Origin of the sequence: Rothia mucilaginosa ATCC 25296 (assembly GCF_000175615.1) — a bacterium.
Classification (GTDB): Bacteria; Actinomycetota; Actinomycetes; order Actinomycetales; family Micrococcaceae; genus Rothia; species Rothia mucilaginosa.
The window spans coordinates 1-115,343 of sequence record NZ_ACVO01000024.1 but is presented as its reverse complement, the minus strand read 5'-3'; the positions used below and the strand labels follow the sequence as shown (position 1 = coordinate 115,343).

General features: G+C 60.5%; 80 protein-coding genes and 1 tRNA gene (1 of these 81 running past the window's edge). 53 read left to right on the top strand and 28 right to left on the bottom strand.

The genetic code is table 11. The annotated features are described in order from the left end of the window. Both ROTMU0001_RS08205 and ROTMU0001_RS08200 read right to left on the bottom strand, forming a co-directional pair. Nucleotides 1–399, bottom strand: partial view of a PaaI family thioesterase gene (locus tag ROTMU0001_RS08205; protein WP_005509158.1) — the 5' portion only. 108 nt of this gene lie to the left of the window's left edge; only the first 399 of its 507 coding nucleotides appear in the window; the start codon lies at nt 397–399; its stop codon lies off the left edge, out of view. A 133-nt stretch (nt 400–532) separates the two neighbouring features. Further along, a complete protein-coding gene (locus ROTMU0001_RS08200; RefSeq protein ID WP_005509157.1) occupies nt 533–1,810 on the bottom strand; it encodes a dicarboxylate/amino acid:cation symporter in 1,278 nt (425 codons plus the stop codon). Between the two features lie 441 nt (nt 1,811–2,251). Between ROTMU0001_RS08200 and polA the strand changes: the two genes are divergently transcribed. After that, nucleotides 2,252–5,263, top strand: coding sequence for a DNA polymerase I (gene polA, locus ROTMU0001_RS08195; protein WP_005509156.1), 3,012 nt, complete (start codon nt 2,252–2,254; stop codon nt 5,261–5,263). Between the two features lie 718 nt (nt 5,264–5,981). Beyond that, complete coding sequence (rpsA, locus tag ROTMU0001_RS08190; RefSeq protein WP_005509155.1) at nt 5,982–7,436, top strand: 30S ribosomal protein S1; 1,455 nt, start codon at nt 5,982–5,984, stop codon at nt 7,434–7,436. A gap of 243 nt (nt 7,437–7,679) precedes the next feature. Here the strand turns inward: rpsA and coaE are convergent, their stop codons facing one another. After that, complete coding sequence (gene coaE, locus ROTMU0001_RS08185; protein WP_005509154.1) at nt 7,680–8,315, bottom strand: dephospho-CoA kinase; 636 nt, start codon at nt 8,313–8,315, stop codon at nt 7,680–7,682. Nucleotides 8,316–8,373: 58 nt separating this feature from the next. Here coaE and ROTMU0001_RS08180 point away from each other — a divergent pair, with 58 nt between their 5' ends. The 4 genes from ROTMU0001_RS08180 to ROTMU0001_RS08165 all read left to right on the top strand — a co-directional run bounded on the left by ROTMU0001_RS08180 (nt 8,374) and on the right by ROTMU0001_RS08165 (nt 14,194). Next, entirely contained in the window at nt 8,374–9,060 is a 687-nt protein-coding gene (locus tag ROTMU0001_RS08180) for an IMPACT family protein (protein WP_005509153.1), read from the top strand. A 540-nt stretch (nt 9,061–9,600) separates the two neighbouring features. Further along, on the top strand, nt 9,601–10,929 hold the full coding sequence (locus ROTMU0001_RS08175; RefSeq protein WP_005509152.1) for a hypothetical protein: 1,329 nt from the start codon (nt 9,601–9,603) through the stop codon (nt 10,927–10,929). Nucleotides 10,930–11,080: 151 nt separating this feature from the next. Beyond that, entirely contained in the window at nt 11,081–13,249 is a 2,169-nt protein-coding gene (gene uvrB, locus ROTMU0001_RS08170; protein ID WP_005509151.1) for an excinuclease ABC subunit UvrB, read from the top strand. A gap of 165 nt (nt 13,250–13,414) precedes the next feature. Beyond that, complete coding sequence (locus ROTMU0001_RS08165; protein WP_245534301.1) at nt 13,415–14,194, top strand: ornithinee aminotransferase; 780 nt, start codon at nt 13,415–13,417, stop codon at nt 14,192–14,194. Nucleotides 14,195–14,273: 79 nt separating this feature from the next. Here ROTMU0001_RS08165 and ROTMU0001_RS08160 read toward each other — a convergent pair whose 3' ends face one another. Beyond that, nucleotides 14,274–14,735 carry a winged helix-turn-helix transcriptional regulator gene (locus ROTMU0001_RS08160; protein ID WP_080548187.1) on the bottom strand — a complete coding sequence of 154 codons (462 nt, stop codon included), beginning with the start codon at nt 14,733–14,735 and terminating at the stop codon, nt 14,274–14,276. Nucleotides 14,736–14,927: 192 nt separating this feature from the next. Here ROTMU0001_RS08160 and ROTMU0001_RS08155 point away from each other — a divergent pair, with 192 nt between their 5' ends. Together ROTMU0001_RS08155 and ROTMU0001_RS08150 are read left to right on the top strand one after the other, a co-directional pair. Beyond that, nucleotides 14,928–15,533: an NAD(P)-dependent oxidoreductase gene (locus ROTMU0001_RS08155; protein ID WP_005509148.1), complete on the top strand. Its 606-nt coding sequence runs from the start codon at nt 14,928–14,930 to the stop codon at nt 15,531–15,533. Nucleotides 15,534–15,840: 307 nt separating this feature from the next. Further along, nucleotides 15,841–17,046, top strand: coding sequence for a TerC family protein (locus tag ROTMU0001_RS08150; RefSeq protein ID WP_005509147.1), 1,206 nt, complete (start codon nt 15,841–15,843; stop codon nt 17,044–17,046). 111 nt (nt 17,047–17,157) lie between these two features. On the opposite strand, the gene ROTMU0001_RS08145 is transcribed toward ROTMU0001_RS08150, so the two are convergent. Further along, on the bottom strand, nt 17,158–18,609 hold the full coding sequence (locus ROTMU0001_RS08145) for an alpha/beta fold hydrolase (protein WP_044143860.1): 1,452 nt from the start codon (nt 18,607–18,609) through the stop codon (nt 17,158–17,160). Nucleotides 18,610–18,690: 81 nt separating this feature from the next. Further along, on the bottom strand, nt 18,691–21,291 hold the full coding sequence (locus ROTMU0001_RS08140; protein WP_005509145.1) for a DEAD/DEAH box helicase: 2,601 nt from the start codon (nt 21,289–21,291) through the stop codon (nt 18,691–18,693). 397 nt (nt 21,292–21,688) lie between these two features. Here ROTMU0001_RS08140 and ROTMU0001_RS08135 point away from each other — a divergent pair, with 397 nt between their 5' ends. From ROTMU0001_RS08135 to ROTMU0001_RS08125, 3 genes are all read left to right on the top strand, one after another. After that, complete coding sequence (locus tag ROTMU0001_RS08135; RefSeq protein ID WP_005509144.1) at nt 21,689–23,584, top strand: ABC transporter transmembrane domain-containing protein; 1,896 nt, start codon at nt 21,689–21,691, stop codon at nt 23,582–23,584. 1 nt (nt 23,585) lies between these two features. Then, a complete protein-coding gene (locus ROTMU0001_RS08130; RefSeq protein ID WP_005509143.1) occupies nt 23,586–25,334 on the top strand; it encodes an ABC transporter ATP-binding protein in 1,749 nt (582 codons plus the stop codon). Nucleotides 25,335–25,731: 397 nt separating this feature from the next. Continuing rightward, nucleotides 25,732–27,477, top strand: coding sequence for a bifunctional hydroxymethylpyrimidine kinase/phosphomethylpyrimidine kinase (locus tag ROTMU0001_RS08125; RefSeq protein WP_005509142.1), 1,746 nt, complete (start codon nt 25,732–25,734; stop codon nt 27,475–27,477). 432 nt (nt 27,478–27,909) lie between these two features. Here ROTMU0001_RS08125 and ROTMU0001_RS08120 read toward each other — a convergent pair whose 3' ends face one another. The 3 genes from ROTMU0001_RS08120 to ROTMU0001_RS08110 form a co-directional block, all read right to left on the bottom strand. Beyond that, on the bottom strand, nt 27,910–28,683 hold the full coding sequence (locus tag ROTMU0001_RS08120) for a slipin family protein (protein ID WP_005509141.1): 774 nt from the start codon (nt 28,681–28,683) through the stop codon (nt 27,910–27,912). A 288-nt stretch (nt 28,684–28,971) separates the two neighbouring features. Then, nucleotides 28,972–29,814 (bottom strand): transposase, encoded by an 843-nt coding sequence (locus tag ROTMU0001_RS08115; RefSeq protein ID WP_005509140.1) that lies wholly within the window; start codon nt 29,812–29,814, stop codon nt 28,972–28,974. 2 nt (nt 29,815–29,816) lie between these two features. Continuing rightward, nucleotides 29,817–32,234, bottom strand: a complete 2,418-nt coding sequence (locus tag ROTMU0001_RS08110) for a nitric-oxide reductase large subunit (RefSeq protein WP_005509139.1) — start codon at nt 32,232–32,234, stop codon at nt 29,817–29,819. Between the two features lie 593 nt (nt 32,235–32,827). Between ROTMU0001_RS08110 and ROTMU0001_RS08105 the strand changes: the two genes are divergently transcribed. The 7 genes from ROTMU0001_RS08105 to ROTMU0001_RS08075 all read left to right on the top strand — a co-directional run bounded on the left by ROTMU0001_RS08105 (nt 32,828) and on the right by ROTMU0001_RS08075 (nt 43,245). Continuing rightward, nucleotides 32,828–33,508 (top strand): lysophospholipid acyltransferase family protein, encoded by a 681-nt coding sequence (locus ROTMU0001_RS08105; protein ID WP_005509138.1) that lies wholly within the window; start codon nt 32,828–32,830, stop codon nt 33,506–33,508. Between the two features lie 177 nt (nt 33,509–33,685). Further along, a complete protein-coding gene (gene uvrC, locus ROTMU0001_RS08100) occupies nt 33,686–35,626 on the top strand; it encodes an excinuclease ABC subunit UvrC (RefSeq protein WP_005509137.1) in 1,941 nt (646 codons plus the stop codon). Nucleotides 35,627–35,778: 152 nt separating this feature from the next. Then, nucleotides 35,779–36,984 (top strand): methionine adenosyltransferase, encoded by a 1,206-nt coding sequence (metK, locus tag ROTMU0001_RS08095; protein WP_005506182.1) that lies wholly within the window; start codon nt 35,779–35,781, stop codon nt 36,982–36,984. 33 nt (nt 36,985–37,017) lie between these two features. After that, entirely contained in the window at nt 37,018–39,414 is a 2,397-nt protein-coding gene (locus ROTMU0001_RS08090; RefSeq protein WP_005509136.1) for a primosomal protein N' family DNA-binding protein, read from the top strand. Between the two features lie 110 nt (nt 39,415–39,524). Next, entirely contained in the window at nt 39,525–42,113 is a 2,589-nt protein-coding gene (locus ROTMU0001_RS08085; protein ID WP_005509135.1) for a hypothetical protein, read from the top strand. A 264-nt stretch (nt 42,114–42,377) separates the two neighbouring features. After that, complete coding sequence (locus tag ROTMU0001_RS08080) at nt 42,378–42,629, top strand: hypothetical protein (RefSeq protein WP_044143859.1); 252 nt, start codon at nt 42,378–42,380, stop codon at nt 42,627–42,629. A gap of 364 nt (nt 42,630–42,993) precedes the next feature. Further along, complete coding sequence (locus ROTMU0001_RS08075) at nt 42,994–43,245, top strand: hypothetical protein (RefSeq protein WP_005509134.1); 252 nt, start codon at nt 42,994–42,996, stop codon at nt 43,243–43,245. Nucleotides 43,246–43,475: 230 nt separating this feature from the next. Here ROTMU0001_RS08075 and ROTMU0001_RS08070 read toward each other — a convergent pair whose 3' ends face one another. Together ROTMU0001_RS08070 and ROTMU0001_RS08065 are read right to left on the bottom strand one after the other, a co-directional pair. Next, the gene (locus ROTMU0001_RS08070; RefSeq protein WP_005509133.1) at nt 43,476–44,603 is read right to left on the bottom strand and encodes a glycosyltransferase family 4 protein; all 1,128 of its coding nucleotides are present in this window, start codon (nt 44,601–44,603) and stop codon (nt 43,476–43,478) included. A gap of 9 nt (nt 44,604–44,612) precedes the next feature. Beyond that, a complete protein-coding gene (locus tag ROTMU0001_RS08065) occupies nt 44,613–45,653 on the bottom strand; it encodes an alpha/beta fold hydrolase (protein ID WP_005509132.1) in 1,041 nt (346 codons plus the stop codon). 229 nt (nt 45,654–45,882) lie between these two features. Between ROTMU0001_RS08065 and leuS the strand changes: the two genes are divergently transcribed. The 14 genes from leuS (at nt 45,883) to ROTMU0001_RS07995 (ending at nt 69,712) form a co-directional block, all read left to right on the top strand. Beyond that, nucleotides 45,883–48,384 (top strand): leucine--tRNA ligase, encoded by a 2,502-nt coding sequence (gene leuS / locus ROTMU0001_RS08060; protein ID WP_390897308.1) that lies wholly within the window; start codon nt 45,883–45,885, stop codon nt 48,382–48,384. Between the two features lie 195 nt (nt 48,385–48,579). Further along, nucleotides 48,580–49,638 (top strand): DegV family protein, encoded by a 1,059-nt coding sequence (locus ROTMU0001_RS08055; RefSeq protein ID WP_005509130.1) that lies wholly within the window; start codon nt 48,580–48,582, stop codon nt 49,636–49,638. Between the two features lie 609 nt (nt 49,639–50,247). Next, nucleotides 50,248–51,252: a type I glyceraldehyde-3-phosphate dehydrogenase gene (gene gap, locus ROTMU0001_RS08050; protein ID WP_005506148.1), complete on the top strand. Its 1,005-nt coding sequence runs from the start codon at nt 50,248–50,250 to the stop codon at nt 51,250–51,252. Between the two features lie 340 nt (nt 51,253–51,592). Continuing rightward, entirely contained in the window at nt 51,593–52,816 is a 1,224-nt protein-coding gene (locus ROTMU0001_RS08045) for a phosphoglycerate kinase (protein WP_005509129.1), read from the top strand. A 452-nt stretch (nt 52,817–53,268) separates the two neighbouring features. Next, the gene (locus ROTMU0001_RS08040; RefSeq protein WP_005509128.1) at nt 53,269–53,859 is read left to right on the top strand and encodes a DUF6318 family protein; all 591 of its coding nucleotides are present in this window, start codon (nt 53,269–53,271) and stop codon (nt 53,857–53,859) included. Nucleotides 53,860–53,938: 79 nt separating this feature from the next. Next, nucleotides 53,939–54,727: a DUF6318 family protein gene (locus ROTMU0001_RS08035; protein WP_245534300.1), complete on the top strand. Its 789-nt coding sequence runs from the start codon at nt 53,939–53,941 to the stop codon at nt 54,725–54,727. A gap of 259 nt (nt 54,728–54,986) precedes the next feature. Continuing rightward, nucleotides 54,987–55,763 carry a triose-phosphate isomerase gene (gene tpiA / locus ROTMU0001_RS08030; RefSeq protein ID WP_005509126.1) on the top strand — a complete coding sequence of 259 codons (777 nt, stop codon included), beginning with the start codon at nt 54,987–54,989 and terminating at the stop codon, nt 55,761–55,763. 196 nt (nt 55,764–55,959) lie between these two features. Then, entirely contained in the window at nt 55,960–56,424 is a 465-nt protein-coding gene (locus tag ROTMU0001_RS08025; protein ID WP_044143857.1) for a hypothetical protein, read from the top strand. Nucleotides 56,425–56,532: 108 nt separating this feature from the next. Then, nucleotides 56,533–56,790, top strand: a complete 258-nt coding sequence (gene secG, locus ROTMU0001_RS08020) for a preprotein translocase subunit SecG (RefSeq protein ID WP_005506130.1) — start codon at nt 56,533–56,535, stop codon at nt 56,788–56,790. A 187-nt stretch (nt 56,791–56,977) separates the two neighbouring features. After that, complete coding sequence (locus ROTMU0001_RS08015) at nt 56,978–58,387, top strand: SWIM zinc finger family protein (protein ID WP_005509125.1); 1,410 nt, start codon at nt 56,978–56,980, stop codon at nt 58,385–58,387. 139 nt (nt 58,388–58,526) lie between these two features. Further along, nucleotides 58,527–61,298 carry a DUF6493 family protein gene (locus tag ROTMU0001_RS08010; RefSeq protein WP_005509124.1) on the top strand — a complete coding sequence of 924 codons (2,772 nt, stop codon included), beginning with the start codon at nt 58,527–58,529 and terminating at the stop codon, nt 61,296–61,298. A gap of 78 nt (nt 61,299–61,376) precedes the next feature. Next, a complete protein-coding gene (locus ROTMU0001_RS08005; protein ID WP_005509123.1) occupies nt 61,377–64,292 on the top strand; it encodes a hypothetical protein in 2,916 nt (971 codons plus the stop codon). After that, on the top strand, nt 64,285–66,618 hold the full coding sequence (locus ROTMU0001_RS08000; protein ID WP_005509122.1) for a DUF7825 domain-containing protein: 2,334 nt from the start codon (nt 64,285–64,287) through the stop codon (nt 66,616–66,618). Before ROTMU0001_RS08005 ends, ROTMU0001_RS08000 begins: the two co-directional genes overlap by 8 nt. A gap of 466 nt (nt 66,619–67,084) precedes the next feature. Further along, nucleotides 67,085–69,712, top strand: coding sequence for a hypothetical protein (locus ROTMU0001_RS07995; RefSeq protein WP_005509121.1), 2,628 nt, complete (start codon nt 67,085–67,087; stop codon nt 69,710–69,712). A gap of 114 nt (nt 69,713–69,826) precedes the next feature. On the opposite strand, the gene ROTMU0001_RS07990 is transcribed toward ROTMU0001_RS07995, so the two are convergent. The 8 genes from ROTMU0001_RS07990 to ROTMU0001_RS07955 form a co-directional block, all read right to left on the bottom strand. Then, on the bottom strand, nt 69,827–70,174 hold the full coding sequence (locus ROTMU0001_RS07990) for a type II toxin-antitoxin system HicB family antitoxin (protein ID WP_005509120.1): 348 nt from the start codon (nt 70,172–70,174) through the stop codon (nt 69,827–69,829). Between the two features lie 118 nt (nt 70,175–70,292). Beyond that, nucleotides 70,293–71,387: a 6-phosphogluconolactonase gene (locus ROTMU0001_RS07985; RefSeq protein WP_005509119.1), complete on the bottom strand. Its 1,095-nt coding sequence runs from the start codon at nt 71,385–71,387 to the stop codon at nt 70,293–70,295. Continuing rightward, on the bottom strand, nt 71,380–72,366 hold the full coding sequence (locus tag ROTMU0001_RS07980) for a glucose-6-phosphate dehydrogenase assembly protein OpcA (RefSeq protein WP_005506118.1): 987 nt from the start codon (nt 72,364–72,366) through the stop codon (nt 71,380–71,382). Before ROTMU0001_RS07980 ends, ROTMU0001_RS07985 begins: the two co-directional genes overlap by 8 nt. Continuing rightward, nucleotides 72,363–73,910, bottom strand: a complete 1,548-nt coding sequence (zwf, locus tag ROTMU0001_RS07975; protein ID WP_005509118.1) for a glucose-6-phosphate dehydrogenase — start codon at nt 73,908–73,910, stop codon at nt 72,363–72,365. Before zwf ends, ROTMU0001_RS07980 begins: the two co-directional genes overlap by 4 nt. 405 nt (nt 73,911–74,315) lie before the next feature. Next, nucleotides 74,316–75,416 (bottom strand): transaldolase, encoded by a 1,101-nt coding sequence (tal, locus tag ROTMU0001_RS07970; protein ID WP_005509117.1) that lies wholly within the window; start codon nt 75,414–75,416, stop codon nt 74,316–74,318. 171 nt (nt 75,417–75,587) lie between these two features. Further along, entirely contained in the window at nt 75,588–77,690 is a 2,103-nt protein-coding gene (tkt, locus tag ROTMU0001_RS07965; protein ID WP_005509116.1) for a transketolase, read from the bottom strand. Between the two features lie 685 nt (nt 77,691–78,375). Then, entirely contained in the window at nt 78,376–79,341 is a 966-nt protein-coding gene (locus ROTMU0001_RS07960) for an ABC transporter permease (protein ID WP_044143840.1), read from the bottom strand. Continuing rightward, nucleotides 79,338–80,471, bottom strand: coding sequence for an ABC transporter ATP-binding protein (locus tag ROTMU0001_RS07955; protein ID WP_005509113.1), 1,134 nt, complete (start codon nt 80,469–80,471; stop codon nt 79,338–79,340). Before ROTMU0001_RS07955 ends, ROTMU0001_RS07960 begins: the two co-directional genes overlap by 4 nt. Before the next feature lie 176 nt (nt 80,472–80,647). On the opposite strand from ROTMU0001_RS07955, the gene ROTMU0001_RS07950 reads away from it, so the two are divergent. The 5 genes from ROTMU0001_RS07950 (at nt 80,648) to ROTMU0001_RS07930 (ending at nt 85,622) form a co-directional block, all read left to right on the top strand. Next, nucleotides 80,648–81,526 (top strand): helix-turn-helix transcriptional regulator, encoded by an 879-nt coding sequence (locus ROTMU0001_RS07950; RefSeq protein ID WP_005509112.1) that lies wholly within the window; start codon nt 80,648–80,650, stop codon nt 81,524–81,526. Between the two features lie 217 nt (nt 81,527–81,743). Beyond that, nucleotides 81,744–83,201 (top strand): Fe-S cluster assembly protein SufB, encoded by a 1,458-nt coding sequence (sufB, locus tag ROTMU0001_RS07945; protein ID WP_005509111.1) that lies wholly within the window; start codon nt 81,744–81,746, stop codon nt 83,199–83,201. Further along, nucleotides 83,201–84,475 (top strand): Fe-S cluster assembly protein SufD, encoded by a 1,275-nt coding sequence (sufD, locus tag ROTMU0001_RS07940; protein ID WP_005509110.1) that lies wholly within the window; start codon nt 83,201–83,203, stop codon nt 84,473–84,475. The genes sufB and sufD overlap by 1 nt, the downstream gene beginning before the upstream one ends. Nucleotides 84,476–84,494: 19 nt before the next feature. Continuing rightward, entirely contained in the window at nt 84,495–85,253 is a 759-nt protein-coding gene (gene sufC / locus ROTMU0001_RS07935) for a Fe-S cluster assembly ATPase SufC (RefSeq protein WP_005509109.1), read from the top strand. 39 nt (nt 85,254–85,292) lie between these two features. Then, a complete protein-coding gene (locus ROTMU0001_RS07930; RefSeq protein ID WP_005506103.1) occupies nt 85,293–85,622 on the top strand; it encodes a metal-sulfur cluster assembly factor in 330 nt (109 codons plus the stop codon). 214 nt (nt 85,623–85,836) lie between these two features. Here the strand turns inward: ROTMU0001_RS07930 and ROTMU0001_RS07925 are convergent, their stop codons facing one another. After that, on the bottom strand, nt 85,837–86,337 hold the full coding sequence (locus ROTMU0001_RS07925; protein ID WP_005509108.1) for an HD domain-containing protein: 501 nt from the start codon (nt 86,335–86,337) through the stop codon (nt 85,837–85,839). A 549-nt stretch (nt 86,338–86,886) separates the two neighbouring features. Between ROTMU0001_RS07925 and ROTMU0001_RS07920 the strand changes: the two genes are divergently transcribed. Further along, nucleotides 86,887–87,741: a DUF4253 domain-containing protein gene (locus tag ROTMU0001_RS07920; RefSeq protein WP_005509107.1), complete on the top strand. Its 855-nt coding sequence runs from the start codon at nt 86,887–86,889 to the stop codon at nt 87,739–87,741. Between the two features lie 79 nt (nt 87,742–87,820). On the opposite strand, the gene ROTMU0001_RS07915 is transcribed toward ROTMU0001_RS07920, so the two are convergent. Genes ROTMU0001_RS07915 through ROTMU0001_RS07905 form a run of 3 tightly spaced genes read right to left on the bottom strand, consistent with a single transcriptional unit; the run spans nt 87,821 to nt 90,058 of the window. Beyond that, nucleotides 87,821–88,495 carry an energy-coupling factor transporter transmembrane component T family protein gene (locus ROTMU0001_RS07915; protein ID WP_005509106.1) on the bottom strand — a complete coding sequence of 225 codons (675 nt, stop codon included), beginning with the start codon at nt 88,493–88,495 and terminating at the stop codon, nt 87,821–87,823. Next, nucleotides 88,485–89,393: an energy-coupling factor ABC transporter ATP-binding protein gene (locus ROTMU0001_RS07910; RefSeq protein WP_005509105.1), complete on the bottom strand. Its 909-nt coding sequence runs from the start codon at nt 89,391–89,393 to the stop codon at nt 88,485–88,487. Before ROTMU0001_RS07910 ends, ROTMU0001_RS07915 begins: the two co-directional genes overlap by 11 nt. Before the next feature lie 32 nt (nt 89,394–89,425). After that, on the bottom strand, nt 89,426–90,058 hold the full coding sequence (locus tag ROTMU0001_RS07905) for a biotin transporter BioY (protein WP_005509103.1): 633 nt from the start codon (nt 90,056–90,058) through the stop codon (nt 89,426–89,428). 293 nt (nt 90,059–90,351) lie between these two features. On the opposite strand from ROTMU0001_RS07905, the gene abc-f reads away from it, so the two are divergent. Further along, on the top strand, nt 90,352–91,950 hold the full coding sequence (abc-f, locus tag ROTMU0001_RS07900) for a ribosomal protection-like ABC-F family protein (RefSeq protein WP_005509102.1): 1,599 nt from the start codon (nt 90,352–90,354) through the stop codon (nt 91,948–91,950). 816 nt (nt 91,951–92,766) lie between these two features. Here abc-f and ROTMU0001_RS07895 read toward each other — a convergent pair. Both ROTMU0001_RS07895 and ROTMU0001_RS07890 read right to left on the bottom strand, forming a co-directional pair. Continuing rightward, on the bottom strand, nt 92,767–93,495 hold the full coding sequence (locus tag ROTMU0001_RS07895) for a metal-dependent hydrolase (protein WP_005509101.1): 729 nt from the start codon (nt 93,493–93,495) through the stop codon (nt 92,767–92,769). 172 nt (nt 93,496–93,667) lie between these two features. Further along, nucleotides 93,668–93,895 (bottom strand): hypothetical protein, encoded by a 228-nt coding sequence (locus ROTMU0001_RS07890; RefSeq protein WP_005509100.1) that lies wholly within the window; start codon nt 93,893–93,895, stop codon nt 93,668–93,670. Between the two features lie 286 nt (nt 93,896–94,181). Between ROTMU0001_RS07890 and ROTMU0001_RS07885 the strand changes: the two genes are divergently transcribed. From ROTMU0001_RS07885 to ROTMU0001_RS07860, 6 genes are all read left to right on the top strand, one after another. Then, on the top strand, nt 94,182–94,898 hold the full coding sequence (locus ROTMU0001_RS07885; RefSeq protein WP_005509097.1) for a beta-ketoacyl-ACP reductase: 717 nt from the start codon (nt 94,182–94,184) through the stop codon (nt 94,896–94,898). Between the two features lie 73 nt (nt 94,899–94,971). Next, entirely contained in the window at nt 94,972–95,715 is a 744-nt protein-coding gene (locus ROTMU0001_RS07880; RefSeq protein ID WP_005506073.1) for an SDR family oxidoreductase, read from the top strand. Between the two features lie 244 nt (nt 95,716–95,959). Continuing rightward, on the top strand, nt 95,960–96,748 hold the full coding sequence (locus tag ROTMU0001_RS07875) for an ABC transporter ATP-binding protein (protein ID WP_005509096.1): 789 nt from the start codon (nt 95,960–95,962) through the stop codon (nt 96,746–96,748). Beyond that, complete coding sequence (locus tag ROTMU0001_RS07870) at nt 96,745–97,623, top strand: TrmH family RNA methyltransferase (protein WP_005509095.1); 879 nt, start codon at nt 96,745–96,747, stop codon at nt 97,621–97,623. The genes ROTMU0001_RS07875 and ROTMU0001_RS07870 overlap by 4 nt, the downstream gene beginning before the upstream one ends. Nucleotides 97,624–97,874: 251 nt before the next feature. Continuing rightward, nucleotides 97,875–98,129 (top strand): type B 50S ribosomal protein L31, encoded by a 255-nt coding sequence (locus ROTMU0001_RS07865; RefSeq protein WP_005506069.1) that lies wholly within the window; start codon nt 97,875–97,877, stop codon nt 98,127–98,129. A gap of 326 nt (nt 98,130–98,455) precedes the next feature. Continuing rightward, complete coding sequence (locus ROTMU0001_RS07860) at nt 98,456–99,628, top strand: LCP family protein (RefSeq protein ID WP_005509094.1); 1,173 nt, start codon at nt 98,456–98,458, stop codon at nt 99,626–99,628. Between the two features lie 200 nt (nt 99,629–99,828). Here ROTMU0001_RS07860 and ROTMU0001_RS07855 read toward each other — a convergent pair whose 3' ends face one another. Beyond that, nucleotides 99,829–101,085 carry an HIRAN domain-containing protein gene (locus tag ROTMU0001_RS07855; protein ID WP_005509093.1) on the bottom strand — a complete coding sequence of 419 codons (1,257 nt, stop codon included), beginning with the start codon at nt 101,083–101,085 and terminating at the stop codon, nt 99,829–99,831. 388 nt (nt 101,086–101,473) lie between these two features. Next, nucleotides 101,474–104,146, bottom strand: coding sequence for an aminopeptidase N (pepN, locus tag ROTMU0001_RS07850; protein WP_005509092.1), 2,673 nt, complete (start codon nt 104,144–104,146; stop codon nt 101,474–101,476). Nucleotides 104,147–104,365: 219 nt separating this feature from the next. On the opposite strand from pepN, the gene ROTMU0001_RS07845 reads away from it, so the two are divergent. Further along, nucleotides 104,366–104,451, top strand: a tRNA-Leu gene (locus ROTMU0001_RS07845). Nucleotides 104,452–104,636: 185 nt separating this feature from the next. Here ROTMU0001_RS07845 and ROTMU0001_RS07840 read toward each other — a convergent pair. Beyond that, complete coding sequence (locus tag ROTMU0001_RS07840; RefSeq protein ID WP_005509091.1) at nt 104,637–105,722, bottom strand: 2,3-butanediol dehydrogenase; 1,086 nt, start codon at nt 105,720–105,722, stop codon at nt 104,637–104,639. A gap of 339 nt (nt 105,723–106,061) precedes the next feature. Between ROTMU0001_RS07840 and ROTMU0001_RS07835 the strand changes: the two genes are divergently transcribed. The 7 genes from ROTMU0001_RS07835 (at nt 106,062) to ROTMU0001_RS07805 (ending at nt 114,883) form a co-directional block, all read left to right on the top strand. After that, nucleotides 106,062–107,666, top strand: a complete 1,605-nt coding sequence (locus ROTMU0001_RS07835; protein WP_005509089.1) for an amidohydrolase — start codon at nt 106,062–106,064, stop codon at nt 107,664–107,666. A gap of 276 nt (nt 107,667–107,942) precedes the next feature. Further along, nucleotides 107,943–108,902: an L-lactate dehydrogenase gene (locus ROTMU0001_RS07830; RefSeq protein ID WP_005506055.1), complete on the top strand. Its 960-nt coding sequence runs from the start codon at nt 107,943–107,945 to the stop codon at nt 108,900–108,902. Nucleotides 108,903–109,286: 384 nt separating this feature from the next. Further along, a complete protein-coding gene (locus tag ROTMU0001_RS07825) occupies nt 109,287–109,562 on the top strand; it encodes a hypothetical protein (protein WP_005509088.1) in 276 nt (91 codons plus the stop codon). Nucleotides 109,563–109,750: 188 nt separating this feature from the next. After that, complete coding sequence (recO, locus tag ROTMU0001_RS07820; protein ID WP_005509087.1) at nt 109,751–110,602, top strand: DNA repair protein RecO; 852 nt, start codon at nt 109,751–109,753, stop codon at nt 110,600–110,602. 175 nt (nt 110,603–110,777) lie between these two features. Then, nucleotides 110,778–111,569, top strand: a complete 792-nt coding sequence (locus tag ROTMU0001_RS07815) for an isoprenyl transferase (protein ID WP_005509086.1) — start codon at nt 110,778–110,780, stop codon at nt 111,567–111,569. Between the two features lie 69 nt (nt 111,570–111,638). Beyond that, nucleotides 111,639–112,727, top strand: coding sequence for a quinone-dependent dihydroorotate dehydrogenase (locus ROTMU0001_RS07810; RefSeq protein WP_005509085.1), 1,089 nt, complete (start codon nt 111,639–111,641; stop codon nt 112,725–112,727). 287 nt (nt 112,728–113,014) lie between these two features. Next, nucleotides 113,015–114,883 carry a DUF262 domain-containing protein gene (locus tag ROTMU0001_RS07805; protein WP_005509084.1) on the top strand — a complete coding sequence of 623 codons (1,869 nt, stop codon included), beginning with the start codon at nt 113,015–113,017 and terminating at the stop codon, nt 114,881–114,883. Nucleotides 114,884–115,343: the final 460 nt, after the last annotated feature.

Genomic DNA, 115,343 nt, shown 5'->3' with positions numbered 1-115,343 from the left:
CTTGACGGCGGTGCAGGTTGCGGTGACCACGCCGGAGACTGCCGGGCGCACGTGGGTTGCGTTGATGTCCACGCCGACTGCTACGAGGTTTTCGCCGCCATGCACACCTGCGGAGAGCGATCCGAGGGTCTCGGCAAGGACCACGTTGGCGCCGCCGTGCAGCAGGCCGATGGGCTGGGTGTTGCCGGCGACGGGCATGGTTGCGACGGTGCGTTCTGCGGTGAGTTCCTGGAACTTAATGCCCATGGCGGGGATGAGCTCGCCCAGGCCTCGGGGGAAGTAGGGGTGCAGGTGTTCGGGGATGCCGCTTTCGGTCAGCTGCGCCTTGATTTCTTCTGCGGTGAGGGTGGTGGGTGCTGCCGCGCGGACGGGTGCGTGCTGTGTGTTGTTTTCAGTCATGACTTCCAGTGTACTCCTTGGTTTTTGTTGTTTTGGGTGGGATAGCTTTTCTGGAGTGCTTCCGGGTACGGGTCAGCCCCGCCTCCTGAACTCAGGAGGCGGGGCTGAAAAACGCTATGTGAGCGGATGAGGATTAGGCGGAAATAGCTTCTGCCTTTTCGATGTCCTCGTCGCGGATTTCCTTATCGGGGTTCGCTCCGATTGCCTTGGAGATGCGCTCGGTCAGGGTTGCGATGGTCGCGTCACCGGTCACGTTGGTTGCGGTGCCGAAGGAGTCCTGAGCCAGGTACAGGGCAATCATCAGGGCAATCATGGAGGCATCGAAACCAAGCATGGACTGCAGCAGACCGATTGCGGTCATCACGCCACCGCCGGGAACGCCGGGAGCGGCAACCATCATCACGCCGAGCACCAGAATCATGGGGATCAGGCTACCGAAGTCGGGGTGCTGGCCGGTCATGAACAGCACAGCCACCGAGCAGGAGGTAATGGTGATCATGGAGCCGGAGAGGTGAATGGTTGCGCACAGCGGAATCGCGAAGTCCACCACGCGGGGGGAGATGCCAGCCTTCTTTGCAGAACGCACGGTCACCGGGATGGTCGCAGCCGAAGACTGGGTACCGATTGCGGTGAAGTATGCCGGGAGCATGGTCTTGAGCATCTGGATGGGGCTGCGGCGAGAAATCGCGCCAGCCACCGAGTACTGCAGCGCCAGGGTGACCCAGTGCAGAATAATCACCATGACGAACACAAGACCGAAGACGGAGAGGATCTTCGCCACCTGACCGGCAAGGGTCATGTTCGCGAACACGCCCACAATGTGCACCGGCAGCAGGGGGATAATCACGTAGCCGAGCATCTTCTCAACGATGACCTGGAAGTCCTCGAAGAGGTTCAGCATCGCACGGGTCTTCAGTGCGGTAATGCCCAGGCCCAGGATGAAGGAGAGAATCAGTGCGCTCAGCACGCCCATAATCGGGGTCAGCTCGAAGGAGATGTAGCCCTTGGACAGTGCGTTCTCGGGGTTATCGAAGGAAGCGAGCTGCTGACCCTTCAGGATGATGGGGTAGAGCAGCAGTGCGCAGGTCAGTGCCAGGAAGCCAGCAAGGATGCTGGAGATGTACGCCAGACCCACGGTGATGCCGAGCATCTTGCCCGCACCCTGCGCGAGGGAACCAATGCCGGGCACGATGAAACCGATAATAATCAGCGGAATCGCGAAGCTCAGGAAGGCACTGAATACGGTTGAGAAGGAGACGAAGAGCTGCACAATGAGGTCGGTGGGGATGGCTGCGCCGGTTGCGTCATTAATGCCGCTAATCATTCCGGGGGTCAGCATGCCGATGAGCACACCCGATGCGATCGCGATGATAATCCACGCGAGGAGGGGAAGTTTTTTGAGTGCCTTCATAGGTTTCCTAAATGAGGGTTCGTTGTGTGTTAAGCGCGGGAGGTGCCCTCACGGTCCGGTGGATCCTGCCGGTGAATTCTGGGTAGAGTTCTGCCTATGAATACACGGGGGTGGGGGTTCCTACGCTGGAGGCGATAATAAGGTTATATATTATCTGGAAACCGTATTATTATCCACCTCACATAGTGGCTTGGGGCACAATTTTTGGGAGAAAACTCACTAAACGCACCTCACCGGCACCTACATATGAGGTAAAACTCTTTCCACACACCCCGTTATTCCGCTATATGGCACAGCGCCGACACCTAACACGGCGCCGACACCTAACACAGCGCGGGCGCCTCCCCACAGGGCTAACCCGCAGCCACCGAAACTAGCCCCCCGAACCCAGCAGCCACGAAGCCAACCACCGAGCAAACTCAGACTCGATACACTAGAGGAGTGACTACAGAGAACAAAACCCTTCTGCTCATTGACGGACACTCCCTCGCCCTACGCTCCTTCTTCGGCATCTACACCATGGCCGAAAAGACCGGACAGCACATCTTCGTGCGCAGCGACGGCCAGCACACCGAAGCCGTCCACGCCTTCCTCTCCACCCTGCTGAGCATCATCAAAGACAACCAGCCCAGCCACATCGCCGTAGCCTTCGACCTGCCCGGCGGCACCTTCCGCACCGCCGAATACGGCGAATACAAGGGCGGCCGCAACGCCATCCCCGAAGCCTTCAACGGCCAGATCGACCTCATCAAAAAGATGCTCGGCGCGCTCAACATCCCCGCGCTCACCTACGAAAACTACGAAGCCGACGACATCGTCGCAACCCTCACCCGCCGCGGCACCGAAGCCGGCTACAAGGTCCTCATCCTCTCCGGCGACCGCGACATCTTCCAGCTCGTCACCGACGACGTCACCCTGCTCTACCCGGTCACCACTGGCCCCTCCAAGGGTATTCAGCGCATGGACCCCGCCGCCGTCGAAAAGAAAACCAAAGTACCCCCGCACATGTACCCCGACCTCGCCGCCCTCACCGGCGAGCAGGCGGACAACCTGCCCGGCGTACCCGGCGTAGGCCCCGGCTTCGCCGCCAAATGGCTCGGCGAATACGGCTCCCTCGACGCCGTCATCGAAAACAGCGACAAAATCGGCGGCAAGAAGGGCGAAGCACTACGCGAAAACATCGACAACGTAGTACGCAACCGCCGCCTCAACCAGCTCGTCAACGACCTCGACCTGAACGTCACCCTCGAAGACACCGCATTCACCCCCGACCTGGATGCACTCAACACCTTCTTCGACGAAGTAGAGTTCCGCACCATCCGCAAGCGCGCCGCCGACACCCTCGGCCCCATCGTACGCGCCGCCGGAACCGCAGGTCCTGCAAGCTCCACCGCAGAAGCAGGGGAGGAGGGCGCCACCAAGAAGGCACCCACCGGCCCCGTCTACGCACCCATTGCCACCAGCGCACCCACCAAAAACGCAGACGCAGCAGCATTCCGCGCCTTCTGCGCCGCCGCAGCCGAAGAAAACTACGGCAACGACGAACAGGGCGCGCCCATCGCCGTACCCGAACGCCTCGAAGGCGCCGTGACCCTCTACCCGGTCACCAACCTGCCCGTAGCACGCCCCGCCATCGGCGACGCACCCGCCGTCAAGGTCACCAAAACCAAAATCCGCGCCGCCGAAGAAAACCCTGAACTGCTCGGCGTGCTCCTCACCAGCAAGAACACCAGCCTCTGGATCGACACCCGCAGCATCGACCCGGAACTCGACGCCGCCCTCGCCGCCTGGCTCTCCGACGAAGCCGCCCGCAAAATCGTCATGGACCTCAAGGTTCAGCGCAAACTCCTGCGCGCCTACGGCTACGAACTCGCCGGAGCCGTCGAAGACCCCGCCCTGTCCTCCTACATGTGCGGCTTCATCCCCACCGCAACCCGCAAGCTCTTCTCCGAACGCATGGAAGACCTCGCCGAACGCTACCTCTGGATCCCCAAGGACCCCTACGCGCAGCTCGTCTTCCAACCCGAAGAAGACGAGGCAGAACCCTCCCTCTTCAGTCTGCCCGGCGAAGCCGAACCCGTCGACAACCTGCGCTACTTCACGCAAATCAGCCGCATCATTCACGAACTCGCACGTCTGCTGCACTACGAAATGGAAGAGCACGGCCAGCTGAAGGTCTACGAAGAAATCGAACTGCCGCTACTCTACGTCCTCGCAGACATGGAGCAGGCAGGCATCGCCGTCTCCGACGCGCTCCTGACCGAACTGCACGACACCTTCTCCGCACGCGCTAACCAGGCGCAGGACGCCGCACGCACCATCATCGGCGACACCGTCCAAACCGACGACGGCGAAGAACCCCTCAACCTCGCCTCCGTCAAACAGCTGCAGACCGTGCTCTTCGACAAGCTCGCCCTGCCGCACACCCGCAAAATCAAGTCCGGCTACTCCACCGACGCCGAATCCGTCACCGAACTGCTCGCCAAAATCTCCCCGGAGTCCGACGGTGCCGCATTCCTCGGTGCGCTCGCCGCCTACCGCGACAACATCAAACTCGTACAGACCGTTGAAGGCCTGCAGAAAGCAGCCGCCGACGACGGACGCGTGCACACCACCTTCCAGCAGGGTGCCGCCTCCACCGGTCGCCTCTCCTCAACCGCGCCGAACCTGCAGAACATCCCGATCCGCACCGAAGAAGGCCGCCGCATCCGTGGCGCCTTCATCGTCGCACCCGCACCCGTCGACGGTGTAGAGTACGAGGGTCTGCTCACCGCCGACTACTCGCAGATCGAAATGCGCATCATGGTGCACCTCGCCGCCGATGAGAAGCTCATCGCAGCCTACGAAGCGGGGGAGGACCTGCACCGTTATGTCGGCTCCGAAGTCTTCGGCGTAGCACCCGAAGAAGTCACCCCCGAGCAGCGCTCCAAGGTCAAGGCAATGTCCTACGGCCTGGCATACGGCCTGTCCCGATTCGGCCTCGCCAAGCAGCTGAACATCAGCTCCGACGAAGCAGGCGAACTGCGCACCAACTACTTCAAGCGATTCGGACGCGTGGGACGATTCCTGCGCGGCGTGCTCAAGCAGGCACACCAGGACGGCTACACCGAAACCATTTTCGGTCGCCGCCGCGTGTTGCCCGACCTGGACTCGCCCAACCGTGTACGCCGTGAAGCCGCCGAACGCGCCGCCCTCAACGCCCCGATTCAGGGCACCGCCGCGGACATCATCAAGATCGCCATGATTAACATTCACCGCCGCCTGCGCGAAGAGGGCCTGAAGACCCGCATGCTGCTGCAGGTGCACGACGAAATCATCCTCGAAGTCGCCACCGGTGAGCGTGAAGCCGCCGAACGCGTGCTGGTCGAGGAGATGAGCGGTGCCGCCTCCCTGCGTGTTCCTCTGGATGTGCAGGTCGGCTGGGGCAAGTCCTGGCAGGAGGCGGGCCACTAGGCTCAACTCCTCAGTTTCCGCTTGGAAAAGCGGTGCTCAGCTTTGCTCCGCTTAGAAAGACGGTTATCGTCCTCGTTCCTACAGGCAGGGGTGGGTGGGTACGCTATACCCTTCCTCCGCTCCTGCAGGGGAACCCACCCTCTCGGGCGCTCCGCTCTCTCCTTGCTTCGCTACGGAGAGCACCCGAGAGGGTACCCTGATGTCGCTTCCGGAGGGTATAGCTACCCCGCTCCGGCTAGGTTTGGCGCGTCGTGTGGAGGGGCGGTGTCGTCCGTAGTGACATCAGGGTGCCCGAAGCGAAGCGAGGGCGGGTGCCCCTGTAGGAACGAGGACGAACGCCGCACCCTCCGCAAACCACAACTCCAAAACCGCAAATAAGTACGGGAATTCCGGCGCGTAACCATTGACGACACGCCCGGGATTCCCGTACACTATTAATCGCGTGTACCAACGTACGGGTTTTCTGTGCTCTTTTCTCCCTGAGAAAGCAAGCATTGACCGCCCGCACACCCTACTTAAAGCATCTGCTTCCGGTGGGCGGTACACATTGTAAGTATCCGTCAGCTCGACGTTTCCTCACCCCGTTCAAAGGCGTTAGCGGTCCTATACCGTGCGCGCCGGGGTGAAACAGTGAGCCGATTAACGCCTCCACCCGGAGGTGTTGAGCGGCGAACCGGCAGCGTCGACCTATTAGAAATCCAATTGGAGCCCTCACTACATGAGCACCAACATCCCTCAGGTCGCAATCAACGACATCGGCGACGAGCAGGCATTCCTCGAGGCAGTCGAGAAGACCATTAAGGTCTTCAACGACGGCGATCTCGTCTCCGGCCAGGTCGTTAAGATCGACCACGATGAGGTTCTGCTCGACATCGGTTACAAGACCGAAGGCGTCATCCCCTCCCGCGAGCTGTCCATCAAGCACGACATCGACCCCTCTGAGGTTGTCGAGCTCGGCTCCGAGGTTGAGGCACTCGTCCTCACCAAGGAGGACAAGGAAGGTCGCCTGATCCTCTCCAAGAAGCGCGCACAGTACGAGCGTGCATGGGGCGACATCGAGAAGGTCAAGGAAAACGACGGCGTCGTTACCGGTGCCGTTATCGAGGTTGTCAAGGGTGGCCTCATCCTCGACATCGGTCTGCGTGGCTTCCTGCCCGCGTCCCTCGTTGAGATGCGCCGCGTCCGCGACCTCGCTCCCTACATCGGCCAGCAGCTCGAAGCTAAGATCATCGAGCTGGACAAGAACCGCAACAACGTTGTTCTGTCTCGCCGTGCATACCTGGAAGAGACCCAGTCCGCAGTCCGCTCCTCCTTCCTCAACGAGCTGGAGAAGGGTCAGGTCCGCGAGGGCGTTGTCTCCTCCATCGTCAACTTCGGTGCATTCGTGGACCTGGGTGGCGTGGACGGTCTGGTTCACGTTTCCGAGCTGTCCTGGAAGCACATCGACCACCCGTCCGAGGTTGTCGAGGTTGGCCAGCCCGTTACCGTCGAGGTTCTCGAGGTGGACCTGGACCGCGAGCGCGTGTCCCTGTCCCTCAAGGCAACCCAGGAAGATCCGTGGCAGGCATTTGCTCGCACCCACGCTCTGGGTCAGATTGTTCCCGGCAAGGTCACCAAGCTCGTTCCCTTCGGTGCATTCGTGCGCGTTGAGGACGGCATCGAGGGCCTCGTCCACATCTCCGAGCTGGCAACCCGCCACGTTGACCTGGCTGAGCAGGTCGTCTCCGTTGGTGAAGAGGTCTTCGTTAAGATCATCGACATCGACATGGACCGCCGCCGCATCTCCCTGTCCCTCAAGCAGGCAAACGAGGGCGTTGACCCCAACGCTACCGAGTTTGACCCCGCTCTGTACGGCATGGCTGCAGAGTACGACGAGGCTGGCAACTACAAGTACCCCGAGGGCTTCGACCCCGAGGCTAACGAGTGGCTGGAAGGCTTCGACGCACAGCGCGAGGCTTGGGAAGCACAGTACGCAGAGGCACAGGCTCGCTTCGAGGCTCACAAGGTTCAGGTTGCTAAGGCTCTCGAGGCTGACGCAGAGGCTGCAGCAGCAGCTCCCGCAGCAGCTGAGCCCGCACCGACCTCTTACTCCTCCGAGGAGCCCGCTTCCGCAGGTACCCTCGCATCGGATGAGGCACTGGCTGAGCTCCGCAAGAAGCTGACCGGCAACTAATCTGCCGCTCAGATGAGCACTCATCAGGCGTAATAGCCGATAGGTAACCCCCGCGTGGGGTGCCTAGAGCAGGGAACCCCCTCATCTCCCGTTTGGGAGGTGAGGGGGTTCTTTGCGTTATTGGGGGCCGGGGTGAGTCAGGCCAGAGTGAGTCGGGGTTGGGGCGAGCTCGTTGGGATCCGGGGTACGTGCCCGGTGTTGCTGTACTCTATATTGCTGTGCTTTGTGTTGTTGGGAAGGATCTTAGGCTGCGGTTATCTGCTCCCAGACGGCGCGCACCTGCTCGGCGGTCTCCTCCAAAGAACCGCCGTTATCAATGATCCAGGTTGCGACCGCCTCACGCTGCTCGTCGGTAGCCTGCGCGGCGATGCGGGCGCGCGCATCCTCCTCACTCATGCCACGCGAAGATACGAGGCGCTGCAGACGAGTCGCCAGGGGAGTGCGCACCACGACCACGCCCTCAAAGGCGGACGGGTCGCCGGTCTCCACGAGCAGAGGAATATCCTCCAGCACCACGCCGCTAAAACCGGGTTCGGACTGCGCCTGCTCCACCAGCTGCGCGGCACGCTCACGAATAGCGGGATGCACAATCGCGTTCAGACGCAGGCGTGCCTGCTCATCATTGAACACGATACGCGCCAGGGCGGGGCGGTTGAGGCGACCGTCCTCATCGAGCAGATGCTCACCGAACTCCGCGACCGTGCGGGCGAGCACCGCCTCGCCGGGCTCCATGAGGGAGCGGGAGATAGCGTCCGCATCCACCAGGAATGCGCCCCGCTCAACGAAGAGGGAGGCGATGGTGCTCTTGCCGCTGCCGATACCGCCGGTGAGGGCGTAACGGCGCAGAGCAGTAGAAGCGGGGGAAGAAGGCTGGGACATGGACGGTGCTCCTGACGGGCTGTGCCACAATAGATAGGTACTGATTAGAGGAGGACACATGCAGGAAGAAACTCGCGCCAACCGCTACCTTGTGCCGCGCGGCGATGAGCCCTATGAGAGCCTCCTCGAAATTAAGCGTAGCGAATTTATTGGTCACATCAAGCGCGTGAGCACCGTTGAGGAGGCGCGCACCTACATTGAGTCGGTGCGCAAGACCTACCACGATGCCCGCCACGTGTGTTCGGCGTTCATTATTGGTGCTGACCGCGATATTCAGCGTTCCTCCGATGATGGTGAGCCCGCCGGTACCGCCGGCGTGCCCATGATGCAGGCGCTACTGGCGCGTCAGACCCGCGAGGACGGTACTACCGACCTGTCGGATGTGGTTGCGGTGGTCGTGCGCTATTTCGGTGGCATTAAGCTTGGCGCGGGCGGTCTGGTGCGGGCCTACACCGATTCGGTGGTGCAGACTTTGGATTCGGCTCAGTTCGATTCGCGTGAGCGTCTGCGTGTGGGCAAGGTGCCCAGTTCGCATGCGGATGCTGGCCGCCTGGAGAACGAGATCCGTGCCGCCGGTCTGAACGTGCTGGGTACCGAATACGGTGCGGAGGGAGCCACGATTTCCCTGGGCGTGTTTGACCGCCCGGAGGAGCTGGCGCGTGCCGAGGAGCAGGTGGTGAGCCTGAGTTCCGGTACGGCGAGCGTGACCTGGGGGGATACGCAGTGGGTGGATTTGCCGGTCTAGGTTGCCGCTCCCTAGATTCCCGGCCCCTAGATTTCTGGTTCTAGATTCCCGTTCCCAGATTTTCCTCCTAGGTTTCCGGGCTGAGCACCCGTGTAAAGCCCTCAAAACCCAAAAGATAGTCCAACCTTAGTTAATAGTTACTCTAACCCTAGTAATTGCCCGCTAAAGCTGATAGCCTAAAAAGCGTTGCGGAACGCACACGCCCCTCCACGGCACGGGCAACGGGTTCGTCACCAGCGGTAACCCAGCCCGGTGCCTCCACGAGGGAACGCGTGCGCCCGCACCGACGGGCAGGGCTCAACGCTGACATCTCAGCGCCGAGAACTGGGTACTATCTCAGCGCTGAGGTCCTGATGCTGACGTCTTGAAGCTATAGCTTAGTTGCTCAAGGAACGAGACACAGCTGCATGCCGGTACTATACGATTCGGCAGACGGTCGAGTGTGTGCACGAACCATCTGCCGGTAGGCGCTGAGCCCCGCCCGTCACCTTACGAAGAATCAGCTAACGAATGCTCTGAAGAGCTCAAGGTCGTGAAAACGTGACGCAGTCGGGAACCTACTATCAACAAGTAGACGAACAAGCAGGCAAAAACTCATCAGAGCAGTCCGCGGGCAGCCGCGGCGGCACCGCAACCCTCAACCGCCAGGGAGCGCGCCTCCCCAAGATGGGCACTGTCGAGCAGCTTGAACCCGCCACCGTCGCCCAGCTACTCAACGCCTACCGCCAGCAGAACCTTGGCACCCTCCTGGGCGTGCTCACGCAGCGTCCGGCAGAGTTTGCGCGTCAGCTCGGCAGACTTTGCCGCGTCTTCCCCGAACATGTGCACGCTATCGCCCAGGCGTTCGGCGCCGTGGGCCGCGCCCTGCCTATTGATGAGCTGGTGCGCCTGCACAACCGCTACTCGAACGCCGCCCGCGGAGTTGGCGAACACCTCAGTCTGGACAACTCCGGCGTGGCGCACCTGGTTCAGAGCCCAGCACTGAGCCGTGAAGGTGCGGGTCACCTGCTCATGGCGGTTGAGCTCTGCCTCGCCGGCAGGATGCGCGGGCTCACCATCGCCATGCCCTCCACCGAGGCGTTCACTCCGGCTGATCAGGCGCCGAGCCTCGGGTCCTGCAACCCCGCCCTGGACGGTGCCCTCAACGCTTTCGAACCGGCAGGCTGGGAGCCGTTCTCCCTGGACGGCAGCGAAGTGCTGCTCGCGACCGGTGTGCGTGATGTGCCCGACGGTTACGAGCTGTCCCTCTGGCTGCTCGACGACGACTACCAGTGCCGCGCCCGCATTGAGCGCGGCGCCCCGCAGGTGTGCGTGGCAAGCTTCTACGATGAAGAAGTCATCACCCGCACCGTGGAAGAAACCGGAGCGGGTGAAGCCGGTCTGGTCGAGAACTACCGCGTGGAGGAGTACGCGGAACTGGACTTCCTCAACGCCATGGACCGGCAGGTACGCTACGTGGCGGTCACCGCCGCGGTGGGGGAGCCGCTGCTGTCTGTGCTGAACGAGAAGAGCGCGGTGCCGAATAGTATTCCCGACCCCGCCGCTTTTGCGAACGGTGCCGGTGCCTCCCGGTTCGCGAGGAGTGCCTGCCCGGATATTCGCACTGCCGCCGTGGTCGGTAAGGGTCTGCGCACCATCAATCACCGCGGCATGTTGCCGGTGTTGGGTGTGCCGAACCGCACCGTGTGCGCGGTGATTGACCTGTATAAGCAGCGCATCTGCGTGCCGGGTGTGGGTATTCCGCGCGGGCTGAGTGTGGAGGATGAAGAGCGCACCATGCAGCTGATTTTGAGCGCCCTGAACGGGTACCTTCCGCTGACGAACCGGGCGCTGATGAGCCTCGCCGGCGCCACCGTGGAGGTGCGCTAAATCCTTACCTGCGAGGTGCCCCACTGGCATGTGGTCACCGGTGGGGCAGGGGGTATCGTGGCGAGTACATTGCGCGTGATTATATTGCGCCAGCAGAAAAGGGGTGACCAATCCTGGGGCGTATGGGGCGGCTTTCCCCTAGGATGGATACATGAGTTACGCACCCGAAATTAACCGCATCGTCGCCCCCTTTGAAGTGGTCAGCCCCTTCCAGCCTGCCGGTGATCAGCCGAAGGCTATCGCTGAGCTCACCGAGCGTGTGCAGAACGGCGAGAAGGACATTGTGCTGATGGGCGCTACCGGTACCGGTAAGTCCGCGACCGCAGCCTGGCTAATTGAGGCGGTGCAACGTCCGACCCTGGTGCTCGTGCAGAACAAGACCCTGGCGGCGCAGCTGGCGAATGAGCTGCGCGAGCTTCTGCCGAATAATGCGGTGGAGTACTTCGTCTCGTACTACGACTACTACCAGCCTGAGGCGTACGTGCCGCAGACCGATACGTTCATTGAGAAGGACTCCTCCATCAATGAGGAGGTGGAGCGTCTGCGCCACTCGGCGACAAACTCCCTGCTGACTCGCCGCGACGTGGTGGTGGTTGCCACCGTGTCCTGCATTTACGGTCTGGGCACGCCCGAGGAGTACATTGAGCAGATGGTGACTCTGCGTCGCGGTGAGGAGATTGACCGCGACGAGCTGCTGCGCCAGTTCGTGGCGATGCAGTACGCGCGTAACGACATGGACTTTCACCGCGGCACGTTCCGTGTGCGCGGCGATACCGTCGAAATCATCCCCATGTACGAGGAGAACGCGATCCGCGTTGAGTTCTTCGGTGATGAGATTGAGGCGATTTACACCCTGCACCCGCTGACCGGCGAGGTAATTCGCGAGGAAGAAGAAATGTATGTCTTCCCCGCAAGTCACTACGTTGCCGGCCCGGAGCGCATGGCGAAGGCTATTACCTCCATTGAGGATGAGCTGCGCGAGCGCCTGCAGACCCTCGAATCCCAGGGCAAGCTGTTGGAGGCGCAGCGTCTGCGTATGCGCACCACCTACGACCTGGAAATGATGGAGCAGATGGGCTTCTGCAATGGCATTGAGAACTACTCGCGCCATATTGATGGTCGTGCCCCCGGCAGCGCCCCGAACTGTCTGCTGGATTATTTCCCGGATGACTTCCTGCTGATTATTGATGAGTCGCACGTGACGGTCCCGCAGGTTGGCGCCATGTATGAGGGTGATATGTCCCGTAAGCGCACCCTGGTTGAGCACGGTTTCCGCCTGCCGTCGGCGATGGATAACCGCCCGCTGAAGTGGGAGGAGTTCCTGGAGCGTATTGGCCAGACGATTTACCTTTCGGCGACCCCCGGTAAGTATGAGCTGTCGCAGGCTGATGGTTACGTGGAGCAGATTATTCGCCCGACCGGCCTGATTGACCCGGAGATTGTGGTCAAGCCGACCAAGGGGCAGATTGATGATTTGCTCGAGGAGATTCGCGTGCGCGTCGAGCGTGATGAGCGTGTGCTGGTCACGACCCTCACCAAGCGCATGGCGGAGGATTTGACCGAATACCTGCTGCAGCACGGCGTGAAGGTGCAGTACCTGCACTCTGACGTGGATACCCTGCGCCGCGTGGAGCTTCTGCGTGAGCTGCGCCTGGGCACCTTTGATGTGCTGGTCGGTATTAACCTGCTGCGTGAGGGCCTGGACCTGCCCGAAGTGTCACTGGTTGCGATTCTGGATGCCGATAAGGAAGGCTTCCTGCGTTCGACCACGTCGCTGATCCAGACGATTGGTCGTGCGGCGCGTAACGTGTCCGGCCAGGTGCACATGTACGCCGATAAGATTACGGATTCTATGCGCGTGGCGATTGATGAGACGAACCGCCGCCGCGAGATTCAGCAGGCGTACAACCGTGCGCACGGCATTGACCCGCAGCCGCTGCGTAAGAAGATTGCCGATATTACGGATGTTCTCGCCCGCGAGGAAGAGGACACCCGCGAGCTTCTGCAGCAGCGTAAGAGCGGTAAGAAGGGTGCCCGCACGGTGAGCGCGGGTGCGAAGACCGGTTCTGCGACCTCGTCGAAGATTGCCACGAGCACCCCGGAGTCGGAGGAGCTTCTCGCCCGTGCGGAGGCGCGCGTTCGTGCCGACGGCCTGGCTGCGGCACCCGCCGAGGATCTGCTGGATTTGATTGAGCAGATGAACGAGCAGATGCGCGTGGCGGCGGAGAACCTGCAATTTGAGTTGGCGGCGCGTCTGCGTGATGAGCTTGCCGATTTGAAGAAGGAGCTACGCCTGATGAAGGAGGCGGGTCACGCCTAAACCCGGTGTTCTAAGCCCGGCGTTTAGGGGCCGACGTGGGTTTTTCGCCATGAGGTAACTCATTGTTCATGAAGTTCTACTGAGTGCAGATACATGCTGTACACTATCAAGGTGTTTTACGTGTCAAATAAAACCTTGATGCTTCCGAACGATAAAGAAAAATCTGTGACTATTTCTCATAACTCTTCAGACGCACACACCACGGGAGCTCGTTCCGTTACCCGCCGCAACCTCACCCGCGGCGCGCTTTGGGCTGTGCCCGCTATTGCCGCCTCCACGGCGGTACCCGCATTCGCTGCTTCGGCTGATGATTGCAAGACGGTACACGGCCCGGACTTCACCCAGGTCGGTGGCTGGATGATTACCAATCCCGCCAGTGGCGCCCTGCAGTCGCGCACCAAGAACAAGCCCGTGACTGCGCCGGAGACCGGTCAGGCGTGGTGGTCCATGGAGAACGCAACCTCACCGAACCCCGCAACGATTCGCCTCATGTCCGTGTACGAGGCGACTCACGGCCCCGAGGGCGACCTCAACCTGAACTGCGGTGAGTTCGTGATGACTTACAACGTCTCCGCGCTGGAGGCGACGACCGGCACCACGCACCTGCACCCGTCCATGGACATTTACCTCTTCTCGCCCGAGGGTAAAATCATTGACCGCCAGATTTTCACGACTGACCCGACCGGCAAGGCAACCGTTATGACCCGCAACGGCAAGACTCAGACCGTTCAGGGTCAGGTCATTCCCTTCGCGTCGAGCGTGAATGATAAGGCGACCGGCATCTCCGCGCGTTTTGCGTTGCGTGGCAATACGCTCATGGAAGGCATGTACCAGTTCGAGGTGGTTATTACCGTCCCGACGATTCAGGAGAACGGCACGCTTGATACGAACAAGCAGGTGAACGCGATTGCTTTCACCCCGCCGACCTTCAACATGACGACCTAATTGAATGAAAAGTAGCCCTCCCCGTAATAGTTCACAGGGAGGGCTACTGCTTTATCTGGAGGTTGTTCAGAGCGCTGTTTTACGCATCGCCGCTCTCTAGTGCGGCGACGTCGTAGCGCTCGCGGGCTTCGAGTACCGCCTGCATATTGTCCTGCGCCCAGTGGCGCAGTGCGGTCATCGGCTCAATGAGGGTCGTACCGAGCGCGGTCAGTTTGTAGTCTACGCGCGGCGGAATGGAAGCGGTGACCCGGCGTTCCACCAGGCCGTCGCGTTCCATGGAGCGCAGGGTCTGGGTCAGGACCTTGGGGGAGACACCCTGAATCATCGCCTTGAGCTCACCGAAGCGGGCGACGGGCTGCTCAGAGAGCGCCGCAACAATGAGCGGGGTCCACCGGTCGGTGAGGTGGCGCATCACGGTGCGGGATGGGCAGGCGTGGGCAAGGATGTTGGCGGGCAGGTCGTCCTGTGCGGTGCGGGTGGTTTCTATGGTTTCTCGTGTGTCTGTGGTTTCGCGTGTGGGGGAGGTGAGCGTGGTGGTCATAGCTACGGTCTTTTCAATCTGCTGAGGGGCTGTTTTGCGGGGGTGGTGAAGGGTGCGAAAAATATTTTTAAATATTTTCCACACATCCCCAATGGTTACCTTGAGGTACCCAGTTTCCAATAGATACTATAAAACCATCACGCGGAACACCGCAAGAAAAACTACAGAATACCCACCCGAAAGGAACCCCTCATGAACATCGCAATTATCGGCGCAACCGGTATGGTCGGCGCACGCACCGTAGCAGAAGCAATCTCCCGCGGCCACCGGGTCGACGCCTACACTCGCTCCGGCAATGCACCCGAAGGCGCTACCGCCCACAGCATCGACCTTGCAGACACCGCGGCACTGGTCGACATCGTCAACAACCACGACGTCACCATTGTTGCCGTCCCGGGCGGTCGCGGCACCTCCGCGCAGCCGATTATCGACGCACACCGCGCACTGATCGCGGCGGCACCCACCGGTCGTCTGCTGGTCGTTGGCGGCGCTGGCTCCCTCGAGGACGGCAACGGCAACCGCTTCGTTGATGGCGAAGGCTTCCCGGAAGAGTACAAGCCCGAGGCGAAGGCATTCGCCCAGATTCTTGACGATTACCGCGCATCCGAGGGCCTGAACTGGACCATGCTCTCCCCGGCGTTCGAAATCGCACCGGGTGAGCGCACCGGCAAGTACAACACCGCGCTGGACACCCCCGCAGGCGAGTTCGTGAGCGCCGAGGACTTTGCTGTCGCCCTGATTGATGAGGTAGAAGAGCCCAAGCACGCGGGCCGCCGCTTCACCGTTGCCAACTCATAGCGGCGCCAGCTAGACAGCACTAACTAGCAAACGCGTATTCATCACCCGAAACGCCGCATCCGATGGGATAACCCTGCAGGATGCGGTGTTTCGGCGTGCTTCGCTCTTGAAAAGCCCTCCGGAGGGGCTCCTGTGCGAAAACCTCAACCTGCTGTATAATCGTTCACCGAGCAAGGGAGTATCCCACCAATCGACTCATCGTCAGCACGTTAGCCGAAGGCGCCTAACCGGTGAATCGAGCCGACCTCCATTCAGGTCGGCGGGAGAGACTTGTGGTCCTGTACGCACACCACAAGAAAGGCTCCCCATGGAAGTTACCGGGTTGCAATGGTTGGTTACTATTCTCATCATCGCGGGTCTGTTGGCCTTCGACTTCGTGTTCCACGTTCGTAAGGCGCACGAACCTTCCGTCAAGGAAGCGGCCATCTGGTCGAGTATTTACATCGGCATCGCGCTGCTGTTTGGCCTGTACATTTTCGTGACGAACGGCCCCTCCGCCGCCACCGAATTCTACGCAGGCTACATCACCGAAGAAGCTCTCTCGGTCGATAACCTCTTCGTCTTCATGATCATTATGGGCACCTTCCGTGTCGCCCGTGAGAATCAGCAGAAGGTCCTTCTCTTCGGTATCGTCTTCGCGATCCTGGCGCGCGGCTCCTTCATCTTCGCCGGCGCGGCGATCATCAACTCCTTCGCCTGGGTGTTCTACATCTTCGGCCTGGTCCTGCTCATGACCGCAGGTAACCTGCTCAAGGACGAAATCACCGAAGGCGACGGCGACGACGAAGCCGACAACATTATGGTCCGCCTCGCCAAGAAGTACCTGAAGACCAGCGACCACTTCGACGGCGACAAGCTCTTCACCATCGAAAACGGCAAGCGCGTCATGACCCCCATGATGCTCGTCATGGTCGCTATCGCCGGTTCCGACCTGCTCTTCGCGCTCGACTCAATCCCCGCGATCTTCGGCCTCACCCAGTCCGTCTACATTGTGTTCACCGCGACCGCGTTCTCCCTCATGGGTCTGCGCCAGCTGTACTTCCTCATTGACGGCCTGCTGGACCGCCTCGTCTACCTCTCCTATGGCCTGGCGACCATCCTCGCATTCATTGGTGTGAAGCTCATCCTGCACGCAATGCACGAGAATAACCTGCCGTTCATCAACCACGGCGAGCCCGTGCACGTGGTCGAAATCAGCACCGAAATGTCGCTGATGGTCATCGTGGGCGTCCTGATCATTACCGTGCTTGCCTCGCTGCTCAGCCCCAAGGGCCGCGCGCTGCAGACCATTCAGCGTGTTCAGGCGCTCTCCGAGAAGTACCTGGCACTGCCCGAGGATGCACCCGCCGCCGAGCGTGCGGACATCACCGCCCGCTGGCAGCAGGAAACCGAGAAGCTCAAGACTATTCCGCAGAAGCTGCGTGACGAGCTGATTGAGAAGGAAGACGAATACCACGCCCTCGTGATGCGTGCCCGCACCGCACAGGATGCGCACGCTTCCTCCTCGAAGTAGTTTGAGCTACTGAGCGTGCGGCCTCACCAGGCTGGCGCTAACACTAAAGCCCCTCACACCGGATCAACCGGGGTGAGGGGCTTTAGCTATATCAGAGATATTTCAGAAGAATTACTGGTTGTGAACCTCAGCCAGCATGTTCTTCAGGTGACCCAGAACGGTCAGCGAGTCAGAACCGAAACCGTCGTGGTGGTGGGTCTTCGAAGTCCACACCTGAGTGTTACCGACCCAGCGAGCGGTCTCCATGGAGTGCTCAAAGTCCACGTACACGTCCGGGTTGTACGCCGCAGCCACCACGGGAACCTCGTTCTTGTGCAGCTGTGCGTGGTCGTACAGGCGACCCCAGTCCTTCTTCTCAGCCAGCAGGTTTGCAACCTCAGCCAGCGGACGCAGCGAGGGATCCTCCTCGTAGTACCAGGGGAAGATGTGCTCGCCGGTGAAGAGCAGACGGTCCGCATCCGGTGCGAACTCGGGGCGGGAAGCCGCCACGCGAGCAGCAGACCAGTTGGTCGGCGCGGGGGAGGGGGACAGCTCGTAGCCGGGGATGCCGGGCAGAACGCCGTCAGCGGGGCCGTCAGCGTAAATGGTCTCGTGCATCAGGGCGTACAGCGGGTTCGCCTGGAAGGTCACCTCGGCACCCATAGCGGTCAGGAACTGATCGGACAGGTGGTCGTTACCCTCAGCGAAAGCGGTCTCCAGGAAGTAGTGCAGACCGCGCTCGCGCCAGCGGCCACCCAGGAAGTGACCAGCCATCTGGAAGCGGTGATCGGTCAGACGCTCACCGGTGGGCAGGTACTCCTTGTGGGTGCGCAGGTGCTCAGCAATGCGGGTAGCGAGCTCAGCGTCCTCGGGGAACCAGCTGTAGTACTCCTCAACACGTTCCTTCATGCGGTCGAAGGTGTGCTGGTAGACGTTGTCCACGGAGGTACGAATCGGCGCCAGGCCCGCGGTGATGCGGCAGTCACGCAGCGACTGCGGTGCAAACGACAGGTAGGACAGGGTCAGGAAGCCACCGAAGGACTGACCAATGGTGGACCAGCGCTTGTCGGCACGGTCAGCCAGCAGCACCTCGCGGACAGCCTCCGCGTCAGCGATGATGGAGTCCGCACGGAACAGCTCAGTGTACTCAGCCTGAACCTGCGCGTCACCCACAGCGGTGATGTTGCGGGCAGACAGCGGGGAAGACATGCCGGTACCGCGCTGATCCAGAAGAACCACGCGGTGAGTCTTCGCCAGCTCAGCAATCCAGCCGCCAATGGAGCCGGTCTTCGGCGAACCGAAACCGGGGCCGCCCTGCAGGTACACAATGTAAGGACGCTTATCAGCCGAAACGGTCAGAGTCTCGTTGGTGCTCACAACCTCGCGGGCGAACACGGTGATGGTCTGGTCCGCGAAACGGGAGGAGAGAGCGGCATCCTTGCCCTTGGAGAAAATCAGACCGTGGGTCAGGGGAACCTGGAACCAGTGGTCGGTAATCTCGTAGCCGTCGTGCTTGACGACCGAACCCTTGCGGTACTCAACCTTGGGAAGCGAAGAAACGGTCAACGGTGAACCTTCTTTCATTCAAATAGATAGATACTCTGTATTCTAGCCCACTATGGGCAACATCTGGGCAGAGCCTCGGGCGGAGTCTCAATTGGAGCCTTAGAACTCGCCCACGCTCAGAATCTTCAGCACCGGGTAACCCGCCTCATCGGATGCCGCCAGGTCAACCTCGGCACGAATACCGAAGTCAAAGTTATCTTCGGGGTCGGCGAAGCTCTGCTGAACCTTCCACACGCCCGGATGAGCGGAGGTGTCCTCATCCATGCTGACCAGGCGAGGCGAGCGCGCGTCGGCGTCCGTGTAGATGTCGTCGTAGGTGTCGAAGTAGTCGTCCATGGCGTCTGCCCAGCGGTCGGCATCCCAGCCGCACCACTCGTCGAGGGCGCCCAGGGCGCGGTCACGCTCGTCAGCGAAGAGTTCCACGCGGCGGAAGAGGGCGTTGCGTACCATCACGCGGAAGGCGCGCAGGTTTTTCGTCACGGCGGGAGGCTCTTCCTCCTCGATGGAGGCGTGCTCGGCTGCAATGGTCGCGGTGTCTTCGCCGGCAGCCAGCTTCTCCCATTCGTCCACCAGGGAGGAGTCGGTCTGGCGTACCAGCTCGCCGAGCCACTCGATGATGTCGTCGAGCTCGTCGGTCACGGCAGAATCGGGGATGGTGTGGCGCAGCGCCTTGTACGCGTCAGAGAGGTAGCGCAGAAGAACGCCCTCGGCACGTTCGAGCGAGTAGTACTGCACGAAGTCGTTGAAGCCCATCGCGCGTTCGTACATGTCACGCACGATCGACTTGGGACGCGGCTCAAAACGAGCCACCCACGGCGCGGACTGCTTGTAGGTTGTGTACGCCTGATCGATGAGCTCCGCCAGGGGCTGCGGGTAGGTGACCTTGTCCAGCTCGTTCATGCGTTCGGTGTAGTCCACACCGTCCGCCTTCAACTGTGCCGACAGTTCGTTCTTCGCCTTGCGCTCCTGCGCGTACAGCACCTGGTTCGGCGAATCCAGGGTCGCCTCGATGAGGGAGAGCGCGTCCAGCGCGTAGCTGGGCGATTCGGGGTCGAGCAGTTCCAGCGCGGCGACCGCAAAAGCGGACAGTGGCTGGTTCAGGGCAAAGTTATCCTGCAGGTCCTCGGTCAGGCGCAGGTAGGAGCCGTGCTCGTCCGGGGTGTTGGTTCGCTCAATCACGCCGCCGGTCAGCAGCTCCTTGTAGATGCCGATTGCCTTGCGCAGCAGCTCGCGGCGGCGCGCGGGGCTCTCGTGGTTCTCCTGAATGATGCGGTACGCAGCAATGACCGGGTTCTCCGGGCGGTGCATCAGGTTCAGCAGCATCGAATGGGTGATATCGAAGGAGGAGGTCAGCGGCTCCGGGGCTGCTTCTACCAGCTGCTCGAAGGTCTTCTCGGACCAGCCAACGAAGCCTTCCGGCGCCTTCTTACGCTTGGAGGACAGCGACTGGTTAATGCGCTTGGTGTCGTCACCGAACTTCGCCTGAGCCTTCGCCAGCAGGCGAGCGTTCTCAATATCGTGCTCGGGTGCCTGAACCACCACGGTGCCGGCGGTATCAAAACCGGCGCGGCCTGCGCGTCCAGCGATCTGGTGGAACTCGCGGGCACGCAGACGGCGGCTACGGGCACCGTCAAACTTCGACAGCGCCGTAATCAGCACGGTACGGATGGGCACGTTAATGCCCACACCCAGGGTGTCGGTACCGCAAATCACCTTGAGCAGACCCTCCTGAGCCAGTTGCTCGACGAGGCGGCGGTACTTGGGCAGCATGCCCGCGTGGTGAATACCGATACCGGCACGCACCAGCTTATTCAGCGCCTTACCGAAGCCCGGACCGAAACGGAACTTAGCAATCAGCTCGGAGATGCGTTCCTTATCTTCCTTCGAAGCAATAGCCACCGACAGCAGCGCGTTCGCCTGCTCCAGCGCCGCCTTCTGCGAGAAGTGCACAATGTAGACCGGAGTCTGCTTGGTCTGCACGAGCTCCTGCACTGTCTCCTGAACCGGGGTGGTGGAGTAGTAGAAATGCAGCGGAATGGGACGCTCAGAATGCGCCACCAGGTCACTTTCACGACCGGTCAGCGCCGTCATCTCCTCCTGGAAGCGAGTCGTATCGCCCAGGGTTGCGCTCATCAGCAGGAACTGCGCCTGCGGAAGCTCCAGCAGAGGAAGCTGCCATGCCCAGCCGCGCTGCGGGTCAGAGTAGAAGTGGAACTCGTCCATGATGACCTGGCACAGGTCCGCGTCCTTACCCTCGCGCAGGGCAATATTGGCGAGAATTTCCGCGGTGCAGCAGATAATGGGCGCCTCCGTATTAATGGCGGAGTCGCCGGTAATCATGCCCACGTTCTCGGCACCAAAAATATTGATCAGGTCAAAGAACTTCTCAGACACCAGCGCCTTAATGGGGGCGGTGTAGTAGGAGCGCTGACCGGTCGCCAGGCCCGTAAAATGCGCGGCAACAGCCACAGTGGACTTACCGGAACCGGTCGGGGTTGCCAGCACCACGTTATGTCCGGCGGCAATGCTCAGAACGGCCTCGTCCTGGGCGGGGTACAGGGTCATGCCGCGGGTCGAAATCCACTCGGTGAATGCCTCATAGATTTCTTCGGCGGTGAGGGGGTTGCCCTTAAAATCGCGTCGATTGTAGTCGCCGGGATTCTCACCCAGCGTGGGAGAAAGAAAATTCAAAATACTCATGAGAATTCCAGTCTATCGGGAATAGGGCGGGCGCGGGGGCGTTATCGTTACGAGGGAACAACTCGGCATGGGCGCGCGAAGTTGCGTGCTCTAACGCAGGAAAACCTAAAGTTCAGGTAGGGTAGAACAAAGCGCTTTAGGTGCAGCGATGCATAATCCTGCGCTCAGAAGGTCGAAGGTACAGGCTCCACGCTGCAGAGCCCCACACCGTAGGGCTCCATGCCGTATAAATTACCGCCTAGGTTCAAGTCCGCCAATTGATGCCGGCTCATACTGTGCGGTCGATACACGCCCCAAAATACGTTGCATAAAATAACGACACGCTCCACCTAATACACTCTTAGTGTTGCGTGCCACATTGATAAAGGAATAGGGTAAGAGAAAGGAGAAACGTTGAATGACTGAATACAACGCTGACAAGGCACAAGAAAACGCTGCGCGTGAAGAAGCCACGCATGAAGAATCCATGCATAACAAAACCACGCAGGAAAAAGCCGCTCAGAAAAAATCTGCACAGGGAATAACCGGCAGCGAACTGCGCAAAGCTGAAGAGGAAGCCCTCAAAAAGCGCCTCGCCCTGCGAGTCACCGCGCCCGGACATAAATACCCCTGGCACCGCTGGGCAATCCCCATCGTGGGTGAAACCACCGCAGGCATCGGCGCAATCCTGATCCCCGTCATGGTGGGTCAATTCATCAACCAGCACATCGCTGGCAAAGCCCCCGACGCCTGGCCCATGTTCTGGGTGGTCGTCGCATCCATCACCTTCATCGTGATTAACGAGTTCTTCGGCTGGGGTACCTCCATGACCCTCAGCGCAGAACTCGGCCGCGACTGGCGCATCTATATCAACCGGCTCATGGGACGCACCCGCACAACCGTTGATGCGGGTGAAGCAGTCACCGTCATGAACAAAGACGTACGCCGCATCACGGCCGTCTACTTCTCACTGCCGCTATTCGTCAATGCCATGATTATCGCGACCCTCGGTGCCGTGCAGCTCTGGCTCATCAACCCCGTCACCGCGATTGTCACCCTCATCGGTACGCTCATCGTGGTCGGCGTGATTGCCTGGTACTCGTCCTTCCTCGAATCCAAGATTGGCGAATACCGTGAGAAGGATGGCGAAGCCTCCTCACGCGCCTCCGACATCGCCACCGGTCTGCGCACCATCGCCGGCCTCGGTGCCGAGGAACAGATGCGTGAGCGCTACCACCGCGGCACTGACGAAGTCTTCGACAGCTACATGCGCTATGAAAAGACGCACCGCTGGATGTTCCTCATCCGCGCGCTGCTCGGCGGTGCCGTGACCCTGCTCGGCGTCGGCTTCGCCCTCACCGGCCATGTCGAAAATGGCCGCTGGGTCTCCGACACCCCCGCCGCGTCCCTGGTGACCGTCGCCTCCATTATTGCGATGATGGGTGGCCCCATCTGGATTACCCAGAACTTTCTGACGGAATGGCGCTACGCCAAGATTGCGCTCGCCAAGGTCGCCCGGCTCGAAGGCCACGCGGGCGTACGCCAGGGCGTGCTGAAGAGCCCGCGCACCGACGAAGAAATGGCGCAGCTGGCACGCGCCGAACAAACAGTCGAGGCGAGCACCTTCGAGGTGCCCGTACCCGTCGCCCCCACCGGTGCTAGCAACCCGCGCATCGTGTACGTCAACCCGCGCGACTACAACCTCACCGCGCAGGACTATGCCGAGGCGCTCGCCCGCACCCTGCGACGTGGGGGAGAGGACCTCAAGGACGCCTCCGGCCGCCGCGTGTTGCTGAGCGAACCCAACCCCATGATTTTTGCGGGAACCCTGCAGGAGCACCTGCGCCTGGGCACCGTGCCGAACCCCGACGAGGAGCTGGCACAGGCAAAGGACCAGGAGCTGCTGAAGATTACCGACTCCCGCGAAATCGCCTACCGACTGGGCGGACGCAACCCCGAAGACTACTTTGCCGCCCGCATCACCAGTGAAGGCGCGAACCTCTCCGGTGGTCAGCGTCAGCGTCTGGCACTCGCCCGCGCACTCGCACAGGACGCGCAGGTGCTCATCCTGACCGAGCCGCTGAACTCCGTGGACGAACCCAGCCAGCGCTACATCTACGATGCGATGGAAACCCAGGTCGGTAGCGACCGCCTGCCCGTCGGCTACCCCGGCCTGCTACAGGATTTGGAGCAGGTCTACGTTGTCTCCACGACCGCGGAGACGACCCGCCGCATGGAACGCGACGGCTACCCGGAAACCGCTCAGTCTGAAACTGCTCAGACCGAAACCACTCAGAATCAGGAGGTGAACTAGCATGGCAAAGCAGCTCCCCATCGAAACCCCCGCCTACGTGGCACGCCGCATGTGGAACTACCTCGCAGTGCATAAGGGACGAGCCCTCTACACCTTCGTCATTTACATGGTCAGCACCCTCATGGGTGCGGTGGTGCCCCTGCAGATTGGTGCCACCGTGGACGACGTGGTGGCGGGCAAGTTTTCCAGCTACCCGTGGCAGCCGATTCTGATTATCCTGGCGGCGTTCATCGTGCAGGCGATAACCCTCATGGTCTCCTCGTACAGTGCGGCCCGACTGGGTGCGCTCGTCACCCGTGATGCTAACCAGGACACCCTCGACGGCACCCTCGACCTAGACGCACGCACCGTGGAAGAAGCCGGCAGCGGCGACCTGCTCACCCGCGTGACCGACGACCTGTCCTCGGCAGCAAATGCTGTCAGCACAGACCTTCTCGGTGCAATCTACGTGGTCCTGTACTTCCTGGTTTCCACGATCTCTCTGGCGTTTGTGAGCCCCGCAATGGGTCTGATTATGCTGCCCATGATTGCCGGTCTTGCCCTCATCATGTCGAAGATGCTACCGCTCATGGCGGCACGCAACCAGACCACCCAGGAGCGCGTGAGCGACCTCAACAGCGTGCTGACCGAGAACATTCGCGGCACCTCCACGATTCGTGAGCTGGGCGTTCACACCGCCCGCGAAGATGCCTTCGCCGGCGAGAACAAGCGCCAGTTCGCCGCGCAGCTGGGCATGGTGCGCATCCGCCAGCTGTACTTCACCGTGGACGCTATCAACGCCTGGATTCCCACGGTTCTGTGCATGCTCTGGGGTGCCGCCTGTGTGGCTCTCGGCTGGGCAAGCTGGGGCGCCGTAGCGACTGCCTCGGTCATGGTTTTCAGCCTGCGAACCCTCGCCGACATGCTGAACAACCACGTCAGCAGCCTGCGCATCATGCTCGTGAACATGGGCCGCGTGTTTGGTGTGGTCTCCCTGGCGAAGAAACAGCGTGAGGAGCGTGCACAGCACCGCGCCGAAGCGTTCGCCGCCGTGTCTGATGAAGCCGTGAAGAACCCGGAGTATGCCATTGACTGCTCCCACGTCGCCTATGGCTACTCGCCGGACGCCCTGGTGCTTGAAGGTATCAACCTGAAGATTCGCCGCGGTGAGGCGCTTGCCCTGGTGGGCCGTTCCGGCTCGGGTAAGACCACCCTGGCTCGTCTGATTGGTGGTTCGCTGACCGCCCTGGACGGCACTATCACCGTGATGGGTCGCCCGGTCGGTCACGGCGACTTCCCGACCGATGCCGCCGCCGATGGCCGCCCGCGCCTGCTGGTCTGCACCCAGGAAGCGCACGTCTTCTTCGGCACTCTCGCCGATAACTTTACGGTGGTCGTGCCGGATGCAACCGTCGAGCAGATGGGCGAGGCGCTGGACGCTATCGGTGCCCGCTGGTGGCGCGACCTGCCGCAGGGCATGGATACTGTCGTCAGCGGCGCGGATTCGCCGCTGACTCGCGACCAGATTCAGCAGCTGGCGCTGGCACGTATTGTGCTTGCTGACCCGCACGCCGTGATTCTGGACGAATCCACCACCCAGCTGGAACTTGCGGACGCAACCGAGTCCCTGAGCGCCGTGCTGGCGAACCGTGCGGTGCTGATTATTTCGCACGATGCGCGTATCGCCTCGCTGGCTGACCGCGCGGTCCTGCTGCACGAGGGCAGGATCATTGCGGAGGGTTCACCGGCAGAGATTTTCGCCCTGACCTAAGCCCGGAGGATATGCCCGGCGATATGTCCAGCTGATAGTGCCCGGCACTGCGTGAAGCGGTGCCGGGCACTACTCGTTTAACGGATGGTTTCCGCACAAGGGTGCGCTGAAATCGGCGGCGGGGAGCCCTTGCAACAACGCAAGACTCAAACGAAAATTTCGGAGAGATTCACTGGTCACCCGCAAAACTTTTAGTTACTAAGAATCATTGTGATAACCTGGCAGAGCGATATGGGGTGCCTTGAGACGCCCGCGACCCGCTAACCCGCCCAACGAAGGGCTACGGCACAGCGAAGAGCTACAGCACAGCGGGCGCACGAAACGGCGTAAGAACACTCAAGGCTGAGAGAATCACCCATTGAACCTGCTCTAGTTCGAACTAGCGAAGGGATTATCGATGATGGCAGAGCAGCCTACTGCGCCCGCGTGCGCACCCACCAACCCCTCCAACCCTGTACCCGGCGTGAGCGCCTCCGGAAACCCCCGGGCACCCCAGACAGCTCGGGTACCGAGGGTTCTCTCCATTGCGGGAACCGACCCCTCCGGCGGTGCGGGTATTCAGGCGGACCTCAAGTCCATTGCCGCATCCGGCGGTTACGGCATGTGCGTGACCACCTCACTGGTCGCCCAAAACACGTGCGGGGTTCGTGAAGTATTCACCCCGCCCCTGGAATTTTTGACCGCGCAGCTTGCCGCCGTTTTTGATGACGTCACGGTTGACGCCGTGAAAATCGGCATGCTCGGCGACGCAGACACGATCCGCACCGTCCGCACCTGGCTGAGCGAGCACCCCGTGCCCGTGGTCGTGCTCGACCCGGTCATGATTGCTTCTAGCGGTGACCGCCTGCTACAGGCAGAAGCGGAGCAGGCGCTGCGCGACCTCGTGCCGCTCGTGAATGTGATTACCCCGAACATTCCGGAGCTCGCCGTGCTCTGCCAGAAGGAACCCGCCCAGACTTTCGATGAGGCGCATGAGCAGGCGGCGAACCTTGCGGCGGCGACCGGAACCACCGTGATTGTGAAGGGCGGCCACCTGTGCGGTCAGGACGCCGGTAACACCGCGGTCTTCCCGGACGGCACCTGCGCGCACGTGCGCACCCCGCGTCTGGACAGCCGTAATACGCACGGCACCGGATGCTCCCTGTCCTCTTCGCTTGCAACCCGCCTGGGCGTGGAACTGCTGCAGCACACCGAAGCCGCAGAACACACCGCAGAGCAGGGCGTTCTGACCAGCGAAGACACCCACCGCGCCCTGCAGTGGAGCACCCGCTGGCTCCACGAATCCATTGCCGCAGGTGCCGGTCTGCAGGTCGGCTCCGGTGAGGGTCACGGCCCGGTGGACCACGCCGCTCGTGCCCGCCGTCTGGAGGCTGCCGCCTCCGCGTACCCGTGGCATCACCTGCTCGCCACCACCGACTCTGAGGGCAATACTCTGGACGGCACCAGCCCGGAGCGTCTGCTGCCGGTCAGCCCCGTACCCGCCGGTGAAGCCGTCGTAAAGCCCGCCGGTCCCTGGACCACCGCCCTCTGGGCAGCCGGTGGCGAAACCTGGCACCAGATCCTGGACCTGCCCTTCGTGCGTGCCCTCGGTGACGGAACCCTCGACGAGGACCTGTTCGCCTTCTACCTGGACCAGGACGCCCTCTACCTGCGTGATTATTCGCGTGCGCTCGCGACTCTCTCGGCGCGCGCTGACATCGCTGAGGCGCAGGTGCACTGGGCCGCCGGTGCGCATGAGGCGATTGCCGCCGAATCGCAGCTGCACGAGGGCTGGCTGGCGAACCGTGCGCGTCTGGGTGGGCCCTCGCCGATTACGATGGGGTACACGAATTTCCTGCGCGCCTCCGCTGCCGGTGATGACTACGTGGTCGGTGCCGCGGCGGTTCTTCCCTGCTACTGGCTGTACGAAGAGGTGGGCGCTGTGCTCTCCTCGCAGAATCACGCGGACCACCCGTACGCGGAGTGGTTGAGCATGTACGGTGGGGAAGAGTTCGCCGCGGAGGTGGCGCGTAGCCTCGCGGAGGTGGAGCGTGCCTTTGAGGCGGCTTCACCGGCTCAGCGTGTGCGTGCGGCGCGGGCGTACCTGTCGGCGTGCGTGTACGAGCGTGAGTTCTTTGACCAGGCGCACCGAGCATTGCGCTAGTTCGCCGGGCGCTGCGCCGCTAGATGATAGGTGCCGGTTTTTGGGCTGAATACCGCCCCGGCATGGCGTGAGATGGGTGATTGATGCTTCACTCAAGCTACCGCCGGTTCGGGGGTTGTGCCGGTTATGCTTAAGGCGTCGGTGAAAACCGTTTGCGGCAGGATTCCGGCCCTCACCCAACTGGCTGATGTACCTGCCGCGCCCGCACCTCTACGGCGTGTAACCGACCAGTTTGGCCCGTCGCAACCACCTCATCCAACCCCCGCGGCGGGCCAAACGCCTTCCTTCTAGCGTTCGCGAAGAATGTTCGGCATAGAAATATCCCGTGCAGATACTCTCATCTGCACGGGATATTTCTATATGTCTAACCATTGCGAATCAGCCGCCGCGACTAGTGCATCAGGCTAATGCGTCAGGGAAGGGGAGAAGCGCCTACTTGCTCTCGCCCTTGAGTGCACCCACGAGCGGACCAATCACGTCCATGGGCAGCGGGAAGACCACGGTCGAGTTCTGGTCGGCACCCAGCTCCAGCAGGGTCTGCAGGTAACGCAGCTGCAGGGAAGCGGGGGACTGGCTCAGAATGTCGGATGCTTCCTTCAGCTCGCTGGAAGCCTCCAGCTCACCGCGTGCCGAAATAATCTTTGCGCGGCGCTCACGCTCAGCCTCAGCCTCGCGAGCCATGGCGCGCTGCATAGCCTCGGGAATCTCAACGTCCTTAATTTCGACGAGCTCCACCTGAATACCCCACGGCTCGGTGCGCGAACCGATGATAGAACGCAGGTCCTCGTTCAGGTCCTCGCGGTGTGCGAGCAGGGTGTCCAGGTCAACACGACCGAGCAGGGAACGCAGGGTGGTCTGTGCAATCTGGCTGGTGGCAATCGGGTAGTTCTCAACCTCAAGCACGGCATTCTTGGCGTTGGTCACGCGGAAGAGGACCACGGCGTTCACGCGGGCGGGAACGTTGTCCTTGGTGATGACTTCCTGCGGGGGAATGGTCAGGGTGATAACACGCATATCAACGCGCTGCAGGGAGTCAACGAGGGGGAAGACGACGTTCAGGCCGGGCTTCAGCTCCGAACGCAGGTGACCGAAGCGGAAAGAGACGCCACGCTCGTATTCGGGGATGACGCGGAACATACGAATCAGAATAAAAAGAACAATGACGGCAACTGGGATGAGGATAGTTGCCAAAGTGACGGGATCCATGGTTTTCCTTCACAAATATTGGGGGAGGACGGTATGTGTGCCCACCTGCCCGCGCCTCGTACGGTGCAGGTAGTAGGGGGTGCCCGGTTAACCGGGCTGCGTGTGGGGGAGTTTAGGGAGGGGAATTTTCCGTCCCGGCGTACATCGCGGCGGTCGGTGCTTTAGCGGCACCCCGCATGGAAAACTCAAAAGAGGAACAAAAGAGAATTCCACACGGGGTAGCCGCCGAAGCTAACAGACGGGACCAGCCAGCCGGTCAGCCGCCGGAACGGAAAAACTTGTGCAGCGCTACTTCTTCGCCATCTGCTCTGCCAGCTTTTCAGCAGCCTCAACCTCAGCCAGGTTCTGCTCCTGCAGGACCTCGTTCGTGGTCTTGTGCAGTCGCTTAACCGAGGTGCCGGTGCCGCTCCATGCGGGGCGGTCCGGGTCGAGGGCAGAGGTACGAACCGGCAGGGTTGCATCCGCAATCATCTGCTTGCGGGTCTGCTCGGTACGGCGCTTACGCTCATTCGACACGCCACCCCACTTCGCCGCGAAACGGTCCATCTTCACGTTCACCGATTCGTCAGCGGTGGATGCGTGAATATGCTTCGGATCGTTCTCGAAGTTCGCGGGGGAACGCATGAGCTTCACAGCCAGCGGGTAGGTCAGCGACAGGCAGACCACCGCGGCGGCACCCTCCACCAGAAGCTCCAGCGGGGAGTGCCAGACGATGGCGGCACCAATCAGGATGACCACACCCAGCAGCGACACGGCAACCGCGAGCCCGCGGTGGAAACGACCCGACTCGGAGTAGGGCCATTCATCCACTTCGCGGGTGAGCTCGCGACCGTTCGCCGAGACGGTGCAGCTGTCCTTAATCGGGCAGGTGTTGCACACGCTGGGCTTGGCGCGGTAACGCATCACTCGGTTGTCCGAGTCGAATGCGGTCGCCCACAGCCACTGGTCTTCGGGGCAGAGCCACGCGTCGCTCTCTTGGTGGTAGGTGAACCCGAAGGTTCGCGCCGCCACCATGCGCTGGCTGGTGCGCTTGGCGAGAATATCGAAGCCCCAACCCACGGCGACCAGGCCGAGCGCGTACACGCAGGCCAGCCACACGAGGAAAGAAACTCCAGCAATCTGCTCAGGCATGGTTAGCCTCGACGATCGCTACGGTAGGGGCTGGTCTGCTCGGGCAGCTCCTCGGCAGCCTTAGCGCCGGCGAACTCTGCGATGCGAGCGTCCTCAACCACCTCGTACAGCGGCGGTTCGGGCAGCTCCAGGACGGTTTCCTTAGCGTTCTTGGAGAAGATCTCCTTGATACCCAGCAGTGCCAGCTTAATCAGCGGGATAATGCCGACCAGGAAGATGACGTCACCGGGCATACGCATCCAACCCATCACGGCGGAAGCACCGTCGTGAATGAACGCGAAGGAACGAGCCTCGTAGTAGCCTTCACCCACGGACTTGTACAGCTGAGCAATACCCAGCGGCAGCAGCGAGATGAAGGACATCCACAGCAGACCAATGTTCAGGGTCCAGAAGGAGAACTTCAGACCCTTCTCAGGCCACTTGTCCTCAGGGATCAGGTAGCGCAGACCAAACACCGCGAACGCGATTGCGAGCATACCGTACACACCCATCATGGATGCGTGTGCGTGGTTTGCGGTCAGTGCCGTACCAATCTCGAAGTAGGACACGATAGGCAGGTTAATCAGGAAGCCGAACACACCTGCGCCGAGGAAGTTCCAGAAGCCCACAGCAATCAGGAACATCACAGCCCAACGGTGCGGGAAAGGCTTGGTGCGGTTGGAGTACTGGCGAGCACCCAGCTGCATGAAGCCCCACGCCTCAACGGTCAGGAAGGTCAGCGGGATAACCTCAGCAGCCGAGAAGAACGCACCGAATGCCATCTGCTCGGAGGGGGTACCGACGAAGTAGGTGTGGTGCAGAGTACCGATCACACCACCGGCGGAGTAGAGCACGGCGTCCATCATGATGATGGAGATTGCGATGCGCTCGCGGACCACGCCGAGCAGCACGAAGATGTACGCCACCATGACGGTGGTGAACAGTTCGAGGAAGTCCTCCACCCAGAGGTGAACCACCCAGAATCGCCAGAATTCGGCGACGGTCACGTGAGTACGCTGACCTGCGAGCAGGCCGACCGCGTAGAACATGGGGATGGCGAGGCCGGAGAAGAGGAACAGCCACGGCAGGGAGGTCTTCTTCGAGCCCTTCAGGCGAGCGGAGAGGGTACGCCAGACGATGACGATCCAGATGAACATACCCGCGGTGAGCAGGATCTGGAAGAATCGCGGCAGGTCCAGGAACTCCCACTGCTGCGAGAAGAAGCCGGTGAATTCCTTGGGGATGAGGCCCTTCTGAGAGAACCATTCGTTCAGCAGCGAGCCGAGGACCACGAAGACCACGGCGCCGATGAGAACGTAGGTGAGCAGACCCTGCTTCTTGGGTTCGCGGCGGGTAATCAGCGGGGCGATGAAGATACCGCCCGCCAGGAACGCGCCTGCGGTCCAGAAGAGGGAGAGCTGAAGGTGCCAGGTTCGAGATACCGTGTAGGGCAACAACTGGCCCATGTCGATACCGAAGAATCCGGTGAGTTCTTCACGGTAGTGCTCGGTGAGCGCACCCACCAGAGCCTGTAGCAGGAACAGCACCAGGATCGTTGCGAAGAGCAGGCAGGCTGCCTTCTGCGAGGGAGTCAGGCGAACTTCGTCGGGCTGACGGAAGTCGAGGACGGGTGCCTCTTCCGCGTGCCAGCCGATAGCGCGGGACCAGCGGCCGTAGATGGCGAACATCAGACCGGTACCACCGATGAGGGCAATCAGGGAGAGTGCCGACCAGACCATCAGATCCGCGGTGGGCTTGTTGTCCACGTTGGGTTCGGAGGGCCAGTTGTTGGTGTAGGAGTAGGGCTGGTCGGGGCGGTCTGCCGCCGATGCCCATGCGGTCCAGCCGAAGAATGCGACGATGTCGTGCAGTTCTTCGTCGTTCTTAATGGCGTTGGGGAACAGGCCCTGCGAGGTGTCACCCTTCATCAGGGTTTCGCGGTAGTGCTTGAGCATGAGCTGGTAGCCCTTGGTCTCACCAGCGGACCAGGTGATGGTCTTAGTCTGCTCGTCGTACTTGTTCTCCTTGCGCCACTCGTTCTTGACGAGTTCGCGGGGGTCCTGCTTGCCCTGTTCGCGGTACTCCTTGACGGCGGCATCGGTGGTCAGGCGCAGGTATTCTGCAGTGTAGTCGGGGCCGAGGTAGGCACCGTGACCGAGTACGGATCCGTACTGCTGCAGGCCGCGTCCCTGGAACAGTTCCTGACCGTGCAGGATCTGTTCTTGGGTTGCGATAGTTTTGCCGTCGTTGCCGACGATTTTATCGGGGAGCGGCATGGAGAGTGCGTAGGTGCGCATTGCGAGGACTGCCATGATGGTGAAGCCCAGGAGCATCACAAACGCAACAGCCTGTACCCAGCCTTTTCCGGCATAGGCACCGACCGTGTCTGAGCGGCGGGCAATCTTTGCTGCCTGCGCACGCGAGACGGGTTTTGTAGCCATAGTGTATGTCTCCAGTGTGCGTGGAATTTGTAGGTGGAGTGGTCCCGACGCACATCCGCTGGAGGGGCGGCTCACTATGTTCAGGGTGAATCGTCCTTGAGGGAGGTGCGACAGCCCACCCTGCTCTCATTTTTGCATATTAAATGCGCATTTACGAAACTTTGCTGACGTAGCGTCATAATGTGACACGGCTATTTGGCGGGGAAATCGGCAATCATAAGGCGGAAAACCTGAAATATTACGTTGAGGTTGAACCCTTAGCTTCCGCGCTACCTCCCCGCGGGTAACGGGGGAGTATGCGCCGGGGTTGAAGCTGTGCAGACTCCCTCAACCGGGGCACTCGCAGGAACCTGGGCGGAGGCGCATCCCAGCATGTGGAAGGGGAGCGCGGCACCCCTCACGTGCCTACACTCGGGTGTGGAATAATAAAACCCGACGCTACTAAACACAGTACAAATTTTTTGCGGCACAGGTTACCGCAGTACAGATTTTGTGCTCTTTGGCGGCGTATATTCAGAAGGGGCCACTCACCCCGAATCCACGGCGGACCGCCGCCACAGCCCGCAATCTATCGGCACCTCAGGAGAGTTCACGTGCTTCTCTACAAATCCACCCAGAAAGCAATCACCGGAATCCTGCGCACCGTCTTCCGCGCCCGCGTGACCGGACTCGAAAACTTCCCCGCCACCGGCCCGGTGATTGTCGCCTCCAACCACCTGTCCTTCCTGGACTCCATCATTATTTCCGCCATGATGCCGCGCCGCGTGGCGTTCCTCGCCAAGGCTGAGTACGTGAACACCCCCGGCCCGCGCGGCAAGATGATGAAGGCATTCTTCGAAGCTGTGGACATCATTCCCGTGAACCGCTCCGACCGTTCCGAATCGCTCAAGGCACTCGATATCGCCCTGGAGAAGCTGCAGGAGGGTAAGGTCTTCGGCATTTACCCCGAGGGCACCCGCTCCCGCGACGGCTACCTGTACCGCGGCAAGATTGGTGTGGCGTGGCTGGCGCACATGACCGGCGCACCCGTGGTTCCGGTTGGTCTGATTGGTACCGACCGCCTGCAGAAGCCCGGCTCGAACATGATTTACCCGCGCCGCTTCACGATTCGTGTGGGCAAGCCGCTCTACTTTGAGAAGATCGGCGAGAAGATGACCGGCAAGCAGCGCCGCGTCACCACCGACACGATCATGAATGAGATTGCTCAGCTGTCCGGTCAGGCGCGAAAGCACGAGTACAACGTTTCGCCCTCAGCCGCACGTGACGCAGGCTAGGGCACACGCCGCCTATACCGCGTAGACTTAAACCGCGCATTCACGCACCGACCCCCGCGCTTTGGGGGAGATGGGTGTAGGATGCGCGGTTTGTCGTATGCGCGAGCCTGGGATGACCCCGGTAGCCCAGCAGCGGCAACCCCGCAGAAAGCCCAGTAGAGCGAGGAGAAAGTACCCATGGCAGAGCCTTCCAGCTACCGCCCCGCCCCCGGCGAAATCCCCACCGACCCGGGCGTTTACCGTTTCCGCGATGCCGACGGCCGCGTCATCTACGTGGGCAAGGCGAAGAACCTGCGCAACCGCCTCAACAGCTATTTTGCGTCGCCGCAGACACTCAGCCCGAAGACCTACGCGATGGTGCATACGGCGGCGAGCGTGGAGTGGACCGTGGTGGCGAGCGAAATGGAGTCGCTGCAGCTCGAATACACCTGGATTAAGGAGTTTTCGCCGCGGTTCAACATTGCGTTCCGCGACGATAAGTCGTACCCGTACCTGGCGATTACCGTCAATGACGTGTACCCGCGCGCCATGGTGACCCGCGGTGAGCGCCGTAAGGGCGTACGCTATTTTGGTCCGTACTCGCAGGCGTGGGCGATTCGTGAAACCCTGGATGCGCTACTGCGCGTCTTCCCGGTGCGCACCTGCACGAACGGCGTGTTTAACCGCGCGAAGAATAGCGGCCGCCCGTGTCTGCTCGGTTATATCGATAAGTGTGCGGCGCCGTGCGTGGGCAAGATTAGCGCCGAGGAGCACCGCGAGTTGGCGCGCGGTCTGACCCGATTTATGGGTGGTGGCGCTGAGAAGCATATCGCCCAGTTGACCGCGGAAATGAAGGCCGCCGCCGCTGATATGGACTTTGAGCGTGCCGCGATTCTTCGTGACGATATTGCCGCGTTGACTAAGGCGTTTGAGCGTAACGCCGTGGTGCTTGGCGCGACCGTGGATGCCGACCTGTTCGCCTACGCTGAGGACGACCTGGAGGCGTCCGTTCAGGTGTTCTTCGTGCGCGGCGGCAGGATCCGCGGCCAGCGCGGCTGGATCGTGGAGAAGGTCAACGACAGCACCGACGCGCAGCTCATCGAGCAGCTGATCGCGCAGGTGTACAGCGATATTGCGGCGAGCCTCGCCTCCCAGAAGGATGCCGAGAAGAGCCTGAACAGCTACGATATTCCGCGTTCCGTGCTCGTGCCGGTGGAGCCCGAGAATAAGGAGCAGCTGGCGTCCTGGCTGGCGGAGGTGCGCGGCGGGCCCGTGGAGATTAGCGTCCCGCAGCGCGGCGACAAGGCAGAACTCATGAAGACGGTCGCCGAGAACGCCCGCCAGTCGCTGACCCTGCACAAGAGCCGCCGTGCCGGTGATTTGACCACCCGTAGCGCCTCCCTCGTGGAGCTGCAGGAGGCGCTGGAACTGCCCGACCCGCTGCTGCGTATCGAGTGCTACGACATTTCGCATGTGCAGGGCACGAACGTGGTTGCCTCCATGGTCGTCTTTGAGGACGGCATGCCCGCGAAGAACGCCTACCGCACCTACAGCATTACCGGCGACGCCGCGCGTGACGATACCGCCAGCATGTACGACGTCATTACGCGCCGCTTCAAGAGGCACCTGGCGCAGCAGGCGGAACGCGAAGCCGCGCCCGTGCACTCCGGCGAGATTGACGCCTCCACGCCCGAACCGGCGAAGTTCGCCTACCCGCCGAACCTGGTGCTCGTGGACGGCGGCCCGCCCCAGGTGGCTGCCGCATCCGCCGCGCTGAGCGACCTGGGCATTACGGACGTGTACGTTGCCGGCATCGCTAAGCGCCTGGAGGAACTGTGGCTACCGGACGACGACTACCCGGTCGTGCTGCCGCGCACCTCGCAGGCGCTGTACCTGGTGCAGCGCATCCGCGATGAGGCGCACCGTTTCGCTATCACCTTCCACCGTTCCAAGCGCGGTAAGGCGATGGTCGCCTCCGCCCTGGACGAGGTGCCCGGTCTGGGCGAGGTGAAGCGTTCCGCGCTGATTAAGCATTTCGGGTCGGTAGCTCAGATTAAGCAGGCGAGCGCCGAGGAGCTGACGGCGGTGCCGGGTATCGGTCCGGCGTTGGCTCAGAAGATTCTGGCGGCGCTTGCCTAAATGCTAGGTGGTGCTGAGTGAAGGCCCGCCCGGGGTATGAACGCAGCACCCCGCCTCGTAATGGCGCTTAACAAACGTGTCATAATTGAAGGAAACCGTCATCATTACGAGCGCGCTATCTTCGCGCGCCCTCAACCAGTAGAGTGGAAACCGTGAGTAATAACCATCTGCGCCTATTCACCAGCGAGTCGGTGACTGAAGGCCACCCCGATAAGATTTGTGACCAGATTTCTGACGCCATCCTTGACGGCATCATCGCCCAGGATCCCGCAGCGAACGTTGCTGTGGAGACCATGGTGACCACCGGTCAGGTGCATGTTGCTGGTGAGGTGACCACCTCCAGCTACGTCGAAATCCCCTCCATCGTGCGCGAGACCATTCTGGGTATCGGCTACGATTCCTCGACCCGCGGCTTCGACGGCGAGTTCTGCGGCGTGTCCGTCTCCATTGGTGAGCAGTCCCCGGACATTAACGCCGGCGTGTACGAGTCCCTCGAGGTTCGTCAGGGTATTGCTGCTGACGAGTACGACCGCCAGGGTGCGGGCGACCAGGGCATCATGTTCGGTTACGCTTCGAACGAGACGAACGTGCTGATGCCCGCCCCGATTTGGCTGGCGCACCGCCTCTCTGAGCGTCTGACCAAGGTCCGTAAGGACGGCCTGCTGACCGAGCTGCGCCCCGACGGCAAGACTCAGGTGACCCTCGGCTACGATTCGAACAACGTGCCTGTCTCCGTGGACACCGTGGTTGTTTCGAGCCAGCACACCGCAAGCTACGACCTGGCTGACCTGCGTGCAGACATTGAGAAGCACGTTATCGCACCGGTTTTGGGCAGCGTCGAGCTGGATTCCTCCAACGCCAAGTTCATTGTGAACCCCGCTGGCCGCTTCGTTCAGGGTGGTCCCGTGGGTGACGCGGGCCTGACCGGCCGCAAGATTATTGTGGACACCTACGGCGGTTCGGCTCGTCACGGTGGTGGCGCGTTCTCCGGTAAGGACCCGTCGAAGGTGGACCGTTCCGCAGCGTACGCAATGCGTTGGGTTGCGAAGAACATTGTGGGTGCCGGTCTTGCCGACCGCGCCGAGGTTCAGGTTGCGTACGCTATCGGCCAGGCAGCGCCGGTCGGTCTGTACGTTGAAACCTTCGGCACCGAGAAGGTCGACCCGATCAAGATTGAGAAGGCTGTGCGTGAGGTCTTCGACCTGCGCCCGCTGGCAATCATTAACGAACTGGATCTGCGCCGCCCGATTTACAAGAAGACCGCAGCTCACGGCCACTTCGGTCGTACCGAGCCGGAATTCACCTGGGAGCGCCTGAACCGCGTGGATGCACTGCGTTCGGCAGTGTCCTCCTCCTAATATCTGTCAGGGTAGAGGAGCACGCTGATTCGGGTGACTCAGAGCAGTTCTGAATCGAACTCTTCAGCACCGTTGGGTGCTCAGCAGGAATCCCTGCAACAGCTTGACCTGTTGCAGGGATTTCCTGCTCTTCGTGATGCCCTGATTCCGGCTGCCCCGGAGCCGGTGAACGTTGCCGCCGAGTTGGAGGCGAGCGGCGTGCCGAACCCTGTGGCGCGTGTGCGTGTGGATAGCACTCTGCCGCAGGTGGACCGCACATTTGATTACCGTGTGCCCGCTGAGCTGAGTGAGGATGCGGTGCCCGGCGCCCGCGTGCGTGTGCTGTTCAACGGCCACGAGCTGACCGGTTACATTGAGGAGCGCGCCGCCACGACTGATTGGACGCGCACCTCGCTGCTGCCGCTCAAGTCGGTGCTCTCGCGTGTGCCCTCTGTTGCGCCCGAAATTTTTGCGCTTGCCGAGGCGCTTGCTGACCGTTACGCCTCCACGGTGGCGAATGTGTTGCGCCTGGCGGTGCCGCCGCGCATTGCCGCGCTGGATAAGAAGTACGCGCCTCTTCTGCCGGGTTATGAGTCGGCGTATTTGGGTGATTCTGCCCCGGTAAGCACTTCCGATACTCCCGAGCACGCGGCTCCCGAGCACGCGGAATCTGAGTCTGCTGCCGCCTCCACCGCCTCCAGTACCGCTGCCTCCAGCGATACCGACCCGTACGCTTGGCTTGCCACCCCCGGCGCGCCCGCCCCCTTCGTGCTGGACCCGCCGGCGCTGAACCCGGATGCGCCGGATGCCGCCTCCGTCTTCTCCGATTACGAGAACGGCGTGGAGTTCATTGAGGATGTTGCCGCCGGTGCTGCGACCCGCGCCGTGATGACGGTTCTTCCCGGCCACCTGGAGCACACGTGGGCGGATGTTTTGGCGACCGCACTCGCGGCTGCTACTACCAGTGGTCGCGGCGCTATTGCGGTGGTTCCGACCGCTAAGAACCTGGATCTTCTGGAGGCGGCGCTCGCCGAGCGTCTGCCGGCTGACTCGTTTGTGCGTTTGAGTTCTGATTCGACTCCGCATACTCGCTATCACGGGTTTGTGAAGGCTCGCCTGGGGCAGGTTCCGGTGGTGATTGGTACCCGTGCCGCCGCGTATGCGCCGGTGGCGAATCTGGGCCTGGTGGTGTGCTGGGATGACGGAGATTCTTCGCTGGTGGAGCAGCGCGCCCCGTATTGTCATGCCCGTGATGTGTTGCTTCTGCGTGCTTCTGCTGAGAATACTGCGGCGCTGTTTGCCGGGTTCAGCATGAGTAGTGAGGCGGCGCGTCTGGTGCGTACCCGCTGGGCGTCTCATGTGCGTGCGCCGCGTGCGTTGGTGCGTGATTATTCGCCGCGTATTTTTTCGACGGGTTCGGAGTTTGAGTTGGCGCGTGACCCGTTGGCGGCGATGGCGCGTATTCCTCACCTGGCGTTTGAGCATGCTCGTCGGGCGTTGGCGCGTGGTCCTGTGTTGGTGCAGGTGGCGCGTAGCGGTTATATTCCGTCGTTTTCGTGCGAGCGTTGCCGCATGCCGGCGCGTTGTGGCGAATGTAGCGGGCCTTTGTCGGTGGCTTCGGGTTCGTCGGTTCCGTCGTGTTCGTGGTGCGGTCATTTGGCGCAGCAGTGGCGTTGTTCTGAGTGTGGTTTTACGCATTGGCGTTATTCGGCGGCGGGTGCGACTCGTACTGCTGAGGAGCTGGGTCGTGCGTTCCCGAATGTTCCGGTGATCTCTTCGGCGGGTGACCATGTGCGCGCGTCGGTTGGTCCTGAGCCTGCGTTGGTGGTGGCGACTCCGGGTGCTGAGCCGGTGGCTTTTGGCGGTTATGCGGCGGCGCTTCTTCTGGATGCCGATAAGATGCTTCGTTTTGATTCGTTGCGTGCCCCGGAGGCGGCGTTGCGTCGCTGGTTGAATGCTGCGGCGTTGGTTCGTCCGGCGGCTCTTGAGGGTACGGTGGTGACGACTGCTTCGCCGTCGCCGGTGGAGCAGGCGCTGGTGCGTTGGGATCCGGCGTGGTTTGCCCGTCAGGAGCTGGAGGAGCGCGCTCAGACGGGTCTGCCTCCGGCGGTTCGTACGGCTGCGGTGACCGGTGCGGAGGCGGATGTTCGCGCCTTCATGGAGGAGTTCTTGGGTTCTTCTGCGTTGCCGGAGCGGGTGCGTGAGCAGTTGCGTATTGTGGGTCCGGTTCCTCTGGATCAGGGGTATTTTGCCTGGTCGGAGTCTCTTGAGGAGGATTCTGAGGAGGCGCCGGTTCAGGGCGATTGGCGTACCCTGATGTTTTTCTCGTACGGCATTGCTCAGCAGGTGACCCGTGAGTTGCGTGCTACGCGTGCAACGATTGCGGCGTTGAAGAAGAACGTGGGGGAGCGGCCGGTTCAGATTCGCTGTGACGGCCTGGACGTGCTGTGATTTTCTAGTCGTGCTGTAGTGTTCTAGTGAGGGGCGGTTTTTGCCCCGGGTTGGGCGTTGGCACGCGGGTTTGCGGGCGCGCTGTGCGCAGAGGCGAGGAGGTGAGAGGCATGTCGAAGGTGCCTCATCTGCTGAAGGGTAGTGCGCTGCCCGACGGTGAGCAGCGGCAGCTGGCTGAGTATGCTTCTGTGCATCCGAAGAGTGCCCTGCACCGCAAGGGCCAGCACCATGATGCGGCGGTGCTACTGGTTCACGGTATCGGCTACCAGAATCACGGCGAGACGCTCGCGTATTTTGGCAAGCCGGTGGCGCATAGTGTGCAGACTCTGCTGGCGCTGAACACGGATTCTGTCGCGCTCTCCGAAGAGAACCCCGCCGCGGAGGCTTCTGCGCGGGTTCGTGTTGAGGTGATTCCTGACGGCGATACCCTCCCGCTTGCCGCCGAGGTGAACCCGCTGAGCCACCACAGCGAGTTGACGTATTCGTTGACGATTGAACGCACGGAGTACCCTGCTGACCCAGCCGACCCGGTTGAGGAAAGCCCGCAGGTTGAAGAGAACTCCGCGCAGGAAGAACCCGCCGAAGCCTCCGAGTCCAAAGAATCTACAAGAATCAGTCTGCCGAAAATTGAACTTCCGAAGGTTGAGCTGCCCAAGGTGGAACTGCCTAAAGTGGAGCTCCCTAAGATTGAGCTGCCGAAAATTGAGCTTCCCAAGGTAGAGCTCCCGAACATCGATTTCTCGAACATCGAGCTGCCTAATCTTGAGCTTCCGCGCCTGCCTCAGCCGAAGCCGCGCCCGGTTCGCACGGTCACTCGCCGTAGCCTCCTCTTTCAGGAGGGCTTCTGGCGGCCCAGGCATTACCGTCCGTTGAAGGAGCATTTGCCCTGGTTGGCGTCGGTTTTGCCGCTGTTTTTGATGTTCTGCTTTTACTATGAGCGCCCCGGCGCGACCTGGCGTGAGCGTGCCGGGCACCTGTTGCGTTCTACGGCGCGGTTTGTGAACGTGGCGCTGTGGCTGGTGCTGGCGGCTATGGCGCTCATGACGTTCCGTGATGCTTTTGTGGCGTCCCTGGGCACTCCACAGGGTGCGTTTACGGGTCTGGCGGCGGTGCTCGGGCTGGGTATTGTGGGCTGGGTTTTGGCTCGTCGTGCCCGTGAGCTGTGGGCGCTGATGAAGGCTATTCCGACGCAGCTGATTCAGACGGCAACCAGCCCGGAGTCGCGCGATTTGGAGCGTATTTATGCGCGTCTGGATCGTCAGCTGGACGATTTGAGTTCCCGTAGCGATACGGTGGGTATTATTGCCCATTCGCAGGGCGGCTATTTGAGCTATGAGTTGCTGCGTCGTCGTGCGGCGGCGGGTAAGAAGCCGATTCGTTTCTTCTACGGCCTGGGTAGTGGCCTGGTCCCGATTAGCATTATCGCTAGTGACCGCAACGACATTCCGGGGCACCTGGATGCTGCGGGCGGCTACCGTAACCGCGCCATGCTGCTGTGGGTGAGCGCGGTCGCGGCGTTCTCCTGGCTGGTGGAGGCGTCCCTGCTGTTTGGTCCGTACAGTTCGCTGCTGCACTATACGATGCTGGTGCCCCTGGCGTTGAGCGTGGTGCCCCTGGTTGCGAGCGTGCCGGGTGCCTTCAAGGGTAGGGTGCGTATTGGCCGTAAGAGTGCACGGGAGAGCGCCTCCGCAGATACCTCCGCAAAAACATCTGCAACTACCTCGGCAAACACCCCGGCGAATGTGAGCCTGGTCAACCCGTACGGCACGCGCGCCTACGTGAAGTGGCTGATTCCGTTGCTTTTCGTGCACGGTGTTTTCATGCTGTACGCGGTGTTCATGCTGCTGCTGGCTCAGCTGCGTGTTGAGGGTGCGGTCCCTGAGCTAACGCCCGCCTCCGTGGCGTTTTGGGGCGCGCTGATTCTGGTGCTCATGATGTCGGTGCGTAGCGCCTGCCACCTGTATGTGCGCGCCTACGCGCCGATGCTGCAGGATCTTGATGTGGCTGACCGGTGCGAGATTTCCGCTCGTGGTGACAGCATTGGCAGGTCGAATATTACTCAGCCCGCCGATGTAGACGTCAGCTTTGTGACCCTGCCAGGCCCGTCGGTGAATAGTCACATGCAGTATTTTGATGCGTGCTCGCCGGTGCCGTTGATGCTTGCGCACCGCCTGGTGCCGCACATGATGCCGGAGGGTGAGCAGGCGCATAAGGCGGAGGCTTTCACCGATATTGGTACGGAACTGAACCACGGTTTTGCGCGCGTGAAGAAGCTGATGCGCACCATGCATTACGGGCTGTATGCGGTGCTTCTGCTGATGCTGTCGGTGCTACTGAATGTGGCGTCGCCGGTGAGCCTGTCCGCGTTGACTGGGCTTGATACGTCGCGCCTGCATTCGGAGGGCTTTGACCGTCTGGTGGCGGATGCTCAGCAGCTGCGTGAGCAGGCGGGTTCTTCGGATCTGCTGCTGTGGATTCTGGTTGGCATTTTTGTGGTGGAGGCGCTGCTGATGATGGTGCTTTCGCCCTGGACTCAGCGGCGTTTGCAGCGTGCGTTCATGATGCGCAAGGTGGACCGCACGGGTCAGCTGAGCGAGTTCAATCCTCTGCCGATGGTGACGGCTCTTCTGGGTCTTGATGGTGAGGATGAAGACGCTGAGGATGCAGAGGAACATAACCTCGCAGGGGAGAAAAAGTAGGAGAGTAAAGCAGGGCAGAGCGCTGTAGTTTAGGGCGCTTAGGCGGTGCCGTTGGAAGGGCACCCCAGAATTTTTATGCATTCGTGTGCACCTAAGATTTGCTGGGGTTTGGCTGATTCTAATTGGCGTAGTCTCCGTATCCACGGTAATATATCCAGCACTGCGGATACTATTTCGGCGCTTGTCGAGGTGGTATTGGCAGTATCTATCACTCAACTTCGCGTACGCCTCACAACCGTGCGCACCAACGAAAGATGAATACTGGTGACTCAGACTATGATCACCCCCGCATACGAACCTGCATGCGGCGGGTCTGCTTCTGTACATAATTACGGCGTCATGCACCCGGACCCCGTGTTGCTTTCCGACATGACCAGCGCAGAACGAGGAGCTGTTTACCGCTACTTGGCGCGCTTCGCTGAGCTGGATGACGCAAAGATTTTCTACGCGTACGGTCACGCTTACGAGCTGGCTCGTAAGGATGCTGAACGCGGTCTCTACGCAACTATGGCGTAGCCTGCATCGTTAGTTTTTAGAAATGCTGCTGCACTCTGTGTGAGTGCGGCAGCATTTCTGCTTTTCGGGCTGGCTTTCACATTGGCTTTCGGGTGGGCTTTAGTTCGGTTGGGAACTCGGCGGTCCCATGCCGCTATGATGCCCCTGATTTCTTCCTGACAACCGGGGACGTGTCCACTATGGGGGCGTTCCCTGATGGTTCTTGAACATTGATTAGCTCTTGGGTAGTTTAGAGATATCACAACCACTACTGCGAAGAGACTTCCGATGATCTCCGTAGGTTCTTTTCGCGATGTTACCTCCGGTAGCGTCTGCATTGTTGCGGCGCTGCCCTAAGAAACGCCCTAAGGAAAGGTTCTCGCCGATGAGCTTCACCAATATTGCCTATGATTACGAGCCGGAACTTGGCGATTCGGCACCGAGCCGCGACAACGGCATTACTCACCCGGACCCTGTTCTGCTGTCCTCGATGACGAAGGCTCAGCGTGGCGCGGTGTGCCGCTACCTGGCTCGTTTTGCTGAGCTGGATGACGCGAAGATTTTCTACGCGTACGGTCACGCGGATGAGCTGGCTGCGAAGGAAGCGGCTCGTACCGGTAGCTTTGCTACGGTCTAAGGATTTCTGCTCCGGTGTGGTGCGGTGAGGCTGCACCTTCCGGATGCGCCCTCAGGGTGCCCGAGCTCTGCGAGGGCGGGTTCCCTGCGTAGGCGCGGAGGAAGTGTGTAGCGAACCGCCGCTGTATGCCCCATACGCCACTCGGCAACCATGAATTGAATACGAGAATGCCGCCGCACCCTCCCGAGAACCGGGGGAGTGCGGCGGCATTTCTTTGCCCAACGCAGGCTCTAGAGCCCGCGCACGACCTCCAGCAGTTTGAGTGCCGAGTCGCGCCAGGAGTAGCGGCGCACATCCGACAGGCCGTCAATGATGACGCGCTCGCGAACGGCGGTGTCCTCCAGGGATCGGATAGCCTTCACCCAATCAGCGGCGTGCGCCTCCGGGGCACCGTCAACCGGCGCGAACACGGCGTGCGGCGCAATCTCACGGAAAATCGGGATGTCACTGATCACCGCGGGGCAACCGGCTGCCTGCGCCTCAACCACCGGCAGGCCGTAACCCTCCTCGCGGGAGGCAGTCACCAGGGCGTGCGCCTGGCGGAGCAGCTGCTGGTACTCCTCGTCGCTCACGCCGTTGTGCACCTCCACGTTCTCACCGATGAGGCGTTCGTCGGTGAGCTGCACCAGGCGCTGCGGCGGCATCTTCGACAGCAGGTGCAGGCGGTAATCCGGCAGGGAACGCATCGCCAGCAGCAGGGTTTCTACGTTCTTGTACGGCATGAACGAACCCATGTACACCAGGTGCTTGACGGGCTGCTCTTCGCGGGTGGTGGCGCGTTCCAGCGCGGTCTGTCGGGAGACGACGCTGCCGGGCTGCGGGGCGTTGGGCACCACGAACAGCGGCTTGGTGGTCAGCTCGTGCTCACGAATCAGCGAGGCGGTCGACTCGGAAACCGTCACGACCGCGTCGCCGTGGTTGAGCAGGAAGCGCTGCGGGGTGTAGGTCTTGTGGAAGAGCCGCCAGCCCACGCGCACCGGTGCGGGCAGGAACCCGGGAGGGGTCGGGTGCGAGTAGTAGATCAGGTCGTGCAGGGTGAGAATCAGCTTGAATTTGCGTCCGGTGGAGCCGATGGTCTGCATGGGGGAGAACACCACGTCCGGCGCGTACTTGTTCAACTGCAGGGCGGCGGTCGGTTCGAGCGGGCCGGTGGGCGAGCAGATCTTCACGTGCGGCAAATCCGGTAGCATGTCCAGCTGACGTTCGTCGCTAATAATCATGGTCAGGTCGAGGTCGGCGGCGGCTTCGTCACCGGTATCGATGAGGGTTTTGAGCGCGCCCAGCAGGGACGCAGTGTAGCGGCTGATGCCGTCGTGGAAGCCGATACGGGTGTATCGGGCGTCAACCATGAGTTTCATGTTGGTTCCTTACTTCTCGTTCCCTGAGTGGCCGGCGGCGAAATCGGCGATGAGTTCCGCGGCGCGGCGAGGGGTTTCGTAGTGGATGAGGTGCCCGACTTCGGGGATCATGTCCAGGCGCTCGCGGGCACCGGTCGAAGTAGCGGGCAGGTCGCGGGAGGTCAGCGTCGCGTACATGGCGCGAGCTGTTTCGGGGGTGCCCAGGTCGTCGTCTTCAGCGACGAGCATCTGCACGGGTACTCGGATGGCGGCGGCGTATTCGGCGGCGGTGTGCGTAATGGACGCTTCGTAGGCGCTGAGCACTCCGCGGCGGGAGCCGAAGGAGCCGAAGTAGGCGGCGTGCTGGCCGTTGATGAAGCGGCGCATTGCCTTGTCTTTGGTGCGCATCATGACTTCGCTGGAGGCGCGGGTAATCAGCTGCGAGCGCAGCAACGGGTAGCCAATCTTTTCGGGCAGTGCCGCGCCGGCGCGGTAGTAGAGGGAGGCGAGGCGGGAGGCGACGCGCTGGCTGCCTTCGAGGGCGGGTTCGCTAATCGGGTTGATGAGCGAGAGCAGTGCGAGTGAGTTCGGGTGTGCGGCGGCGAAGGCGCTGGTGACGATGGAGCCGAAGGAGTGGCCGACCAGGTGCAGCGGTAGGGGCTGTGCATCCTCGCGGGCGGGGTTAGTGTGTTCCACGAAGTCGTTCAGCCACGCCACGTACGCGTTGATGTTGTCTTCGCCCTGAGCATTTTCGGGCAGGTCTGCGGAGCGGCCAAAGCCGGGCAGGTCGGGGCTGATGATGCTGACGTTCGGGATGAGCTTCAGCAGGTAGTTCGCGATGATTTCCAGGCCGTGGTGGTCGCCGCGGAAGCCGTGCACGAGCAGCACGGGGTAGGAGCCTTCGGGGAAGGTGCCGCCGTTCATGCCTTTGCCGTACTGCCAGTAGCGGGTCATGACCGCCTGCGCGCCGTCACCAATGAGGGCGTCGTGGCGGGTGCCGGGAATGAGCGGGCCGGGCACACCCTCAAGAACTGAGGTGTTGGGGGAGTCCTGGGTAACGGTGGAGGTCATGGGTACCTTTCGCGGGTTGGGTACTGGGACGGCAAAGTCCCGTTCTTAATTCTAGGGGAGAAGCCTGAAAGGGCTCTGAAACCCGCCTGGCGCATCGGTGGTTGGCCGGGTGGTTCGGGTGGGCGGTGCCGTCCATTTGGTAGTCGAGGCGGCCTCAACTCTGGCGCGGTGCGGGTTTCGCGTTACACTTGGAGGGTTAAGTTTTTATCAACCTGTCTTTATTTAAGGAATCGCTGTGTCTGCTCAGGTAGAGACCGAACGCAACGAAAATGCGTACGACTTCCGCGCTATGGAAGCCAAGTGGCGCCCCTACTGGGACGAAACGAAGGTTTTCCAGCCCACCGGTGACGCGCCCAAGGGCCGCAAGTATGTGCTGGATATGTTCCCGTACCCCTCCGGTGACCTTCACATGGGTCACGCGGAGGCATTCGCTATTGGTGACATGAACGCCCGCTACTTCAAGCAGTGCGGCTACGATGTTCTGCACCCGATTGGCTGGGACTCCTTCGGCCTGCCCGCTGAGAACGCAGCCATTAAGAACGACACTCACCCCAAGGAGTGGACGTACAAGAACATTGAGACTCAGGCTGAGTCCTTCAAGCGTTACGCCATTGCCGCTGACTGGAGCCGCCGCCTGCACACCTCGGACCCCGAGTACTACAAGTGGACTCAGTGGCTGTTCGAGCAGTTCTACAAGAAGGGCCTGGCGTACCGTAAGGACTCCATGGTCAACTGGTGCCCCAAGGACCAGACCGTGCTCGCGAACGAGCAGGTTGTCAACGGTGCGTGTGAGCGTTGCGGTACTACCGTGACTAAGAAGTCGCTGAACCAGTGGTACTTCAAGATCACTGATTACGCACAGCAGCTGCTGGACGACATGGAGCAGCTGGAGGGCAAGTGGCCCGACCGTGTTCTGCTCATGCAGCGCAACTGGATTGGTCGTTCCGAGGGCGCTGAGGTGCGCTTCGAGATTGAGGCGACCGAGGACCAGGCTGCTGAGTCCTTCACCGTGTTCACCACCCGCCCGGACACCCTGTACGGAGCAACCTTCATCGTGGTTGCTGCGGATGCGGCGTTCGCCGAGCAGATTGTGGCACCCGAGCACAAGGCTGCCCTGGAGCAGTACCGCGAAGACATTAAGGCACTGAGCGATATTGACCGCCAGTCCTCCGACCGCGAGAAGACCGGCGTGTTCACCGGCCGCTACGCGATTAACCCGCTGACCGGCGCGAAGCTGCCCGTCTGGGCTTCTGACTACGTGCTCGCTGACTACGGTACCGGCGCGATTATGGCTGTGCCCGCGCACGACCAGCGTGACCTTGAGTTCGCCCTGAAGTTCGACCTGCCCATCGTGAAGGTCCTGGACGTTGAGGGTGCTGAGGACCCGGCTACCAGCGGTGTTGCCGCAGCTGGTGACGGCGTGCTCATCAATTCCGGTGAGCTGACCGGCCTGCCGAAGGCTGAGGCGCTCGCTAAGGCTATTGAGCTGGTTGAGGCTGCCGGCACCGGTGAGGGTAAGGTCATTTACCGTCTGCGTGACTGGCTGCTGTCCCGCCAGCGTTTCTGGGGCACCCCCATCCCCGTGATTCACTGTGAGGATTGTGGCGAGGTTCTGGTGCCTGAGGATCAGCTGCCGGTGTTGCTGCCCGATAACCTGCGCGGTGAGCAGCTGGCTCCTAAGGGCCAGTCGCCTCTTGCAGCTGCCGATGACTGGGCTGTTGTGCCTTGCCCCGAGTGTGGCAAGCAGGCTCGCCGTGACTCGGACACCATGGACACCTTCGTGGATTCCTCCTGGTACTTCCTGCGTTACGTTTCCCCGAACTTCGATGAGGGCCCCTTCGACCCGCAGGCTATGAGCGAGTGGGGTGCCGTCGACATGTACGTTGGCGGTGTGGAGCACGCTATTCTGCACCTGCTGTACGCACGCTTCTTCACCAAGGTTGTTCGCGACCTGGGTCTGATTAAGCACGATGAGCCGTTCAAGGCGCTCATGAACCAGGGTCAGGTGCTCAACGGCGGTAAGGCGATGTCCAAGTCGCTGGGTAACGGCGTGAACCTGGGTGAGCAGCTCGACAAGTTCGGTGTGGACGCTATCCGCACCACCATGATTTTCGCGTCCCCGCCCGAGGATGACGTGGACTGGGCGGATGTTTCCCCGTCCGGTTCGCAGAAGTTCCTGGCTCGCGCATGGCGTGTGGCCCAGGACGTCACCAGCGAACCCGGCGTTGACGCAACCACCGGTGACCTGGAGCTGCAGAAGCTGATTGCTCGCACCGTGCACGAGGTTCAGGGCCTGCTGGATAACGGCAAGTTCAACGTGGTTGTTGCTAAGACCATGGAGCTTGTGAACGCTACCCGTAAGGCTATTGACTCCGGTGCTGGTGCGGCTGACCCGGCTGTCCGTAAGGCTGCTGAGACTGTCGCTATTCTGCTGTCTCTGTACGCACCGTACACCGCTGAGGACATGTGGCACGCTCTCGGCCACGACACCCCGGTTCTGACCGCGGGCTTCCCCGAGGTTGACCCGGCTCTGCTGGTGGATGACACCGTCACCGCTATCGTGCAGATTAAGGGCAAGGTCAAGGCTCGTCTGGAGGTTGCGAAGGATATTTCCGAGCAGGAGCTTCAGGAGCTGGCTCTGGCGGATGCCGCTGTTCAGCGTTCGATTGGTGACGCCGAGATCCGTAAGGTGATTGTGCGTGCGCCTAAGCTCGTGAACATCGTGATCTAAGCTTTTTAGATAAAGAAGTTTCTTAGATAAAGTACAAGCCCCGCTGTGGCTTCGGATCGTTCAATGGAACGAACCCGGAGGCGCGGCGGGGCTTTGCTGTACTGCGGTAGTGATGAGTGCCATAATGTTCAGGGAACGCTAGGAGAGGGTTCGTCATCGAATCACGCACTGACGAACCGGAAGAAGGGCCGGAATATGGAGCGAGAGAACAAAGCAGAGAACCGCATTGCCGTGGTGACCGATAGCGCCGCCGCCCTCGACCCGGAGCTCGTGCAGCGCCTGAGCGCTCGCGGTAATTTTGTACTGGTTCCGATGCCGGTGACTATTCGCACGCCCGGTGAGCCGGATCGTCAGCTGCAGGATTTGACCACCGCCGAGGTGGATGAGGCGATTATGCTTGCGCACGTGATGGGTCAGACGGTGAGCACTTCCGGGCCCGCGCCGGGCGTGTTTGCTGATGTGTATGACGAGTTGGCGTCGCGAGGTTTTACGCATGTGGTGTCGGTGCATCTGTCCGGTGAGCTCTCGGGCACGGTGGAGGCGGCACGCACCGGTGCCCGCCTGAGCCGCTTGGGTTCTACGGGTGTGAGCGTGGTGGATAGCCGCACGGTCGCCGGTGCCTACGGTCATGCGGTGGTGCGCGCCTTGGAGGTGCTGAACTCTGCTTCCTCTGATTTTGTTCCGAGCCCTGACCACCCAAGCTCTGACTATCCGACTGTGGCGCAGCTGGTGGACTACATTCAGTCCGTCTGCGAGCAGTCCACGCTCTACTTCTATATCCCGACCCTGGATGCGTTGCGCCGCGGTGGCCGTGTTTCCCCGGCGTTGGCGATGGTGGGGCAGATGTTCCAGATTAAGCCGATTGGTACGATTACCGAGGGCAAGCTGGCGTATGTGGAGCGCCCCCGCACTGCGGCGCGCGCCCTGGAGCGCCTGGTGGAGGTGACCGTGCAGACCTGCCGTGAGCATCAGCATGCGGCGGCGCTCAGCTCTGCTTCAGCGGGCTCTGCTACCGCCGACCCCGCCAGTTCTTCGCTTGCCGCATTCCCGCGCGGTGAGGTGGTTGCGGTGCATCATGTGGGTAATGCGGCGCAGGCGGTGCAGCTGTACGAGCAGGTTCAGCAGATGCTGGGGGAGAGCTCCCTAGTTCATGATGCCGCCGCTTCTTCGGCGCCGGAGTTTTTGGTGAGCGCGCTACCGCCGGTGCTGTCGGCTCATTCGGGTTTGGGTGCTGTGGCGCTGGTTGTTTATTAGGATCGTGTACTAGCCGACTACCCGGCGTGCCCGTGTTGAGCCTGTGCTGTGTGCTTGTGCTGTGTGTCCGCGGATGTGCTCATGCGGTGTTTCCGTGCGATGCGCCGCGGGCGACACGAAACACGACACGAAAACTGTGTGCCGGGAGCGTATTTAATCTGTTTTAAGGCTGTGGTGTGTCTTACGTTGGGCTCGTCTGTTTTCGCGTGAGAAATTGCACTGCGTGCGAGCGCATGGGGCGTCATTGAAACCCATTCGCAAGTGAAAGGGTATTTTTTACCCTCAGATTTTGCCTTGATATGGCGCGGTTTTTAGTAAATGTGCGTTTCATGTGTGTTTATGTTGCCGTGACCGTATCGCAACATTTTCTAAGCATGAACACAACGCAAACCAACAGAAAACAACGGGTTTTTGCCGGTTTTTATGGCATAACTCACAAAAATTTCTCGATATAACACACCAAAACACACACAAACTAGGGTAGGATTATTACCAACAACGGCGGAACGCACCGGGCAACATAGAGCACGGACGAATCCGACTAAACCAGAGCCCACAAGGCATCGGATTTGTACACCGCCACCAACGCACTGACAAGGAGATACTCCAGTGACTGTACGCGTAGCAATCAACGGCTTCGGCCGCATCGGCCGCACCTTCTTCCGCGCAGCTCAGACCGAGGGCGTCGGCTTCGAGATCGTCGCAATCAACGACCTCACCGATGTTGAGACCCTGGCACACCTGCTCAAGTACGACTCCATCATGGGTCGCTTCAACGCAGAGGTTGAGGTCAAGGAAGGCGCGCTGGTTGTTGACGGCAAGGAAATCAAGATCCTCGCTGAGCGTGATCCCCAGAACCTCCCCTGGAAGGACCTGGGCGTTGACGTAGTCCTCGAGTCCACCGGTTTCTTCACCGAAGGCAGCAAGGCAAAGGCACACATCGAGGCTGGCGCTAAGAAGGTTATCCTCTCCGCTCCCGGTAAGAACATCGACGGCACCTTCGTCATGGGCGTGAACGACGACCAGTACGATGCAGCTAACCACCACATCGTCTCCAACGCATCCTGCACCACCAACTGCCTCGCTCCGATGGCTAAGGTCCTGAACGACGCATTCGGCATCAAGCAGGGTCTGATGACCACCATCCACGCATACACCGCTGACCAGCGTCTGCAGGATGCTCCCCACCGCGACCTGCGCCGTGCACGCGCAGCAGCTGTGAACATGGTCCCCACCTCCACCGGTGCAGCAGCAGCTGTTGGCCTGGTTCTGCCCGAGCTGAAGGGTAAGCTGGACGGCTTCGCAGTCCGCGTTCCCACCATCACCGGCTCCATCACCGACCTGACCTTCACCGCTGAGCGCGAGGTCACCGTTGAGGAAGTCAACGCAGCAGTCAAGGCAGCAGCTGAGGGCCCCATGAAGGGCATCATCAAGTACAACGAGGATCCCATCGTGTCCAAGGACATCGAGGGTGAGCCCATCTCCACCGTCTTCGACGCACCGCTGACCAAGGTCATCGGCGACCAGGTGAAGGTTATCGCTTGGTACGACAACGAGTACGGCTACGTTGCACGCCTCGTGATGTTCACCAACAAGGTTGTGGCATCCCTCTAAGCCCCAATAGGCTTACGACGCTCACCGAGTGTAAGCGTCACCCCGCGTAACTAACGCATAGTGAACCCCGGCACCACCGCATCAAGCGGGGGAGTCGGGGTTTGCTGTACCAAGGCTCTGTGTAAAGGGTCTTAATAAACCCCAAAATGTATAAACATACTATTTTCCGTCGCCCTTTTGGGTCAAAAATACCGTAAGAAAATAGCTGATAGAGAGTGCGAATATCCGCGATATTCTGCGGAAAAACACCATATAAAAGCTATTTACTAGGCTGTCAATCACCCTAATGTTCGGTATGATGGAAACGGTATATAAACCCACCTATCCAGGAGGAATTCCTATGGCTAAGGCACTGTCCGAACTGCTCGAAGAAGGCGTCGCAGGCCGCCACGTTCTCGTCCGTTCCGACCTGAACGTACCCCTGAAGGACGGCGTTGTCACCGACGACGGTCGCGTCCGCGCATCCCTGCCCGTCATTGAGAAGCTTGCCAAGGCTGGCGCACGCGTTATCGTGACCGCGCACCTGGGCCGCCCCAAGGGCAAGGTTGACCCCCAGTACTCCATCGCACCGGCAGCTGCACGCCTGGCTGAGCTGGCATCCGTGCCCGTGAAGGTTGCAACCGACCTGGTAGGCGAGGACGCAAAGGCTAAGGCAGCAGCCCTGGCTGACGGCGAAGTTCTGGTCGTTGAGAACGTCCGCTACGATGCACGCGAAACCTCCAAGGATGACGCAGAGCGCGGCGAGTTCGCTGACGAGCTGGTTGCACTGACCGGCGAGAACGGCGCATACGTGAACGACGCATTCGGTGCGGTTCACCGCAAGCACGCTTCCGTCTACGACGTTGCTAAGCGTCTGCCCGCGTACCTGGGTGACCTGGTGAAGAAGGAAGTTGACGTTCTGGCTAAGACCCTGAACGATCCCGAGCGTCCCTTCGTTGTGGTCATGGGTGGCGCTAAGGTTTCCGATAAGCTCGCCGTGATTGACAACCTGATCGGTAAGGCTGACACCATCCTCATTGGTGGCGGTATGGGCTACACCTTCGCATACGCACAGGGCTACGAGGTTGGCCAGTCTCTGCTGGAGAAGGACCAGGTCGAGAACGTTCTGCGTTACCTGAAGGAAGCTCCCGAGAAGGGTACCGAAATCATCACCGCAGTTGACGTTGTTTGGTCTGACGCATTCTCCGCTGACGCTAACACCGAGATCCGCCCCATTGAGGATCTGACCGGCGGCAAGCTCGGCGCAGAGGCTGAGGGTCTGGACATTGGCCCCAAGACCCGCGAAATCTTCGCTGAGAAGATTAAGGCTGCAAAGACCATCTTCTGGAACGGCCCCGTTGGCGTGTTCGAGATTGCTCCCTTCGCTGAGGGTACCCGCGCGGTGGCACAGGCTATCGTCGACTCTGACGCATTCTCCATCATTGGTGGTGGCGACTCTGCTTCTGCAGTCCGTAACCTGGGCTTCAAGGATGAGCAGTTCGGCCACATCTCCACCGGTGGTGGCGCTTCCCTCGAGTACATTGAGGGTAAGACCCTGCCCGGCCTGGAGGCACTGGGCGCCTAATCTGGGTGCACAGATTTAGTACACGGTTTTAGTGTAAGGAACCCCCGCTGGGGCGGTATTTCGGTACCGTTCCGGCGGGGGTTTCTGCATGCCCGCTCAGGTCCGGATAATCCTGCGCGGGCAGGGGGGCGGGGCTGTTTCCTGGCTATATGCTGTGGATTCCCTGGGTTTGGTGCCTCTAATCGGGATGCTTAGAGGCAGCTTTACTAGACTGGAAATGTAGAGGTTCCCGGCGCTCACCGGGCGGTACCCATACGGTTACTGAGGGGGAGTGAAGCAGGGAGCGCACGCACCTCCACAGGCAAACAAATACAGGCAAGCAACTACAGACAAGCGAATACAGGCGGGCGAAGACGCCCAGGTGCTGAACCCAGCCGCCCGAGCAGTCCAGGACCACCTCGGCAGCTTATGAAAACGGCAACTAGTGAACATCGAATCCAAGGAGGGAAAGAATGACCGTCAACGCTCAAATGCTCTTTGACGAAAAAGACTACACCGGAACATACCCGTATGTGGCCGATGGTGTGATTGGGCCCTACACACCCGCAAACCGGGACCACCCCGCTTACTCGGCACCCGCCCCGGGCGTGAGGTACACGCCGAATGCTTACAAGGTGTCAAACCTGCGCCCCTACCTGGGCTACTACTACGCCTGCCAAAACTACATGATTCTCGCCTCCGAACCGGCAGTTCTGCGGATCGACAATATCAGTGAAGAAATGTTCTTCCCCGCCATTCAGGACCTCTACGAAGAGGGTAAAGGCTGGGTCATCACGCCTGCATCTAAGGTTCTGACCATGAATCTTCTGGAGGGGCAGCCGCGCCTCATCGACGAGACGCTAAAAATTGTGGAATGGAACGTGCGGTTCGATATTCTTCCCGAAGTTCAGGTGTACCGCAAAGACACAAACCAGGTGTACCCCATCACCGATTTTGATACGCGCGGCCTGATCCGTGACGGCGCAATACACGGGACTCTACGCACACAATTCACGAATGAGTGGAGGCCCGTCCAATTCATCCTAGAAAATAGTTTGAGCTAGGGGAGGGGAGAGCAACATGACGAATAACTTTGGTGGACCCGGATACGGCGGACCCGGATACAACGAGCAACGAGCGCTCATGAGGTCTATGATTTCTCGCGCCAAGTTTATACGAGCTGGCGTGTTCGCCGGTGCCGCCCTCGTCGCGATAGGTTTTGGCTGGGGCACTAAACTGCTCAACGGGACAGGCTTGAAGTCCCAGGCCGATAAGAAGCGTGACCAGGAATTTGTGCGCCTGGAACCCACGGAGAAGTACGATGAGCTCCACAGCTTGGGGCCTTCCTCCGGGCCGCTGGTTTATACGGCATTCGAACGTAAGGGGCGCTTCATTCCTGCTACCGAGGCGCAGGCGGCGCAGAACGTGCCGTACCCTATTCAGCAGCCCGGAATGGATAACTACGACCGCGCCGGCTTGTACGCATTCTTGGCGTACTTCTTTGCGTCGATGAATTACTTCTACCACACGGGCGATACGGAGCCTCTTTCTAAGGTTACGGACCCGGAAAAGGTGCTGCACCCCGAAATTCTTCGCCTGTACAGGGAGAAGCGCGGGTGGGTTATTTCGGCTGATAAGAATGTGCTGAGCGCCAACGTTGCCGATGATCTTATCGCCGGTGAAAAGGCTAAAAATACGAGCCGAAAAATCCTGGTGAGCACCCTGTACACGACTAAGGCTAAGGACCTTGCGTTTTACGTTAAGGAGACGGGGGAGAAGCAAGATATCCGCAAATATTTGAAGTATCTGGGGCGTTTCTCGGTGGCTGTGGAGCATCTGCGCGGGCAGTGGGTGATTGTGGTTGACCGCGACGGCTACAGCAACCGCAACACCTACGAGCCGATCTACCCGCAAGGATTCGGGCAGCTGTAGTTTCTCTAGAAACCGAGGAAGTGCATCCGCAGGGGAAGCCACCATGAGGCTTCCCCTGCACCCGTTTAAATGGCTACAGAACCCGCAAAACGGCAAGGGTCGAAAGAAACCGATGAACGCGGGGTGAGAATAGTCAAGGCACAGCATAAAACCGCGCCGAACCAGTGAAAATATGCCGCCAACCCTCTAAAATAGAAAAGGAAAATTCCGAACAACAACCCCGCACGGCATACCGCGCGGGAAAGCTAAGGAGCGAACTATGTCGCGTAAGCCCCTCATCGCAGGCAACTGGAAGATGAACCTCAACCACGCAGAGGCAGTCACCCTCGTCCAGAAGCTCGCATGGACCCTCGACGACGCAAACTTCAACTTCTCCGCAACCGAAGTAGCCGTCTTCCCGCCCTTCACCGACATCCGCTCCGTGCAGACCCTCGTCGAAGGCGACAAGCTGGACATCCTCTACGGCGGCCAGGACCTCTCCGTCCACGACTCCGGCGCATACACCGGCGAAATCTCCGGCGCATTCCTCTCCAAGCTCGGCGCAACCTTCGTGCTCGTCGGCCACTCCGAGCGCCGCACCTACCACCACGAAAGCGACGAGCTGTGCGCAGCAAAGGTCCAGGCAGCATACAAGCACGGCCTGACCCCCGTCCTCTGCGTCGGTGAGCCCCTCGAAATCCGCGAAGCAGGCACCCACGTCGAGTACACCCTCGAGCAGCTGCGCGGCTCCATCGCAGGTCTGACCGCAGAGCAGGCAGAAACCCTCGTCATCGCATACGAGCCCGTCTGGGCAATCGGCACCGGCAAGGTCGCAACCGCAGACGACGCACAGGAAATGTCCGCAGCAATCCGCGCAGAAATCGCTAAGCTCTACTCCGCAGACGTTGCAGAGAAGGTCCGTGTTCTCTACGGCGGCTCCGTCAAGTCCTCCTCCGCACCCTCCATCATGGGCAAGGAAGACGTGGACGGCGTGCTCGTCGGCGGCGCATCCCTGCAGGCTGACGAGTTCGCAGCAATCGCGCGCTTCGACGCATAAAACCCCGACGCACCACAGCGTCTCATAGCGTTACAGCGCCCGGCGGGTACCCATCCGACCGGGCGCTGAACCATTTCCGCCACCGAGTTAGCGGCGGGCGTAAGAGCCGGGTGTATGAGGCAGGCGCGTTCGCCCCTAACCGCAAAACCCGCCCAGAATACGCCGACCCCGCGGTTCGCCCCGTACACTTAACGGCATGTTCAGCTTTGGTTTTTCCCTGGTCATCGCAGCCCTCGTCGGCATGATCCTCTACAGCTACCTGCGCAACCGCAAAGTGAGTGCCCCGCGCCTACCCGGCAATGACGGCGGCAACATCGGCTACGCAGGCGGCGCAGAATACCAGGAACCCTCGCCCGAATACCAGTACTTCGAGAGCCGCCGAGAAGCATTCCTCGACCAGCTCTACAGCCGCACCTCCTCACCGGAAATCCCCGTCACCCTCACCCTGCGCGACTGGGTAGACCAGGGCTTCTACGCTGAAGGAGGCGCCTACTGGGCAGCCGCGCAGCAGTTCACCTACTACCTCATCGACGGCGGATACGTGCGCGCCTACGACACCGAAGGCGACGAACTCACCGCCCAGCGTGTGCTCACCGACCGCCCCGCAGCACTGCAGCTGACCCCCAGCGAATACCAGCGCCGCAGCAACCGTGCCGCGTAAAAAGCCACCTCAACGTGACCGAATGGCGGCTGTAGCGTATAGTTAAACCCGTCTGTCTGCGCCCCGCAGCCCAGGCACCCCACCAGAAGACAACGAAGGAAGGTCCCCATGGACGTCATCATGAACGTACTCATGGTCATCATCGCCATCACCAGCGTGATCGCAGTGATGCTTGTGTTGCTCAACCGCGGTCAGGGCGGCGGCCTCTCCGACATGTTCGGCGGCGGTATGACCAACTCCCTGAACTCCTCCGGTATGGCGTCCAAGAACCTGATCCGCCTGACCGTCACCGTGATTGTCATCTGGGTTATCGCAGTGGTCCTGTACGGCCTGGCAATGCGCTTCAACGGCCAGATCGTCGTCTAGTCGCCTCTCATCAGAGCCCACGCCCACCCCACCGAGGGTGAGGCAATAGAGCTTCTCCCCGGCACTTCTCAACCGAGAATGCCGGGGATTTTTTATGCACCAAACGGCAATGACGAAAGCGGTAGCGGGACGCGAATCTTTACGGCATGATAGGACGTATACACCACATACGAAAGGCAAAGAAGCCATGAGCGCCTACACCCTCGACTACACGTACACCGCCCCGTCAGCCCTCATCGACGGCGCCGACTCCCGCGCGCTCAGCCTCGCCACCAGCGGCGGCAGCACCCCGGAAGGTGCCGCCTCCCACCCGTACTTCTTCTCCGGGTTTCTCGAACGAGCAGACGTCTACGCCACTGCACTACTGGTCGTCGCCAGGGTCGCCCGCACCCGCTTCTACGTGCCGCCTAGCTCCCTCGCCGGAGCCCTACGCGCCGCAGACCCCGTCGTCACCAGCACTGCCGAAGGCCTACGCTTCGAATCCTTCAGCGCCTGCTGCGGAGTGTACGCGCGCCTCGACGTTGACTCCAGCGCACTCGACGCCAGCCACAGCGCCGTAGGCGTCACCAACGTAGACGTCAACCCGCCCCTGCGCGCCGCGCTCGCCTCCCTCAGGGCAGGGGAGCCCATCCACCTGAACGTTGGCGACGACGGGCTACTCACCACCACCCTTGACGGCTCCGTCATGGAAGAAAAAGTGCCGCTGCCCATCCGCTGGCTCAAGGGCTTTGCAGAAACGCAGATGCTCTCATCCCGCATGAGCCCCGTGCACAGCCTGGACGCTGCCGCCGCCCGAACCTTCATCCACTCCCTGCCGCGTAACTCCAGCACCAAGGCGGTCCTGTGGGCGACCCGTGCGGTGCGTTCCCTGCGCCTCGCCACCCGCGCCACCGCCGGATCCGTATGCGTGGCGGGCCCCGAGCGTCTGCGTGTGCTTGAGCCGCTCATCCGCCACATTCAGCGCCTGGACGCGTACAGTGAGCCCGTGACCGCCGGTAACGCGCCCGTGCCCAGCGTGTGGGTGGCGCACCTGCCCGGCGCACGCCTGAGTATTGGTTTGAGCCCCGAAAAGTCACGCGGGTTCTCCGGTGAGGGATCCGTGCTGCAGGCGCTGTCTAACCCGAACACCGCCCAGAACGCTGACATGCTCAGCGTGCTGCTCTCCTTCGAGCCGCGCATTGACGTGCCCGTCATGTCTGCCCGCGCAGGCCTGGACGAGGCGGCAACCCGCGACGCCCTCGCCCTGCTGGCTTCCTCCGGTCAGGTTGGTTTTGACGCGCACGCTGGCGAGTATTTCCACCGCCCGCTGCCTGTGCATCCGGAGGCGCTGACCGCCATGCACCCGCGCCTGGTCGGCGCGAAAAAGCTTGCCGACTCCGGCGCTATTGAGCGGGTCGGGGCGGGGGAGCACGGCACCGGTGAGTACAGTGTACGCAGCGGTGAGAACACGTACACCGTGGTGCTGCCCGCCGACCCGTACGCCGTGGAGGGGTACCTCTGCTCCTGCCCCTGGTGGTTGAAGTACCGCGGTACGCGAGGCCCCTGCAAGCATGCGCTGGCGGTCAGCATTCTCTACCGCGAACATGCCGCCAGTTAGGATAAACACCCCGGCGCACTGGCGAACGAATAACACCGAACGAGACACGCACCGTACGGAACTTTCGCGGTGAAAACCTTAGCCGCAAAAAAATTTCTGTCAGGTGAGTTCCCCTCAGCTTCCTTCCCGAAAGATCACCATGAGCAAACGCCCCGAAACGCACACCTTCCCCGAAGGGGTCATCACCGAGCCGCTCCCCGGTGAAGTCATCCACCCGCTCCGCAGGCAACAGAAAACCTGGAGCGACATCATGCACTTCAACCGTAACCTCGCCAACATTCTGGCGGTCGGCGGCACCCTCGAGCAGATTTACCGCCGTTGGCAGTACTTCGACATTATCAGCACCCCGTTTGGCTCCGAGGTCGGCAAAAATAAGCCCGGAACCGTCACGCAGGACCGCGTGAAAATCTACATTCAGACGGGCTGGTTCTCGGGCGCTGCCTCCATGCGACTTGCCGAACTCTACGACGGCGCGGTCCTTGAGCACGACGAGGACTACTACACCGCCCTCATCAATTGCGACCGCGAGCTGATCCTCCCGCTGCTGCGCGAGGACGAACAGCTCCGCGAAGAACTCATCTGGGGTATGCTCGCCGTCGAAGGTAACCGGGACGTATCCCTCACCCAGCGTGACTCTTACAAGCCCGGGCAGAAGGACAACAACCCCGGCTGGTCCTGCGCCCTCATCGAAGCCACCGAAACCGGGCTGATTAGCCGTGACCGCCTCATTGATGCGCTCCTGAGCTCCCTCATGAGCGACTTCCCGGCGTATCGGGTCGGCTGGTTCTCACGCCTGGTCACCGGACTCAAACTCACCGCCGAAGAAATTGCGGCACGTCAGAGCGAATTTCTGACGCTTTTCTCCTCGCCCATCGGCCCGAGTGTGACCCTCGGCGTGCAGCATATTCACCGCCTCTGGAGCAAAAACCCGCAGGCGCTGGATGCTATCGCCTTCGCCTACGCGGCACCCGCCGTATGCGCCGGAACCAAAGCAAACGCACTCAAAATCCTGACCATGCTCCAGGCGCTGTACCGGGCGGGCACCCTTGACTCTGCCGCCTGCGAAGACGCGGTAGCCATGGCGCTCAGCCACACCCACGCGCAGGTGCAGGCAGCCGCCCTCAACCACCTCGAAGAATGGGTGCAGGCGGGCGCCGCAGACAACGCGGGCGCCGACGCTATCGTGTTCGCCGAGCGTGCCCGCGAACTCTACCGCGACTACCGACCCCAGCTCGATCCGCTGGTTGTGGCGCAGATTCAGGAAGAGGGCTCGCCGCTCCTCGAAGATGGGTACAGCCCGGAGAATAGCCGGGGGAGCGGTGCGGAAGACGCCGCCCTCACTGAAGCTGCTGATATTGAGGCCGCCGCCGCGGAGGCGCTCGCCGCCTCCCGCGCCGTAATCCACCGGTACTGGGATACCCCTGTGCGCCCCGTGACCGCATCCGATGTGCAAGAACGCGCCCGTGCGCTCCTGCACCATCAGGTCGCGCCCAGCGCTACCCCCGATACGCTCAGCGAAGCAGACCAACCCGAAACGCACGCCGGATGCGAGCTGGAACTGGAACTGCTCACCGCCTACCTGCTCAGCGCCAACGGCACCGCGCAGAGCCCCAAACTGCTCGAACAGCTTGTTCCTATCTGCCTGAAAAAGCTGAACCACTGGGGTTTGGAATGGTTCGACATGCGCGCGCACTTGACGGTTCTTGCCGCCGCCGGGAAGCTACGTGAGCGCCCGAAGGCGTCGGAGATGACCCCGAAAGAAGACCCCGGTACGGTGCCGAACCTGCACACCATGTACTCCCGCCACGCCGCGTTCTTCAGCACCGGATTCAAGGACGCCCTCGGCGTGCTGCAGAGCAGGCAGAGCTACACGCCGCTCGCCACCCCCGAACTGTTCGGCGGGTGGGTGCATCCGGATACCCTGGTGCGCCGGTACGCCAAGAACCTGGCTGATGGAGCCCCCATCCTGCGCCAGGATTTCACGGCGGCGCTACTGCGTGTGCGTGTGCCGGAGGTGCTGCCTCCGTACGCTACCGACGAGCAGCGACAGGACGCACAGCGCCGCCGAGCTGAGGCGCTGACCCTGCTTGAAAGCCTTGAAGAGCAATACGTGAAGAACTCTGAGGAGGACGCTCCGCGCTCTGCTCCTACCCAGATTCGCGTGCTCCGCTCCGCTCTCGACGGCACCCTCGCCACCGGGCGCGTCAACCCCTACCTGGAGTCCATCACGGTATCCCAGAGGGAGAAAAGCTGGGGCCTTCAGCTGAACGGGGTGGCGCATGGTGCTTCCACCCCCGAGCTGAACGCTTTCCGCGGCCTCGCCACCGCCCACCACGACGAAGAAGGACAGTACGCCCTGCTCTATCCCTCACGGGCAGAACCGCTGGCTTTCTACTGCGCTAGTAGCAACTGGTACAGCTTGGATCACAGCGCCTTTGACCGGAGCCTGTATTTGGCGTTGGCGGCGCACCCCGGCGCGTGGGGTCCCGCCTGCGCGTTCGTGTTTGCCGCGGGCTTCTCGGAGCAGCACGTCGAGATTCGTTCCCTCGCCGTGGAAATCATGCACCGCGTGCTGGACGACCAGCTCAGCCTTGAGGACGCCACGGCAGGCTTCGTGAACTTTGTGCCGCTGGCGATGCTGAACCGTTGGGCGCTCGCCCTCACCGACTTCGCCCAGCTGGATGCGCGGGCGGCGGTGCGCTTCTTCGCGCGCCTCATACCGCACCTGGATACCGGGGCGAACTCGCTCGGTAAGCTGTTGGGTGCCTTCAGCCAGGCGTTGGCAACTCTCGACCCTGCCACCCGTGCGCAGCTCGTGGATGAGCCGCTGCGTGGCTGGTTGGGTACGCTGACCGGTTCTTCGCAGAAGGCGCGGTACGCCCGGAATATCCTCAACCAGGTGCAGGGCTAACCGCCCCGCCCGCACCCGTTCAAACCCTCCGTTCAACTCTTCCCAACCATTCACCATCAACTCCGAAAGCAGGTACCAATGACTGATACCGCCCAGCCGCACAACCCTAACGAGCGCAGCGCCAGCGAGCATAACGCAGGGGAGCGCACCCTCGAAGAGCGCCGTGCCGCCCTCAAAGCCCTTATGGCGGCAGAATCAACTGACGTGCAGGAATACCACGCCGTCATCACCGGCGCCACCGAGGAGGAACGCGCCTCCCTCGCCCGAACCTTCACCCCCAAGAGCGTCATCGGTAGCGACCACATTAACCGCACCCCGCTCGCCGCATACGTTGCCGGGGCGCTCGTGCGCACCCCCGACGGTGACCCGTGGGAATACCACCGTTCCGCTGGTCGCGCCATGCGCACCCTGCTCTGGGAGGGGCGCCCGGATCAGCAGCTGATTGACGCGTTCCTGCTCGGCGCCACCGAACGCCCTGATGAGTGGATTCTGCGTTTTATTGAGGGCCTGCCGAACTCTTGGGCGCGCTCGAAGAAAATTTGGGAAACCTGCTACATGCTGCTTCGCGCCCGCAACCTGAGCTGCGATGCCCCTGAATACCTGGTTCTTTTCCTGCACGAGGCCCTGCCCTGCGTGAAGAAGGGCAGCGCCAGTAATCACGCCCAGCTCAAAACCTTCTTCACCCGTGACATGACCCTGCTCGACCAGGAATTCTGGGCGGTCTTCCGCACCGAAGGGGTGCTCTTCAAGGGCTACGGCAACTACATGGGTGAAAGCGCGGAACTCTGCCGCCTCATGGGCGAATACTTCGACATCCGCGACGAGATTCTGGACGCCCTGCTACGCGGCCTGACCAGCGATTTCAGCGCATTCAACTCGGCTGCGTTCCACTCCGTCTACACCGATTTGCAGCCCACCGACGCAGAAAACCGGGCACGCTTCGGGCAGCTCATGGCTGTCCTCACCGCAGAGCCCAGCGCCTCCGTCGGATTCGCCCAGACCATGCTGCAGAACGTGCTCAAAGCCTGCGCACCCGCCGCCCTGCAGAAGACCCCCGATCTGCAACCCCTCGAACAGCTTGACCTGGAACAGCTCATCGACGCACTCGGCGCGAACCTCTACCGCACCGAAAAGAAGATTCAGCGCGGCGCCCTGCGCCTGCTCAAGCTCATTGCCACCCAGTACGCCGGTTTGAGCAAAGCCAAGCGCAAGAAGGCGCAAACCGCCGAGCAGGTGGCGCTCGCCAACTATGTTGCTGACCGCGTCCTCGAAGCCTACGAGGTGCTACCCCTGGAACTGCGCGGTGCCGCGGAAGCCTGCCTGCCCGAAGACCGCCTCCCCATGGCGGAAGAGGCGGAGGCGGCGGGCGCCTCCGTAGAGGTGCCGCCGGTGCTGTTGCCCGGTACCCCGCGCCATGAGTCGTTCACCCCCATTGCGGATCTGGACGAGTTCTGCGCCCTGCTGATCGAGGAATCGAACACCCATCTCGGCCAAATCGTGGGGGCCGAACTCCCCGTTGCGAGGGGAGAGAACCTGGCTCGTCTTTACCACTTTGCGGCGACCGGCAAGCTTGCACCGGTGGATCAGCAGCAGCTTCGTACCCTGCGCAAGATTGCCAGCGAATATTACTACAACAACGTTGCGTGCATGCCTGTTCTCCGCGCAGTATTGAAAGCTAACGCCGAGGCCATGGGGTGCAAATCCTGGGAGCTACCCGAGCTGACGCCGCTCCTGCACTATTCCGACCGTAGTGAGATGGTTGCACGAGCTCGCCCGAGTAACGCGCTCTTGAGCAAGGAAGAGATGATACGTCTAACTATTCAGAATAAACACCATCTCTGGAATGCTGACTACAAGCCGTTGAAGGGTTACCGTGACCTCTATGAGATCTTCCGCGAGCAGATGCGTGCCGTCGCCGCAGGGGGAGAGTACCACACGGAAGGACGCACGGTGCGTCTGCTGAGCGCACCACTACCCGCCCGTCAGCTTACCTACAGCGACTGGACTTATCGCACTGTTTCTGGCCTGGATATGCCCTGGAGCGGCTTCAACCGTGGTCTCGACAATGATCGAGTCTGGGAATACCAGGATGCCAGCAGGTCGGGTCGTCTTCGCGAGGCCGGCTTCGAAAACTTTAACGTTGAGGAATTCGTGAAGTACCAGCCCATGTGGCAGGTCAAGGGTGACATCGTGGATACCGTGGATGAGGCACGCGAGGCCCTGAGCCACTCAACCGCTGGCATGAGCCCCGAGGAGGCTATCGCCTACGAAGTTCTTAACACCGCGTTCATTCCCTTCGTATATTTGCTGAATCTCGATAGCGTCGATGGGTGGCGGGGCGACTATATTATCGTGCTCACCGAGTGGTCCTCCTGGCTGCTAAAGAATAACCCGGACCTGCTCTCTGCATACTTCCTGTTCGCCGCTTCGCAGTGCGTTGAGGAGAAGACCGTCACCCCCGTTCCCGTGCTGATGCGTGCGCTGAGGGAGTCCACCGTGCAGGTGGGCGCCCCGACCTGCACCCTGCTCGGTTATGTGGCGAGCGCGAAGAACCCTGAGTACCGTCTGGCGGCGGCAGAGGCCATTGCGGCACTCTTTGAGGCGGGCCTGCTGGATGTATCCACCTTCGCGGAGACCCTGAAGTGGGCTCTGGAGGACGGGATGGTTCTTCCGAACCGCCTGGTGGCGACCCTGCGTGAGGTGTCGGCTATTAGTCCGCTGGCGGGTTGGCGTGTGCTGCAGGTTCTGCGCCTGCTGCTGCCGATGGTCGGTGAGCTGACGAAGGGCGGCGACTATGTGCGCCTGGCGGTGGAGCTTGCCGAACTGTACGGCACGCCGGTTGAGATTCCCGCCGAGCTGGAGCCAAAGACGAAGGGCTCCACGGTGCTGGCGAAAGCGCTACGCGCCCTGGCTGCCGTGCCTGCCCGCAAGACGGAGGAGGCGCTTGCCGCCCGCGAAGCCGCGCTTGCGCTACTGGGTGAGAGCGGTGCCTAATACTGTGCCTGAAAGCGTGCATCCTGCGGCGCCTGCGTGGAGCGCCGAATACCTGCAGGAGTTCCTGTGGCGTATTGTGCCGGGTCGTTCCATGCGCTCTATGGATGATGAGGTGATTGCCAAGTTTTTCAGGGAGCATCCGGAACACTGGGAAAAAATCTGGGCGCTGTTTACCGTGGAGGGCGCCCTGCCCTCGAATGGTCTAGCACTCTGGTTTATTTATGATGCGCAGCTGACCATCTGCGGTCATGATTTCCTCGTGTATTTGGCGGAGCGTTTTCCACAGTATCGCGCCCGGATTGAGCAGGAGTGCGTTCAGGCGTTGCTGCGTGATTATGCGCCGCAGAACGCCCGCGTTTTCTCGCGTTCCTTTGAGGCTCTGACGGCGGTTCCGAAGGGGCTGCGCGGTGCTGAACGTAAGCAGGCTTTGGCGGCTCAGGCGCAATCCTATGCTCGGCACGGTGCGCTGATTCCGGCGTTGTTGGCTTCGCCGGTGGCGACCACGGCTACTGTGGGCGCGCAGATGCTGCAGAGTGTTCTGCAGGTCTGCGCGCCGTCTGGCGGTTCTGCCCCTGCCGGTCAGGTGCCGCTGACTGCTGGTGAGCTTCAAGCCCTGGTGGCGGAGGCGCTACCTGCCGCCGCGCAGTTGCTGTTCCGGCGTGAGAAGAAGCTGATGACTGCCGGTTTGAAGGTGCTTGAGTTGAGTGTCCGGGCGGTACCGGAACGTGCCGGGGAGGTGTCTGCTTACGCGCAGGATGCTGTGGAGGTTCTTCCTCTGGAGCTGCGCGATCGCGCGCAGAAGCTGTGCCCTGACACTGTGCCTGCACAGCCTAGTTCGATTCAGCCTGCCTCAGATCAGCCGCCCCGTAGTGTGCGGATTCCGGATGTCCCTGCCCTTGGGCTCTCAGCATCGGAGGTGAATGCCGCCCTCAACGCGGCGCCGCAGGCGGGGCGCGCCTCCGAAGCTACCCGGGATGCTATTCGCAACGACCGGGACTGCGAAGAGCTGCTGTTCGCCCTCTACCACCTCAACGAGAGGGAGCAGTCTGCCCGCCGCATCCCGGCGCTGCTGAACTACCTGCATCGGGCGCATCAGGAGGGGCGAGTCATTGAGTTCAGTCCCGCTTTTCAGAAGCATCTGCGTCGTTACCTGAGCCGTGCCTGGCATGACGTTTGCGACCAATTGCGCTACCTCGCCTACCGGCTGCTGGTCCAGCATGTGCACGCCGCAGACCCTGACCCGCAGGCAGCACTCACCGAGCACACGGGTCGTTTTCAGGGTGCTGATTTTCATTTCAGGGGGTACCCGCGTAAGGGTAGCGAATATTGGGCGTACCGGTCGCCGACGGCGCTGTTCCACGAGCAGCTTCGCGTTGCGTTCAGGGATCAGCCCTATAGTAGCGAGGGCGCGGCTGGGCAGGGCTTTGCGCCTCTGCTGGCTGAGCCGCTGCCTGCGGTGGAGCGTTCTTTTGAGCGCACGGTGATTCGTTTCAAGTCGTACCGTGAGGCGTTTCCGAAGGTTCTGCACGGCGAGTATGAGGTGAATGATTCCACCTATGAGCTGTGGCAGGTGCCGGGGGAGGAGCTAGCCACGGAGCGGAGTACGTTCACGGCGGCGGCATACACGGTGGCTGGTGCCTGTGTGGAGTATCCGGGGCGTTCCCTGGAACATGCCGAGGTGCCGTCTGTTGCCCTAGTATGCGGCTGGTACGCCTGGGCGATGAGCCACAACCCGGACCTTCTGGCGGCGCAGTATAAGCCGCTGCTGAGCGTGTATCAGTTCTCTCGTCTTCACGGTTTTGAGGAGGTTATGCAGACGCTCGGTGCGGCGGAGCGCGCTCTGGGTGTGCCGTCGTATAACTTCCTGGCGTGGGCTTCTGTGGTGCACGCCCCGGAGCGTCGCTCGTTGACGGCGGAGACGATTGCCTCCCTCATTGACCGCGGCAACTGGGATGCGCACCTTTTCGCCAGTGAGCTCGGGTACCTCCTGGAACACGGCTGGTTCGGAGTGAATCGCCTGGTGCAGACGTTGAACGATGCCGCTTCTTTGAGCCCCTTGGCGGGGTGGTCTGTCTTCCAGACGGTGCGCCGGATTCTTCCGTTGGCTCCGCAGGTGGGTCAGGGTGCGTCCCTTGTGAAGCTTGCGGTGGAGCTTGCCGAGCTGTACGGTACGCCGGTTGAGATTCCCGTGGTCCTGGAGCCGAAGATGAAGGGCTCTACAGTGCTGGCGAAAGCACTGCGCGCCCTGGCCGCTGTGCCTGCCCGCAAGACGGAGGAGGCGCTTGCCGCCCGCGAGGCCGCGCTCGCGCTATTGGGTGAGTCCTAGCCCGAAAAACCTACCTGCCGGTGAGGCTACTTGCCCCTTAGCTAGAGCCTCACCGGCGGGTAGAAACCCCCCCCGAGCATGCTTCGGCGACGAAACGGCTTGACCGCCGTCACGGGGCGGGAGTACTCTATAGGTAATGGCGGATCATGAAGAGTCCTACTTTCTGAAATATCTTTTTCTTATATTTGTCGGATTCTTCGCTTCCCGCCATTTTTCTTTTAATCCCCCGTTCCCACGCGGCTGACAGATAAGCGGCTGATGGACAAGCACTCGGCGGATAAACAAGCGACGGATAAACACCGCCCAGACTCCGCTTACGTAACCGCCTGTTGCCCCCGCGAATACACACCCCCGCAGGTCACCGATGACCAAACCCAGCGACAACCCGCACCCACGCCGCTACGATAAGAACATAGACACACCACCGACGGTGACAGCCGGGTGAGACCAACGGAAAGGACGACCCGTGACCACTCCCTACGACGCATCCCCCTACCTGCAGGAATCACCCTACCTCAACGAATCCGCCTACCTTCAGGGTGAAGCCCCCGAGGGCCTCAGCCCCCTCGTGCGCCTCATCCTGATGCGCCGCTACGGCGTGTACGTCTTCACCGACTTGTACGGCCTCTCCTACCGCTCGAACTACTCGAGCATTAATGAGCGGCACCAGGCCGGCGTATTCGACACCGACCTGGGGCGAGTGTCCGCCCTGAGCAATTGCGGCCTGACCCTCAGCGAGGAATCCCTCGCCCAGGCGCTGAAGGTCAGCGCCAACGAATTTGCCCTGTTCTTGACCATCTGGTCCTACGAGTACGGGTACCGTCCCGGCCGCGTGTTCCGCCGCGACTTTGATCTGCGCGCCCTGGCGCTCCCCGAAGAGCAGCGCTACACCGAGCAGATCATGCACTACCTCTCCAACCCGTACTACAACCCGGACGGTACCGAGCGCATCGTTGGCGGCCTGCCCGAAAACTACGTGCCCTACGAGTGGCAGCAGCCGATGAGCCGCGCCAACTTCACCAGCATGGAACGCAACCGCCGACCCCTGCAGATGGTCAGCGGCGTGCAGAACGCCCTGATTATGGCGGACGCACTCTACCGGCAGCTACTCGGTCAGCAGCAGGCGTACAACCAGACCGACCAGCGCGACCTTGTGGCGCTGCGCCGTTTCCTCGCCCAGCATGACGCCCTGCCGGCTGCCCGATCGGAGAACACCAGCCGCGAAAACCGCGTGTTCATCGCCGCCTGCCTGCACCCCGAAGACGCTGAGCACCTGCGCACCATGAAGGAGGCACTCGCCCTCGCCGCCGCCTACTCGCGTCTGCGTTACAACGGCACGGTGGGGGACCTGAGCCTGAGCATCGCGCCGCGCCTGAAGCTGCGCCGTAGTGAACGCACCCGCATCGCGCACCTGCTCAACCGGGTGCTGGAAGCTGACCCGGTCGGTACCCGCTACGACAGCGCGCCCAATGCAGAGATGTACAAGCGCCTCGTCAAGGCGATTCACCCCGGCGACTACCCGTCACTGACCGCGCTGAGCCGCTGGGCTGACGACCTGTACCGCGGCGAGGTGTACAGCTTCGAATCGCTGGTGGACCGCGCCTACGCAACCCGGGATGCGCAGAACGTGGCACGTCTGCTCTCCACACGCCCCGGCGTGTTTGCACGCCAGCTGGTGCGCGCCCTGGATGCTTTCGAAGCGCCCCGCTACGGCATCGACACTGCGCCGAGCCCCGGCCAGCAGATCATCTTTGACGCGTTCGCCGCCGTAGCGCCGCGCGTTTCCGCGCCCATCCTGGTGCAGATCCGCAACCTGGTGACCCTGCAGCGTAACGCGCTCGCGAACCCGCCGAAGGAGCGCCCCGCCAACCCGGTGGCGGTGCAGGAGGACCGGGAGATGGCTGACTATGCGCGCCGCAACCCGGAGGGCGTCGCCAGGGTTCAGAACCTCATGCAGAACGCGGGCATCCCGAACCCGCTGGGTTCGTTCTTTGACCGTAACGCCGGCCTGTCTAACCCGCACACTTCTGTCCCCGAGAGCCCGCGAAACACTCAGCGTGCCGCGGCTTCCACCCAGAAGGCTCAGCCTGCCGCCCCGCAGCGCATGAACCTGTCCAAGACCGGTATCGCCACCATGATTCCGGCGCGTGAGTACAGCCCGGCAGTGCTGGACATGCTGGAACGCCTGGTCGAGATTGGCCTGTCCGGGCGTCTTGCCGAGACCTCCATCTACCTGCCCGAGCAGGTGGGCGATACGATCATGCCGCTGAACACCCGCAGTGCCCGCCCCTCCCTGGACGGTATGGGCCGATACAACACCTCGACGGTGCATCTGCCGCCCACCGGCGTGATCCGCCTCTTCTGCTTCTGGGATGAGGGCGTGGACATTGACCTGTCGCTGATGATGTTCGATGCCGAAGGCAACTACATGGACAAGATCAGCTACTGGTCGCAGACCGTGAAGAACAGCCAGGGCGCCATTTACGCGCACCACTCCGGCGACATTACGGACGGTACCGGCGGCGCCTGGGAGTACATCGACATTGAGGCTCGCAAGGCGCTCAAGGCGGAGGTGTGCTATCTCGTGCCGGTGGTGCAGCTGTACTCCGGTTTCGGGGAGGCACACACCCTGGCCGCGGTGAATGACCTGCAGGCGGGCTTCATGGTGGTTCCCGCCGTGGGCGTGGGCGAGGTGCACGAGGTGAGCCAGGTGCACACCAAGTTCACCTTGCGCGCTGAGAGCCGCGGCGTGCTGCCGTTCATCGTGGACCTGCAGAACCGCGACCCGTACGACATCCCGGAGGAGACTGACGCCATCGTGAAGGTGACGGATATTGGTCTTGCCCACGGCATTAATGTGCTGCAGTCTGGCGCGAACATCACCGCCGTGCGTGAACACTTTGACTGGGCGCAGCCCATGACGGTGCGCGAGTACCTGCAGCTGACTGGCGCGAAGCTCGCCCCGAGCCCCGAGGAGGCGCAGGAGGTGCTGGAGGCGACGGTTCCGCCGCTGGCGGCACTGTACGTGGGTTTTGAGGCGGATGAATCTTCGGAGGAGCAAGAGCCGCAGAATCCTGCCGCTGCTGAACAGTAACGCGGCGTAGCAAGAGTGGAGCCCCGGATAGTCGAAACTATCCGGGGCTCCACTCTTTTGTCATGTCATAACATTTTGAAATCTTCGTTGGATGATGAAGATGTACTGGCTTACTTAGGCGACTGCTTCGAGCTGTTGGCTCACATACTGGTTCAGGCTCTGGTGAGAAAGCGCTGCCTGCTGAACCAGACGACGATGCAATTGCGGTGAAACACGCAAGTTGAATCGTCCTGAGAAGGAACGCAGAGAGAACGGTTCGGGTGCCTCGCGGCCGTCTTCTTCAAGAATTTCGAGGGTGTCGGCGACGACTTCTCGGATACCTTCGAATGCCTCGGTAGAGGTTGGGGCCAGGTATGAGAGGCTGGGAAATTCGGCGACGGTTCCGACAAATTCCTGGTCGTCTTCAGACCACTCGACGCGGTAGGTGTAGAGCTCTTGGCGGGGGAGAGTGTGACTCGGCATACTTCATGGTACCACTTCTAGTACCATTTGGGCTGGTTTAAAAACCATAGAGAAAAGCCCCGGATAGATGTCTATCCGGGGCTCCACTCTTTTGTTGATGCAGTTCAGAACCAGAACCTTACGGACGGTTCTCAGGAGCCAGCGACTCCTCGGTTGCAAAAATCAGGGTCTGCTTCTTACCGCGCGCACCCACCGCCGGGGTTTCCAGCAGCAGCTGAGCGTTCAGGTCCTCAGCGTCCAGCTTCGCGCCAGCCAGAAGGCGGCTGGTCGCATCCTGCTTATCCTCACCGGTGATGAGGAAGAACACGTGACGCGAATTATTGATAATCGGCAGGGTCACCGACACGCGCTCAGCCGGCGGCTTCGGCGAATCAGAAACCATCACGGTCACAGCCTTACCGCCCTCAACTGGATCCTCCGGCAGACCGGTACCCAGCAGAACCTGCTTACGGCCCGGGAACAGGGAAGCAATATGACCGTCCGGGCCCATGCCCAGCAGGGTGATGTCAAAGACCGGTGCGGGCCACTGGCCGCCACCGCCACCACCGCAGCCTCCGCCGCCGCATCCGCAACCACCTGCGGGCTCAGCAGCCTCAGCGTCAAATTCGTCCAGGGTGGTCTCTTCGATGGACTGCTCGGGTGCGGAAGAACCGCAACCGCCGCCACCACAACCACAGCCGCCGGAGCCGCCGTGCTCGTGACCTGCGCCGCCACCGTGACCGCCAGCCAGCGGCAATTCGGTTGCGCCCTCGGGCATCTGCACACTCACAGCCGGTGCAGAACCGGCGTAGTCGCGCATCTCAAAGGCGTAGTGCTCAGCTGCAGCTTCCAGGCCGGTGAAAATATCGGACGGACCCATGCGGTGCACATTGCCTACGACCAGGCCGTGCGACAGCAGGGGAGCGAGCAGCACCTCAATAGCCTGACCGTCATTACGTTCGGGGCTACGCTCGGGCACGTAACGCTCATCGGAGAACCAGAAGTGCACGCGGGACCAGTCGATATCCTTCACGCGCTCGTTCTCAGCCCACGCCTTCAAAGTGGCGATACCCATCGTGCCGCCGGTCAGCGAAATGTGGGCGATCGTGCGCTCAGAGAGCACGTGCTCAATGATGTCGAGGATGCGGGTCACCGCGTCCTCTGCGAGAGCGTCGCGGGTCGGGTGCGCCACCAGGGTGGGGGTGGATGCGCCCATGTTCTGAATCTTAGGCATCGAAAACCTCCGGGTATTCTTCGAGGTCCAGCATGTCTTCAGGCTGGCAGGTGTCATCGACGAGGGTGACGGTGCACAGCGCCTGCTTCAGCACGTCACCGTAGGTGTCGTCCGGGTCGAGGCGGCGCAGCTCCTCAGAGATGCACTCGGCGAGGGTACGCACCGGCAGCGCAATCTGCTGATCGGGCGCGTACGGGGTGGAGATGGTTGCCACGGAAATGCCGGGGCGGAACATCGTCACCGAACCGTCTTCACGCTCAATGCTGACGCGGTACAGGCCGCGGTTTGCCGCGCCAATGGTGGCGAGGTGTACGGGCGCTTCAAGCTTCCAGCCGAGCCACGTACCGAGCAGCACCACGGACGGGGACTTGCTCGAACCCCACACAACCACGCGGCGTACGGGGGAGGAAGGCATCTGCTCCATGAGCGCTGCCAGCTGGGTGCGCCACAGGGTGAGGCGGGTCCACGCCAGGTCGGTGTCGCCTGCACGGAATACGTCGGTGAGCTTACGCAACGCTTCCTTCGGGTCGTCGGCGCGTGCAGAGTCGGTAATGCGACGCTGCGCGATACGACCGATGGAGTGCTGTGCCGGGTTCTCGGGCACCGAGTGCGGCCACCAGACCACAATCGGGGAGTCCGGCAGCAACAGACCGGAGATCAGTGCTTCGGTCGGGCGAGATGCGCTGCCCCAACCGCGCAGAACGATCATCTCGGATGCGCCGGTGTCGCCGCCGAGGTGGATTTCTGCATCCAGCTGGTCGGGGTCGAGCGGGTCGTGGGAGATGTGCACAATAATGCGGCTCGGGTGTTCGTGGGAGGCACGAATTGCGGCGCGCATTGCTTCGCGGGAGTGGCCCTTTTCCGCGAGAACAACGAGGGTGAGAACTCGTCCGCTGCTGAGGCTACCGTTGGCGGCAGTCAGGTGGCTCAGTTCCTTGTTGATAGCGGAAACGGTGGTGTTATGCAGGTGCGAGATCACGGGCGCCTCCAAGCGCGGTTGTCACGCTCAAGCATCTCGTGTGCTGAACGCGGACCCCACGAACCGGACTCGTAGGGTTCAGGCTTAATGCGGTTTTCTTCCCAGTACTCTTCGAAGGGGTCGAGGATCTTCCAGGAGAGCTCAACTTCTTCGTGGCGGGGGAACAGCGGCGGCTCGCCGAGCAGAACGTCCAGGATGAGACGCTCGTAGGCTTCGGGTGACTCTTCGGTGAAGGAGTGGCCGTAGCCGAAGTCCATGTTGACGTCACGGATTTCCATCTGGGTGCCGGGCACCTTCGCGGAGAATCGGATGGTCATGCCTTCGTCGGGCTGCACGCGGATGACGATGGCGTTCTGACCGACCTGCGGGTTTTCACGTTCGCCGAAGAGACGGTCGGAGGACTTCTTGAAGACCACGGCGATTTCGGTGACTCGGCGGCCCAGGCGCTTGCCGGCGCGCAGGTAGAAGGGGGTACCTTCCCAGCGGCGGTTTGCGATGGACACCTTCAACGCTGCGAAGGTTTCGGTGCGGGAGTCTGCGGGGATGTCGTTCTCGTCGAAGAAGCCGTTGACGTGCTCGCCGCCCTGGTAGCCTGCGGCGTACTGGCCGAGCGCGAAGGAGTTCGGCAGGTCGTCGATGCGGACTGCTTCGAGGACCTTCGCCTTCTCGGCGCGCAGGTGCTTAGCGTCGAGGCTGAGGGGCTCTTCCATGGCGGTGAGGGCGAGCAGCTGCAGCAGGTGGTTCTGGATGACGTCGCGGGCCGCACCCACGCCGTCGTAGTAGCCTGCGCGGGAGCCGATGCCGATGTCTTCAGCCATGGTGATCTGGACGTGATCCACGTAGTGGGAGTTCCAGAGCGGTTCAAACATCTGGTTGGAGAAACGCATCGCCAGGATATTCTGAACGGTTTCCTTGCCCAAGTAGTGGTCGATGCGGAACACGGCGTCGGGCGGGAAGACTGCCTCCACGATGGAGTTCAGCTCGCGGGCGCTCTCAAGATTGTGGCCGAAGGGCTTCTCAATGACCACGCGGCGCCAACCATCGACAGGGTTGACGGTGTCGTTATCGCGCGATGCGAGGTCGTGTTCGGCGAGCTTGGTGAGGACCTGCTCGAATGCCTTCGGGGGGATGGAGAGGTAGAAGGCGTGGTTGCCGTGAGCGCCACGCTCGTCGAGTTCGGCGAGGGTGCTCTTGAGCTGTTCATAGGCTGCGTCGTCGTTGAAGGCACCTTCAACGAATCGCATGCCCTGCTGGAACTGGTTCCATACGTCCTCGCGGAAGGGGGTGCGGGCGTTTGCCTCAACAGATTCACGCACGTAGGCGCGGAAGTCATCATCGCTCCAGGGGCGGCGGCCGAAGCCGACGAGGCCGAAGCTCGGCGGGAGCAAACCGCGGTTCATGAGGTCATACACTGCCGGAAGCAGCTTCTTGCGGGCCAGGTCACCGGTTACGCCAAAGAAGACGAGCGCGGACGGCCCCGCAATGCGGGTAATGCGGCGGTCGCGAGTGTCCCTGAGAGGGTTCGCTTCATGACCGATAGTCACAATATATTCCTTTGATTGCCTTGGTTGGTTCGTGCGGCGCGCGGTTCGTACCTTGTCGCGCGGAGGCGATGCCGCATTCTGGAAGGTGTGTACCCTGTATTGTACCGGTTTTTGACGGGACGATATGAGGGGCACCTAACCCGCCGAGATTCTCTGGGACGCCTCGGGCGGTGAAGCCCTGCGGGAATCCTGGCGAAAATCCTGGTTAGGATCCTGGTCAGAATCTCTACGAGAATCCCGGCGGATTGGTGCTGTGCCCACAATATGTTGGGCGTGCATATCGGTTGGTGTGCGTCGGGTGGCGCATACCGGGAACGCATTGGTCATGCGCTATATTTCAGCGGCTGCTGAACTTCAGTGGCTTCCGAATTTCAGCAGCTATAGATTCGGCTGTGTCGCCTGGTTCTACTTAGCCTGCTCGAGTGCTTCACGGACGGTCTGCAGCAGCTCTTCCCAGGAGACGTCGAACTTGGACAGGCCCTCAACCTCGAGCTTCTCCACGACCTCCGGGTAGGAGACGTAAGCGGAGATAGCGTCCAGAACGTTGTTGGACTCGGAGTAGTTCGGCACGATGGTGTTGCCGGTAACCTCGCCGTGGTCGGCAACAGCGTTCAGGGTTGCCTCGGGCATGGTGTTCACGGTGTTGGGCGCAACCAGGCCGGTGACGTACAGGGTGTCCGGCAGGGACGGGTCCTTCACACCGGTGGACGCCCACAGCGGGCGCTGTACGTTCGCGCCGTGTGCCTGCAGACGTGCCCAACGCTCGGAGGAGAACATTTCCTCGAACACCTCGTAGGCGAGGCGTGCGTTTGCCAGGCCTGCCTTGCCCTTGAGCTGCACAGCGTCGCCGCCGGCAGCTTCGAGGCGCGCATCGATTTCGGTGTCTACGCGGGAGACGAAGAAGGATGCGACCGAGTGGATGGTGGACAGGTCCTTACCGTTCTCCAGCGCCTGCTCCAGGCCGAGCATGTAGGCGTTGATGACCTCGCGGTAACGGGTCAGGGAGAAGATCAGGGTCACGTTCACGCTGATGCCGGCAGCCAGGGTCTCCGCGATGGGGCGCAGACCTTCCTGAGTTGCGGGGATCTTAATCATGACGTTTTCGCGGCCCACGCGCTTGTAGAGTTCACGTGCCATCTTGGCGGTGCCTTCGGCGTCGCGTGCCAGGCGGGGGTCAACCTCGATGGAGACGCGGCCGTCAAAACCGTTGGATGCCTTGTAAACGGGTGCAAACACGTCGCAGGCTGCGCGCACGTCATCGCAGGTTGCGGCGAAGACTGCCTCTTCAACACTTGCGCCGCCGGCGGCAAGTTCACGCATCTGCTCGGCGTATGCGGCGCCCTTGGAGAGAGCACCAGCGAAGATGGTGGGGTTGGTGGTCACACCGACGACGTTGTGGGTCTTGATGAGTTCGGCGAGGTTGCCGCTGGTCAGACGCTCACGGGAGAGGTCGTCAAGCCAGATGGAGACACCGGCGTCGGAAAGCTTCTGAGTGGACTCAGACATGTGAAAACCTACGATTCTTTGTCGAAATTGAAATTTGAGATATCAGTGAAATCTTCTGGGCGGCGGGAGGCTCCGGCTGAGCGGTCAGCCGGAGCCTACCCGTTGCGTCCGCACCCCACCCGTACAGGGGGAGCGCAGTGTGCGCGGCAGTTACCGCGGCGTTGTTACTGCCTACTTAGCGGCGTCGATGGATTCCTTAGCGGCGGCCACGACAGCCTCCGCAGTGATACCGAATTCGCGGTACAGGGTCTTCGCATCGGCGGATGCACCGAAGTGCTCGATGGATACGGCGCGGCCTGCGGTGCCGAGCAGGTCGTACCAGCTCATTGCCAGGCCAGCCTCGACGGAGACGCGGGCTGCAACCGAGGAGGGCAGAACCGACTCGCGGTACTCTGCGTCCTGCTCAGCGAACCATTCACGCGAAGGCATGGAAACCACGCGAGCCGCGATGCCCTGCTCGGCGAGGGTTGCGCGAGCCTGAACGGCCAGCTCAACCTCGGAACCGGTAGCGATCAGGATGACGTCCGGGGTGCCCTCGGTGTCAGCCATGATGTAGCCGCCGCGTGCGGTGCCCTCAGCGGAAGCGAACTTCTCACCCTCAGCGTCCGCGTGCACGTCTTCACGAGCCCAGACGGGCAGGTTCTGGCGGGAGAGCACGAGGCCTGCGGGGCGGTCGGACTTCTCCAGGATGGTGCGCCATGCGACGGCGGTTTCGTTAGCGTCCGCGGGGCGAACCACGTCGAAGCCGGGGATAGCGCGCAGCGAGGAGAGGTGCTCGATCGGCTGGTGGGTGGGGCCGTCCTCGCCCACACCGATGGAGTCGTGGGTCCACACGTACAGTGCGGGAACGCCCATCAGCGCGGAGAGGCGAACAGCCGGGCGCTGGTAGTCGGAGAACACGAAGAAGGTGCCCGAGAATGCGCGGGTGGGGGAGGAGAGCACGATGCCGTTGACGATGGCTGCGGCAGCCTGCTCACGAATACCGAAGTGCAGTACACGGCCGTAGGGGTTGCCGGTCCAGTCTTCGGTGCTGCGAGATGCCGGGTTGAAGGACTCTGCACCCTTGATGGTGGTCAGGTTCGAGCCGGCGAGGTCAGCGGAGCCGCCCCACAGTTCGGGGAAGGTGTCAGCGATAGCGTTGATGACGGTGCCGGATGCCGCGCGGGTTGCCACGGAGGTGCCAGCCTCGAACACGGGGAAAGCAGCCTTGTAGTCTGCGGGCAGTTCGCCTGCGACGAGGCGCTTGTACAGTTCGGCGCGCTCGGGGTTAGCCTTAGCCCATGCCTCGAACTTCTCGTCCCATGCCTTGTGTGCTGCGGCGCCGCGCTCGACGAGCTGGCGGGTGTGTGCCAGGACGTTCTCCTCGATGAAGAAGCTCTTGGCGGGGTCGAAGCCGAGCAGTTCCTTGGTTGCGGCAACCTCTTCGGCGCCGAGCTTGGAGCCGTGCACTGCGCCGGTGTTCTGCTTGGTGGGGGCGGGGTAGCCGATGATGGTGCGCAGCTCAATGAAGGAGGGCTTGTCGGTGACAGCCTTCGCACGCTCAATAGCGGCGTACAGTTCTGCGACGTCCTCAACGTAGTCGCCGGTGCGGGTCCAGTCCACGCGCTGAACATCCCAGCCGTAGGACTCGTAGCGCTTTGCTACGTCCTCGGTGAAGGCAACGTCGGTGTCTTCCTCAATGGAGATGTGGTTGCGGTCCCAGACGACGATCAGGTTGCCGAGCTCCTGGTGACCTGCGAGCGCGCACGCCTCGGCGGTGACGCCTTCCTGCACGTCACCTTCGGAGGCGATGACGTAGACGTGGTGGTCGAAGGGGGAGGTGCCCGGTGCTGCTTCGGGGTCGAACATGCCGCGCATACGGCGCTGTGCGTAGGCGAAACCAACGGCGGATGCCAGGCCCTGGCCGAGCGGGCCGGTGGTGATTTCTACGCCCTTGGTGTGCTTGTATTCGGGGTGGCCGGGGGTGAGTGCACCCCAGGTGCGCAGGGCTTCCAGGTCCTTCATTTCCAGGCCGTAGCCGCCGAGGAACAGCTGAGTGTACAGGGTGAGGGAGGTGTGGCCGGGGGAGAGGATGAAGCGGTCACGGCCTTCCCAACGGTCGTCGGAGGGATCCTGGTTCATGACCTTCTGGAAGAGCAGGTAGGCGACCGGCGCCAGGCTCATTGCGGTGCCGGGGTGGCCGGATCCGACCTTTTCTACGGCGTCTGCGGCGAGGATACGTGCGGTATCTACGGCGCGCTGGTCGGTTTCTGTCCACTGGAAGTTCTCTGCCACGTGGGTGTCCTTTCACAACGTGAGTGGATGCGCCAGCAGGCTTGTGCTAGCGCGCTGTCCGTCGGGTGTAACGTGCCTTCCGGGGTGCTTATTCCCGCGCCGGTAGGCACCCGGGTAGGTGCGGGGCACACGGGGTGCTGTGCGCGGGGCGTCCGGAGAGTTGTTTCGACCCTTTCGTTTTAACAGGATAGTTCACTGGGCGGAAGTATCCGGTGTGTGAATGCAGACATTCACAGGGTGATACGGGGCTGAGATGGAGAAAAAGCGACGCTACAACGCGGGCTCCGCGGATTTCGCGGTGCACGTTTGAGCTGTGTTTCTGAGCTATGCGCTGAATATTGTTCAGTAACGTAACAATTTTTGTGTAAGTGGTGAAGCTCATGTTAAGGTTGAGCAGGAAGGTTGCAGACCGAAACAGTGGTTGGGTCGGTCTGCATCTCGGTGATTGAAGCCCCTCCTCCGCGTAAGAACCGTTGATTATCTTACTGTGGTGGTGAGATAAAAGGTTCTGGAGGAGGGTGCTTTCTTTTAGTCTCTGACCGTACACTTTGTGCAAGGTTGAGGCTAAAGGTTTGTGTTATATGAATGGGCGCCGGATATGGTCGGAAACATATCCGGCGCCCGCCTTTTTAACCTGCAGTTGCTTTAGCTGTATGCGCGAAAAGCGCTGCCTGCCAGGTTGCTACTAGTCAGACCACTTGAACTTACGTGAGGCAATAAACCCAATGACCACGGTCCACACGATGAGTACCCAGTGCGGGTCGGCAAGCCACTGATGCTGAATGAAGTTGCCGCGCAACGCATCGCCCAGAGCCGCCGAGGGCGACCACGCCACGATTCCGGCGTACCAGTCGGGGAAGGACTTGAGCGGGAACACCACGCCGCCAGCACCGGCAAGAATGACCCAGGCAATATTCACGATGGCGAGGGTCGCCTCCGCGCGCACCGTGCCGGCAATGAGCAGACCCAGCGCCGTAAACGCGCCGGCACCCATGAGCATCGTGATGATGGAGCGCGAGACGGCGATAGCGTCCGGGCGCCAGCCCAGACCGTACCCGAGCGCTGCCACCAGTGTGAACTGAATTGCCACGACCACCAGCACCGCAATGCACTTGCCCATGATCAGGCCGTTACGGCCCAGGGGAGTGGTCGCAAGGAATCGCAGCACGCCGTAGCGGCGATCAAAACCGGTGGCAATACCCTGACCCGACAGTGCCGTAGAAATCACGCAGAGCGCCAGAACGCCGGGGACCGCCGCATCCATGCGGGATACACCGACTGAGTTTGCGTACTCATCAATCAGACCGGTGAACCGCAGGGCGATAAGCGCCATGACGGGAAAAATAATGTTGAGCATCAGCTGCTCGCCGTTGCGGAGCATCGCCATGGTCTCGTAGCGGCCCTGCTCGATCACGCGCACGAGCGGGTAGTTCGCGCGCGGGGGAATGTACTCCTCATCTTCGTCAATAGAAGAGACCTTGGGGCGAGTGTCTACGGCGGGGTGGGTGTTGGCGGCGCGTTCTTCCATTCGGTTCCCTTCCGCTCGATTCTCTTTTGCTCGGCTCTCTTCTGCAGGCTTTTCTTTTACTTGGTTTTCTGCCGCCCGGTTGTTGGCCGCCCGGTTGTTGTTAGTGCGTGCGGTGTTGCTCATCGGATATCACGTCCTGAAATGTCGAGGAAGACATCCTCAAGAGTCTTCGGTTCCATGGTGAGAGAAATCGGCATGAGGTAACGCTCGGCGAGTGCCGAGGTGAACGCCGCCAGATGCTCGGGGCGTAGCGCGCCGACCAGCTCATACGCGCCGGGCACGGAGGGTGCGCCGTCACGAGCCGGGGTGTAGGGCACCTTCTCGATGAGCTCCACACCGGCACGCAGATGCGCGGGCAGCAGCTGCTCACGGGTGGGGGTGGGGGCATCCAGTGTGTACTGCAGGCGGTTCGTGCCGTCGCTGGCGATGAGCTCGGAGACGGTGCCTTCCTGAACCGTGGTGCCGTTTTCAATGATGTAGACGTAGTCGGCGAGTTTCTGCGCGTCGTCAATTAGGTGCGTGGTGAGCACGATTGCGGTGCCGAGTTCACGCTGTTCACGAATGATGTCGAAGACGACGTTGCGGGATTGCGGGTCCAGGCCTGCGGAGGGTTCGTCGAGGAAGAGTACGTCCGGGCGGCCGATGAGGGCGGCGGCAAGGGAGACGCGCTGCTTCTGACCACCCGAGAGGCGGCGAATCGTGGTGCCGTTGAAGGCATCAATGCCGAGGCGTTCTGCAAGCTCTTCGACCGGGTACGGGTCGGTGTACATGGTTGAGATGTGCTCGAGTAGCGGAATGGGGTGCATGGCGTTGGGCAGGCCGCCGTCCTGGAGCATAATGCCGACCTTGGCGCGCAGCTCCGGGTCTGCCTGCAGCGGGTTTTCTCCGAGCAGGCGCACGGTACCGCGGGTGGGCTTAAGTAGGCCCTGGGCGCAGGCGAGGGTCGTGGTTTTACCGGCACCGTTAGCTCCGAGGAGGACGACCACTTCACCGGGGAAGACGCGCAGGTTGACCTTGTTGACGGCGCGGTAGAGTCCGCTGGCGGTGAGCCGTTCGGGGTATTTGGTGCGGAAGGCGCGTGAGGGTTTGAACTCTTTGATGAGGTCTTTAATGGTGAGCGCCGGTTCTTCGGCGACGATGCGTCGTCGTGCGGTGGGGGAGGCGCTGGGCTCCGTGTGGTGCTCAGCGTGTGCCGTTGGCGCGGCGGATGCACGCCCAGGGTGGTCCTGCTGGCCCGCGGTGGTGGTCTCCATAGACAGTCACTTTCGATTTTTTCGATGAAGGAGCGTGTGTGCCCCCTTCATCTTATGCCCTAACTCACGTTTAAAGCACACCCGTAACGACTCAAATGTTCACCTTAAGGTAGAAAAGTTAGCAAGTAGGAGTACCTAACTAGCCAAAGAAAAACTAATTAGGACATACTTTACTTGTGTATTCCGTGAATAAGACCCCTCAGCGCGCCTCAACGAACGAGGCGCAGACCCGAAACGGCACCCGAACCGCCGCCTCGGGCTCTACTGGTGCTTCCAGTACAAAGTCCTCCGCGGCACGCACATCCAAGCGCAAAGCCGAGGCAGAAGAACGCACCAGGGACCGCGTCCTGCGTGAAGTCCTCAATAACGGCCCCGTATCCGCAGCAACCCTCGGTGAGCTCCTCAGCCTCACCCCGGCAGCGGTACGCCGCCACCTCGACGCCCTCGAATCCAACAATATGATCGAGGTTGCGCCCATCAAAAAGCACGGCGCCGGAGCTGGACGACCCGCCCGCCGCTACGTGATCGCCCCCCAGGGCCACGAACGCCTCGGCAACGACTACCTCATCATCGCCCGCGACGCCCTGCAAATGCTCCGCGACACGGTTGGGCAGGAAGCCCTCGAAGCTTTCGCCTCCGCCCGCGCCGCAGAAATGGAAGCCCGCTACCGACCCGTCGTAGAAGCCGCCGGTGATGACGTGGCAGCCAGAGCGCAGGCGCTCGCAGAGGCAATGAGTAAGGACGGTTTCGTGGCGACCGCTCAGGTCACCGCGCCTCCTGCAGGACGGACCGTTCCCGAGCATTTTCTGGCAAGTATTCAGCTCTGTCAGGGTCACTGCCCGGTACGTGACCTCGCTGGAGACTTCCAGGTGTTCTGCGAGCAGGAAACCGGGATTATTTCTGACCTGCTCGGCGTTGATGTCCGTAGGCTTTCAACCATGGCTTCGGGTGCTCACGTGTGTACCACGCACGTGCCCCTGAACCGCGTCACCGCCGAGAGTGAGAAGAACGCAGAAGAATCCGCAGGGAAACCTTCGGAGGAATCTTCCGCGTAACAATCACCGCAGTACCCAGCGGCACACCCCGATGAACCCGTCAAGGGTGCGAGCCGCACGCTGAAACCCGTCCGCAACCACGCGGTGTACACCGCAAGCACACTGCATACACCGCGTCACGCATCGTGGTTGAGCGCGGTATCAGCCCCTTCAACTACCGCGCCTGCAACCGGCAGGTGGCGGAGAGAAATGTAATAACCATCGAAGAAAGGCCGTAATGACTGAGAAAGTTGGGCAGAACGCCAACGACACCGTCATTTCAGAGATCCTGGAGATGAACCCCGAACTCGAGGGCATTGGCAACTACGAGTACGGTTGGGCAGACTCCGACGCAGCAGGCCAGGTAGCAAAGCGCGGCCTGGACGAGGACGTCGTCCGTGACATCTCTGCGAAGAAGAACGAACCCCAGTGGATGCTGGATATGCGTCTGAAGGCGCTGAAGTTCTTCGAGCGTAAGCCCATGCCCACCTGGGGCGCGGATCTTTCCGAAATCGACTTCGACAACATCAAGTACTTCGTGCGTTCGACCGAGGGCCAGGCGGCTTCTTGGGAGGAACTGCCCGAGGACATCCGCACCACCTACGAGCGTCTGGGCATTCCCGAGGCGGAGCGTAACTCCCTCGTCGCGGGTGTGGCTGCACAGTACGAGTCTGAGGTCGTGTACCACCAGATCCGTGAGGACCTGGAGAAGCAGGGCGTGATCTTCGTCGACACCGACACCGGTCTGCGCGAATACCCCGAACTGTTCAAGGAATACTTCGGCTCCATCATCCCGATTGGTGACAACAAGTTCTCCGCACTGAACACCGCCGTATGGTCCGGTGGCTCCTTCGTGTACGTTCCCCCGGGAGTTCACGTAGAGATCCCGCTGCAGGCGTACTTCCGCATTAACACTGAGAACATGGGTCAGTTCGAGCGCACCCTGATCATCGCGGACGAAGGCTCCTACGTTCACTACATTGAGGGCTGTACCGCCCCCATCTACAAGTCCGACTCCCTGCACTCCGCAGTGGTTGAGATTGTACTGAAGAAGAACGCACGCGTTCGCTACACCACCATCCAGAACTGGTCGAACAACGTCTACAACCTGGTGACCAAGCGTGCGGTTGCGCACGAGGGCGCCACCATGGAATGGGTGGACGGCAACATCGGTTCGAAGGTCACCCAGAAGTACCCGGCTGTTTACATGGTCGGTGAGCACGCTAAGGGTGAGACCCTGTCCATCGCGTTCGCGGGTGAGGGTCAGCACCAGGACACCGGTTCGAAGATGGTTCACATTGCACCGAACACCTCCTCGACCATTGTGTCCAAGTCCGTGGCACGTAACGGCGGCCGCAGCGCATACCGCGGCCTGGTTCAGGTTCGTGAGGGCGCTAAGCACTCCAAGTCCTCCGTGGTCTGTGACGCACTGCTGGTGGACACCATCTCCCGCTCCGACACCTACCCCTACGTGGATGTCCGCGAGGACGATGTGACCATGGGTCACGAGGCGACCGTTTCCCGCGTCTCCGAGGACCAGCTGTTCTACCTGATGCAGCGCGGCCTGAGCGAAGAAGAAGCAATGGCGATGATCGTCCGCGGCTTCGTTGAGCCTATCGCCCGCGAGCTGCCGATGGAGTACGCACTCGAACTGAACCGCCTGATCGAACTTCAGATGGAAGGATCTGTGGGCTAATGCCGACCAACGAAGAAACCCTGGGTTACCACTCCCCGATCATCCCCGGCATGGACCAGGAGGGCGAGAAGCTCGCCACCGAGTTCGCCCACGATGACACCCTGTACCGTGCCACCGAGGCACACCACCAGGGCTCCAACCCGAACAACGTCCAGAAGGTACTCGAAGCATCCCGTGCAGAGCGTAAGACCTCCTACAATGTGGAGGACTTCGCGCCGCTGACCGGTCGTGAAGAGGACTGGCGCTTCACCCCGCTGAAGCGTCTGGGCGGCCTGCACCTGGAGAAGCTGACCGGCACCGCACCGGCACCGCAGATTAGCGCACCCGAGCAGGTTCAGGTTGAGACCGTCTCCCGCGAGGATGCACGCATCGGCTCCGCAGGTATCCCCGAGGACCGTGTGGCAGCGAACGCGTGGTCCAGCTTCACCGAAGCAACCGTGGTGACCATTCCCGCCGAAGCTGAACTGGCTGAGCACGTCGAGATTGACATCACCGGCACCGGCAACGAGGCTGCCGCACAGCACATCGTGATTGAGGCTAAGCCCTTCTCGAAGGCTGTCGTGGTTCTGCGCCACACCGGCTCCACCGTCCTGGCACAGAACGTTGAGTTCGTGGTGAACGACGAGGCTGAGCTGAACGTTGTTTCCGTACAGCAGTGGGCTGACGACGCGATCCACGCCTCCGCACACTACGCTAAGCTGGGCCGCAACGCACGCTTCAAGCACGTTGTGGTGTCCCTCGGCGGCGACCTGGTGCGCGTGACCCCCTCCACCAAGTTCACCGCTCCCGGCGCTGAGACTGAAATGTACGGCCTGTACTTCGTCGACGCAGGTCAGCACATTGAGTCCCGCCTGTTCGTGGACCACTCCGTACCCAACTGCAAGTCCCGCGTGACCTACAAGGGGGCGTTGCAGGGTAAGGGTGCGCACTCCGTATGGGTTGGTGACGTTCTGATTGGTAAGGATGCAGAAGGCACCGACACCTACGAGCTGAACCGTAACCTGCTGCTGGAAGTTGGCCCCCGCGCCGACTCCGTGCCGAACCTGGAGATTGAGACCGGCCTGATTGAGGGCGCCGGCCACGCATCCACCACCGGCCAGCTTGATGAGCAGCACCTGTGGTACCTGCAGGCTCGCGGTATTCCGGAGGCTGAGGCACGCCGTCTGGTCGTGCGCGGCTTCCTGAACGAGATCATTCAGCAGATTCGTGTTCCCGAACTTGAAGAGCAGCTCACCGAGGCCCTTGAGGCAGAGCTCGCCCTCAGCAACAACTAAGCTTTACCAGGAGAAATCAATGTCTACTCTTGAAATCAAGGACCTTCACGTCTCGGTTATCCTCGACGACGAAACCACCAAGCCCATCCTGAAGGGCGTTAACCTGACCATCAACTCGGGCGAGATTCACGCAATCATGGGCCCGAACGGTTCCGGTAAGTCCACTCTGGCTTCCACCATTGCTGGCCACCCCAAGTACCAGGTTGACTCCGGTCAGATCCTGCTCGACGGTGAGGACATCACCGAGATGAGCGTGGACGAGCGTGCACGCGCAGGCCTGTTCCTGGCTATGCAGTACCCGGTTGAGATCCCCGGCGTGACCATGTCTAACTTCCTGCGTTCCGCTAAGACCGCTGTGGACGGCAAGGCTCCCTCCCTGCGTACCTGGACCAAGGACGTTAAGGAAGCCATGAAGAACCTGGAGATTGACCCCGACTTCATCGCACGTAACGTGAACGAGGGCTTCTCCGGCGGTGAGAAGAAGCGCCACGAGATCCTTCAGCTGGAGCTGCTCAAGCCCAAGTTCGGCATCCTGGACGAGACCGACTCCGGCCTGGACGTTGACGCACTGAAGATCGTGTCTGAGGGCGTGAACCGTGCGCACGAGGCGAACGACATGGGCGTCATGCTGATTACCCACTACACCCGCATCCTGCGCTACATCAAGCCGCAGTTCGTGCACGTGTTCGTGGACGGCAAGATGGTTGACCAGGGCGGCCCCGAGCTGGCTGACCGCCTGGAAGAAGAGGGCTACGTTTCTTACGTGGGTAAGAAGTAAGCTTCTTCTCCTACCGGATTCTGACAGAAAGATAGGACTATGACTGAGACTGTGCAGGGTCGTGTTCCTCAGGAAGAGATTGAGGAAGCTCTCAAGGAGGTCATTGACCCGGAGCTCGGCGTCAATATTGTTGACCTCGGTCTGCTCTACGGTCTGCGCTGGGATGAGGATGGAACCCTCATTCTGGACCTGACTCTGACCACCGCAGCCTGCCCGCTGCAGGAGGTTATTGAGGAGCAGGTTCAGAGCAACCTGGATAACCTGGTTGATTCTTGGCGTGTGAACTGGGTTTGGATGCCGCCGTGGGGCCCGGAGCGTATTACTGAGGACGGCCGCGATATGATGCGCGCGCTGGGCTTCAACATCTAAGCTCCTGACTCGCAGATAAGGTACCCGCCCGGTGCGGAAGGTGTAAGCCTTCGGCGCCGGGCGGGTACTTTTATGCTTTCTGGGTTTTACATTTTCTGGGAGAGGCGAATCTGTCGGGGGATTGGGGCAAAAAGAACCCCCGCCTTCGTACCGTATATGCGGTGGAGGCGGGGGTCCCTTCTGCTTAGCTATGACGAGGGTTTTAGGCGTCTACCTAGTCGTCCAGGTGCAGCAGCTTCAGCGAGTATTCGTACTTGATCATCAGGGTCGAGCGGGTCGGCTCCGGCAGCAGAGCCAGACGGCGCGGGTCAGTATTATCCGCGACATCGGCAAGCTTCACCAGGCGAGCCAAATCATTCACACGCACCCTACCCAGGTACGCCTCGTAGGATTCGCCGGGGCGGCGGGTCAAGGCATCAATCGCATCCACAATACGCGCCGAGAAGTAACGGGCCAGATATGCGAGGGAAACGCCGGTATCCTCCACCGTGTCGTGCAGCAACGCCACAATCTGAGCCTCAGTCTTCAGTTCCTCCAAAGACGAATCGGGATGAGTGGCGGCAGCCATTTCAGACACAAGCTTACGTGCCCCAAGAGCCACACGGCGAGGGTGGGAGATGTAGGGCCAGCCGTTACGATCAGTCTGCCCCTCATGCGCCTTGTCAGCGATGCTGTCTGCCAGGCGAACCATCTCTTTGTAGTAGTTATTCGACATGAGAACCTCCGTTGGTTTAGACTCCTGCGAGTTGACGGCACCCGCGACCGTGCCGGTACGTTGCGCTAAGCCGATACGGAACGGTAGCTGGTACCAACACTCTACGCCAGCTGTGGGGCGGCGGTGGCGGAACTCGCCCAAAACACCCTTAATACGTCAAATATGACGCGTAGAAGAAGAACACAGGGCGTTTTTCCTTCTGAACTTGTGGGTTTGGTGCCCTTTCTGCCGTGTATCTGCGGTTGGTAACAGGCATTCAGGAGGCGCCCGCCACCTCCACGAAAGTGTCCTCCGAACCCTTTTGCACCGCCCGGTGTAACTCGCCCAAAATCTCATATGGTGACAAAAAATTTCTGTCTTTTTCTGGCGAAAACAGGTTCACAAACCGCCCAACACTAAGGCAGTTTAAGCGTGTTTAGCACACACCGATACACACTCATCAAACGAAAAAATTACACGCCCTCCGTGCCCTGCTAAAACCTTCAAAAACCCGTATTTTTCCGCGAAAATACGCGATAAACTGGGGGCAACCAAACATCGGAGAACACCATGGCAGAGCTCTACGAGCGCTTCGTCGCTTTGTACCCCTACCCACACGAGCGAATCCGCCACGGCGCCCCACGAGCCGAACTTAACCGGCGATACCTCGAACACCTTTACGAGGGCAAGAATCGGGGAACAACCCCCATCGTGGTTGCCCTCGACCCGACCCTGCTCGGGACCATTGAGAATAACGTCTCCCTGCGCACCTCAACGCCTGTACAGAACATCACCGCCGACACCGTCAAGCGATACGCACACGAGCTCATCACCGACCAGCATCGTTACCTGGACCAGGTCGGTGTAGAAGTTGCCGCGCACGAGGCGTTCCGACAGCTGAACGAGAGCGCCTACCTGCAAACCTACCGCCGTCTCATGGAAAACGGCGAACTCGGTGAAGACGATATCGGCATGCCGCTGAAGGCGGAGTACCCATTCGAACTGACCGCCGGCATCATCAATGAGAAGGTCAAAGCTACCGACATTGACAGCGCCGCGGAACTGCTCATCATGGACCTGCCGCTGCGGGATGTATCCGGGGTATTTGCCTACCTGCCCTTTGGCGGGTGGGATTCCAGCCCCAGCCCCGAGGCGATGCTGTCTATTGCCCGCTACTGGTTTGAACGTGACGACGCCTACCCGGCTGTTATTGCCTCGGACTTTATCGAGTTCTACACGCCGGTACCGGTCACGACCCGCCGCGACGCCGAAATCCTGGCGGTCGAGCACACGATGGTTTCCTCGGCGATGCCGGTGCGTGTCTACCGCGGCTTCGACAAGCTTGTGGAGGCACTCTACGGTCAGCACGACTGGTACCTGTGGTGGGAGCAGCTCCCGGCGGTGCTCCTCATTGAAACGCCCTAAACCAGCTTAGCTAGGTGAGTTAAAGCGAAGGGGCGGGATGAACCTACATGGTTCGTCCCGCCCCTCTCGCGTGTCTGCGCTACTTCAGTTCGTCCACGTGCCGCGCCCGCAAAGCGCGAGCGGTCGCCGTCGCGTAATCAACCGCCTGCACCACCCACGGAATCAGCAACCGCCAATACATGTGCTTGGGCAGGTTACGCGCAACCGCCGCCCTGCGCAACGCACCCCAACGGTCCATGAGCGCCGGAATCGACCGGACCATCAACGCAATCAGCAGACCCAGACGCTCAGGAGAAAGACCCACGAAACGCAACGGCGAACACAGCCTCACAAAGCCGTCAATCAGAACCGGCAGGGGAGTGCTCACCAGCAGAGCGCGGGACGCATAAAAAGCCGTCAGCATAGTCGCGATAGCATCCGCGCCGGAGGCGTACTGGCCCGTAAACACGTAATAGCCGACCATAATCAGTAGCAGCAGAGACAGCGTGCGAACCACCAGCCACAGCTGGGAGGCAGGCACACCAGCCCACAACGCGCAGAACGTGGACGCCACCAAAGCCACCAGCGCCACCTGCCAGCCGGTCACCGCCAACAACAAGAACAACCCAAAGAAGAGCGTGCCCTTGAACCATAGCGGCGCCTGATGCACCGGCGTGTTCAACGGCTGGTAGAAACCCACCAGCAGAGTACCGGGGTTGAAATCCGAGCCCTGGCCGGCGGGGCGAGGATTCACGCGCGGCGTGTTAGCGCCCATGGACGCCTCCTGCAGTGTCCGTGCTGTCGCCTGCATCTTCGATATCGGCGCCTTCATTCGGGAACCCCTCGGCACACCACGTGCGGTACTGCTGCACCAGCTGCACCGCATCCCCCTGAGCGAGCAAACGGCCGTCATGAATAATCACGGCTTCATCGCAGGACGCCGCCAAATCCAGATCGTGCGTGCTGAGCACCAGCATCTGATCCAGCGACTCCAAGTGCTTGAGTAGCCGCGCGCGATTACGCAAATCCAGCAGGGTGGTCGGCTCATCGAGCAGAAGAATCTGCGGGCGCGCCGCCAGCACACTGGTGAGAGCAACCAGCTGCTTTTCGCCTCCTGAAAGGGTGAAAACGCTCTGGTTCTCCAGGTGCTCGAGGCCGCGCTCACGGAGCAATTCGCGGATCCGTTCGCGGCGCTGCTCACCGCTGAGGGCACTACCTTCAACGGCTGCGGCGCGGCGCAGGCTCAGGTCAATATCTTCGGCAACGGTGGGCATAATCAGTTGCGCCTCCGGTTGGGCGAAGAGCATGCCCACACCCTCAAAAGCGCCCTGTGAACCAGCGCGAGAACTCGCACCCTTCGAGTCGCGGCTCGGTGCCTCCAGGGTGTCGACACCGTTCACGCGCACAATACCTTCATCCGGGTGGGTGAGCCCATTGAAAAGCCCCAGTAGGGTGGACTTGCCGCTACCGTTCAGACCCAGCACCGCGGTGCGCTTCGCCGTGAACTGCAGGCTCACATCCTTGAGGATACGGCGATGCCCGCCTTCGGGCAGTTCGGTGAAAACACTCACCGATTCAAGCTCAAGGGCGGGCATGCTGGTAGAGGCGCTCACCGCCTGCTCGCCCTGCACCTGCTGCGGTGCAGGCTGGCGCGTGGAGCGGCGAAAAAACATAGCTATCCTCTCGTGTGGCACATCGTGTGCCTTTAACGCTGGGCAGAAGCCAGGGACGGGAAGGCGCGGCGTACCGACAAACCAACCAGAACCGCGATCGTGGACTTCACCAGATCCCAGGGAACGAACACCATCGCCGCACTGAACGCGGCGTCAAAAGTCATGTGGGCGTTCACCATCATACCGGCGATACCGCAGGCGGTCAGAACCACAAAACCGCAGAAGTTCGCGACCAGAGCCATAAGGAAGGTCGCACCAACCGAACGGGTGTTGCGGGTGAACAGGTAGGCGAGGGTACCGGCAATAGCGGCGAAGGGCAGGAAGCCGAGCAGGTAGCCGGCACTCGGGGAGGCGAGCGTACCCAAACCGGCGCCGCCCTTAGCGAAGATGGGCAGGCCAGCGAAACCAACCAGCAGGTACAGCGCCACGGAGGCGGTGGCACGCTTGCCGCCGAGCACCTGAGCGGTGATGTAAATGCCGAGGGTCTGGAAGGTGAAGGGAACCGCAACGCCGCCCAAGCTGACGGCGGGCATGATGGCGAGCGCGGCGATGAAGCCCGCAAACACTGCGATGAGGGAGAGGTCGGTGGCGAGGGAGGTCTTTGCCGCTACGTTACGGCGCGGTGCCTGGGTTGCCTGAGCTGATTCGCGCACGGAATCGGTCATTGGGGTGGTACTCCTTTGATACGTATTGCTCTGCAGATTTTTTCTGCAGAGTTGAGGGTAGCGGTGGTTGATTGCTTGTCACAACCCAGTTTTTGAACAATGTTCTACGAATAGTGTCCGGTATGTATCGTACACCGCACACCACAAAAACAAAAGGTGCCCCACATGCGCACTCGGCACACCTGCACTAAAATTGATGAGGTGCTCTGCGCGCTCGCCGCTTCTAACCCGGTGAATCCCGCCCACCGAGCACTATCAACCCACACACCAGACCGCCATCCGGAAAGGCACCCATGATTGCTGTACAGAACCTCGAATTGCGTGCAGGCGCGCGCCTGCTCATGGAAGAGGTCACCTTCCGCATCGATAAGGGCGACAAGATCGGTCTGGTGGGCCGCAACGGTGCCGGTAAGACCACTATGACTAAGGTGCTTGCCGGTCTGACCCTGCCCGCTGACGGCACGGTCACCCGCAGCGGCACTATCGGCTACCTTCCGCAGGACCCGAAGGTGGATGACATGAGCCAGCTGGCGCGTGACCGTATCCTTTCGGCGCGTGGCCTGGATGGTGTGGCGCGCAAGATGCGTCAGGCGCAGGACGATATGGCGAGTGAGGACCCGGCGGTGCGCGCTAAGGGTATGCGCCGCTACGACCGTCTTGAGGCTGAGTTCATTGCCGGCGGCGGCTACGCGGCTGAGTCGGAGGCGGCGGTCATCACCTCCAACCTGGACCTGCCGGAGCGTGTGCTCGCCCAGCCGCTGTCTACTCTGTCGGGTGGTCAGCGTCGCCGCGTGGAGCTGGCGCGTATTCTCTTCTCCAATGCAGACACCATGCTGCTGGATGAGCCGACCAACCACCTGGATGCCGACTCGATTCTGTGGCTGCGCGACTTCTTGAAGAACTTCTCGGGCGGCCTGATGGTTATTAGCCACGACGTTGAGCTGATGGAGCTGGTCGTCAACCGCGTCTTCTACCTGGACGCGAACCGCTGCGTGATTGACCAGTACAACATGGGTTGGAAGAACTACCTGACTCAGCGTGAGCAGGATGAGCACCGCCGCAAGCGTGAGCGTGCGAATGCGCAGAAGAAGGCGAATGCTCTGATGGAGCAGGCGAATAAGATGCGCGCGAAGGCGACGAAGGCTGTTGCCGCTCAGCAGATGATTAAGCGTGCTGAGAAGCTTCTGCGTGGCCTGGAGGATGAGCGTCAGAGCGATAAGGTTGCGGCGATTCGCTTCCCGGATCCGGCGCCGTGCGGTAAGACTCCGCTCTCTGCCCAGGGCCTGTCGAAGTCCTATGGCTCCCTGGAAATTTTCACGGACGTTGATTTGGCGATTGACCGCGGTTCGCGCGTGGTGGTGCTGGGCCTGAATGGTGCCGGTAAGACCACTCTGCTGCGCATGCTGGCTGGTTCCACCAAGCCTGATACGGGTGAGGTCGTGTACGGTCACGGCGCGAAGCTGGGCTATTTTGCGCAGGAACACGAAATTCTTGATGGTGACCGCACTGTCTTTGAGAACATGAAGTCTGCCGCGCCGGATCTGGATGACACCCGCGTGCGCACGATTTTGGGTTCGTTCCTGTTCTCCGGTGATGATGTGGATAAGCCTGCCGGTGTGCTTTCCGGCGGTGAGAAGACCCGTCTGTCCCTGGCGACCCTGGTGGCGTCGAGTGCGAACGTGCTGCTGCTCGATGAGCCGACCAACAACCTGGACCCCGCCTCGCGTGAGGAGATTCTGAATGCGTTGAAGGCGTATCAGGGCGCTATCGTGATGGTTTCTCACGATGAGGGTGCCGTGGAGGCGCTGGATCCTGAGCGTGTGCTGCTTCTGCCGGATGCGGTGGAGGACCTGTGGTCGAAGGATTACCGGGATCTGATTTCGCTGGCGTAAAGCATTATTCGCTGAACATCAAAGCGTGGGGGAGGCTCCGGTACCGTGTGGTGCCGGGGCCTCTTTGCGTGTATTGCGTGTTGTTTTATTGTCTGGGGCGTATTGTTTGTGGCGTATTGGCCGGGGTGTATTGTCCAGGGCGTATTTTTTGTGTTCTGAAAATGTGTTGCGGAGATATTGTCGGTATTTTTTCTCGTGGATAGTGCGGAAAAATGTGACCTGACCCGTGGGGTTGTATTGTTTTCTGATCATATGTGGTGTAATTGCGTTCCCGTGCATGTGATTTGTGGGTTCTGACACACGAAACTTGCGACGTATTTGACGGGAAAAAATGTTGCCTTGTGGGTTTTTCTGAGGGAAAGAAAAGCTCTCAGGCGATATTTCAGGGGGTCTGTGTGGGCTTTTCGAATTTTTCATGTGTCTCTACATACATTGTGGGAAAAATGGTAGAAACACAACATGCGTGGGGCGTAGACTTATAACTGTTCCCGCCATTGCGAGGACGCAAATGCGAAACATTAGGGCTCACTACCGATGGTGAGCTAACGCGGGGGAGAAGAGATTCCCGCCCGCTCACGAAGGAGAACTGCCAATGCACAACACTGAGTTCGAGAAGTACCCCACCTCCGGTGAAGAGAACGTTGAGGTTGACGTCTTCTGGCCCATCCAGGACGCTTAATCTCTCGCCCCGATAGGTCGGGATAAGGATTAGAAAAGCGCCCCGCCGCTTCCGTAGGGAAGTGACGGGGCGCTTTGCTGTCTAAATTCTGTTATTTGAACGCTACTGTCTGGGCGATGTCGCCTGAGTTCTGTGGGTTATGCGGCGTGAATACCCAGCCCGAACATCTGCAGAGGGTATTCGGTAAAGCCCATCATGCCCGCCGCGTACCAGGCGACGTATCCGGTCAATGCTAGAACGAGCGCCTTCTCGCGTACGCTGCCGGCATCACCCAGAATGGGCAGCGCCATGTAGCCGCTCTTTTTCCATAGGGGGGATGCCACCAGGGGTTTGATAACAATGGGGTAGAGGGGCAGCAGTCCGCGGGTTGTCAGCAGGTCGCCAATCAGGTGAATGGTGGCACCAACCGAAATAGCCCAGGGGAGTAGTGCCAGCGAATCAGTCGTGTAGGCGGCGTACCCGAGGGCGACGGCACCGATCCATCCACCCGGTGCGCCGAGCACGCGCAATGCCAGGCCGCCCGAGAATGCGGCAAGAAGTAGTGAAGCCCAGGGGATTCCGTTGTAGCTCAGGTTGGCGCTGAAATAGGCAATTGCCCAGAAAGCTACCAGACCCAAAATGGAGTGCGTTCCCTTGCGGTGTCCGCCGCTGACTGCCCCAACAATGCGTGCTACCCAGCGTGAAATGGGCGGGATGGAGTTGGCGATACTGCCGTTGTGGTGGTCAATATCCGGTAGCATGCCCGCACCGGCGCACGCCAGGGTGGTCACGATGATGGTGGGGGTATCGGGAACCTGCACCACTCCCGTCTCGACGAGCACTAGCCAGCCAGCTGCGGCGCTGACGGTGTGCGAATAGCCCATCATGGGGAGGTGCCTCCTTGAATGCGATTGCTCAGCGAGTGTGATTGCCCTGCGAGTGTGGTTGCCTGGGTGCCGGGATGTTCACTCGAACTAATTAGAACAAATATAGCATATATCGAAATTACTTTCGATAAGCGGGGTTATCCCCTCAAGCGGCATCACTTCTCAATCGGCACTACCTCTCAAACGGAAGAGTCTGCTTCCAGAATTCGCGCTCGCGCAGGTAATTCTCCAGCCAGCCCACGTGCTCGGAGCACGCCAACCAAATCTTGCGGCGCTCGGGGGTGTGCACCTTCGGGTTGTTCCAGAGCAGCTGAAATTCTGCCGCCTGCTGGCAGCCCTTGCGGGAGCACTTGGCGTACTCGGGCTGTGCATCCTGAGAAAGTGAACCGAGCAGATCCATGTCTTCTTATCCTTACTATTGCGCCTCGACGTGCGGTGTTATTCCGTGCCCGCGCGACCGGGCAGAAAAGGGGTGCGGGCTGTTCCGCTTCAGTTAGTGTACGCGCCCGATGAGGCATGTAAAAGAAGGGGAGCAGGTGTTCAGTGTTCAAGAGTGGAGTGTAGCCTGCGGCACCTTTGCGCTAAAACGCGGTAAAATAGGGTTTGTCTGTCCATCCGTCCACACCCCAACCGCGTAGCCGCTGCATCGGCTCTGATCGTGAGGGGTCGACTCATCAAGGAAGCTCATGAGCGAGAACACTCCCAAGACCGTGCTGGTCACCGGCGGCAACCGAGGCATCGGCTACGAAATTGCCAAGGAATTCCAGGCAGCAGGACACAATGTCTGCATCACCTACCGTAGCGGTGAAGCCCCCGAAGAATTTTTCGCCGTCAAGGCAGATGTACGCGATGCCGACAGCATTAACGAAGCATTCAAGGAAATTGAAGCAGAATTCGGTCCCGTGGAGGTGCTGGTCGCCAACGCAGGTATCACCCGCGACATGCTGCTGATGCGCATGAAGGAATCCGACTTCACCGACGTGGTCGACACCAACCTCACCGGTTCTTTCCGCGTGGTTCAGCGCGCCATCAAGGGCATGCTGAAGCTCAAGCGCGGCCGCATCATCCTGGTTTCCTCCGTGGTGGGTCTGTACGGTTCCCCCGGCCAGGTCAACTACTCCGCATCTAAGGCTGCACTGGTCGGTATGGCACGCTCCATCACCCGTGAGCTGGGCGGCCGTAACATCACCGCTAACGTGGTGGCACCGGGCTTCATTAACACCGCAATGACCGAGGTTCTGCCCGAAGAGACCAAGAAGAACTACCTGGCGTCCATCCCGGCTGGTCGCTTCGCGGAGGCGGAAGAGGTCGCTCGCGTGATTCGCTGGCTCGCATCCGATGAGGCTAGCTACATTTCTGGTGCTGTCATCCCCGTTGATGGTGGCCTGGGCATGGGTCACTAACCCCACCCCGTACGGACTGCACGAAGCGCCCGAACGTGGGCGCACCCTTTCTAAACTTTAAGGACATAAAACTATGGCACAGCTGACCGGCAAGACCATCATCATTACCGGCTCCTCCCGCGGCGTTGGCGCAGACACCGCACAGATTCTCGCCGCTGAGGGCGCGAACATCGTGGTGAACTACCGCTCCAAGGCACCGCGCGCGAACAAGATTGTCAAGGCTATTGAAGAGGCTGGTGGCAAGGCAATCGCAGTGCAGGCTGACGTGACCAACAATGAGGACCTACAGAACCTCGTCAACACCGCCGTGGAGACCTTCGGTTCCCTGGACTACCTGATCCTGAACGCTTCGGGCGGCATGGAAACCGGCATGGGCGAAGACTACGCAATGCGTCTGAACCGTGACGCACAGCTGAACCTGGCACGCCTGGCTGCAGAGAAGATGCCCGAAGGCGCACGCATCGTGTTCGTGACCAGCCACCAGGCGCACTTCATCCGCGAGGTTGAGACCATGGACGAGTACAAGCCCGTCGCAGAGTCCAAGCGCGCAGGCGAAGACGCACTGATCGCCGAGATCCCCGCACTTTCCGAGAAGGGTATCTCCCTGGTCGTCGTGTCCGCTGACATGATTGAAGGCACCGTCACCGCAACCCTGCTGAACCGCCTGCACCCCGGCGCTATTGAGCAGCGCCGCGAGACCGCCGGCAAGCTCTACACCGTCAACGAGTTCGCGCAGGAAATCGCGAAGATGGTCACCGCAGACGTTGAGACCGGCCACGTTGAGCTGGTCGGCGGCGCACGCGGCTTCATCGACTAATAACTTCAGCCGCTATAGGTGCCGTTGCGGATGCGCCCGCCCCTCTGACAAGGTACATTTGATGAGGCACGCTGCCCCATACGCGGCGGCACCTATAGCCCCTAAGGCTCCTATAGCTTCTAAGATTTTGCGCGAGGAACCCAATGTGGGGTGCCGCGCACTATGCGCCAACCACTCCGATAACCCGGTACAGGTTGCGGGGTGGGGGCGCATCCCATCCATCTAACTCACTGGAAGAAGAACCATGAGCACCGTACTCAACCTTCAGAATGTCTCCGTGATTCGCGGCGGCCGCCCCATCCTTAACAACGTTTCGTGGACTGTGAACGAAGGTGAACGCTGGGTCGTTCTGGGCCCCAACGGCGCCGGTAAGTCCACTCTGCTTTCGATTGCGGCAGCCCGCCTGCACCCGACCAGCGGCGAGGTTGAAATCCTTGACGAGACCCTCGGCGCTGTTGACGTATTCGACCTGCGCCCGCGCATTGGTCTGTCCTCCGGTGCTTCGGCTACCCAGATTCCCGCCAACGAGAAGGTTTCCGACGTTGTCGTGACCGCAGCGTACGCTGTGTCCGGCCGTTGGAAGGAAGAATACGACGTCATGGACGACGAGCGTGCCACCGAGCTACTGGCTGAGTGGGGTGTCGATACCCTCGCTGACCGCACCTTCGGCTCCCTCTCCGACGGCGAGCGCAAGCGTGCATTGATTGCCCGCGCCCTCATGACCGACCCCGAACTGCTGCTGCTGGATGAGCCCGGCGCAGGCATGGACATCTCCGGCCGTGAGGACCTGGTTGAGCGTCTGACCGCGCTTGCCGCTGACCCCTACGCACCGGCTACCGTGCTCATCACCCACCACCTCGAGGAAATCCCGGCGGGCTTCACCCACGCTCTGCTGGTCCGTGACGGCGGCGTGGTCGCCGCCGGCCCGATCCTGTCCACCATTACCGAGGCGAACCTCGCAGCAACCTACGACATGGATCTGGCTCTGACCGTCACCTCCGCGGGTCGTTACTCCGCGTTTAAGCGCGCATGAGCCGTGCCCCGAAGCAGCTGAGCGCCGAACAGATCGCTGAGCGTGCCGAGCGTGTCTACGCCATCGAGTCGGTCACGGCTCTGGCGCAGGCACCCGAGCAGGCTTTGCGCTACTACACGCAGCTGACCGATGTGAAGCTCCGTAGCGCTATGGAGCCGCAGTGGGGTATTTACATTGCGGAGTCTTCGAAGGTGATTCGTCGTGCGCTCGCTGCCGGTCATCAGCCCGTTTCTTTCCTGATGAGTGAGAAGTGGGCTGATGATTTGGCGGATGTTTTGCGCGCCCATCCTGACACTCCCGCGTATGTGGGTAGTGAGGAGCAGCTGGAGCAGGTGACCGGTTTTCATCTGCATCGTGGCGCGTTGGCGGCGATGGCTCGTCCGGCGCCTCAGCCTCTGGAGCAGTTGCTGCAGGGTGCCTCTCGCGTGGCAATCCTGGAAGATATTGTGGACCACACGAATGTGGGCGCTATTTTCCGTTCGGCTGCCGCGCTGAACGTGGATGCCGTGCTGGTGACTCCGCGATGCGCCGATCCGTTGTATCGCCGTTCGATTCGCGTGTCGATGGGCACCGTTTTTCAGGTGCCGTGGGCTCGACTGGAGTCGTGGCCTGCCGACCTGCAGACCCTGCACGAGCTGGGCTTTAAGAGCGCCGCGCTCGCGCTGGAAGAGGACTCGCTGACCCTGGAGGAGCTGTCTGCTCGCCGGGACGAGAAGCTGGCGCTGATTCTGGGCACGGAGGGGCACGGACTGTCGCCCCGCACCCTGGCTGCGTGTGACGATACGGTGATGATTCCGATGTCGCACGGCGTGGATTCTTTGAATGTTGCGGCGGCGAGCGCCGTGGCGTTCTGGGAGACTCGCCCGCGTCCATAACCTGAGTTCTCACCTGATTCTTAACCCGCGTGAGTGCCTTCTTCGGGTGCCTTGCGGTGTGTAGGTTGGTGCTTGTGAGGGAACGTACTGGGATTTAATCCGTGAAGGTGGTACCCTTAATGGGTTGTGCGCGCCCTATGCGGGCACAATGGTGATGCGCTCTGAGATTTTCTCGATAGCTGCACATCGAAAAACCTACTCCATCTATATAAGGGCTACTGGCAAAATCCAGTAGCAGAAGAAGGTAATCAATGAAGGCAGAAATCCACCCGGACTACAACCTGGTTCTGTTCCGCGACCTCGCATCCGGCAAGGTCTTCCTGACCCGTTCCACCATGACCTCGGACAAGACCGAGAAGTGGGAAGACGGCAACGAGTACCCGATCGTCGAGGTTGAAATCTCGTCCGAGTCGCACCCGTTCTACACCGGTAAGCAGCGCATCATGGACTCCGCAGGTCGCGTCGAGCGCTTCAACGCACGCTTCGGCAACTTCGGCAAGAAGTAAATCTTCTTTCCCAGTTTTGCTCTATAGCGAAATCAATGCCCCGTTCTCCTTGGTTTTCAGGGAGGCGGGGCATTGCGCGTTCTATGCGGGTAGCAGAATGGTTCGCGTGAACGTGAGGAAAGTTGTAATGTAAAACCTTTCGCTCACTGGTGCGTAGACCCGCTGACGGCGTTACAATGGGAAAGTATTTTGCGAGCTGTGCATTTTCTGTGCCCTCCAGCACCGCCCCATATCGGCGGGTTATTTTCCGGCTCTCTGTACTCTAGAGACTTCGCTGGATGCGCTACGCGCCTCGCGTATCACCACCTCAAACAAAGGACAACTTAATGAGCGACGCTCACTCTGAACCGTCGCAGAAGAAGAAATGGGTCAAGCGTGTCCTGCTGATCCTGCTGATTCTTCTGCTGGTTATTACCCTCGGTATTGGTTTCTTTATTTGGCGTGCTGGCCACACCTGGGATAGCAAGACCGAGAAGTTCGACTCCATCACTAAGGTGGACGAAGACCTCAGCAAAATTAAGGAGCATCTTGGCGAGGCTAAGAAGCTCAACGTGACGGAGCTGAAGGCTCCGACCGTCACCAACTCGGATACCGGCAAGAACGGCTCCGATGCTGCTGCGGCTCTTGCAGCTAACGCGAGCGATCACGATAAGGACGGCGACGGCATCTTGGATGACGGTTACAGCTACAATGTCGTGAAGGGTCCGGGTAAGAACATCCTGCTGCTCGGTAGCGATACCCGTTCCGGTTCTGAAGCAGCTCAGGTGAGCGGCTCCCGTGCAGATAGCATCATGCTTGCTCACATCCCTGCCGATGGTAAGGGCGTGTACCTGGTTTCGATTATGCGTGATACCTGGGTGAATATCCCCGGTTACGGTTCGGCAAAGATTAACGCGGCGCTGAACTATGGCGGTATTTCTCTGCAGGTGGCGACCGTTGAGAACCTGCTGGGTATCAAGATTGATCACGTGGCAGAGATCGAGTTCGAGGGCTTCAAGGCTCTGGTGAATTCTGTTAATGGCGTGGATGTCCAGGTACCTTTCGACTTCGATATCAATGCGTGGTCTTTCAATCAGGGTATGCAGCATATGGATGGTGGTGCGGCTCTTGCGTTCGTTCGTGCTCGCTACCCGTTCGCTGACGGCGACTACCAGCGTGTTCGTAACCAGCGTGCGTTCCTGCGCGGTCTGTACAGCACGATGAAGTCTAAGGGTGCACTGGAGAATGTGGGCTCTTTCCAGTCTGCTGTTGAGTCTATTGCTGGTTATATGCGTGTTGACTCTGGCCTGGACGCGGCGCAGATTGCCCAGATTGCGGCTCCGGTGCTGACTAGCGGTGATACCACGATGCGTATGACCACCCTGCCGAACGCAGGCCCGGGTTGGTCCTACGACGGTCAGTCGATTGTTATCGTGAACCAGGCTGCGAATGCTAACCTGTCCTATGCTTTGCAGCATGACAGCATGGATCAGTTCATGGCGACTTACGGCCAGGACTAAGATCTGACTCCTTGCGGGGGTGAAAGCTGATGAGGCTTTCGCCCCCGCTGGTTTTTAACTGTTCCCGAAAAGCTGTCGGAATGTAGATACCTGGAAGTACCTCGTTGGCGCTTAGAGAGCTGCTGGGGCGCACAAAAGGGCGGCTACCTCACCGTGATGGTGGGGTAGCCGCCCCATTCGTACCGTGCTCTTAGAGGGAGTTAGGCTTTCGAATCGGCTTCTTCTGCTTCCTCGGCAGATTCTTCCTCTTCGTACTCATCGTATTCGTCGTAGTCTTCGTAGTAGGGCTGGCGGCCAAAATAGAATGCTACAGCCGCGATAGCGCCACCCAGGATTGCGATGAGGATGCCAAGCATCGGGGTCCACAGCATTGAAATTAGGCCGGCGACCAGAACGGCGAGGCCTGCACCCTTGATCAGGTTCAGAAGACGCTCACGTTCGGAGGGTTCGTAGTATTCCTCTTCCTCAATACTGTATTCGATAACAGGCTTCTCCGCGGCGGGTTCGCTACGGGTCGGCTCGGCGGGTGCCGAAGAACCACCGGTCAGGGAGCTCATGAAACCGCGACGCTTCTTCGGAGCCTGCTGAGCGGAGGACTCCAGGTAGTGGCGCTCACCTTCGGTGGGCACGAATGCGGCGGGCACATCGTACTCTTCACCCACCGGCAGCAGAGCCGGAACATTGTTGGGCAGGGTCTCATACCATTCCTGCGGAATATCGGCGGGGCGTGCAGCCTGAACGGTCAGGGACAGCTCAAGGGTGTTGCCGCGAATCGTACCCCACGCGCTGGTGAGGCGGTCGTTCTCGAATGCGTAACGAATCACGGGGGCGAGCTGCTCAGACATCTGGGTGCTCAGGCGGCCCACGAGCTTGCGGTCGTGGCGCACCTCAACACTGTCAACGAAACGGCCGTCAGAGGTCTTCAGCTGGTTAGCTTCCAGGGTCAGAATGACGCGACCCTCACCGCTGGGCGGCAGGATGCTGTGCAGGTATTCGGAGTGTTCCTTCTCATCAAGCACCTTCATCGACGGGCCCTGGGGTAGCAGGGTCGCGCGAGTCGGTGCGTCGTTGAGGGGGAAGAGCGAGCTAGGAGCGGACAGCGAGAGCACACCGGTGCTCTTCACTCGCATATTACCGCTCTCGGTGCGAACCGCCACGGCGGAAAGCTGCAGATGCGCAATAGGCTCGTAACCGGAGGCGACCACGCGGGTAATGGAATCCCAGTACGCGGCGGAGTCCTCCACGCTCATGCGGCCCACCTTGAATTCGTCAATGTAGACGGCAATGCTATTGGGCTCGTAGGGGTTATCCGGTTCGGGAACGAGGCGCGCTTCACCGTACCAGATACGTTCACGGTCGATGTGCAGTTCCTCAAAGATTTGGAGGGTTTCTGCTTCGTAGTAATCATCGGTGACAATGTCAACGCTACCGCGGTCACCGAGTGCGTAATCGACCACTGAAAACTCCTTCTGATGTGTCTAAGCGAGCGGATACCTAGTCTATTCTCTCATGCTTTCAGTGTGGACAGCTCACAAAAACGGGTGACATTTATCTGTCTTTTAGCACCGGGTGCATATAGTTTTGTGCCCTGGTGAAACTGCCCCGGTAATAAGTGCCCTTGTCAGTATGTGAACCACTGTATGAGGGAAATATTTAGACGGCATACCGCCGCTATGAATTCTATAGATGAGCCAGAAAAAGACCACCGCCCGGCGCGTCCCGGTACGTTACCGGGGGCGTGCCGAACGGCAGTCTCTCAAAGAGGCTAGAGAACCTAGCGGGGGAGAGCGGAACCTAGTCTAGATACCGGCTCACACCCCGCCACAAGCCCTCAAACCATGCAGCTTAGTCCTGCAGGGAGGCGTTGAACTTCTGAGCCACAATCGAACGGTGGCCGTGATCCTGAGCCTCCAGAACCAGACGACGCAGAGCCGAAGGAGCCTCGGGGTTCGCCTCCAGCCAACGCTGAGCCAACGCAACGGAGGGGTTACCCGCAACGCCCAGACCCTCGGTGGAGCCGGTGTTGTACGGAGCCTTCGGGTACAGGCCACGCACAATGCGGGTCGCCATACCAATCGAACGGGACGCCCAAATGGGCAGCAGAGCCTCAAAGTAGGAGTCGTAGTAGGACTCACGCAGCTCAACCGGACCGCGAGCAAAACCGTTAATGGTCGAAGCCAGAGCATCGTTCGACAGCAACTCGTCTTCCATGATGGTCTTGTACGCGGCAGCCTTACGCTCAGCAGAGGGCAGGGCAGCAATCGCGTACGCGTAACCATTCGAAGAGATTGAGGAGGGGCTGTACTTCGCCGCACGGTCCAGATCCTCAACGGTCACCAGGTCGCGGCTTGCGAGCGCACCCAGTGCGCTCCAACCCAGGTTCTGGTCGTAAGGAATGCCGGTTGCGTCAGCAATATCGCCGGTGGTGTCTTCGAAAGCACCGCGGGCAATATCGCGGCAGAGCTCTTCACCCTTGGTCGCGTTGGTTGAGACTGAAATCAGGCCGCGCAGCAGAATCAGCTGCTCGTCGGAGCCGGGCTTAGCCTGTGCCAGTGCGGCTGCGAATGCGTCGTAGAGGGCGTCGTAGAGGCGCTCGCGGCCGGTGGGCGCGGAGAAGGTTGCGATAGCGACCTGTGCGTTGTTGACCATGGTGCCCAGCAGGGATGCGCTCGGTTCCTTGGAGACGTTGCGTACGACTGCGTCAACGTAGGTGGTGACGGGCAGGCGTGCATCGCGCACGTTCTCCCAGAGGGAGCCCCAGATGAGGCCGCGGGAGAGTGCGGATTCGAGGGTGGAGACACCTTCGATAGCTGCCTGCAGGCCGTCTTCGTCGGTCAGGGCGACCTTGGCGTAGGTGTGGTCTTCTGCGTTGAGCATGAGCAGGTCAGCTTCGCCAACGAGCTTCTTCTGCTCCTCGGTGAGCTCCACGCGGTGCTCGGAGACGGGCTCTGCCGGGTACTCGAGGGAGAGCAGTCCGGTGGAGGTGAGCTTGCCGTCGGTCAGCGCGAAGGTTTCCAGCTTTGCCACGTGGGGGCGGCCCAGACCTGCGGGCTGCTGTGCGGGAAGTTCCTGGGTGAGGATCAGGTCGGTGAGCTGGCCGTCTTCGCCGTAGACGCGCTTGGTGCCCAGTGCGGACACGCCGGAGGTCTGCAGCCATGCGTTAGCCCATGCCTGCATGTCGCGGCCGGACACCTCGTTGAGTACCTGCAGGAAGTCGTTCAGGGAGGTGTTGCCCCACTCGAAGCGCTTGAAGTACACGCGTGCTGCCTCGATGAAGGTGTCGAAGCCGACGTAGGCGACCAGCTGCTTGAGCACGGATGCGCCCTTTGCGTAGGTGATGCCGTCGAAGTTCTGCGATGCTGCTTCCAGGTGGGGGATGTCAGCGACGATGGGGTGGGTGGTGGGCAGCTGGTCCTGCATGTATGCCCATGCCTTGCGGTTGTTCGCGAAGGTGACCCATGCGTCGTTGAAGTTGTTGGCTTCCTTAGCACCGAGGGTGCCCATGAAGTCTGCGAAGGATTCCTTGAGCCACAGGTCGTCCCACCATTTCATGGTGACGAGGTCGCCGAACCACATGTGTGCCATTTCGTGGCAGATGGTGTTGGTGCGGCCTTCGAGGTCGTCCTCGGTTGCGCCGGAGACGAAGATGTAGTCTTCGGTGAAGGTGACCAGGCCGGGGTTTTCCATTGCGCCGATGTTGTATTCGGGTACGAATGCCTGCTCGTACTTGGGGTACGGGTAGGGGTAGTCGAAGAGGTCCTGGAAGAAGTCCAGGCCGTTTTTGGTGACCATGAAGATGTGGTCGTAGTCGAAGTGCGGCTTGAGGGACTGGCGGCAGTAGACGACCAGGGGGATGTCACCGCTGTTGACCTTGCTCTTGGGCTTGTAGGTGGTGGTTGCGGTGAAGTATTCACCGGCAACGATTGCGGTGATGTAGGTGGAGATCTTTGCGGTGGGGGAGAAGACTCGCTTGGTGATGGAGTCGTCGGTGGGGTCTACAACCTGGCTTTCGAGTACGCCGTTGGAGCTGACGACCCAGTCCTTGGGTGCGGTGATGCGGAAGTTGAAGACTGCCTTCAGGTCGGGCTGCTCGAAGTTCGGGAAGACTCGGCGGCAGTCGGAGGGCTCGTACTGGGTGTACAGGTAGACGCGACCGTCGGAGGGGTCGAAGTAGCGGTGCATACCTTCGCCGGAGCGGGAGTAGTAGGAGCGACCGTGGATGGTGAGCACGTTTTCTGCCTGCAGGTTGGACAGGGTGATGCGTGCGCCGTTGACGACATCAGCCAGGGTCAGTTCGGTGCCGTTGAGCTTAACGGAGTCGACGCTGTGGTGGATGTAGTCGATGAAGGTTTCTGCACCGGGGGTGTTGCAGGAGAATCGGACGGTGGTGACGGTGGGGTAGGACTCGAATTCGGGGTCCTTGGCGTTAGTCAGGTCGACATGCACGTCGTAGGTGTCGACACTGATGAGAGCCGAACGTTCTGCGGCTTCTTCGCGGGAGAGGTTCTCGTTATTCATGCTTTTTATTCTAGTCGGTGTGACCGGAAATCTGGCAGTTGAACGGGCGTGCTCGTCATATTAGTTGAGAAGTGAGGGGTGGCGGCATGGTTTGGGATAAACAATACTCAATATGTGACGCAGAACATGCTCTTTCGATTTGCGGAGCGTCCAGAAAGCCCGTATAGTATTACGTGTTGCTTCGAACGGCACCGAAAGGAAAACGTTCGAAAGTCACCTGCGCGGGTGGCGGAATAGGCAGACGCGCTAGCTTGAGGTGCTAGTCCTCGTATTAGAGGGTGGGGGTTCAAGTCCCCCCTCGCGCACAGATAATCCCCGGTTCTTCGGAACCGGGGATTTTTGTATGCTCGGTTGTATGCCCGGTAAAAAGTACACAAAAAAGTAGTGGGGTGAGGCTCCTTGAATGGAACCTCACCCCACACTAGCTACGCTAAGGAAGCTAGAAGAACAGCTGCATCAGCTGAAACTGAATTACTCAGCACTCAGAGAATTACTCAGCCAGACGCTCCGGGTCGGTGGTGACCAGAATCTTCACAGCGGTCTCGTTGTGGTGGATCAGGGTGTCGAAGCCCTTGTCAATCAGGTCTTCCACAGCGATCTTGCCGGTGATGAAGGGCTTGAGGTCAATCTTGCCGGACTCAACCAGCTTGATGGTCTCGGGGTGGGAGTTCACGTATGCGATGGTGCCGCGGATATCGAGCTCCTTGAGCACAATCTTCTGAACATCCAGGGAAGCGGGCTTACCCCAAATGGAGACGATGACGACCTTACCGGTGGGCTTGAGAGCATCCAGGATCAGGTCCAGTGCGGGCTGAACGGAGGTGCACTCGAACGCGATGTCAGCGCCACGGCCGTCGGTCAGCTTGTGAATCTCAGCCAGAACGTCAACCTCTGCGGGGGAGAAAGCGTAGTCAGCAACGCCGGAGTCCAGAGCCTTCTGGCGGCGCAGCGGGGACAGCTCAGAGATGATGACCTTAGCGCCCTTAGCCTTCAGAACTGCGGAGGTCAGCAGACCGATGGGGCCAGCACCGGTCACCAGTGCGAATGCGCCCTCTTCGAACTCGCCTGCACGCTCAACAGCGTGGTAGCCAACGCTCAGGGGCTCAATCAGTGCAGCCTCGTCCAGGGGAATGGTGTTAGGAATCTTGTGAACCCAGCGGCGCTTGACAGCAACCTTCTCGGACAGACCGCCACCGCGACCTGCCAGACCGATGAAGTTCATGTCCTTGGACAGGTGGTAGTCCTTGGAGTCGGGGCCGGTGTAAACGTCATCACGAATGATGTAGGGCTCGACGACAACGTGGTCGCCAACCTCAAGGTCGTCTACGCCTTCGCCCAGTGCCTCAACAACACCGGAGAATTCGTGACCGAGGGTGACGGGGGAGTCCTCACCAGAAATGGGGTGGGGATGACCGTGCTGGGGGCAGAAGATGGGGCCGTCCAGGTATTCGTGCAGGTCGGTACCGCAAATGCCGCACCATGCGACCTTGACCAGAACCTCGCCCGCAGCGGCTTCGGGTGCGGGGATGTCTTCAATGCGGATGTCGTGGCGGTCGTAGAAGCGTGCTGCCTTCATGGGATGGAGCTCCTTAGCGTGGTTGTGGCGCTCACTGCGGTGTGTGCTTGCTGGTACGGTTCGCATCCGTGGGTCTGTCACGGTGTTGACAGAGGCCCAAACGACATGGTCTGGACCGGTTGTGAACTGTCCTGCCGGCATTCGCATCGCTAGCGCCGGATGGTGATGGGTGCGGCTGGATTGTCGCTCCCATGTGCTTAACGCTACTCCTATGAATCAAAGATTCCTAGGATATATACAAATTTTCTTTTATGTGACACAAATTTCTTTTTGGGTGTTTTCGACTCCATCACGCCCGAGCATCTAGCGCCCGGCGAGCGCAGACGGTAGCGTAGAAGCATGACTGACGCGAACGCACAGGGCACCGCCGCCCACACCCAGCCCACTTCTGACAGCTCCGGTCGAACGGCACCGAACCGACCCGCCGCAATAACCCGCCACTATGACGCGCCCGACGCTGATTGCGTGCGCGGTAGCGAGTACTCCGAGATTCTTGCCCTCGAAACCGAGCGGCGTAAGCGTGCCGCTGAGCACCGCCGCAAGCGCGGGCACGCGCATCCCGAGCAGGAACATGCTGACCACGGTCAGCCCGAGCCGGAACGTAGCCACGGCGAGCGCCACGGTTATGGAAAGGGGCGCGGTCATGGAAAGGGCCACGGCGTGCATCACGGTCACCGCCTCGACGAAGACAGCGGGCTGGCGCATATTCGCCGCGACCTCGCCGAATCCGTCGCCACCCGTGCGGACTCCCTGACCGCAATTCTCAAGGCGATTCACGCGCACCCTGAGACTGCCTACGAGGAGTATTTCGCCTCCCGCACGCTCGTTGATGCGGTCCGCGAAGCCTACCCGAACCTCAGGATCGAGTACCCCGCCTTCGGCCTGGATACCGCGTTCAAGGTGGAGCTCACCAGCGCCGACTACGACCCCGCCACACACCGCACCATCGCGATTCTCTCCGAATATGACGCGCTGCCGGGCATCGGTCACGGCTGCGGCCATAACGTCATTGCGGTCTCCGGGCTGGGTGCTTTCTTTGCCCTGGCGGATGCGCTCGTTACCGGACCCGAGGCGTTCAGCGGTAGGGTCCTCTACTACGGCACGCCCGCCGAAGAGTCCGACGCCGGTAAGGAGCTGATGGCGCGCGCCGGCGCGTTCGAGCGGGTGGATGCCGCCATTATGGTGCACCCCTACTTTATCGACGTGGCTGATCAGGCGTGGCTGGGTCGCCGTGAATGCCGTGTGACTTATACGGGTGTGAGCGCGCACGCGTCCTCGCACCCGTTTATGGGTCGCAACGCGCTGGATGCGGCGAACCTGGCGTATCAAGGTTTGGGCTTGTTGCGTCAGCAGATTCCCGGTTCTGACCGTATTCACGCGATTATTGACCACGGCGGGGACGCCCCGAACCTGATTCCTGCCGCCGCGAGCCTGCACATTAATATCCGTTCTAAGCACGCGCCGACTCTGCGTGCTCTGTCGCGACGGGTTGAGGAGGTGCTGCGCGGTGCGGCGCTTATGGCTGGCGTGAGTGCGGAGGTGACGTGGGATTCTTCGCCGATGACCATGCCGGTGCGTACGAACCGCCCGCTGTTGAAGCGTTGGGTTTCGGCTCAGCGTTCGGTGGGTCGCCACCCGTATCCGCCCGGAACGGTCAGTGACACCCTGGCGGCTTCTACTGATTTCGGTAATGTGAGCCTGCGCGTGCCCGGTATTCACCCGCTCATTCAGATTGCGCCCGAGGGTACCGGTATGCACACGGTGGAGTTCGCGCACTGTGCTGACACCCCGGCGGCGGTGGATGCTGCCCTGGATGCGGCGTTCGGTTTGGCGTCTGTGGCTTTGGACTTCCTGGTTGATGATGAGTTGGCGGAGGCGGTGCGCGCCGATTTTGAGGCTTCCGGCGGTGCCGTGGACGTGGAGGGCTACTTTAGCGGCATGTGAGCTTGCTCAAAAGGTCAGAACGTCATTATTTGGTTTTATGAGTGAAAAACACCATCCACAACCCATAAAGTCACTATGACCCATCGAAAAAAGCAAAATAACCCAACACAAAACGCAGAATCTGCGGCATAATAGAAAGTAACGAAGCGAGCCCACCGGGGGAGAACGCCCACACCAGGGAAGCCGACTCCGAGGCACACACCCGCTTCCCGATAAACCACGCGAGAATCCTCTCGCACCACACGGATAACTCTCACGAAAAGAGGGCATACAGCAATGAACGGTGTCAACAACCCCACCAAGCTCGGCGTCATCGGTGCAGGCGGCGTCGGTAGCGCAACCGCATACGCAGCTATGGTCCGCGGCTCCGCAGACGAAATCGTCCTGTACGACATCGACGGCAAGCGCGCACACGCTGAAGCACTGGACATCGCACACGGCGCAATGTTCGCACACGAAGCAACCGTAACCGGTGGCGACGACATCGAACTGCTGCGCGACTGCGACATGGTCATCATCACCGCTGGTGCTCGCCAGAAGCCCGGCCAGCCCCGCCTCGAACTGGCAGGCGCAAACGTCGCAATCCTCGAGAAGCTGCTGCCGAACATTCTGTCCGTAGCACCCAACGCGATCATCATGCTCGTCACCAACCCCTGTGACGTTCTCACCGTTGTGGCTCAGAAGATTACCGGCCTGCCCGCAAACCGCGTGCTGTCCTCCGGTACCGTTCTGGACTCCTCCCGCCTGCGTTGGCTGATCGCTAACAAGGCTGGCGTCTCCATCAAGAGCGTTCACGCAAACGTTGTTGGCGAGCACGGCGACTCCGAGTTCCCCGTCTGGTCTGCAGCAAACATCGGTATGGTTCCCCTGACCGAGTGGGAGCAGGACGGCAAGCTCGTCTTCACCGACGAGGTCCGTGCAGAACTGGCAACTGAAGCTATGCGCGCAGCATACAAGGTTATCGAGGGCAAGGGTTCCACCAACTACGCAATCGGTATCTCCGGTGCACGTATCGCTGAGGCATTCCTCGGCGGCCAGAACGCAGTGCTGCCCGTCTCCACCACCATTGCAGGCGAGCTGTACGGCTTCAAGGACGTTGCACTGTCCCTGCCCACCATCGTGAACCGTGAGGGCATCCAGCGCGTGCTCGAGGTTCCCATGAACGAGGCTGAGCTGGCACAGCTGAAGGCATCCGCTGAGGCAATCCGCGCATCCGCAGCTTCCCTGGGCTTCTAAAAACCCGGCTTCTAATTCTCTCGGGCTCAACCCGTAAGAAGCAAACATTCAGTAGGCGCAGCGTAAAGCTGAGCTAACCGACAGAAGAACCCGCCGCACCCGGCACCCGCCCCTTGAGGAGTGGGGAAGCTGGGGACGGCGGGTTCGCTGTGTCTGTAAGGTTTTTATGCGGGGTTTGATGTGCCGCGTGCATGCTTCGCTTGACTAGCTGGCTTGCTCACCTGGCTTGACCAACCTGGGCTTACCGCTCTGGATTTGGCGTTCTCTTGGTGGCACCGAATTTACCCGTCGATTCACCTGCCGCGCCCGTTCACAGTTCCGCGTTTAAACCGCCGTATGACCGCCCGGCGCACACCATAGGCGCGTAGGTAGTAGAATAATGGCATGAGCATTGATCCTCGCACCGAACTCACCCGCCTCCTTGACGCGCTGGAGGCGCACCTGACCGCCGTCGTAAACCGAACCGGCGAGCACGACTCTGCCGTCGATGAGGCATACGTAGAAATCGCCAACGCCTTCGAAGCCTACGAAGATGCCCTCTTCGAGGCGTACAACGAGGTCACTCCCTTGAGCGTCTACGGTGATGAAGACGAGGATGACCTTGAAGAAATCCTCGACGATGAAGACGACATCGACGACGATATTGAGTACGAGGACTAAATAGCGCCTCGCCCATACGTTACGGACCGACCCCTGACCGGTACCCCCTATGCGGGGTAATACGGCAGGGGTCGAACCGTACCCGCAACACCCGCGCAGCCCCTGCCCTCAGCGCTTACTGCCTTCAGCGCCCGCCGAACACCTGACCCCCGATACCCACCGAGCATGCACCGAGAACGGAGACACCCGTGAGCGAACCCCGCACCTGGCGCGACGCCGCCCTTATCCTCCGCACCCAAAAACTCGGCGAAACCGACCGCATCATCATCATGCTCACCCGCGACGGCGGAATCACCCACGCCGTCGCCAAAGCCGTACGCAAACCCACCTCCAAATTCGGTGGACGACTCGAACCGTTCATGCACACCGACCTGTCCTTCAGCCGCGGCAGAACCAACCTGCACACCATCACCCAGGCGGCAACCCTGCACGCCTACACCGCACCCATCATGGCGAACTACAATGCGTACACGTGCGCCTCCACCATCGCCGAACTGGCGGAAGCACTCACCAAGGACACCGACAGCACCGCCGACATTTACACCCTCACACACGGGGCGCTTGCCGCGCTCGCGCACGGGCAGCATGTGCCGCAGAGGATCCTGACCCGATACCTGGCGCGCAGCATGAACGCCGCCGGCTGGCCGCTCATCGGTGAGAACTGCACCCGATGCGGAAACCCGCTCGTGAACGCCGATAGCCGGGGCGATAACGGGGTAGACAGTAGTGCCCCCGGCGCTACAAGCGGAAGCGGCAGGTACATTGCCTTCCATACCGCCCACACCTACGGGCACCACACGGTCCTCTGCCCCCAATGTGCACCCGCCGCCGACACACCCCTAACCGGTCTGCGCGCCGAAGAGCTCGGCTATGCGCTCGCTACCGCATCGGCGGATCCGCGCGCCTGGGCGACTATTGACGCAGCACCGGTGCCGGTCGCCTCCAAAATTCTGGGACTCTACCTGAAAACCACCCAGAACCTGCTCGAACATCCCCTGAAAACGGCGAGCGCCCTCGAAGCGGAAATTCCTGCATCGTAAAAGATGCACGCTGATGCGTCAAACATGGGCCAACCAGGACGCAAAATAACCCCCGAAGTACCCACCCATGCGCGCTATGTCACGGTAAAATAGCTAACAGCACGCCAGGTTTATATCTGGCGCATATCTAGGCAAACGACCCCGGGGGAGAACCCGCCAGGGAAGAAAGGCACACATGGCACGCACCCAGCCCGTACCCCCGCCCGCACACCCCACCGGGGCAACCCCGCCGCCAATCCCGAAGAAGTTCATCCCGCAGCACGTCGCCGTCGTGATGGACGGTAACGGACGCTGGGCGAACGAACGCGGCCTGCCCCGCACCGAGGGCCACCGCGCCGGCGAGGCGGCACTGCTGGACGTTGTTGCGGGCGCTATCGAAATGGGCATCCCGTACGTGACCGCCTACGCGTTCTCCACCGAAAACTGGAAGCGTTCACCCAGCGAAGTCGCGTTCATTATGCGTTTCTCCACCGAGGTGCTACAGCGTCAGCTGGCAACCCTCAAAACCTGGGGTGTGCGCATCCGCTGGGCTGGCCGCCGACCCAAGCTGTGGAAAAACGTCATCGAAGAGCTCGAACACTGCGAGCGCGAAACCATCGACAACACCGTCTGCACCCTCACCATGTGCGTGAACTACGGCGGCCGCGCAGAAATCGCCGACGCGGCGGCAGCTATCGCAGCGGACGCTGTGGCGGGCAAGCTCAAGCCCGGCAACATTACCGAAAAGACCATCCAGAAGTACCTGGACGAGCCCGACCTGCCCGATGTTGACCTGTTCCTGCGTTCCTCCGGTGAGCAGCGCATCTCGAACTTTTTGCTGTGGCAGAGCGCCTACGCCGAGATGATTTTCATGAACGTGCTCTGGCCCGACGTTGACCGCCGCACCCTCTGGGAAGCTGTCGAAGAGTATGCGCGCCGCGACCGCCGCTATGGTGGCGCTGTCGACGCCGTCGCCAACGACAAGTAGCGGCCCGGCATACAGTCCCGGCTCATAGCCCCATAAACCACCCACACCCTCCAACACTAGGGAGAACAAATGCGCATCTACCCGACCTTCTTCAACATCTTCTTCAAGGGCATGGACCCCGAGAAGGCACACCACGTCGGCTTCTGGGGCGTTCAGACCCTGCGCAACGTCGGCATCACCCGCGCGCTGCGCAAGTACTTCCAGCCCGCACCCGAACTGGCAACCACCGTCATGGGCATTACTTTCCCCTCGCCGTTCGGCCTGGCTGCAGGTTTCGACAAGGGCGGTAAGGGCATTGCCGCGCTGGCTGGTATCGGCTTCGGCCACGTCGAGATCGGCACCATCACCGGTCAGGCGCAGCCCGGCAACCCGCAGCCGCGCCTCTTCCGCCTCGTGGAAGATAAGGCGGTCATCAACCGCATGGGCTTCAACAATGACGGTGCCGCAGCGGCAGGCCCGCGCGTTGCCGCCGCCCGTGCAGACCTCGAAACTGAATACCGCGGCGCTGTACGCCCGGTTATCGGCGTGAACATCGGCAAGACCAAGGTCGTTGAGCTCGAGAACGCTATCGACGACTACCTGATTTCTACCCGCACCCTCGCGCCGCAGGCAGACTACCTGGTCGTCAACGTTTCCTCCCCGAACACTCCGGGTCTGCGCACCCTACAGGCTATCGAGTCGCTGCGCCCGCTGCTTGCCGCCGTGCGTGAAGAGGCAGACCGCGTATGCCCCAACCGCCACGTACCGCTGACCGTGAAGATCGCGCCGGACCTGGTCGATGAGGACGTTATCGAGGTGGCAGCCCTGGCTAAGGAGCTGAAGCTGGACGGCATCATCGCCACCAACACCACCATCGCCCGCGACGGCCTGGGCCTGACCAGCGACATGACCAAGGTCAAGGAAATCGGTGCTGGCGGCCTCTCGGGTGCGCCGCTGAAGCCCCGCTCCCTTGAGGTGCTGCGCCTGCTCAAGCGCGAAATCGGCGACGACCTGGCCATCATCTCCGTCGGCGGCGTGACCACCGCTGAGGATGTGCAGGAGCGCCTGGACGCTGGCGCCGACCTGGTGCAGGGCTACACCGCGTTCCTGTATGAGGGTCCGCTCTGGGCGGCACACATTAACCGTGGCCTGGTGAAGCTGCGCCGCGCTCGCCGCTAGAAGGTTTGCAGGCGGGGGCGTTATGCTTCCCGGCACGCTGACTCTGCGTGCTGGAAGGGGCACCGTTCTCTACCCGTAGGGGGTGGAGGCGGTGCCCCCTTTTGTGTGCCCTCTCAACGTGTAAGGGGTGGTTGTGCTGGTATCTGAGGGAGGGGGCTGAATTTTTACCTGAGATTCTGTTAGCGTTTTGTGTGTTGTGGATTGCACCCTGACCTGGAGCGATAGTACTATCAGAGTGGTGCAGCACCGACGATTGCGCCACTACACTATGCATCAAAGGAGATTTGGTGGAAATTAACGTCTTTAGTACAAAACTATCGGACTTCTTGAAACGTGAGGAAGAACTTTACATCCCAAGGTTCCAACGTCCTTATTCATGGAGGAAGAAACAGTTTGAGGAGTTGTGGAATGATATCACAACAAACGAAAAATCACATTTTATCGGAACTATAATCCGATATCCTGTTGGGAAAAATAAGTACTATATTGTTGACGGACAGCAACGTTTAACTACTCTCTCTGTTTTGCTCGCCGCTATTCGAGACGCCTATATTGATCTTGGCGATGTCAAGGGTGGAAAAATTGATGACTATATCAAGCCCGATGTAACAGGATCAACTGAGTCCTTTTATAAGATTAATTATGAAAATGGTGAAGGTGGTTTTAATAATAATTATCGCTCCATCATCGATATTCCAGATTCGGATAGCAGGGCTGCCCTAACTGAATCTCAGTATATATCATCAGGACCTTCAAAAAATCTTATGGAAGCACATAAATTTTTTAAACTAAAAATTTCAAGGATGGTTTCCAAAGGAACATTAGAAGAGAAGAAGAGCTGCTTATTGGATTTACTCAATAAAATCCGAGTGCTTACTCTTGTAGATATTTTAATGGGTGATGTTAGTGGAGCTTATCGCATATTTATGACTTTGAATGTAAGGGGTGTTAAACTGAATCAGACTGATTTGATTAAAAGTCACATTCTTAGTCACTTAAGCGACACCGGAAACAACGATACCTATATTGAAATGTGGAATAAAATCTTGGACGTCTTGTCTACGTGTCCTGTTCCAGGTGGTATAAAGGAAGATGACTACTTCTATAATTACTTGATGTCTATCGGTGCGTCTGACGGAAGAAAAATTAGCAAGAAGAAAACTTTTGAAAAATATCATAATAATATCCAAGATGCAGAGAGTGCCCATAAATATCTGACATCTCTCCTGGAAGATGTGTCAACCTATCGAATTGTGTATGAGCCGACCTACAACCAGGCTTCTATCTTGAGGGGCAATAAAGCAAAACGAACAGTAAGAAATACTAACTGGATCCCTTCCCTTGAGGCCTTGCAGACTTTTGGTGTAACGCAACCCAATCCTTTAATTTTGGCGACTCTAAGGCGTCTTTTTGACGGAGGGGACGGACATTACAAGCCAGAAAATACTCAGCGCTTATTCTCAATGATTGAAGATTTCCATTTTATTTTTACAAAGGTTGAGAGTGTGAGGGGTAGTAAGATTGAGAATCTGTACACTCGCTATGCCAATGATACATATAAGACATCACCTCGAAACGGTAAACAAGGTGGAATTCAGAAAATTCAAGACTCTCTCGCAAAAGAGTTTGAGAAATATTTGTTGGAGATAACGAGTAAAGAATCTTTTGTGAAAAAATTTCCGGACGTTGCCAAGTATGATAAATCTAATGATAGTAATCAAAAATTACTTAGGTATATTTTGCGTAAATATCAGCCTGAGTTCAAAGAGTTGCCAGATAATCCTGAAACAATTGAGCATATTATGCCACAATCTGAAGTGAATCGATTGCATACGGCTGTCGACGAAAAGGTAAAAGATGAGAATGGAAACATTGTGACCGATGAATGGAAACAAGCTGAGAAAGAAAGGATTACAAGGATTATTAACTCCCCGGGCAATCTTATTATTGTAAGGAAAAAGACAAATGGGGTTGACCTGAAGGATAAGTCCTTCCTAGAAAAGCAGGTTATATTGAAGAAGGTCCGGGTGCCACAGGATATACCGTCAGAAATTCTTGAAGCTAAATCTTGGACTCTTGAAGATATTGTACATCGAACGAAAAAAATGGCCGAGCGAGGCTATGATGAAATTTGGAGCTTCGATAAATATAAGTAAATAAATTTTAATACAATAATTGCGGGGGATTTTGATATTGAAAATCCCCCGCAATTATTTTTTGAAGTGGTATCTCTGTCCAATATTTTAAAACTCTTTGTAGAGGTAGTAATTTTTGGGATAGCTTATTGGTTAATGCGTAAATCTTGAAAATCTTAGAATAATGATGGCTCGCTGTTATTACACTCATTGCAAAAGCAAACGACTGTAAATATGCGGTAGGGTTTTATATGTAGCCTCCCGCGGCGCATTGTTGCGCCTGCTGGGTGCGCTGCGCGGCTGGGTTCTTCCGGCGGTCATGTAACGACCATTTTTACCAGCCTGATAAGTGCATACACACCATCACCGACGATAGGAGCGCACCGTTATGGAGCCCCGTACCTTCCTTTACCGTACCCAAATTAATCGCCGTACCCTGTTGGGTGGCGGCGCACTACTGGGGCTGGGCGCCCTGCTTGCG

Bases quoted from the DNA above. Each gene is read 5' to 3' on its own strand.
- ROTMU0001_RS08200 (WP_005509157.1), bottom strand. From the start codon at position 1,810: ATGAAGGCACTCAAAAAACTTCCCCTCCTCGCGTGGATTATCATCGCG.
- rpsA (WP_005509155.1), top strand. From the start codon at position 5,982: ATGAGCACCAACATCCCTCAGGTCGCAATCAACGACATCGGCGACGAG.
- coaE (WP_005509154.1), bottom strand. From the start codon at position 8,315: ATGTCCCAGCCTTCTTCCCCCGCTTCTACTGCTCTGCGCCGTTACGCC.
- ROTMU0001_RS08180 (WP_005509153.1), top strand. From the start codon at position 8,374: ATGCAGGAAGAAACTCGCGCCAACCGCTACCTTGTGCCGCGCGGCGAT.
- uvrB (WP_005509151.1), top strand. From the start codon at position 11,081: ATGAGTTACGCACCCGAAATTAACCGCATCGTCGCCCCCTTTGAAGTG.
- ROTMU0001_RS08160 (WP_080548187.1), bottom strand. From the start codon at position 14,735: ATGACCACCACGCTCACCTCCCCCACACGCGAAACCACAGACACACGA.
- ROTMU0001_RS08155 (WP_005509148.1), top strand. From the start codon at position 14,928: ATGAACATCGCAATTATCGGCGCAACCGGTATGGTCGGCGCACGCACC.
- ROTMU0001_RS08150 (WP_005509147.1), top strand. From the start codon at position 15,841: ATGGAAGTTACCGGGTTGCAATGGTTGGTTACTATTCTCATCATCGCG.
- ROTMU0001_RS08145 (WP_044143860.1), bottom strand. From the start codon at position 18,609: ATGAAAGAAGGTTCACCGTTGACCGTTTCTTCGCTTCCCAAGGTTGAG.
- ROTMU0001_RS08140 (WP_005509145.1), bottom strand. From the start codon at position 21,291: ATGAGTATTTTGAATTTTCTTTCTCCCACGCTGGGTGAGAATCCCGGC.
- ROTMU0001_RS08135 (WP_005509144.1), top strand. From the start codon at position 21,689: ATGACTGAATACAACGCTGACAAGGCACAAGAAAACGCTGCGCGTGAA.
- ROTMU0001_RS08130 (WP_005509143.1), top strand. From the start codon at position 23,586: ATGGCAAAGCAGCTCCCCATCGAAACCCCCGCCTACGTGGCACGCCGC.
- ROTMU0001_RS08125 (WP_005509142.1), top strand. From the start codon at position 25,732: ATGATGGCAGAGCAGCCTACTGCGCCCGCGTGCGCACCCACCAACCCC.
- ROTMU0001_RS08120 (WP_005509141.1), bottom strand. From the start codon at position 28,683: ATGGATCCCGTCACTTTGGCAACTATCCTCATCCCAGTTGCCGTCATT.
- ROTMU0001_RS08115 (WP_005509140.1), bottom strand. From the start codon at position 29,814: ATGCCTGAGCAGATTGCTGGAGTTTCTTTCCTCGTGTGGCTGGCCTGC.
- ROTMU0001_RS08110 (WP_005509139.1), bottom strand. From the start codon at position 32,234: ATGGCTACAAAACCCGTCTCGCGTGCGCAGGCAGCAAAGATTGCCCGC.
- uvrC (WP_005509137.1), top strand. From the start codon at position 33,686: ATGGCAGAGCCTTCCAGCTACCGCCCCGCCCCCGGCGAAATCCCCACC.
- ROTMU0001_RS08085 (WP_005509135.1), top strand. From the start codon at position 39,525: ATGTCGAAGGTGCCTCATCTGCTGAAGGGTAGTGCGCTGCCCGACGGT.
- ROTMU0001_RS08075 (WP_005509134.1), top strand. From the start codon at position 42,994: ATGAGCTTCACCAATATTGCCTATGATTACGAGCCGGAACTTGGCGAT.
- ROTMU0001_RS08070 (WP_005509133.1), bottom strand. From the start codon at position 44,603: ATGAAACTCATGGTTGACGCCCGATACACCCGTATCGGCTTCCACGAC.
- ROTMU0001_RS08065 (WP_005509132.1), bottom strand. From the start codon at position 45,653: ATGACCTCCACCGTTACCCAGGACTCCCCCAACACCTCAGTTCTTGAG.
- ROTMU0001_RS08055 (WP_005509130.1), top strand. From the start codon at position 48,580: ATGGAGCGAGAGAACAAAGCAGAGAACCGCATTGCCGTGGTGACCGAT.
- ROTMU0001_RS08045 (WP_005509129.1), top strand. From the start codon at position 51,593: ATGGCTAAGGCACTGTCCGAACTGCTCGAAGAAGGCGTCGCAGGCCGC.
- ROTMU0001_RS08040 (WP_005509128.1), top strand. From the start codon at position 53,269: ATGACCGTCAACGCTCAAATGCTCTTTGACGAAAAAGACTACACCGGA.
- ROTMU0001_RS08035 (WP_245534300.1), top strand. From the start codon at position 53,939: ATGAGGTCTATGATTTCTCGCGCCAAGTTTATACGAGCTGGCGTGTTC.
- tpiA (WP_005509126.1), top strand. From the start codon at position 54,987: ATGTCGCGTAAGCCCCTCATCGCAGGCAACTGGAAGATGAACCTCAAC.
- ROTMU0001_RS08025 (WP_044143857.1), top strand. From the start codon at position 55,960: ATGTTCAGCTTTGGTTTTTCCCTGGTCATCGCAGCCCTCGTCGGCATG.
- secG (WP_005506130.1), top strand. From the start codon at position 56,533: ATGGACGTCATCATGAACGTACTCATGGTCATCATCGCCATCACCAGC.
- ROTMU0001_RS08015 (WP_005509125.1), top strand. From the start codon at position 56,978: ATGAGCGCCTACACCCTCGACTACACGTACACCGCCCCGTCAGCCCTC.
- ROTMU0001_RS08010 (WP_005509124.1), top strand. From the start codon at position 58,527: ATGAGCAAACGCCCCGAAACGCACACCTTCCCCGAAGGGGTCATCACC.
- ROTMU0001_RS08005 (WP_005509123.1), top strand. From the start codon at position 61,377: ATGACTGATACCGCCCAGCCGCACAACCCTAACGAGCGCAGCGCCAGC.
- ROTMU0001_RS07990 (WP_005509120.1), bottom strand. From the start codon at position 70,174: ATGCCGAGTCACACTCTCCCCCGCCAAGAGCTCTACACCTACCGCGTC.
- ROTMU0001_RS07985 (WP_005509119.1), bottom strand. From the start codon at position 71,387: ATGCCTAAGATTCAGAACATGGGCGCATCCACCCCCACCCTGGTGGCG.
- tal (WP_005509117.1), bottom strand. From the start codon at position 75,416: ATGTCTGAGTCCACTCAGAAGCTTTCCGACGCCGGTGTCTCCATCTGG.
- ROTMU0001_RS07960 (WP_044143840.1), bottom strand. From the start codon at position 79,341: ATGAGCAACACCGCACGCACTAACAACAACCGGGCGGCCAACAACCGG.
- ROTMU0001_RS07955 (WP_005509113.1), bottom strand. From the start codon at position 80,471: ATGGAGACCACCACCGCGGGCCAGCAGGACCACCCTGGGCGTGCATCC.
- sufB (WP_005509111.1), top strand. From the start codon at position 81,744: ATGACTGAGAAAGTTGGGCAGAACGCCAACGACACCGTCATTTCAGAG.
- sufD (WP_005509110.1), top strand. From the start codon at position 83,201: ATGCCGACCAACGAAGAAACCCTGGGTTACCACTCCCCGATCATCCCC.
- sufC (WP_005509109.1), top strand. From the start codon at position 84,495: ATGTCTACTCTTGAAATCAAGGACCTTCACGTCTCGGTTATCCTCGAC.
- ROTMU0001_RS07930 (WP_005506103.1), top strand. From the start codon at position 85,293: ATGACTGAGACTGTGCAGGGTCGTGTTCCTCAGGAAGAGATTGAGGAA.
- ROTMU0001_RS07925 (WP_005509108.1), bottom strand. From the start codon at position 86,337: ATGTCGAATAACTACTACAAAGAGATGGTTCGCCTGGCAGACAGCATC.
- ROTMU0001_RS07920 (WP_005509107.1), top strand. From the start codon at position 86,887: ATGGCAGAGCTCTACGAGCGCTTCGTCGCTTTGTACCCCTACCCACAC.
- ROTMU0001_RS07915 (WP_005509106.1), bottom strand. From the start codon at position 88,495: ATGGGCGCTAACACGCCGCGCGTGAATCCTCGCCCCGCCGGCCAGGGC.
- ROTMU0001_RS07910 (WP_005509105.1), bottom strand. From the start codon at position 89,393: ATGTTTTTTCGCCGCTCCACGCGCCAGCCTGCACCGCAGCAGGTGCAG.
- ROTMU0001_RS07905 (WP_005509103.1), bottom strand. From the start codon at position 90,058: ATGACCGATTCCGTGCGCGAATCAGCTCAGGCAACCCAGGCACCGCGC.
- abc-f (WP_005509102.1), top strand. From the start codon at position 90,352: ATGATTGCTGTACAGAACCTCGAATTGCGTGCAGGCGCGCGCCTGCTC.
- ROTMU0001_RS07895 (WP_005509101.1), bottom strand. From the start codon at position 93,495: ATGATGGGCTATTCGCACACCGTCAGCGCCGCAGCTGGCTGGCTAGTG.
- ROTMU0001_RS07890 (WP_005509100.1), bottom strand. From the start codon at position 93,895: ATGGATCTGCTCGGTTCACTTTCTCAGGATGCACAGCCCGAGTACGCC.
- ROTMU0001_RS07885 (WP_005509097.1), top strand. From the start codon at position 94,182: ATGAGCGAGAACACTCCCAAGACCGTGCTGGTCACCGGCGGCAACCGA.
- ROTMU0001_RS07880 (WP_005506073.1), top strand. From the start codon at position 94,972: ATGGCACAGCTGACCGGCAAGACCATCATCATTACCGGCTCCTCCCGC.
- ROTMU0001_RS07875 (WP_005509096.1), top strand. From the start codon at position 95,960: ATGAGCACCGTACTCAACCTTCAGAATGTCTCCGTGATTCGCGGCGGC.
- ROTMU0001_RS07870 (WP_005509095.1), top strand. From the start codon at position 96,745: ATGAGCCGTGCCCCGAAGCAGCTGAGCGCCGAACAGATCGCTGAGCGT.
- ROTMU0001_RS07865 (WP_005506069.1), top strand. From the start codon at position 97,875: ATGAAGGCAGAAATCCACCCGGACTACAACCTGGTTCTGTTCCGCGAC.
- ROTMU0001_RS07860 (WP_005509094.1), top strand. From the start codon at position 98,456: ATGAGCGACGCTCACTCTGAACCGTCGCAGAAGAAGAAATGGGTCAAG.
- pepN (WP_005509092.1), bottom strand. From the start codon at position 104,146: ATGAATAACGAGAACCTCTCCCGCGAAGAAGCCGCAGAACGTTCGGCT.
- ROTMU0001_RS07840 (WP_005509091.1), bottom strand. From the start codon at position 105,722: ATGAAGGCAGCACGCTTCTACGACCGCCACGACATCCGCATTGAAGAC.
- ROTMU0001_RS07835 (WP_005509089.1), top strand. From the start codon at position 106,062: ATGACTGACGCGAACGCACAGGGCACCGCCGCCCACACCCAGCCCACT.
- ROTMU0001_RS07830 (WP_005506055.1), top strand. From the start codon at position 107,943: ATGAACGGTGTCAACAACCCCACCAAGCTCGGCGTCATCGGTGCAGGC.
- ROTMU0001_RS07825 (WP_005509088.1), top strand. From the start codon at position 109,287: ATGAGCATTGATCCTCGCACCGAACTCACCCGCCTCCTTGACGCGCTG.
- ROTMU0001_RS07815 (WP_005509086.1), top strand. From the start codon at position 110,778: ATGGCACGCACCCAGCCCGTACCCCCGCCCGCACACCCCACCGGGGCA.
- ROTMU0001_RS07810 (WP_005509085.1), top strand. From the start codon at position 111,639: ATGCGCATCTACCCGACCTTCTTCAACATCTTCTTCAAGGGCATGGAC.